Origin of the sequence: Pandoraea sp. ISTKB (assembly GCF_001721285.1) — a bacterium.
In the GTDB taxonomy this organism is placed as follows: domain Bacteria; phylum Pseudomonadota; class Gammaproteobacteria; order Burkholderiales; family Burkholderiaceae; genus Pandoraea; species Pandoraea capi.
The window spans coordinates 1-115,343 of sequence record NZ_MAOS01000025.1 but is presented as its reverse complement, the minus strand read 5'-3'; the positions used below and the strand labels follow the sequence as shown (position 1 = coordinate 115,343).

Annotated in this window: 92 protein-coding genes and 1 tRNA gene (1 of these 93 running past the window's edge); 52 read left to right on the top strand and 41 right to left on the bottom strand. The window is 64.2% G+C overall.

Translation table 11 applies throughout. The annotated features are described in order from the left end of the window. From A9762_RS07630 to A9762_RS07600, 6 genes are all read left to right on the top strand, one after another. Window positions 1–341 carry the 3' portion of a hypothetical protein gene (locus tag A9762_RS07630; protein ID WP_069341432.1) on the top strand. 115 nt of this gene lie to the left of the window's left edge, so only the last 341 of its 456 coding nucleotides appear in the window; the start codon falls outside the window, past its left edge; its stop codon occupies window positions 339–341. Between the two features lie 335 nt (window positions 342–676). After that, window positions 677–1,327 carry a type III secretion system export apparatus subunit SctR gene (gene sctR, locus A9762_RS07620; RefSeq protein ID WP_069341430.1) on the top strand — a complete coding sequence of 217 codons (651 nt, stop codon included), beginning with the start codon at window positions 677–679 and terminating at the stop codon, window positions 1,325–1,327. 19 nt (window positions 1,328–1,346) lie between these two features. After that, window positions 1,347–1,613 (top strand): type III secretion system export apparatus subunit SctS, encoded by a 267-nt coding sequence (sctS, locus tag A9762_RS07615; RefSeq protein ID WP_069341429.1) that lies wholly within the window; start codon window positions 1,347–1,349, stop codon window positions 1,611–1,613. Window positions 1,614–1,618: 5 nt separating this feature from the next. Continuing rightward, complete coding sequence (gene sctT / locus A9762_RS07610; RefSeq protein ID WP_083253722.1) at window positions 1,619–2,437, top strand: type III secretion system export apparatus subunit SctT; 819 nt, start codon at window positions 1,619–1,621, stop codon at window positions 2,435–2,437. Between the two features lie 7 nt (window positions 2,438–2,444). Next, on the top strand, window positions 2,445–3,545 hold the full coding sequence (locus A9762_RS07605) for an EscU/YscU/HrcU family type III secretion system export apparatus switch protein (protein ID WP_069341428.1): 1,101 nt from the start codon (window positions 2,445–2,447) through the stop codon (window positions 3,543–3,545). After that, window positions 3,542–4,957, top strand: coding sequence for a lytic transglycosylase domain-containing protein (locus tag A9762_RS07600; RefSeq protein WP_069341427.1), 1,416 nt, complete (start codon window positions 3,542–3,544; stop codon window positions 4,955–4,957). The genes A9762_RS07605 and A9762_RS07600 overlap by 4 nt, the downstream gene beginning before the upstream one ends. Here A9762_RS07600 and A9762_RS07595 read toward each other — a convergent pair whose 3' ends face one another. Next, window positions 4,958–5,602: a glutathione S-transferase family protein gene (locus A9762_RS07595; protein WP_069341426.1), complete on the bottom strand. Its 645-nt coding sequence runs from the start codon at window positions 5,600–5,602 to the stop codon at window positions 4,958–4,960. Window positions 5,603–5,742: 140 nt separating this feature from the next. Between A9762_RS07595 and purB the strand changes: the two genes are divergently transcribed. Both purB and A9762_RS07585 read left to right on the top strand, forming a co-directional pair. Beyond that, the gene (gene purB, locus A9762_RS07590; RefSeq protein WP_069341425.1) at window positions 5,743–7,116 is read left to right on the top strand and encodes an adenylosuccinate lyase; all 1,374 of its coding nucleotides are present in this window, start codon (window positions 5,743–5,745) and stop codon (window positions 7,114–7,116) included. Between the two features lie 267 nt (window positions 7,117–7,383). Next, complete coding sequence (locus A9762_RS07585; RefSeq protein WP_069341424.1) at window positions 7,384–7,842, top strand: cytochrome c; 459 nt, start codon at window positions 7,384–7,386, stop codon at window positions 7,840–7,842. 84 nt (window positions 7,843–7,926) lie between these two features. Here A9762_RS07585 and A9762_RS07580 read toward each other — a convergent pair whose 3' ends face one another. After that, window positions 7,927–8,622: a cytochrome b/b6 domain-containing protein gene (locus tag A9762_RS07580; RefSeq protein ID WP_069341423.1), complete on the bottom strand. Its 696-nt coding sequence runs from the start codon at window positions 8,620–8,622 to the stop codon at window positions 7,927–7,929. Between the two features lie 184 nt (window positions 8,623–8,806). Between A9762_RS07580 and A9762_RS07575 the strand changes: the two genes are divergently transcribed. Next, complete coding sequence (locus tag A9762_RS07575) at window positions 8,807–11,023, top strand: LTA synthase family protein (protein ID WP_083253721.1); 2,217 nt, start codon at window positions 8,807–8,809, stop codon at window positions 11,021–11,023. 160 nt (window positions 11,024–11,183) lie between these two features. Here the strand turns inward: A9762_RS07575 and secF are convergent, their stop codons facing one another. From secF to queA, 5 genes are all read right to left on the bottom strand, one after another. Next, window positions 11,184–12,161, bottom strand: coding sequence for a protein translocase subunit SecF (gene secF / locus A9762_RS07570; RefSeq protein ID WP_069341421.1), 978 nt, complete (start codon window positions 12,159–12,161; stop codon window positions 11,184–11,186). 24 nt (window positions 12,162–12,185) lie between these two features. Beyond that, window positions 12,186–14,078 carry a protein translocase subunit SecD gene (secD, locus tag A9762_RS07565; protein WP_069341420.1) on the bottom strand — a complete coding sequence of 631 codons (1,893 nt, stop codon included), beginning with the start codon at window positions 14,076–14,078 and terminating at the stop codon, window positions 12,186–12,188. 134 nt (window positions 14,079–14,212) lie between these two features. Further along, window positions 14,213–14,479 carry a preprotein translocase subunit YajC gene (gene yajC / locus A9762_RS07560; RefSeq protein ID WP_240493473.1) on the bottom strand — a complete coding sequence of 89 codons (267 nt, stop codon included), beginning with the start codon at window positions 14,477–14,479 and terminating at the stop codon, window positions 14,213–14,215. A gap of 232 nt (window positions 14,480–14,711) precedes the next feature. Further along, a complete protein-coding gene (gene tgt / locus A9762_RS07555) occupies window positions 14,712–15,842 on the bottom strand; it encodes a tRNA guanosine(34) transglycosylase Tgt (RefSeq protein WP_069341418.1) in 1,131 nt (376 codons plus the stop codon). A gap of 136 nt (window positions 15,843–15,978) precedes the next feature. Next, the gene (queA, locus tag A9762_RS07550; RefSeq protein WP_069341417.1) at window positions 15,979–17,061 is read right to left on the bottom strand and encodes a tRNA preQ1(34) S-adenosylmethionine ribosyltransferase-isomerase QueA; all 1,083 of its coding nucleotides are present in this window, start codon (window positions 17,059–17,061) and stop codon (window positions 15,979–15,981) included. Window positions 17,062–17,211: 150 nt separating this feature from the next. On the opposite strand from queA, the gene recG reads away from it, so the two are divergent. From recG to A9762_RS07535, 3 genes are all read left to right on the top strand, one after another. Next, entirely contained in the window at window positions 17,212–19,485 is a 2,274-nt protein-coding gene (recG, locus tag A9762_RS07545; protein WP_069341416.1) for an ATP-dependent DNA helicase RecG, read from the top strand. A gap of 222 nt (window positions 19,486–19,707) precedes the next feature. Beyond that, on the top strand, window positions 19,708–20,652 hold the full coding sequence (locus tag A9762_RS07540) for a LysR substrate-binding domain-containing protein (protein WP_069341415.1): 945 nt from the start codon (window positions 19,708–19,710) through the stop codon (window positions 20,650–20,652). Window positions 20,653–21,064: 412 nt separating this feature from the next. Continuing rightward, entirely contained in the window at window positions 21,065–22,513 is a 1,449-nt protein-coding gene (locus A9762_RS07535; RefSeq protein WP_069341414.1) for a catalase, read from the top strand. Between the two features lie 149 nt (window positions 22,514–22,662). On the opposite strand, the gene A9762_RS07530 is transcribed toward A9762_RS07535, so the two are convergent. Continuing rightward, window positions 22,663–23,268, bottom strand: coding sequence for a thiamine phosphate synthase (locus A9762_RS07530; protein WP_069341452.1), 606 nt, complete (start codon window positions 23,266–23,268; stop codon window positions 22,663–22,665). A gap of 449 nt (window positions 23,269–23,717) precedes the next feature. On the opposite strand from A9762_RS07530, the gene A9762_RS07525 reads away from it, so the two are divergent. From A9762_RS07525 to A9762_RS07515, 3 genes are all read left to right on the top strand, one after another. After that, window positions 23,718–24,215 carry a Dps family protein gene (locus A9762_RS07525; RefSeq protein ID WP_069341413.1) on the top strand — a complete coding sequence of 166 codons (498 nt, stop codon included), beginning with the start codon at window positions 23,718–23,720 and terminating at the stop codon, window positions 24,213–24,215. Between the two features lie 197 nt (window positions 24,216–24,412). After that, window positions 24,413–25,201 carry a YdcF family protein gene (locus tag A9762_RS07520; protein WP_069341412.1) on the top strand — a complete coding sequence of 263 codons (789 nt, stop codon included), beginning with the start codon at window positions 24,413–24,415 and terminating at the stop codon, window positions 25,199–25,201. A 142-nt stretch (window positions 25,202–25,343) separates the two neighbouring features. Beyond that, on the top strand, window positions 25,344–25,751 hold the full coding sequence (locus A9762_RS07515) for a heme-binding protein (RefSeq protein WP_069341411.1): 408 nt from the start codon (window positions 25,344–25,346) through the stop codon (window positions 25,749–25,751). A gap of 442 nt (window positions 25,752–26,193) precedes the next feature. Here the strand turns inward: A9762_RS07515 and hemP are convergent, their stop codons facing one another. The 13 genes from hemP to A9762_RS07450 form a co-directional block, all read right to left on the bottom strand. Then, window positions 26,194–26,436, bottom strand: coding sequence for a hemin uptake protein HemP (gene hemP, locus A9762_RS07510; RefSeq protein ID WP_371442579.1), 243 nt, complete (start codon window positions 26,434–26,436; stop codon window positions 26,194–26,196). 163 nt (window positions 26,437–26,599) lie between these two features. Continuing rightward, a complete protein-coding gene (locus A9762_RS07505; protein ID WP_069341409.1) occupies window positions 26,600–27,070 on the bottom strand; it encodes an SRPBCC family protein in 471 nt (156 codons plus the stop codon). 140 nt (window positions 27,071–27,210) lie between these two features. After that, window positions 27,211–27,621 carry an OsmC family protein gene (locus A9762_RS07500; protein WP_069341408.1) on the bottom strand — a complete coding sequence of 137 codons (411 nt, stop codon included), beginning with the start codon at window positions 27,619–27,621 and terminating at the stop codon, window positions 27,211–27,213. 184 nt (window positions 27,622–27,805) lie between these two features. Further along, a complete protein-coding gene (locus A9762_RS07495; RefSeq protein ID WP_069341407.1) occupies window positions 27,806–28,702 on the bottom strand; it encodes a pirin family protein in 897 nt (298 codons plus the stop codon). Window positions 28,703–29,018: 316 nt separating this feature from the next. Continuing rightward, on the bottom strand, window positions 29,019–29,441 hold the full coding sequence (locus tag A9762_RS07490; protein WP_069341406.1) for a biopolymer transporter ExbD: 423 nt from the start codon (window positions 29,439–29,441) through the stop codon (window positions 29,019–29,021). Window positions 29,442–29,468: 27 nt separating this feature from the next. Then, entirely contained in the window at window positions 29,469–30,209 is a 741-nt protein-coding gene (locus A9762_RS07485; RefSeq protein WP_069341405.1) for a MotA/TolQ/ExbB proton channel family protein, read from the bottom strand. Window positions 30,210–30,248: 39 nt separating this feature from the next. Next, window positions 30,249–30,968 carry an energy transducer TonB gene (locus A9762_RS07480; protein WP_083253720.1) on the bottom strand — a complete coding sequence of 240 codons (720 nt, stop codon included), beginning with the start codon at window positions 30,966–30,968 and terminating at the stop codon, window positions 30,249–30,251. A gap of 418 nt (window positions 30,969–31,386) precedes the next feature. Continuing rightward, a complete protein-coding gene (locus tag A9762_RS07475) occupies window positions 31,387–31,647 on the bottom strand; it encodes a bacterioferritin-associated ferredoxin (protein WP_069341404.1) in 261 nt (86 codons plus the stop codon). Window positions 31,648–31,846: 199 nt separating this feature from the next. Further along, complete coding sequence (gene murI, locus A9762_RS07470) at window positions 31,847–32,749, bottom strand: glutamate racemase (protein ID WP_083253719.1); 903 nt, start codon at window positions 32,747–32,749, stop codon at window positions 31,847–31,849. A 121-nt stretch (window positions 32,750–32,870) separates the two neighbouring features. After that, the gene (gene bfr, locus A9762_RS07465; protein WP_069341403.1) at window positions 32,871–33,350 is read right to left on the bottom strand and encodes a bacterioferritin; all 480 of its coding nucleotides are present in this window, start codon (window positions 33,348–33,350) and stop codon (window positions 32,871–32,873) included. Window positions 33,351–33,632: 282 nt separating this feature from the next. After that, complete coding sequence (locus tag A9762_RS07460; RefSeq protein ID WP_069341402.1) at window positions 33,633–35,156, bottom strand: fumarate hydratase; 1,524 nt, start codon at window positions 35,154–35,156, stop codon at window positions 33,633–33,635. A gap of 41 nt (window positions 35,157–35,197) precedes the next feature. Further along, window positions 35,198–35,755 (bottom strand): TIGR00645 family protein, encoded by a 558-nt coding sequence (locus A9762_RS07455; RefSeq protein ID WP_083253718.1) that lies wholly within the window; start codon window positions 35,753–35,755, stop codon window positions 35,198–35,200. Window positions 35,756–35,948: 193 nt separating this feature from the next. After that, window positions 35,949–36,851, bottom strand: a complete 903-nt coding sequence (locus A9762_RS07450; RefSeq protein WP_256388774.1) for a DMT family transporter — start codon at window positions 36,849–36,851, stop codon at window positions 35,949–35,951. Between the two features lie 357 nt (window positions 36,852–37,208). On the opposite strand from A9762_RS07450, the gene acs reads away from it, so the two are divergent. The 5 genes from acs (at window position 37,209) to A9762_RS28465 (ending at window position 42,875) form a co-directional block, all read left to right on the top strand. Next, window positions 37,209–39,191 carry an acetate--CoA ligase gene (gene acs, locus A9762_RS07445; protein ID WP_069341399.1) on the top strand — a complete coding sequence of 661 codons (1,983 nt, stop codon included), beginning with the start codon at window positions 37,209–37,211 and terminating at the stop codon, window positions 39,189–39,191. A gap of 30 nt (window positions 39,192–39,221) precedes the next feature. Further along, on the top strand, window positions 39,222–39,899 hold the full coding sequence (locus tag A9762_RS07440) for a DUF4212 domain-containing protein (RefSeq protein ID WP_069341398.1): 678 nt from the start codon (window positions 39,222–39,224) through the stop codon (window positions 39,897–39,899). Further along, complete coding sequence (locus A9762_RS07435) at window positions 39,896–41,914, top strand: sodium:solute symporter family protein (RefSeq protein ID WP_069341397.1); 2,019 nt, start codon at window positions 39,896–39,898, stop codon at window positions 41,912–41,914. The genes A9762_RS07440 and A9762_RS07435 overlap by 4 nt, the downstream gene beginning before the upstream one ends. Before the next feature lie 86 nt (window positions 41,915–42,000). Further along, window positions 42,001–42,091: transfer RNA gene (locus tag A9762_RS07430), tRNA-Ser, on the top strand. Window positions 42,092–42,287: 196 nt separating this feature from the next. Continuing rightward, window positions 42,288–42,875, top strand: coding sequence for a hypothetical protein (locus A9762_RS28465; protein WP_139133130.1), 588 nt, complete (start codon window positions 42,288–42,290; stop codon window positions 42,873–42,875). Between the two features lie 95 nt (window positions 42,876–42,970). Here the strand turns inward: A9762_RS28465 and A9762_RS07420 are convergent, their stop codons facing one another. Next, window positions 42,971–43,558: a TetR/AcrR family transcriptional regulator gene (locus A9762_RS07420; protein WP_069341395.1), complete on the bottom strand. Its 588-nt coding sequence runs from the start codon at window positions 43,556–43,558 to the stop codon at window positions 42,971–42,973. Window positions 43,559–43,629: 71 nt separating this feature from the next. Between A9762_RS07420 and A9762_RS07415 the strand changes: the two genes are divergently transcribed. After that, window positions 43,630–44,823 (top strand): MFS transporter, encoded by a 1,194-nt coding sequence (locus A9762_RS07415; protein WP_083253717.1) that lies wholly within the window; start codon window positions 43,630–43,632, stop codon window positions 44,821–44,823. Between the two features lies 1 nt (window position 44,824). Here A9762_RS07415 and A9762_RS07410 read toward each other — a convergent pair whose 3' ends face one another. From A9762_RS07410 to A9762_RS07385, 6 genes are all read right to left on the bottom strand, one after another. Next, entirely contained in the window at window positions 44,825–45,655 is an 831-nt protein-coding gene (locus A9762_RS07410; protein ID WP_069341393.1) for an aspartate dehydrogenase domain-containing protein, read from the bottom strand. A gap of 36 nt (window positions 45,656–45,691) precedes the next feature. Beyond that, the gene (locus A9762_RS07405) at window positions 45,692–46,963 is read right to left on the bottom strand and encodes an FAD-binding oxidoreductase (RefSeq protein ID WP_069341392.1); all 1,272 of its coding nucleotides are present in this window, start codon (window positions 46,961–46,963) and stop codon (window positions 45,692–45,694) included. A gap of 95 nt (window positions 46,964–47,058) precedes the next feature. Then, window positions 47,059–48,147, bottom strand: a complete 1,089-nt coding sequence (locus A9762_RS07400; RefSeq protein WP_069341391.1) for a porin — start codon at window positions 48,145–48,147, stop codon at window positions 47,059–47,061. A gap of 79 nt (window positions 48,148–48,226) precedes the next feature. Continuing rightward, window positions 48,227–49,003 carry an amino acid ABC transporter ATP-binding protein gene (locus A9762_RS07395; protein WP_069341390.1) on the bottom strand — a complete coding sequence of 259 codons (777 nt, stop codon included), beginning with the start codon at window positions 49,001–49,003 and terminating at the stop codon, window positions 48,227–48,229. After that, a complete protein-coding gene (locus tag A9762_RS07390; RefSeq protein WP_069341389.1) occupies window positions 49,000–49,668 on the bottom strand; it encodes an amino acid ABC transporter permease in 669 nt (222 codons plus the stop codon). The genes A9762_RS07395 and A9762_RS07390 overlap by 4 nt, the downstream gene beginning before the upstream one ends. A 9-nt stretch (window positions 49,669–49,677) precedes the next feature. Further along, the gene (locus A9762_RS07385) at window positions 49,678–50,529 is read right to left on the bottom strand and encodes a transporter substrate-binding domain-containing protein (RefSeq protein ID WP_069341388.1); all 852 of its coding nucleotides are present in this window, start codon (window positions 50,527–50,529) and stop codon (window positions 49,678–49,680) included. Between the two features lie 264 nt (window positions 50,530–50,793). On the opposite strand from A9762_RS07385, the gene A9762_RS07380 reads away from it, so the two are divergent. From A9762_RS07380 to A9762_RS07360, 5 genes are all read left to right on the top strand, one after another. After that, entirely contained in the window at window positions 50,794–51,801 is a 1,008-nt protein-coding gene (locus A9762_RS07380) for an isopenicillin N synthase family oxygenase (protein ID WP_069341387.1), read from the top strand. 152 nt (window positions 51,802–51,953) lie between these two features. Further along, window positions 51,954–55,913 carry a trifunctional transcriptional regulator/proline dehydrogenase/L-glutamate gamma-semialdehyde dehydrogenase gene (gene putA / locus A9762_RS07375; protein ID WP_069341386.1) on the top strand — a complete coding sequence of 1,320 codons (3,960 nt, stop codon included), beginning with the start codon at window positions 51,954–51,956 and terminating at the stop codon, window positions 55,911–55,913. A gap of 126 nt (window positions 55,914–56,039) precedes the next feature. Then, entirely contained in the window at window positions 56,040–57,473 is a 1,434-nt protein-coding gene (locus tag A9762_RS07370; RefSeq protein ID WP_069341385.1) for an MFS transporter, read from the top strand. An 86-nt stretch (window positions 57,474–57,559) separates the two neighbouring features. Next, complete coding sequence (locus tag A9762_RS07365) at window positions 57,560–58,759, top strand: CaiB/BaiF CoA-transferase family protein (protein ID WP_069341384.1); 1,200 nt, start codon at window positions 57,560–57,562, stop codon at window positions 58,757–58,759. An 89-nt stretch (window positions 58,760–58,848) separates the two neighbouring features. Beyond that, complete coding sequence (locus tag A9762_RS07360) at window positions 58,849–59,685, top strand: citryl-CoA lyase (protein ID WP_069341383.1); 837 nt, start codon at window positions 58,849–58,851, stop codon at window positions 59,683–59,685. A gap of 27 nt (window positions 59,686–59,712) precedes the next feature. Here the strand turns inward: A9762_RS07360 and A9762_RS07355 are convergent, their stop codons facing one another. Then, window positions 59,713–60,471: an IclR family transcriptional regulator gene (locus A9762_RS07355; protein ID WP_069341450.1), complete on the bottom strand. Its 759-nt coding sequence runs from the start codon at window positions 60,469–60,471 to the stop codon at window positions 59,713–59,715. A gap of 211 nt (window positions 60,472–60,682) precedes the next feature. Here A9762_RS07355 and A9762_RS07350 point away from each other — a divergent pair, with 211 nt between their 5' ends. Then, window positions 60,683–61,315, top strand: coding sequence for a hypothetical protein (locus A9762_RS07350; RefSeq protein ID WP_069341382.1), 633 nt, complete (start codon window positions 60,683–60,685; stop codon window positions 61,313–61,315). Between the two features lie 118 nt (window positions 61,316–61,433). Continuing rightward, window positions 61,434–62,603 (top strand): AAA family ATPase, encoded by a 1,170-nt coding sequence (locus A9762_RS07345; RefSeq protein WP_069341381.1) that lies wholly within the window; start codon window positions 61,434–61,436, stop codon window positions 62,601–62,603. A gap of 60 nt (window positions 62,604–62,663) precedes the next feature. Here A9762_RS07345 and A9762_RS07340 read toward each other — a convergent pair whose 3' ends face one another. Beyond that, window positions 62,664–64,085 carry an aldehyde dehydrogenase family protein gene (locus A9762_RS07340; RefSeq protein ID WP_069341449.1) on the bottom strand — a complete coding sequence of 474 codons (1,422 nt, stop codon included), beginning with the start codon at window positions 64,083–64,085 and terminating at the stop codon, window positions 62,664–62,666. A 136-nt stretch (window positions 64,086–64,221) separates the two neighbouring features. On the opposite strand from A9762_RS07340, the gene A9762_RS07335 reads away from it, so the two are divergent. Further along, complete coding sequence (locus A9762_RS07335) at window positions 64,222–65,193, top strand: LysR family transcriptional regulator (protein WP_069341380.1); 972 nt, start codon at window positions 64,222–64,224, stop codon at window positions 65,191–65,193. Between the two features lie 38 nt (window positions 65,194–65,231). Here A9762_RS07335 and A9762_RS07330 read toward each other — a convergent pair whose 3' ends face one another. The 8 genes from A9762_RS07330 to A9762_RS07295 form a co-directional block, all read right to left on the bottom strand. Beyond that, window positions 65,232–66,704 carry an NAD-dependent succinate-semialdehyde dehydrogenase gene (locus A9762_RS07330; protein WP_069341379.1) on the bottom strand — a complete coding sequence of 491 codons (1,473 nt, stop codon included), beginning with the start codon at window positions 66,702–66,704 and terminating at the stop codon, window positions 65,232–65,234. A gap of 65 nt (window positions 66,705–66,769) precedes the next feature. Next, window positions 66,770–68,149: an aspartate aminotransferase family protein gene (locus tag A9762_RS07325; RefSeq protein WP_069341378.1), complete on the bottom strand. Its 1,380-nt coding sequence runs from the start codon at window positions 68,147–68,149 to the stop codon at window positions 66,770–66,772. A 179-nt stretch (window positions 68,150–68,328) separates the two neighbouring features. Beyond that, the gene (locus A9762_RS07320) at window positions 68,329–69,714 is read right to left on the bottom strand and encodes an aspartate aminotransferase family protein (RefSeq protein ID WP_069341377.1); all 1,386 of its coding nucleotides are present in this window, start codon (window positions 69,712–69,714) and stop codon (window positions 68,329–68,331) included. Window positions 69,715–69,778: 64 nt separating this feature from the next. Next, a complete protein-coding gene (locus A9762_RS07315; protein ID WP_069341376.1) occupies window positions 69,779–71,254 on the bottom strand; it encodes an NAD-dependent succinate-semialdehyde dehydrogenase in 1,476 nt (491 codons plus the stop codon). A gap of 143 nt (window positions 71,255–71,397) precedes the next feature. Next, a complete protein-coding gene (locus A9762_RS07310; RefSeq protein ID WP_069341375.1) occupies window positions 71,398–71,877 on the bottom strand; it encodes an Lrp/AsnC family transcriptional regulator in 480 nt (159 codons plus the stop codon). 101 nt (window positions 71,878–71,978) lie between these two features. Then, window positions 71,979–73,055 (bottom strand): N(2)-acetyl-L-2,4-diaminobutanoate deacetylase DoeB, encoded by a 1,077-nt coding sequence (gene doeB / locus A9762_RS07305; protein WP_083253716.1) that lies wholly within the window; start codon window positions 73,053–73,055, stop codon window positions 71,979–71,981. Between the two features lie 2 nt (window positions 73,056–73,057). Then, entirely contained in the window at window positions 73,058–74,002 is a 945-nt protein-coding gene (locus A9762_RS07300; protein WP_069341374.1) for a glyoxylate/hydroxypyruvate reductase A, read from the bottom strand. 12 nt (window positions 74,003–74,014) lie between these two features. Next, window positions 74,015–74,614, bottom strand: a complete 600-nt coding sequence (locus A9762_RS07295; protein ID WP_069341373.1) for an amino acid synthesis family protein — start codon at window positions 74,612–74,614, stop codon at window positions 74,015–74,017. 273 nt (window positions 74,615–74,887) lie between these two features. Here A9762_RS07295 and A9762_RS07290 point away from each other — a divergent pair, with 273 nt between their 5' ends. The 11 genes from A9762_RS07290 (at window position 74,888) to A9762_RS07240 (ending at window position 86,669) form a co-directional block, all read left to right on the top strand. Then, window positions 74,888–76,732 carry a helix-turn-helix domain-containing protein gene (locus A9762_RS07290; protein WP_069341372.1) on the top strand — a complete coding sequence of 615 codons (1,845 nt, stop codon included), beginning with the start codon at window positions 74,888–74,890 and terminating at the stop codon, window positions 76,730–76,732. A 119-nt stretch (window positions 76,733–76,851) separates the two neighbouring features. After that, window positions 76,852–77,886 (top strand): flavin reductase, encoded by a 1,035-nt coding sequence (locus A9762_RS07285; RefSeq protein WP_083253728.1) that lies wholly within the window; start codon window positions 76,852–76,854, stop codon window positions 77,884–77,886. 15 nt (window positions 77,887–77,901) lie between these two features. Then, complete coding sequence (locus A9762_RS07280) at window positions 77,902–79,413, top strand: aldehyde dehydrogenase (protein WP_069341371.1); 1,512 nt, start codon at window positions 77,902–77,904, stop codon at window positions 79,411–79,413. Window positions 79,414–79,482: 69 nt separating this feature from the next. Continuing rightward, the gene (locus A9762_RS07275; RefSeq protein WP_069341370.1) at window positions 79,483–80,610 is read left to right on the top strand and encodes an LLM class flavin-dependent oxidoreductase; all 1,128 of its coding nucleotides are present in this window, start codon (window positions 79,483–79,485) and stop codon (window positions 80,608–80,610) included. An 18-nt stretch (window positions 80,611–80,628) separates the two neighbouring features. Continuing rightward, window positions 80,629–81,489, top strand: a complete 861-nt coding sequence (locus A9762_RS07270; protein WP_083253715.1) for an alpha/beta fold hydrolase — start codon at window positions 80,629–80,631, stop codon at window positions 81,487–81,489. Then, window positions 81,486–81,872, top strand: a complete 387-nt coding sequence (locus tag A9762_RS07265; protein WP_069341368.1) for an NIPSNAP family protein — start codon at window positions 81,486–81,488, stop codon at window positions 81,870–81,872. Before A9762_RS07270 ends, A9762_RS07265 begins: the two co-directional genes overlap by 4 nt. Next, the gene (locus tag A9762_RS07260) at window positions 81,865–82,932 is read left to right on the top strand and encodes a glycine betaine/L-proline ABC transporter ATP-binding protein (RefSeq protein WP_069341367.1); all 1,068 of its coding nucleotides are present in this window, start codon (window positions 81,865–81,867) and stop codon (window positions 82,930–82,932) included. The genes A9762_RS07265 and A9762_RS07260 overlap by 8 nt, the downstream gene beginning before the upstream one ends. Beyond that, window positions 82,925–83,881, top strand: coding sequence for a proline/glycine betaine ABC transporter permease (locus A9762_RS07255; protein ID WP_069341366.1), 957 nt, complete (start codon window positions 82,925–82,927; stop codon window positions 83,879–83,881). Before A9762_RS07260 ends, A9762_RS07255 begins: the two co-directional genes overlap by 8 nt. Window positions 83,882–84,084: 203 nt before the next feature. Continuing rightward, window positions 84,085–85,107 carry a glycine betaine/L-proline ABC transporter substrate-binding protein ProX gene (gene proX, locus A9762_RS07250; protein ID WP_069341365.1) on the top strand — a complete coding sequence of 341 codons (1,023 nt, stop codon included), beginning with the start codon at window positions 84,085–84,087 and terminating at the stop codon, window positions 85,105–85,107. A gap of 17 nt (window positions 85,108–85,124) precedes the next feature. Beyond that, the gene (locus tag A9762_RS07245; protein WP_069341446.1) at window positions 85,125–85,499 is read left to right on the top strand and encodes a carboxymuconolactone decarboxylase family protein; all 375 of its coding nucleotides are present in this window, start codon (window positions 85,125–85,127) and stop codon (window positions 85,497–85,499) included. 207 nt (window positions 85,500–85,706) lie between these two features. Next, the gene (locus tag A9762_RS07240; RefSeq protein ID WP_139133129.1) at window positions 85,707–86,669 is read left to right on the top strand and encodes a hypothetical protein; all 963 of its coding nucleotides are present in this window, start codon (window positions 85,707–85,709) and stop codon (window positions 86,667–86,669) included. A gap of 61 nt (window positions 86,670–86,730) precedes the next feature. Here the strand turns inward: A9762_RS07240 and A9762_RS07235 are convergent, their stop codons facing one another. Together A9762_RS07235 and A9762_RS07230 are read right to left on the bottom strand one after the other, a co-directional pair. Continuing rightward, window positions 86,731–87,018, bottom strand: a complete 288-nt coding sequence (locus A9762_RS07235) for a XapX domain-containing protein (protein ID WP_069341363.1) — start codon at window positions 87,016–87,018, stop codon at window positions 86,731–86,733. 26 nt (window positions 87,019–87,044) lie between these two features. Beyond that, the gene (locus A9762_RS07230) at window positions 87,045–88,898 is read right to left on the bottom strand and encodes an amidohydrolase (protein WP_069341362.1); all 1,854 of its coding nucleotides are present in this window, start codon (window positions 88,896–88,898) and stop codon (window positions 87,045–87,047) included. Window positions 88,899–89,202: 304 nt separating this feature from the next. Between A9762_RS07230 and A9762_RS07225 the strand changes: the two genes are divergently transcribed. Further along, complete coding sequence (locus A9762_RS07225) at window positions 89,203–89,883, top strand: response regulator transcription factor (RefSeq protein WP_069341361.1); 681 nt, start codon at window positions 89,203–89,205, stop codon at window positions 89,881–89,883. Window positions 89,884–89,938: 55 nt separating this feature from the next. On the opposite strand, the gene A9762_RS07220 is transcribed toward A9762_RS07225, so the two are convergent. Further along, window positions 89,939–90,370 carry a hypothetical protein gene (locus A9762_RS07220; protein ID WP_083253714.1) on the bottom strand — a complete coding sequence of 144 codons (432 nt, stop codon included), beginning with the start codon at window positions 90,368–90,370 and terminating at the stop codon, window positions 89,939–89,941. Between the two features lie 328 nt (window positions 90,371–90,698). On the opposite strand from A9762_RS07220, the gene A9762_RS07215 reads away from it, so the two are divergent. The 11 genes from A9762_RS07215 (at window position 90,699) to A9762_RS07165 (ending at window position 115,132) form a co-directional block, all read left to right on the top strand. Further along, the gene (locus tag A9762_RS07215) at window positions 90,699–92,408 is read left to right on the top strand and encodes a ShlB/FhaC/HecB family hemolysin secretion/activation protein (protein ID WP_240493471.1); all 1,710 of its coding nucleotides are present in this window, start codon (window positions 90,699–90,701) and stop codon (window positions 92,406–92,408) included. A 142-nt stretch (window positions 92,409–92,550) separates the two neighbouring features. Then, window positions 92,551–94,323 carry a DUF2341 domain-containing protein gene (locus A9762_RS07210; RefSeq protein ID WP_069341360.1) on the top strand — a complete coding sequence of 591 codons (1,773 nt, stop codon included), beginning with the start codon at window positions 92,551–92,553 and terminating at the stop codon, window positions 94,321–94,323. 12 nt (window positions 94,324–94,335) lie between these two features. After that, entirely contained in the window at window positions 94,336–94,746 is a 411-nt protein-coding gene (locus tag A9762_RS07205; RefSeq protein WP_069341359.1) for a biopolymer transporter ExbD, read from the top strand. A 10-nt stretch (window positions 94,747–94,756) separates the two neighbouring features. Further along, on the top strand, window positions 94,757–95,488 hold the full coding sequence (locus A9762_RS07200; protein ID WP_069341358.1) for an energy transducer TonB: 732 nt from the start codon (window positions 94,757–94,759) through the stop codon (window positions 95,486–95,488). Window positions 95,489–95,568: 80 nt separating this feature from the next. Continuing rightward, complete coding sequence (locus A9762_RS07195) at window positions 95,569–97,392, top strand: putative porin (protein ID WP_206093558.1); 1,824 nt, start codon at window positions 95,569–95,571, stop codon at window positions 97,390–97,392. A 9-nt stretch (window positions 97,393–97,401) separates the two neighbouring features. Further along, window positions 97,402–98,196 carry a hypothetical protein gene (locus A9762_RS07190; protein WP_069341357.1) on the top strand — a complete coding sequence of 265 codons (795 nt, stop codon included), beginning with the start codon at window positions 97,402–97,404 and terminating at the stop codon, window positions 98,194–98,196. A 90-nt stretch (window positions 98,197–98,286) separates the two neighbouring features. Beyond that, window positions 98,287–98,910 carry a YbjN domain-containing protein gene (locus tag A9762_RS07185; RefSeq protein WP_083253713.1) on the top strand — a complete coding sequence of 208 codons (624 nt, stop codon included), beginning with the start codon at window positions 98,287–98,289 and terminating at the stop codon, window positions 98,908–98,910. A gap of 319 nt (window positions 98,911–99,229) precedes the next feature. Then, window positions 99,230–99,949 (top strand): STN domain-containing protein, encoded by a 720-nt coding sequence (locus A9762_RS07180; RefSeq protein ID WP_069341356.1) that lies wholly within the window; start codon window positions 99,230–99,232, stop codon window positions 99,947–99,949. Beyond that, on the top strand, window positions 99,950–100,465 hold the full coding sequence (locus tag A9762_RS07175) for an RNA polymerase sigma factor (RefSeq protein WP_069341355.1): 516 nt from the start codon (window positions 99,950–99,952) through the stop codon (window positions 100,463–100,465). It begins immediately after the preceding gene. Between the two features lie 88 nt (window positions 100,466–100,553). Next, the gene (locus tag A9762_RS07170; protein WP_069341354.1) at window positions 100,554–101,624 is read left to right on the top strand and encodes a FecR domain-containing protein; all 1,071 of its coding nucleotides are present in this window, start codon (window positions 100,554–100,556) and stop codon (window positions 101,622–101,624) included. A gap of 266 nt (window positions 101,625–101,890) precedes the next feature. Continuing rightward, window positions 101,891–115,132, top strand: coding sequence for a filamentous haemagglutinin family protein (locus tag A9762_RS07165; RefSeq protein ID WP_170836202.1), 13,242 nt, complete (start codon window positions 101,891–101,893; stop codon window positions 115,130–115,132). The last annotated feature ends 211 nt before the right edge of the window (window positions 115,133–115,343 follow it).

Sequence of the window (115,343 nt, the reverse complement as noted above, 5' to 3'; positions counted from 1 at the left end):
AGCGTCGCGTTGCGGACGCGGTGACCGGCGCACTGTCGAACTTTGTCGAGAAGCTTGACGCCGGGGAACGCTTCGCGCATCGCGTTGGCCAGACGTTACCGGGGCTGGTGCGCGAAGGGGCGCTGGTCATGCGTGTGCCTCCGGTGCAGCACAGCGCCATCGCCAATGCACTGCGAGACGCCGATATCGTGCTGCCTTGCTCCCCGGATGCGACATTGACTGGCCGTCAGGCGCGTATCGAGAGCGAGTGGGTCACCGTCTGTCTCGATCTCGATGCGGATCTCGAAGCGGTCATCGACCGTTTGCGTGTCGGCCCGAGTCTGGAGGTGGCATATGGTTGAGCGTCTGCCGTCGTCCATCGATTCGCGCGCCACTACACCTCGGGAGAATCCGGCGCTCGAACGCATTTTGGCCGACGAGTGGCAAGCGCTCGAAGCCGACGGTCAGTCGTCGAGAACGTCATTCACCGAGGTTCCCGGCCATGTCGCCCTGATCGAAGCCACCATCGCACAGAACGAGGAAGCGGCATTCGCGGAGTCGCAGGAGAACCTTAGCTTTGCGCTGGGCGTGCGCTTTCGCAGGACTGGCGAGCGCGACGTGCGCGATGACAGGCAGCGTGCGCGGGCGCTGTTCGAGCAACAGATGCACCGGTTACCGCGCGTCCATTGGAGTCTGTATGTCCCTGCTCGACCACCCGGTCCAGCTCATCGTATTGCTCACGCTGCTCTCGATCATGCCGTTGCTGGTGGTGTTGGGGACTGCGTTTCTGAAGCTGGCCGTCGTGTTCGCGCTGCTGCGCAACGCGTTGGGCACTCAGCAGATTCCGCCCAATATCGCAATCTACGGCCTGTCCCTCGTGCTCACCTGTTTCATCATGGCGCCGGTCGCGTTCGATATCGAGGCGAACCTTGGCGCGCGTCCGGTGTCGCTATCTTCCAGAAGTTTCGTGGCCGACGTCGACGCCAGCGTACTCAGTCCGTACCGCAAGTTTCTCACCCGTCACACCGATCCCCGGCAACGCGACTTCTTCACGGGCCTCGGCAGCGAAACATGGCCTGAGGCGCATCGTGACCGGCTTGGCGCAGATTCCCTCCTCGTGCTGATGCCGGCGTTTGCGTTGAGTCAACTCGCCGAAGCCTTCAAGATCGGTCTTCTGCTGTATTTGCCGTTCGTCGTGATCGATCTCGTCATCTCGAACATCCTGCTGGCGATGGGGATGATGATGGTCTCGCCCATGACGATCGCCCTGCCGTTCAAACTGCTCATTTTCGTGATGATGAACGGCTGGGAGCAACTCGTGCGGCAGTTGATGCTGTCGTACGCATGACGGCGCGCAGGGCTGGCCGATGAGTGAAGCCATCGTCGTCAATCTCACGAGCGAAATGCTCTGGCTCACGCTGCTGATGTCGCTGCCGACCGTGGTCGTCGCCTCGGCCGTGGGGGTGCTTGTCTCACTCGTACAGGCGCTCACCCAGGTGCAGGATCAGACCGTGCAGTTCCTCATCAAGCTGATCGCCGTGTCGGTCACGCTGGCCGCGACCTACGCATGGATGGGGCACGTGCTGCTTAACTACGCTGGCAATGCGTTCGCGCAGATCAGCCGGATGGGGTGAGGGCCATGCTGATGTCATCCGGCACTTTGCTCGCTCCGCTGTGGACCGATCTGTTCGGCTGGCTGCTGGCGTGGGGCGTGGCGATGCTGCGTCCGCTTGGTATTGCGATGCTGCTGCCGGTGCTCTCCGTCGGCATGCTCGGTGCGGGCCTGTTGCGTAACGCACTCGTGCTCGCGCTGGCGCTGCCTGTCGTCTCGCTCGTGCACGCCACATTGGAAATGCCGACGCAGTGGGGGGCGTGGGCATCGCTCATCTTGCGCGAGCTTTGCATCGGCGGGCTGCTCGGGTTCGTTGCGACATTGCCGTTCTGGGCCGTCGACATGACAGGGTACGTGATCGATACGATGCGTGGCGCCTCGATGGCCAGCGTGCTGAACCCGCTCATGGGGGCGCAATCGTCGATCTTCGGTATCGCCTTCACCCAGATGCTCTGTGTGCTGTTCTTCGTGACGCCGGCGGCACACGCGGTGCTCACGGCGCTCTACGACTCCTACGTTGTCTTGCCGGTCGGCAGTGGGTGGCGTTGGGAGGAAGCGTCGCAGGCGTGGTTGCTGTCGCTGTGGCAGGCGATGCAGGTCATGTGCGTTGCTGTCGCGTTGCCTGCGATGGTCGTGATGGTGCTCGTCGACATGTCGATGGGCTTCGTGAATCGCGCCGCGCAGCAGCTCAACGTGTTCTTCCTCGCCATGCCGGTCAAGAGCGCTATGGCGTTGCTTGTGACGGTGGCGAGTCTGCCGTTTGCCATCGCCGTGCCGCTTGCACACTGGTATCGCCTGCCCGAAATGTTTCGGGCGTGGTCTGCGATGGTGCTACCCGCGTCGTGAGGCACGCATGAGCGAAAAGAACCTGCCCCCGACTCCCAAGAAGATCGACGACGCGCGCAAGAAGGGGCGCGTTGCCAAGAGCGCCGATCTTGCCGTCTGCATGCAACTCGGCGCGGTGCTCGCCTGGCTGATGTTCGAGGGACCGGCCCTTCACGATGCGCTGCAAGCACTCGTCTCGCGCATGCTGCTCGTGCTGCGTGATCCTGTCGATGAAGCCGTGCAGGGCATGCTCGGCCCTTCGCTATTGATTTTCGTCCGCTTCGCCGGTGGCCTCGCGATTCTGCTGATCGTGACCACGTGGCTGGCGATGGTGCTGCAAGTCGGCGCGCTGGTCGCGCCCGAAGCGATCCGTCCCAAGTACGAGCGCATCGATCCTGTGGCCAAGGCGAAGCAGTTGTTTTCGATGCAGTCGCTATTCGAATTCGGCAAGTCGTTGATCAAGGTCACCGTGCTGGGCGTGGTGTTTTTCTATCTGATTCGGCAGTACACGCCATCGCTCGCCGTGCTGCCGCAATGTGGCCCGGCATGCGGGCTGGCACTCACGGTCAGGCTGTTGTTCTGGTTGATGGCGGTGTTGGTGGTGGCGTACGTGGTGTTCGGCGGGCTCGACTTTGCGTATCAGAAGTATCAGCTCCGCAAGCAGCTCATGATGTCTCACGATGAAATCAAGCGGGAGTCGAAGGAAGTCGAGGGCAATCGCGAGATCAAGAACAAGCGGCGCGATATTCATCGGGAGACGATCGAGAGCGGCAGTCTGTCGAGCAACGTCAAACGATCGACGGCGGTCGTGCGAAATCCGACTCGGCTTGCGATCTGCCTGCGCTATGTCCCCGGGGAGACGGCGGTGCCGCTGGTCATCGAGAAGGGGCGCAACGAGCGCGCTCGCACGATCGTGCGTATCGCCGAGCGCGAAGGTGTGCCGGTGGTCGAGCATGTGCCGGTGGCGCGTCGATTGATGGAAGACGTCGAGATCGATGCCCCGATTCCCTCCGACCTGTTCGATGCGGTCGCTGCGATATTGCGTCTGGCACTCGATCTTCCTTACGAGGTGCAGGCCACGTCAGAGACGGACGCCCCTCGGCATCCCGAGCCGGGAGACGTGGCATGAGCGCCCCGTCGATGCTGCCGTTGCACCGCGTGTGGCGGATCGTCGTCCTCGTCTCGGCAGCGCTGATGCTGAGCGGACTCCCGACGAAAGCCGCGGATCGTGGGCTGTTGCCCCATCATCCCCGTTTGGCTGACGCGCAGATCGCTGTGCCGGTCGTTAGCGCTTTGGCCGGTGGGGCGAGGGTGGAACTTCGGGTTGCGCAGGGGGCAGATGCGACCCTCAATGGGGGGGCAGGCGATTCATCACGTGACGGCAAACGCGCGTTGCCCGACGATCCGCGCGAAGCGGCCAGGCGTCTGGTGTCGTCGTTTCGCGAGCCGGAGGTGGCGACGCCAGTCACTATCGCGTCCGCAAGGTCGTTGGCGGACGGGAAGGTGAGTTCGGGGGCGGGCGGCGCCTCGGAGGGGACCACGGACGGGTTGATGGAAGCACCGGGGAGCGTGTCGATATCGAGGTCGGTGGCCGCGCAGTCCACGACATTACCGCCCGCCGAAAGTCAGCCCTCCGCAACGCTCCCCTTCGACAACCTCGTGCGACGCGCAGCGTATGCCAGCTCGGTCGACGCGGCGTTACTGCACGCGATTATCGACACCGAGTCGGGATACGACCCGCAAGCGGTGTCCGAGCGCGGCGCCATCGGGCTGATGCAGGTCCTGCCCCGCACCGGCCAGCGCTTCGGGGTGCGGCGTCTTGAGGATCCCGCCGAGAATGTGAGGGCGGGGGCATCGTACGTGCGCTGGTTACTCTCGCGATTCGACGGCGATGTGAGCCTTGCGCTTGCGGCCTACAACGCGGGAGAGGGGGCTGTGTTGCGATACGGGCGTCAGGTGCCGCCGTTTCCGGAGACACAGAAGTATGTCCGCAAGGTCATGGCGGGCTATTCGCGCCTGCGGGAGGCGGGCGTAGCGGGGGGCGCTGTCGTGGCTGGCGTGGCAGGGACGCCGCATGCGCACGATATGCCCGGTGCCGCCGGAGGTTCTGCCAAGACGGCTCGGGCGCAGGCGCACGCCCCTGCCTCAACGTCGTCCCGATCGCCCCTTGCTACGGTGGTACGTGGCGAGGGGGATTACGGGGTCGCCGGCATGGCGTCGGCGAACGACGGGAATGGTATCGGCGGCATGGCTAACGGCGCCGTCACCAGCGCTGGTAAAAACGCGGACAACCGCACGGAAAGCATCAAAGCCCCCATCACCCCAGACCAGAAGGCCGACCGCGCATGGCGTTTGCTACGGGGTTTGGGGGCGTTGATTACGCGCAGCCCGGCTGCAGACGCCGCGAGGCCTACCGGGCATGCCGCCCGGGACCGCGATCAGCCGGCGGTCGTCATGCCGTCGCGCGTGCGCGAGCGAGCCACTGGCGCCGCGCTGGGGCCAGCCGGGCGGGACGCCCGGGCATCCGCGCTTCCGGGGTAATCAGAGGGCCGGGGCGGTGACTGGTGCAGGCGCTGCGTTGGTCGGAACGGTATCCGCGACCGAAGGGCGGGCGGACATGCGCTCGAAATGGCGGGCGAGGTTGGGGTGCGTGTCGCGCCAGTCGATCTCCGGATAGCGGAAATCGAGGTAACCCAGCGAGCAGACCACGGCTACGTCGGCCAGCGTGAGGCGGTTGCCTGCGCACCACTGACGTTCATCGAGCCCGCGTGCCATGGCGCGCAGGCTTTCCCGGATCTTGCCCAACTGACGGTCGATGAACTTCTGGGAGCGCGATGCCTCGTCGTGGTACATGCATTCGACGCGAATCTGCACGGCGGCGTCCGTCACGCCGTCGGCCAGGGCTTCCCAGCAGCGCACTTCGGCGCGCTCGCGGCCAGACGGGGGGATGAGCTTGCCGACCGGGGAAAGCGTGTCGAGATACTCGCAGATCACCCGGGAGTCGAACACGGCTTCGCCGTCTTCCATCACCAGACACGGCACTTTGCCGATCGGGTTCGACTCCTGAATGCGGGTGTCGTCCGCCCAGACGTTCTCCAGCTCGAGCTTGTAGTCGAGCTTTTTCTCAGCCAGCACGATGCGGACTTTACGAACGTAGGGACTGGCGAGGGCACCGATCAACTTCATGTGAATCCTTGATAAATCGCTTTAGCGCGGGGGAGAGTATAACGTGCGGGATGGCCGGGGCCGGGGAATGGTAAAATACTGGCCTTTCCGAGTTGGCACATCGCCGGCTCCCCCGGTTTTCTTTTTCGGTGCCCAGTGCCATGTCCGACGAATTCTCCCCATTGACCGCGCTCTCCCCGCTCGACGGCCGTTACGCCAGCAAGACCGACGCCCTGCGTCCGTGGCTGTCCGAGGCGGCATTCATGCGCAATCGCGTGAAAGTCGAAATCCATTGGCTGATCGCCCTGTCCAAAGCCGGTTTCGCCGAGATCGCCCCGTTCTCGGGCGCGGCGGAGACGTTCCTGCTGAATCTGGCCGCCAACTTCTCGAACGCCGATGCCCAGCGCATCAAGGACATCGAGAAGGTCACGAACCACGACGTGAAGGCTGTCGAGTACTGGCTCAAGGAGAAGGTGCAGGGCCAGGCCGAACTGGAGAAGGCCAGCGAGTTCATTCACTTCGCCTGCACGTCGGAAGACATCAACAATACGTCGCACGGCATGATGCTCAAGGGCGCGCGCGACGAAGTGATCGTGCCGGCGCTCGAATCGCTCGTTACCAAGCTCAGCGAACTGGCCCGTGAACACGCTTCCCAGCCGATGCTCTCGCGCACGCACGGTCAACCGGCCTCGCCGACCACGCTCGGTAAGGAAATCGCCAACGTGGCGGTGCGTCTGGCACGTGCGCTCGAGCGCATTCGTCGTGTCGAGTTGCTCGCCAAGATGAACGGTGCCGTCGGTAACTACAACGCTCACCTGTCGGCGTACCCGGAATACGACTGGGAAAACTTCTCGAAGACGGTCATCGAGCAGCGCCTGGGCCTGACGTTCAATCCGTACACCATCCAGATCGAGCCGCACGACTACATGGCCGAACTGTTCGACGCCGTGGCCCGTGCCAACACGATCCTGCTGGATCTGAACCGCGACATTTGGGGTTACATCTCGGTCGGCTACTTCAAGCAAAAGACGAAGGCCGGCGAAATCGGTTCGTCGACCATGCCGCACAAGGTCAACCCGATCGACTTCGAAAATTCGGAAGGTAACCTCGGTCTCGCTAACGCCGTGCTGCGTCATCTGGCCGACAAGCTGCCGGTCTCGCGCTGGCAGCGTGACCTGACGGATTCGACCGTGCTGCGTAACATCGGCGTGGCGTTCGGCTACAGCCTGCTCGCGTACGACTCGTGCCTGCGCGGTCTGGGCAAGCTCGAAGTGAACCCGCAGCGTCTGGACGAAGACCTGGACAATACGTGGGAAGTGCTGGCCGAGCCGGTGCAGACCGTGATGCGTCGCTTCGGTGTGCCGAATCCGTACGAGCAACTCAAGGAGCTCACGCGCGGCAAGGGCATCACGCGCGAAGCGCTGCAAGCCTTCATCAAGCAACTGGCCATTCCGGAAGACGCCAAGGCGCGCCTGCTGGAAATGACGCCGGCCAATTACGTGGGTATCGCCGAGTCGCTGGCCAAGCGCGTCTAAGTCGCCCCACGACAGCACCACGCGCTTTATCCGTCGTAACGAAACGGGCCGCTTCTGCGGCCCGTTTTGCATGGTTCGTCCCCCTGCGCTTCGGTGCGTCCCCTCTCGATTTCCCCCGCTTTTCTCCGGTTACGTCTCCGTACGTGGTGCCTATGGACGGCTTCGGGCCTGCTTCTGTCCCGCTTCTGTCCTTATGACAACTGTGTCATACGGGTACGCAAGTTGGTGTGTATCATAGCCCCACAAACCATAAGGAGAACCCCACAAATGAAGTTCACTCTCGCAGTTGCAGCGCTCGCCGCTGCCGCAGCTACCGTTGTGCCGGCCGTCGCGCAAGCCCAGTTCGCCAAAGCCGACGACGCCGTGGAGTATCGTCAGTCGGCCCTTTTCCTGCTGGGTAACCACTTCGGCCGTATCGGCGCTGTCGTGAAGGGCGATGCGCCGTTCAACAAGGACGACGTCGCGAAGAACGCCGAGCTTGTCGCCACGCTCTCGAAGCTGCCGTGGCCGGCCTTTGAAGGCGGTCAGACGAACGGCAAGAGCAAAGCCAAGCCGGAAGTCTTCTCCGACAAGGCGAAGTTCAGGGACGCCGCCAACAAGATGGAAACGGCCGTCGCGCAGCTCAACACCGTGGCCAAGGGCGGCGACCTCGCGTCGATCAAGACCGCTTTCGGCGAAGCTGCGCAAACCTGCAAGAGCTGCCACGACAACTTCCGCGCGAAGTAAGCAGTCTCGCTGTTACGATGAAAAAGCCGGTCGTTTTCGAGCGACCGGCTTTTTCTTTTGCCGCGACGATCTTGCCCCGCAGGGTCAGTAGGACGGCAATGCTGCGACAGCCGGGGCCAGATTCACGATGCGATACACCAGCGCCGAAGCCAGCACGATCAGCACCAGCGCACCCACGCGTACGCGCCAGTCGTCGCGTGCAGGAAGCGCCGGCCCGGTGAGTTTCTTGTCTCCGAGGATCATCGGCTTGATCAGGTCCTTCTTGCGGGCAACGCGGTAGTACACGATCGCCAGCACATGCAGCGCCACGAGTGCGATCAGCACCCATTGATTGCGCAGATGCCAGCCGGTGAGCATATCGCTGGTGTCCTTGTCGATGAACTTGACGAGGGGACCGTCGTTGAAGATGTCGTCATTGGAGAACAGACCCAGTCCGACCTGAATGCCGAAGAAGAGCAGCATGGCGATGACCGACAAGCCGCCGAGCGGCGTGTGGCCCGCAAAACGCCCCTCGGTGCCCGAACCGTCGCGGCCATCGCGCAACGACCGGAAGAACGTACGCGGACCGGTGACGAACGCCGAGAAACGCGCATAACGCGGACCGGCCACACCCCACACGAGACGGAAGATCAGCAGCGCGAGCACCGCGTACCCGCACCAGAAGTGGTAGATCATCGCGTTGCCGCCGGTCTTGGCCGTCACGTAGGCCGCTACCGCCAGTACGACAAACGACCAGTGGAACAGACGAGTGGGCAAGTCCCAGATGCGGATCGGCTTCATTGGCGTGAAATTTCGTAAATAGCGAATTTCGCGAGATTACCGCAAGCCCGTGACGCCTGCACGTTCGGGCGGCAACAGGCCATGTTGGGGAATTTCCCGCGCCGCGTGACGGGCGTTCGCTGTCAGGCTGACGGACATTCTCCATGCACGTCCCGCCTGCGCCTGCGCACGTGGCCGCCCGCTCATGAATTCGCTTCCTGCCGACAGCCCGGTCGCGGCCTCCGCTTCCCAATCCCTCCCTCGTTTGCCTTGTCTGGTGCGCTTGAGCGCAACCGTCATGTCGATGACGTGTGCGGGCAATCTGCTGATTCGCCTGTTCGGTGTAGCGACGCTCGCTCCTGGTGTCGGGGCGCAGACCAACGCTCACGAGTGGATGACATGGCTTTGGTACGGGCTTCGCTACGACCTGTTGCTCGTGAGCTGGGGGATGGCGGTGTGGCTGCTGCCGCTGGCGATCCTGCGCGTGAAGTATGCGTCGACGCCGCTGGCCCGCACCGCTTTCACGGCGGGCGTCATTGCGTGGTTCGTGATCTCGAATGCGTTAGCGCTGGTGGAGCACGACTACCTGCGCCACTTCGGCGAACCGTTCGGCGCGAACTTTTTCAGTGTGCTCGATGGTGATACCGCCACGGCGACAGACGCTACAACGCACCTCCTGCGCATCGCCATGCCGTTGGCGAGTGCTGCATGTCTCGGCGCGGCCCAAGCGTGGGGCACTTTCCGGTATGCATTGGTCCCCGAGCGCGAAGCGACGTGGCGTGATGCCATCGTGCAAGTGCTCGTCGTCTCGATCGTGCTGATGGTGGGATGGGGGCGACCTTCGGCGCGTCTCGTGGATCCGGCTGGGATCAGCGTGGCACGAGACCCGGTGCTGGACGACCTGCTCGTCAATACGCCCGTGCGTCTGATCCTCGTACTCAGGCAGACGTGGGAGCCGTCGCGGGAAGGCTTGTCACCGGCGCAAGCGGGGCAGGCGGCGCAGCGGGCGTTGCGCGCGCACGGATTCGCGGATGCCGCTGCGCTCGTCAAGGCATTGCGAGGCGATGAAAGCGATAAGGTCGATGAGGGCGATGAGAGTGGTAAGCACGATAAACGTGATGGGCACGATGACTCGGTGGATGACTCGGATGCCACTCACCCAGCAGATGCCGAAGCGACCCGTGCGCCTGACGAAGACCCGACGGCAGTGCTGCTGCGCGCGCCGTGGCATCGTACCCCGCCCAGCGAGAGGCTCGCTGCCCATCCCCCGCACGTGGTGTTCGGTCTCATGGCCGGGTGGGGGGGCTATGGGCTTTCGCTCGATGCTGACGGTTTTCCGATCGCCGGCGCGATGCGCAGACATCTGGATGCCGGATGGTGGTTCCGGCACGCCGTGGCGGCTCGCGCCGACACGTTTTCGACGATCGAGCACTTGCTTGTCAACAGTGGTAGTGCGGCGTCGCTGCTGACGGGCGAGAACCGGCCGGTCGCGTTCGAATCGGCGGCGGCACGACCGTTCCAGCAGCACGGCTATCGAACCGTGTTCGTCTATGGCGGCGCTCGCACGTGGCACAACATCGAGCGGGTCATGCGCAGGCAGGGGTTCGACGACGTCGTCACACAAGCTGACATCGTCGCCCGATATCCGCGGGCCGACACTGGGAATGATGGGGTGTACGACGGCTATCTCTGGCGCTACGTCCACGACCTGCTGGAGGAGGCGGACGCCAAGGGACAACCGCTCTTCGTCTTCGCGCTGACGACCAGCAATCGCCAGCCCTTCAACGTGCCGGATGACGCCGCCACCGGCCCGTTCGATCTGACGAAGGGATGGCGGGAGTCACCTGCCGACGCCGCCGAGCGTGACGCGCGTCAGCGCGGTGTACGTGCCTATCGGTACGCGATGGACGCGCTGGGCGATTTCATCGACCGACTCAAGTACTCGCCGATGAGTTCACACACGATTCTGGCGGCGACCGGCGATCATCGCGCGCCGCAATGGCACGATCCGGACAACGCGTTCCTGTCGCCCTTCGAGCAGTACCACGTACCGATCTATCTGCGCGTGCCACCGGCCTATGCGCCGAGTGGGCGTTTGCGACTCGACGATTTCGTCGGTCACCGCGATATCTTTCCGACGCTGTACCGGCTGGCACTTTCGGACGCGTCCTACGTCGGATTCGGCGAACCGCTGTTCGGGGCGGTGCCGCAGACGCGTCGCTATGCCGTGGCGCAACAGCGCTATCTGTTTTCGACGGCGGGGGCGCGGGATCTGCGCAGCGGGGTGACCTACGCGCACGCCGAGGAGGGCGATCCGGCACTGCTTAGGCAGCAAGCGGTCGACGCGAACACGTCGCTGGCTTTGGCTGACTGGTATGGCGAGATGCAGCGGCGCGAGACATCGGTGGCTGGCGGGAAATGATGGCGGGTGACCTGAAGATGCATGACGTCGAAGTGCTTGTTTCTGGCGTCGCCGCCTACGCCTGAGCACGACCCGTAAGACGAAAAAAAACCGCCGGACATGCCGGCGGTTTTTCGGATGACACGCCGAAATTGCGCGTCGCTCCGGTCAGACGAATACGTCAGACACGTGCACCGAAGTTGGGGTCGTTGCGATCGACACCCTCTTCGCCATCCTTGCCGTTGTGCTTGATGAGGTCTTCGCGCTTCACGCCGAACCACATCGCAAGCGCCGCAGCCACGAACACCGACGAGTAGATACCGAACAGAATACCCACGGTCAGTGCCAGTGCGAAGTAGTGCAGCGTCTGGCCGCCGAAGAAGAACATCGACAGCACCATCATTTCCGTACTGGCGTGGGTGATGATGGTGCGCGACATCGTCGTCGTAATCGCGTGATCGATGACTTCCTGCACCGTCGCCTTGCGCATCTTGCGGAAGGTCTCGCGAATCCGGTCGAAGATAACGACCGATTCGTTCACCGAGTAGCCCAGCACCGCGAGCACGCCCGCCAGCACCGCCAGCGAGAACTCCCACTGGAAGTAGGCGAAGAAGCCGAGAATGATCACCACGTCGTGCAAGTTGGCGATCACGCCGGCCACGGCGAACTTCCATTCGAAGCGGAACGACAGATAGATGATGATGCCCACGACCACGAAGGTCAGGGCCAGCAGACCGTCGGTGAAGAGTTCGTGCCCGATCTGCGGGCCGACGAATTCCACGCGACGCAGCGACACGTCGGGGGCGTCGGCCTTGAGCGCGGTCATCACGGCGTCGCTTTGCTGCGCGCTGGTGACCTGCTTGCCGTCCGAACCGTTCTGGATCGGCAGGCGGATCATGACGTCGCGCGAGGTGCCGAAGCTCTGCACCTGCACGTCGCGATACCCCAGCTTGCCGACTTCACCACGAATCTTCTCGAGATCGGCCGCCTGCGTGTAGGCCACTTCCATGACCGTGCCGCCGGTGAACTCGATCGACAGGTGCAGGCCCCGCGTGAGCAGGAAGAACACCGCCGCCACGAAGGTGAGCGCCGAGATCACGTTGAAGATCAGGGCGTGCCGCATGAACGGCACGTCTTTCTTGATGCGGAAAAATTCCATGACTGTTTCCTCTCGCGCCTGCGGTTATTGCTCGCCTGCGTCGGGTGCGTTCGTCGCACCGTCCGGGCGCCAGACCTGACCGATCGCCAGCGACTTGAGCTTGCGACGGCCGCCGTACCACAGGTTGACCAGACCGCGCGAGAAGAACACGGCGGAGAACATCGAGGTCAGGATACCCAGGCAGTGCACCACGGCAAACGCGCGCACCGGGCCCGAACCGAAGGCCAGCAGCGCCAGACCGGCGATGAGCGTGGTCACGTTCGAGTCCAGAATCGTCGCCCATGCATGTTCGAAGCCCAGCGAAATCGCCTTCTGGGCCGATGCGCCCGCCCGCAGTTCTTCGCGGATACGTTCGTTGATCAGCACGTTGGCGTCGATGGCCATACCGAGCGTGAGCGCGATAGCGGCGATACCCGGCAGCGTGAGCGTGGCCTGCATCATCGAGAGTACGGCCACGAGCAGCAGCAGGTTGAACAGCAGTGCGATGACCGAGAACACACCGAACAGCATGTAGTACGCCATCATGAACACGGCGATGGCGATCAGGCCGTACAACACCGAGTCCACACCCTTTTGCACGTTATCGGCACCGAGGCTCGGGCCGATCGTACGTTCTTCGATGATTTCCATCGGTGCGGCGAGCGAACCGGCGCGCAGCAGCAGCGCCAGATCGTTTGCGCCCTGTGCCGAACCCATGCCGGTGATCTGGAAGCTCTGGCCCAGTTCGCTGCGGATGTTCGCCACCGTCAGCACTTCGCCCTTGCCCTTCTCAAACAGCACGATCGCCATCGGCTTGCCGATGTTGTCGCGCGAGACGTCGCGCAGCACGCGCCCGCCTGCGGCGTCGAGCTTGATGTTCACAGACGGTTGCTGGTGGTCGTCGAAACCTGCGGACGCGCTGGTGATGCGGTCGCCGCTGAAGATCACCTGACGCTTGAGCATGACCGGCGCACCGTTGCCATGCAGGAACAGTTCGTCCTGCGGCGGGACCGGCGTTTCCGCTGTGATCAGACGCGGGGCGTCCGGATCGGCCAGACGCGCTTCGAGCGTTGCCGTGCGGCCGATGATGTCCTTGGCCTTGGCGGTGTCCTGCACGCCGGGCAACTGCACCACGATGCGGTCCGGACCTTCCTGCTGAATCACCGGTTCGGCCACGCCGAGTTCGTTCACCCGGTTATGCAGCGTGACGATGTTCTGCTTGACGGCGTTGTCCTGCACCGCACGGCGTGCGGCTTCGGTGAACGCACCCACGACCTTGAACGTGCCGTTCGCGCCGGCTTGCGTCGTGTAGGCGAGGTCGGGCAGGCCGTCGCTCAGCGCGCCGCGTGCGCGCTCGGCGTCCGCTTGCGTGCTGAAGGCGGCTTCGATGCCGTTGTCCGTGCGCGTCACGCCGTTGTGGCGGATGTTCTTGTCACGCAGCAGCGTGCGGGCGTCGGCGGCTGCCGCGTCCAGACGCTTGGTGATCGCACCGGCCATGTCGACTTGCAGCAGGAAGTGCACACCGCCGCGCAGGTCGAGGCCGAGATACATCGGCAGCGCGTGGATCTTCGAGAGCCATTCCGGCGAGGCCGACAACAGGTTGAGCGCCACGACGAAGGTCGGGTCGGTCGCGTCGGTGTTCAGCGTCGACTGGAGCAGGTCCTTGGCGCGCAGCTGCGTGTCGGTGTCCGCGAAGCGAATCCGCACGCTCGGGTTGTTGCCCGTGCTGTCGAACACCGCGCCGTTGTAGGCGATGTTCTGTGCCTTGAGCGCGTCTTCTGCGCGCGAAAGCGTCGAGGGATCGACCTTGACGGTCGCCTTGACGCTGGAAATCTGTACCGCCGGCGTTTCACCGAACAGGTTCGGCAGCGTGTAGAGCACCCCGATGGCAAGAGCCACCAGAATGACGATGTATTTCCAGAGAGGATAGCGATTCATAGCAGCGGGCTAGGGTGATGCCTCGTGGCAAACCGTGCTTCAGACCGTCTTGCAGGGCGACACCGACGTGTGGACCGGTGTCGCCATGCACTGCGGCCGCCGGTAAGGGCGGCCGCAAGCGGTTGTGCGAAGGATCAGAGCGCCTTGATGGTGCCCTTCGGCAGCAACGTGGTGATTGCGCCCTTCTGCACATTGATCTCGACGTTGTCGGCGATTTCAACGGTCACGAAGGTCTCACCGACCTTCGAGATACGACCGGCCAGACCACCCGAGGTCACGACTTCGTCGCCCTTGGTCAGTGCGGCCAGCATGTTGCGGGTCTCTTTCTGACGCTTCATCTGCGGACGGATCATGATGAAGTACAGCACCACGAACATCAGCACGAGCGGCAGGAAGCTCATCAGGCTGCTGGTCGGGCTGGCGGCGCCTGCCGTCTGAGCGTACGCTTCGGAAATCAGCACGTTCGGTTCTCCTTATGTAAGACGTGTAAAAGCCGCGTGTGCCGGTCTTCCGGACACGCGCGGCGTGTGTTTCGGTGCGAGGATGCAGGATCCAAGCCCGGCATTTTACCACTGCCCGACCCCGTTCCCGGGGGATTCGGTGCCCGAGTCGATTGTCCTCGGACCCCGGCCGTCACTGCACGCCACGCGAGCGATCGGCCTTGAACCTGGCGACGAACGCGTCGAACTGGTGCGCTTCGATGGCATCCCGGATTTCCTGCATCAGCGTGAGATAGTAATGCAGGTTATGGATGGTGTTGAGCCGCGCGCCCAGAATCTCCCCGGCTCGCTGCAAGTGGTGCAGATAGGCGCGCGAGAAGTTTCGACAGGTGTAACAGCCGCAAGTTTCGTCCAGCGGGCGCGTATCGCTCTTGTGCGAGGCGTTGCGGATCTTCAGATCGCCGAAGCGCGTGAACAGCCAGCCGTTGCGGGCGTTGCGCGTGGGCATCACGCAGTCGAACATGTCGACGCCGGCGGCCACACCGGCCACGAGATCCTCCGGCGTGCCCACGCCCATCAGGTAATGCGGCTTGTTCGCGGGCAGACGCGGCGCCACGTGCTCCAGCACGCGCATCATGTCTTCCTTCGGCTCGCCGACCGACAGCCCGCCGATGGCGTAACCGTGGAAGTCCAGCTCAGAGAGCCCGGCAAGTGATTCGTCGCGCAAATGTTCGTACATGCCGCCTTGAACGATGCCGAACAGCGCGTTCGGGTTCTCGAGGCGGTTGAATTCGTCGATGGAGCGCTTGGCCCAGCGCAGCGACATGCGCATCGACTGGCCTGCTTCCGATTCCGTGGCCGGACGGCCGTCGATCTCGTAAGGCGTGCATTCGTCGAACTGCATGACGATGTCCGAATTGAGCACGCGCTGGATCTGCATCGAGATTTCCGGCGAGAGGAACAGGCGGTCGCCGTTCACCGGCGACGCGAACTTCACGCCTTCTTCGCTGATTTTGCGCAGATCGCCGAGGCTGAACACCTGAAAACCGCCCGAATCCGTGAGAATCGGACGATCCCAGCCCATGAAACGATGCAGGCCGCCATGCGCGGCAATCGTCTCCAGACCCGGGCGCAGCCACAGGTGGAAGGTATTGCCGAGGATGATCTGGGCGTTGTTCTCGACCAGTTCGACCGGCGACATCGCCTTGACCGAGCCGTAGGTGCCCACGGGCATGAAGATGGGCGTCTCGACCACGCCGTGGTTGAGCGTGACGCGCCCCCGGCGGGCTTGCCCGTCGGTGGTGATGAGTTCGAACTTGAGCATGTGTCGTGCGCCCCGGCACCACCGGCAAAACAAGCCGGCGCCCGCTCGGGACGTAAAAAGGTGGCCCGCGCCCCATGCGCGGCCAAGGCGGTATTGTACTTGGTCACACGGCCGTGGATCCCACGGCCGTACGGATTCAGGCCGCGGCCTTCGGGGCGTCCTGAATTTCGACGCGCGACAGGATCATCGCATCGCCGTAGCTGAAGAAGCGGTAGCGCTGTTCGATGGCGTGACGATACGCCGCGCGGATCGTCTCCATGCCCGAAAACGCGGAGACGAGCATGAGCAGCGTCGACTTCGGCAGATGGAAGTTCGTGATCAGACGATCGACGAGCTGGAAGCGATAGCCCGGCGTGATGAAGATGTCCGTCTCGGCACTGCCGGGGCGCAGCGTGCCCGGCTCGCCGCCGGCGGCACGCGTGGCCTGCGCGCCGGACTCCAGGGCGCGCATCGAGGTCGTGCCCACGGCGATCACCCGTCCGCCGCGCGCGCGCGTGGCGGCGATGGCGTCGACCAGTGACGGCGTGATTTCGTACCACTCCGAGTGCATCTTGTGCTCGCCGATGTTATCCACGCGCACCGGCTGGAACGTGCCTGCGCCGACGTGCAGCGTGAGCGTGGCACGTTGTACGCCGAGCGCGTCGAGTTGGGCAAAGAGGCTGTCGTCGAAGTGCAGTCCGGCCGTCGGGGCGGCCACGGCGCCCGGGTTACGGGCGTAGACGGTCTGGTAGCGGGTCTCGTCGGCGGCGTCGGCATCGTGTTCGATGTACGGCGGCAGCGGCAGACGCCCGTAGGTCTCGAGCAGCGTGTAGCAGTCGTCCGGGAAGTGCAGCGTATAGAACTGATCGACGCGCTCGCCGACGGTCACGTCGAAGGCATCTGCCAGACGCAGCGTGGTGCCGGGCGGCGGGCTCTTGCTGGCGCGGATCTGGGCGAGCGCGGTGCGCGCGTCGATCACGCGCTCGACGAGCACCTCGATCTTGCCGCCGCTCGCCTTGTGGCCGAACAGGCGTGCCTTGATGACGCGGGTGTCGTTGAATACGAGCAGATCGCCGGGGGCGAGCATCGCGGGCAGATCTGCGAAGCGACGATCGTACAGATGGGGCGGCGTGACGCTGCCGTCGACCTCCAGCAGGCGGCTGGCGGTGCGCTCGGTGAGCGCGGTCTGCGCGATCAGTTCGGGCGGCAGGTCGAAATCGAAATCGGAAAGGGTATACATCAGCGTTTACAATGCTAAGGTCTGTCCAGACCCTGAAACCGACATTTTACTTGGTTCGCCCGATAGCCCGCCGGATCGCGATGTGATCCCTCGATGGCCAGACCGGCAAACCAGGCATCAACGCTTCCGACGCCCCCGACTCGCGACTGCATGACCGAACGCAGAATGCCCGCCACCGCGCCTGACGACGCCTCCGCCGACCTCGTGGATCTTGCCGACGCTGCAAGTCCGCCAGCGGACGCCGCCTCGCGTCCCGCAGACAAAAGCGCGAAGCACGGCACCAAACCGTCGGGCACGAAGGCTGAAAAGTCCGAAAAGCCGGGCAAGCCCGCCAAGAAGGAGAAGGACGCCAAGCCCGCCGCGAAAAAAGCCGCCGGCAGTGCTGACAAGCTCGCCAAGCTCGGGCTCAAGCGCGACATCGATCTGATCCTGCATCTGCCGATGCGCTACGAGGACGAGACCACGCTACGCAAGATCGGCGAAGTGCTGCCGAGCGAACTCGCGCAGGTCGAAGGCGTGGTGACGGCGAGTGACGTGGCCTACCGTCCGCGCCGCCAGTGGGTCGTGCGTATCGCCGACGAAGGCCACGAACTGGTCCTGCGGTTTCTGAATTTCTACGGCAGTCAGCAAAAGCAGCTTGCCATCGGCACCCGCGTGCGCGTGCGTGGCGAAGTCCGCGGCGGCTTCTTCGGGCTGGAGATGGTGCACCCCGCCTATCGGGTCGTGCAGGACGCCGCTGCGCCGCTGCCTGAATCCCTGACGCCGGTGTATCCGAGCGCGGCCGGTCTGTCGCAGGCCTATCTGCGAAAGGCGATTCACAACGCGATGGATCGCACGCCGCTGCCCGAGCTTCTGCCGCCGGGTTTGCTGCAAGACGCCATCGGTCCCGATCATCCGCTCCCCGCGCTCGCCGACGCGGTCCGCCTGCTGCATGCGCCACCGCCAAACGTCTCGGAGACGGCGCTCATGGAGCGTTCGCATCCCGCGTGGCTGCGTATCAAATGCGAAGAATTGCTCGCCCAGCAGTTGTCGCTCAAACGGGCGCAGGCGGCGCGTCGTCGTCTGTCCGCCCCGGCCCTCGGCAAGCAGGTGCCGGGAGGCTTGCTAGAACGCTTCGAAGCCGCGCTGCCTTTTCGGCTGACGGGCGCGCAGCAGCGTGTCTGGGCCGAGATTCGCGCCGATCTGACCGAGGCGCATCCGATGCAGCGTCTGCTGCAAGGGGACGTTGGCAGCGGCAAGACGATCATCGCGGCGCTCGCCGCCGCGCAAGCCATCGATGCGGGATTTCAGGCCGCCATCATGGCGCCCACGGAAATCCTCGCGGAGCAGCATCTGCGCAAACTCTCGGCGTGGCTTACACCGCTGGGCGTGGAGGTCGCGTGGCTCGCCGGCAGCATGAAGGCGAAGGAAAAGCGCGAAGCGCTGGCCCGTGTGGCCAGCGGCGAAGCGCAGCTCGTGATCGGCACGCACGCCATCATTCAGGACACGGTGACGTTCGCGCGTCTGGGCATGGCCGTCGTCGACGAACAACATCGCTTCGGCGTGGCGCAACGTCTCGCGCTGCGCAGCAAGATGCAGACGGCGGGCATGGGCCCGAACGCCATGCCGCATCAGTTGATGATGAGCGCGACGCCGATTCCGCGCACGCTGGCCATGACGTACTACGCCGATCTCGACGTCTCCGTCATCGACGAATTGCCGCCGGGCCGCAGCCCTGTCGTGACGAAGCTGATCAGCGACACACGGCGTCCGGAGGTGATCGACCGCGTGCGCGCGGCGGCGCTCGCCGGGCGACAGGTGTACTGGGTGTGCCCGTTGATCGAGGAGAGCGAGGCGCTGCAATTGCAGACCGCCGTCGACACGCATGCGCAACTGGTGGCGGCGCTGCCGGAGTTACGTGTCGGTCTGGTGCATGGACGCCTCTCGCCTGCCGAGAAGGCTGCCGTGATGGAGGATTTCACGCGCGGCGACACGCACTTGCTGGTGGCTACGACCGTCATCGAAGTCGGTGTGGATGTGCCTAACGCGTCGTTGATGGTGATCGAGCACGCCGAGCGGTTCGGCCTCGCGCAGTTGCACCAGTTGCGCGGGCGCGTCGGTCGCGGGTCTGCGGAGTCGGTCTGTCTGCTGATGTACGCGTCGCCGCTGTCGATGGGCGCGAAGGCGCGCTTGCAGACCATGCGCGAGACGACCGACGGTTTCGTCATTGCCCGGCGCGATCTGGAAATTCGTGGCCCCGGGGAGTTCCTCGGGGCGCGTCAGTCGGGGGCGGCCATGCTGCGCTTCGTCGATCTGAACGAAGACGCGTGGCTGATTCCGGGCGCGCAGGAGGCGGCGGAGGTGCTGCTTAAATCGCATCCCGGTGCTGTGGCCGCGCATCTGGAGCGCTGGCTCGGGGCGCGTGAAGACTATCTGAAAGCTTGATGACGGTTTGAAGCACGCATGATCCTCGCGGCGTCGGTATTGACGACATCGACCGCAGCGGCGGGGCGGGAGGGTGACGGCAGGCGGTAGCCGAAGGCGGCGTGTGACGCGATGGGCGTCGCCCGAAATCGGTGAAAACGGGCATTTGCCGTCCGATTGTGCTATAAAAAACAAAATCTATCGATTGCGGTTGTTCGATTAATTTACACAGGTTAGGACGACATGACCCTCACGGAACTCAAGTACATCGTGGCGGTGGCGCGTGAACGCCATTTCGGTCGCGCGGCGGAAGCCTGTTTCGTCAGCCAGCCGACGCTCTCGGTGGCTATCAAGAAGCTCGAAGACGAGCTGAACGTACAGATTTTCGAGCGTGGCGCCGCCGAAGTGAGCGTGACGCCGCTCGGCGAGCAGATCGTGGCCCAGGCGCAGCGTGTGCTCGAACAGACCATCGCCATCAAGGAAATCGCCAAGCAGGGGCGTGACCCGCTCGCCGGGCCCCTACGTCTGGGCGTGATCTACACCATCGGGCCGTATCTGCTGCCGGCGCTCGTCAAGCAGATGATCGAGACCACGCCCCAGATGCCGCTGATGCTGCAAGAGAACTACACGCTCAAGCTCATCGAATTGCTCAAGCAGGGCGAGATCGACGCGGCCATCATGGCGTTGCCGTTCCCCGAGAGCGGGCTGATGGTGCGTCCGCTCTACGACGAGCCGTTCGTCGTGGCGTTGCCGCGCTCGCACCCCTGGGCCGGCCGTCCGCAGATCGACGCGGGCGATCTCAAGCAGGAGACGATGCTGCTGCTCGGCAGCGGGCACTGCTTCCGTGACCACGTGCTCGGTGTGTGTCCCGAGCTGATGCGTTTCTCGCAGAACGCCGACGGCATTCAGAAGACGTTCGAAGGCTCCTCGCTGGAGACGATTCGCCATATGGTCGCGAGCGGCGTGGGTATTACCGTGTTGCCGAAGACGTCGGTGCCCGAAACGCAATCGCCGGACAGTCTGCTGAGCTACGTGCCGTTCTCGGCGCCGGTCCCCGACCGTCGGGTCGTGCTGGCGTGGCGCAAGAGCTTCACGCGTTTGCCGGCCATCGACGCGGTGGCGCAAGCCATTGCCCGATGCGATCTGCCGGGTGTGATTCCGCTCGATCTGCCGGCGACGTCCAACTGATCGATCACTGATCGAAGGATCGTTGGTGGCCGGATCGTCCCGGCCCACATCGCCGACCACATCGCCGAAGTCTCCCGTTTGAGCCATACGCCGCAGCCTTGTGCCGCGGCGTATTGTTTTTGCCTATGACATATATAAAAACGATTAATTCGACCATTTTAATATAAATAATTAATCTAGGAACATGCGCTCGGCACCCGACCCATCAAGGGGCGCAAGCCGCCGACCACCGAGCAGTCCCCCAACAAAAGACGCATTCAAAGGTGCCCGCAATGACCCAACTCAAGGCCTATTTGCACGACATCGAAACCACGCTGGAACACGTACTTGCCGAGTTCGCCCTGATGGGTGCCTGACCTCACAAGTCGCAAGCGATCGCCCGATCAGGAACCAGGAAACAGGAGAGCGTCACATGTCCGATACGAAGAAACTTACGACTGCCGCCGGTGCGCCGGTCACCGACAACCAGAACACCTTGACGGCCGGCCCGCGTGGCCCGGCACTGCTGCAAGACATGTGGCTGATTGAAAAGCTTGCCCACTTCGACCGGGAAGTGATTCCGGAGCGTCGCGTGCACGCGAAGGGCTCGGGGGCATTCGGCAAGCTGACCATTACGCATGACATTACGAAATACTCCCGCGCCCGCGTGTTCGAGGCCGTCGGTAAGGAAACGCCGGTGTTCCTGCGCTTCTCGACGGTGGCCGGTGAGCGCGGTGCGGCCGATGCCGAGCGCGATGTGCGCGGCTTCGCCCTGAAGTTCTACACCGATGAAGGCAACTGGGATCTCGTGGGCAACAACACGCCGGTGTTCTTCATTCGTGATCCGCTCAAGTTCCCGGACTTCATCCACACGCAAAAGCGTGATCCGAAGACCAACATGCGCAGCCCGACCGCTGCATGGGATTTCTGGTCGCGTTCGCCGGAATCGCTGCATCAGGTCACCATCCTCATGAGCGATCGCGGCTTGCCGAAGAACTATCGCCAGCAGCACGGTTTCGGCTCGCATACGTTCAGCTTCATCAACGCGGCGAACGAACGCTTCTGGGTGAAGTTCCACTTCAAGTCGATGCAGGGTGTGGAGAACGTGACGAACGCCGAGGCGGCAGAGATCGTCGCCAATGATCGCGAAAGCCATCAGCGCGATCTGTTCGAATCGATCGAAGCCGGCAACTTCCCGCGCTGGCGCATGCAGGTGCAGGTCATGCCGGAGGCGGATGCCGCGAGCTATCGCTTCAATCCTTTCGACATCACGAAGGTGTGGCCGCATGCGGACTACCCGCTGATCGACGTGGGCGTGCTGGAGTTGAACCGTAACCCGGAGAACTACTTCGCGGATGTCGAGCAGGCCGCGTTCAATCCGGGCAACGTCGTGCCGGGTATCGGCTTCTCGCCGGATCGTCTGTTGCAGGGGCGTCTGTTCTCGTACGGCGATACGCAGCGTTATCGCCTTGGCGTGAATCACAGCGCCATTCCGGTCAACGCGCCGAAGTGCCCGTTCCACAACAGCTTCCATCGCGACGGTGCGATGCGCGTGGACGGCAATCTCGGCAGCACGCCGAACTACGAGCCGAACCGCTACGGTGCATTCGCCGAGCAACCGGAGTATCGCGACCCGCAGCAAGCCGTGGGTGCGGTGGCCGATCGCTTCGACCACCGTGAAGACGCAGACTACTACTCGCAGCCGCGTGCGCTCTTCCGGTTGTTCGACGATGCGCAAAAGGCGCGTTTGTTCGGCAACATCGCAGCGTCGATGAACGGCGTGCCCGATGACGTTGCCGAGCGTCAGATCGGTCACTTCGCGAAGATCGATCCGGCGTATGCGCAAGGCGTGATCGCCGCACGCAAGGCGCTGGCGAAGTAAGGCCTCGCAGACGCAGGCGCTGACGGCATGACTGCCGGACTGACGGCGGAATGTGCTGGCAGGTGCAGGAAAGGCAGGTCAGCGGGGGCGGCGAATGCCGTCCCCGCGCGGGTGCTTGTGTCGCGGGGAGCGAAGAGATGTAGGTACGCTCAGCCCGCCGGCCAGAAAGCGCGGATCGCGGCGATGCCGTAGGCTCCGGCGTTGCGTGCGCTACTCAGCGTCTCGGCACGCATGCCGCCGAGCGCAAACACCGGCAGCGAGGTTTGCGCGGCGAGCATGGTGAATGCCGGCCAGCCGAGCGGTGTGGCATCGGGGTGCGTGGCGGTGGCGAGCACCGGCGAGAGCGTGACGAAGTCGAGTCCGAGGCGCGTCGCTTGCGCGAGTTGCGCGGCGTCGTGACAGGCGGCGCTGACGATTTTCCAGCCACCAGGGCGCGCCTCGCAGGCCATCAGACGTTCGCTGGTCAGATGCCAGCCGTCAGCTTTCGGCACGGTATCGGCGATGGTGCTGTTGGTCGGTGCGAGCCACCGGTCGGCGACATCGTGCGGCGGATTCAGGATGAGCTGCGCTCCCGCTGCGTGTGTCAGGGCCAACGCGCTTTCGGCCAGCGCGCGATAGCCGTCCGCATCGAGCGAGCGATTACGCAACTGAACGAGGCGGGTGCCCCGCGCGAGTGCCTGAGCGAGTTGCGAGGCGAACGCAGCGATCTGGGTGCGCGAGGCGACATCGGGCGTCACCAGAAGCTGGCGGGGCAGCGCGGGCGAACGGGCGTGGCCGTCGTGCGCGTCGGTGTCGTGGGATTTCTCGCTCGCACGCGATGTTCCGGCGCGACCTGGGGGAATCGAAGGCAAGGAAGGCATCGAGGGCAAGGAACGCATCGAAGGGCGGTAAGCGCAAACCTGGCGCGAATCATGTGACGGCGCACACGCGCTGGCAGCGCGGGGCCGGTGTGAGCGGCATGGGCGAAGTGTAACCGGAATGCGTCGACGAACGTCTTGAGGAAAGTACGGAGATCGGCCGCGCGGAACATTGTGGCGTCCACACTATCCCATCCCATGTGCGTGCGACGTGGTTCAGTGTCACACGCAGCCCATACGGCGCCGATAGACTCGCGCGGTGCTCGCCGGGCATCGCACAATCGGCAATTTCATTTCAGCGCGTCTTCGGATTTTTCGACAGACGGCACAGCAAACGGAGTCAAATCATGGCAAAGAAAAACCAGGCAGCCAACGTGGCGAGCGTGAACATTGGCATCAGCGACAAGGATCGCAAGCGTATCGTCGAGGGATTGAGCCATCTGCTGGCGGACACTTACACGCTGTACCTGAAGACGCACAACTTCCACTGGAACGTGACCGGCCCGATGTTCAACACGTTGCATCTGATGTTCGAAGGCCAGTACAACGAACTTGCGCTGGCCGTGGATCAGATCGCTGAGCGTATTCGCGCGCTGGGCTATCCGGCGCCGGGTACTTACAAGGAGTTCGCGAAGCTGTCGTCGATTCCCGAAGCCGAGGGCGTGCCCGCGGCCGAAGAGATGATTCGTCAGCTGGTCGAAGGGCAGGAAGCCGTGACGCGTACCGCGCGCGGTATCTTCCCGATCGTCGATGCCGCCTCGGACGAGCCGACTGCCGACCTGCTCACGCAACGCATGCAACTGCACGAAAAGAACGCGTGGATGCTGCGCAGCCTGTTGGCCTGAGCGCCGCAAACCCCGGCCGACGTATGTCGGCCGCCATCGACGCCCGTGCCTGTGCACGGGCGTTTTGCATTGGCATTTACCTGTCGAAACCTATCCGCGTCTCCGAATTCCCACGACGCATGCCGTGAGTGCTATCGCATGGGAGCGATCTATAGAGAAAGGGTGCGCTCTGCGATCCAGTCCAGTACACTGGCCGGATGCCTTTCGACTGGCTCGCCCGCAATCTCCTCGTCAGCGTGTTTCTGCCACCGGCCAACGTGCTGGTGCTTGCGGGGCTTGCGTTCGTTTTCTGGCGACGCTTTCCACGCATAGGCAAGACCTTGTCGGTGATCGCCGTGCTGGCCTTGTGGGTACAGGCGATGCCGTGGGTTGCACAGAAGCTTTCCCAGCCCCTCGAAGTCGGAACACCCGTCGACCCGAACACGCTCGACGCCGCACGCCAGGCGCCCGGTGCGGCGACGACGTTGCCGCAGGCGGTGGTGATCCTGGGGGGCGGCATGAGTGTCGGCGCATCGGAGTTCGGTCGCGAAAACGGGGTCGATCTCAGCGACGTCACGTTGGCCCGTGTGCGCTACGGGGCCTTCCTGGCGCGTCGCGCACAGTTGCCGATTCTTGTCTCCGGCGGCAGCCCGACCGGTCGCGCAGCCGAGGGGCCCGTCATGGCGCAGGTGGTGTCGGACGAGTTCGGCTTACCGGTGCGATGGGTCGAAGGACAATCATTGAACACGGCGCAAAACGCCATTTTCAGCGCGCGTATGTTGACGAACGTCGGCGTATCGCGCGTCTATCTGGTCACGAGCGCCTGGCATATGCGTCGGGCGCGTGATCAGTTCGAGCGAGCGGGGCTGACGGTGGTACCCGCACCGTGCTGCCATGCGAATGTGCTCGAAGCCGACGCCATGTCCGGCTGGTGGCCGACCATCGACGGCCTGCGCGTCACCCGTGCCGCGCTGCGTGAGTGGATGGCACTGGGCGTAGGACATTGAGCGTATCGCGCTACCGCCTGCAAAACGTCATGAATTCCCGGCATCGTAGGCGGCTTGCGGAAGAAAGTAGGAACGTTAGATTTTTTGGGGACGTGCGTGATCGCACGCCCCCTGAGTTGCCAACCCTAAACGAGAGAGACGTATGAAGACGAAAGCTGTCCTGACCGTTGAAGACGTGCAGAAGATCAACGCGGCCGCTGTGGCAGAAGCCACCTCGAACGGCTGGAACGTGTGCATCACCGTCGTCGACGACGGTGGTCACGCCCTGTCGCTGCATCGCATGGACGGCGCTGCCCCCAGCACGGCCATGATGTCGCTGGGCAAGGCGCAGACCTCGGCTGTCGCCCGTCGCGAGAGCGGTGCGTTCGAAGAGATGATCAACGGTGGTCGTTACGCGTTCCTGAGCGCACCGAACACCGCCATGCTCGAAGGTGGCGTGCCCATCGTCGTGGACGGCAACGTCATCGGCGCCGTAGGCGTGTCGGGCGTGAAGTCGGCGCAGGATGCGCAGATCGCACGTGCCGGTATCGCTGCCGTTACCGGCGCCTGATATCGCGTAAGTCGGCTCGGGCTAACATTGCCGGGGCCGTGCAGGAACAAAAAAGCATCGCCAGTGAAAACCGGCGATGCTTTTTTCATGCGTACTAGGTCGTCGAATGCGTGAAAGCGGCCAGGCGCGGCCCAAAAGAAAAACCCGCTCTTTCGAGCGGGTTAAAGGCTTGTCAGGCCGGCTGGCACAACCTGAGGCTTGGCAGGTTGCGCCACGAGGAGAACATCAATGAAACCCGAGTGGACGGACAAAAAAAGTGGCTTGGCTGGCGCGCAACGCAGGTAGAGAGGGGCTTGCCGTAACTACATGGGATCGCGTTGCGTTCGCTGGCTACTGCCAAACACCTCTTAGGCGAGGTGGTCCCCACAAAACTCGGTGAAGGTGGCGGCAAGGTCGTGGTCTTGCCACCGCCAAAATCCTTTACTGCATCAAACTCGACAACTTATTTCGTCAGGATCAGCTTGCCGTAGCGCGTAGCGCGCAGTTGGTAGGTCTGTCCGTTGTGCAGGATGTTCACGCATTGCGTGCCCTGCAGCAGGTGATCGCTCGTCAGCACACGACCGTTGGTTGGGCTGGCCGGCTTTTCTGCCACCGGGCTGGCCACTTGCGAACGCGACACCGACAAGGTGCGGCGCGGTGCTGTGGCAGGCGTGGTCTGGCGGGCAGTGGTGTGGCTTGCGGTCATCTCGCTCATCCGTGTGGCTGACTGTGAGAAGAATCTTAAATGAGAATCATTCCCATTTATATTTGAATTTGACTATTGTGATTTGTGATTCGGTAGTTTCTGTCTAAATCACGTTGCCGGACGGCGGATAAGGCCGCCCGGCAAATGACGCTCAAACGCTGGATCAGCCCAGCGCGCCTTGCTCCGCGAGTTCACGAATACGACGGACGGTGTCGATGTCCGCTTCGCGATAGGCTGATTTCACAAACTCGCTGTAGCGCGTGTCTGCGGTCGCGGCGTCTTCCGGCAACGTCGTGCTGTACGTGAATCGTACGAAGTAATGCGTCGGATTGGGTTCTTCTATACGCATCGTAAGGGTGCCGCCGGCGTGGGCATCGGTCGCTGCCGTTTCGTAGCGCACCGCCTGCTGGGCGTCGAACACGACACGATCGAGCACGACGGTCTCACCGAAACGCAGTTCGCGGTTCAGGGTGTTCTCGGTGCGCTCGTGCATGACGCACTCGTCGAGCCCCAGCACGAAGGCCTCCGGCTGTTCGGCGCGCAGCACGAGGCCGCGCCATAGTTGATCGCGCGTGAGCGCGAGGGTCAGCGGGTTCAGGAGGTCGTTGACCTCGATCAGGTGTTCGTACTGCAAGACTATTTCCCCTTGATTCCTTGGATAACGCCGAGTCGCGCGACGGCGAGACTTCAACGCGTGAGCGCGATGATTTCCCCCGTGGCGCCATGCCGTGCCGGGGACTGCTGCAAGCGATCCGTCAGCGCGGCGTCGGGTGTTTACTCGACCAGCGAACTCTCGATGGCGACGGTGCCCGACAACACCTTGTGAATTGGGCACGCATTGGCGATTTCCAAGAGGCGCTGACGCTGTTCCTCCGACAAATCGCCGGCCAATTCGATCTTGCGCGTGATTTGCGTCGTACCGGCAGGCGGTTTGCCGTCCGGGTTCATCGCGAGTGTCACTTTCACGTCCTTGAGCGGCCATTCCTTGCGACGTGCGTACATATGCAGCGTGATCGACGTACAGGCGCCAAGACTGGACAGCAGCAGTGCCGACGGCGCCGGGCCGAGATCGCCGCCACCGAGTGATTCGGGTTCGTCGGCGATCCATTCATGCTTGCCGTCCGACAGATGGGTGGTGTATCCGGCAGCGCCCAGGTGGGCGGTGACAATTGCTTCTGCGGCCATGGTGACTCCTGTAGGTCCTGACGGCGGCTCAATGGAGGCGGCCCGGCGAAACCGGCCCACAACGTACTCTGCGTGCTTTGAGTGTCATTGTGACCCAATTTCGCCGGGCCGGCGGGAATGGCGCGAGCCGGGCCATCGCCCACTCGCGTGTCCCCGAAGGCGTTACCTGATCGGTGCCTGCGGATCAGGTCCGGGAGACGGAGGCCGGGATGTGTCCCATGCGTCCTGCCTGAAAGTCGAGGATCGCCTGACGAATCTCGCTCTCCGTGTTCATCACGAACGGGCCGTAACGTGCCACCGGTTCGCCGATCGGCTTGCCGCCGATGAGCAGGAACGACAACGGCGTGTCGCCGTCGTTACGCACGGTGATGCCCTCGCCCTCGTTGCCGAACACGACCATCTGATGTGCCTTGGCGGCGGTAGCTTCGGCCCCGAAATGCCCTTCGCCATCGATCACGTACGCGAACACGTTGAAGTCCGCAGGCACCGGGTGATCCAGCAACGCCTGCGGTTGCAGCGTGAAGTGCTGATACAGGATCGGCGTGTGCGTCTCGATGGCGGCCTGCTTACCCAGCGCCTCACCGGCGATCACGCGTACGGAGACCTTGCCGTCGTCGCTGGTGGCCGTCGGAATATCGTCGGCGGGCAGTTCCTGATAGCGCGGCGTCATCATCTTGTCCGTGCTCGGCAGGTTCACCCACAACTGGAAGCCGTGCATTTCGCCACCGCGTTGCTGAAACGCCTGCGAGGGCATTTCCGAGTGAATCACGCCGGCACCGGCCGTCATCCACTGCACGTCGCCCGGGGTGAGCTTGCCTGCGTGGCCCTGGGAGTCACGATGTTCCATTTCACCGGCGAGCAGATAGGTGACGGTCTCGAAGCCGCGGTGCGGATGGTCGGGGGCGCCCTTGGCGTCGCCGGGGGCCACTTGCATCGGACCCATCTCGTCGAGCAGCAGGAACGGATCGAAGTCCATCATCATGCGCGTCGGAAACGGGCGGTTGACGTAGAAACCGGCGCCTTCCTGCGTTTGCGCTGCCGTGAAGACACGGGCGACCGGACGGGCGTAGGTGGTGCTCATGGGGAAATCTCCTGTGAGGATGCGCGTCGCACAAGGACTTGCGGCGTGTCGGCATCCGTTGTCATGTCCCCACTATATCGGGGGGAACGGCACCGGGAGTAGCCCGCAACACTGGAAGGATTGTTACCGGAATGGAACAGTCGACGAGAAGTCGGGGGAATTGCGGAGGAAAAGCGAAAGGAGGCGCAGAATCGGGATGAGAGGTGGGATGAGAAGCAGGATGAACGCTTGACCAAAGCGATGAGAAACGCGGGACGAAAAAAAGCGCGGTGACCAGCACCGCGCCCGAGCTTCTGCGATTCGTGGATTTACCGGCTTACTTGGCCGGCTCGGTCACGAAGCCGAGTTTGGTGACACCTGCCGTCTGTGCCTCGGAAAGCACCTTGGCGACGCTCTCGTAACGCACGTTCTTGTCGGCGAACAGATGCAGTTCCGGTTGCGGCTGCGCGTCGGCGGCCTGTGCCAGACGCGCCTTGAGCGTGTCGTCATCGATCTGCTGCTTGTCCCAGAAGACACTGCCGTCTGCCTGGATCGACAGATCGACCTTGGCAGGTTTGGTGTCTTCCGGCTGGCTGCTCGCCTGCGGCAGGTCGAGCTTGACCGCGTGATTGAGCACCGGCAGCGTCACGATGAAGATGATCAGCAGCACCAGCATGACGTCGACGAGCGGCGTCATGTTGATTTCGCTCATCATCGCGTCATCGGCACCGTCGTCGCTGCTGTATGAACCCATAGCCATAGCGAACTCCTTCTCTTGCGCGGCGGCTTAGCTGGCGCTGGCCGACGTGGACTTGTTGCGCACCGGCGTGACGTTGTTGGTGAACTGCGTCGAGTGCACACTGGCACCCGTCAGGAAGTAACCGTGCAGGCTGTGTGCGAAGCGGTTGAGCTTCGAGACGATGCCCTTGTTGGCGCGCGTCAGGGCATTGAAGCCGAGCACGGCCGGAATGGCGACGAACAGACCGAAGGCCGTCATGATCAGGGCTTCACCCACCGGGCCGGCCACCTTGTCGATGGTCGTCTGACCCGAGGCGCCGATGGCGAGCAGGGCGTGATAAATGCCCCACACCGTACCGAACAGACCGACGAACGGCGAGGTCGAACCGATCGAGGCGAGCATCGCGAGACCGCTTTGCAGGCGCGAGACCGTATCGTCCACCGAGTTCTTCAGGGCACGCGTGATCCAGTCGCTCACGTCCATCTTGTCGTGCAGATGCGGCTGGCTCTGACGGTGATGTTCGGCGGCGTCCTGACCGGCGAGCGCCAGTGCGAGGAACGGATTGTTCTGACCCGACTCGCCGAGCTTTTGCAGGCCGGCAGAGAAATTCTCCGAGTGCCAGAAGTCCGGCTCGGCCGTGCGCGTGAGGCGGGAGAGGCGGAAGACTTGCGTGCCCTTGATGATAATGACCGTCCAGGACAGCACCGACATCACCAGCAACACGATCGCGATGGCGCGGGTGACGAAATCGCCCTGCGACCAGACGTGGCTCAAACCATACTCTTGCATTTTTCGTTCCTCGGAAGATCCAGTTCGTAGATCGTTACGTTAATCGTTCAGATTGAAGTTAAACGGTTTGGTCGCGGCGGCTTCGACCGCGCGGCCATTCTGCATCGGTGGGGCACAACGCATTGCCAGTGCGGCGGTGCGCGCTGCCTGATCGAGACGGGGGAAACCGCTCGATTTGACGACGTTGGCGCTCGAGACCACCCCACGGGTGTCGATCACGAGACGCAACGTGACGGTGCCTTCTTCGTCCACACGGCGCGACTGCGTCGGGTAGACCACACGCGGTTCGTCGCACTTCACGGCCAGCCCTTCGATCGGGCCGGACGGCGCGGGTGCCGGGGCCGGTGCGGGCGGAGCCGGCGGCGTGGGCGCCGCTTGCTGCACCGGTTCGGTCGTCGTTTGTTGCGGCGGCGCGACCGGTTCGGCCTTCTGCGTGATGGCGTTCTTCGGTTGTTCGCGCGGCTTGGGCGGCGGTGGCGCGACCTTCGGCTTGGGCGGTTCCGGCTGCGGTTTAGGCGGCGCGGGCTGCGGCGGCGTCGGGGCGGGCGTGAGCGGAATGATCGTCGCGGTGAAGGTCGTCGGCTCGATCGTTGCCTTCTCAGGCTCGTTGCGCAGGTGCGACAGACCGACCAGAGCGGCAATGTGAACGACGACGATCGCAGCGGCAATCGCGATGGCGCGCGGCGACGTCAGCGGATCGCGGAATTGCGAGAGCGCAAGGCCAGGTGAGGTCACGGCGGGGGACACGGCGGTCGACATGGTAACGGCTAGGGTACGCTAAATTGCGGCGGTGAACAGTGAGTGAAGCGCGGTGCGCAAAGCCTCTGGGTTCGGGACAGGCCGGACGTACGATCAAAGGAAAACCGCGCCATGGGGCGCGGTCGGCGAACGCAGTGAGTCAGAAACCGTACTCGAACTCACCTTCGAAACAGGAAAAACGACAAACATAACGTCGAAATAAAGCCAATCAGGAGTTCCATCTGACACCTCCAGGGTGACAACGTCGCTGGCTGGCGCATGGCGCCGCAATGTCGCGGAACGCCTGGCTGGCTCCATTACCCCGTGGCCGTCCGGATGACTGCCACGCTGGTGAAATTCCAAATCGTTCAAAACCGGTCATGCAGGACGAGCACACGTCTCGTCGTCGAACTGCAAGCGCTGAAACAGATAAAGCGTATCAAGCCGCCAGCGCGAGTTCCTGACGCACCACCACGACTTCCGTCGTCGTCTCGACGCGCACGGACTGACAGCAGCCACCGCACGAGCGGCCACAGCACGGCGTGGCACCGGTCACCATTTCCTGGACATACGGACCGCACTTGCCGCAGCACAGCGCAACGCCGAGGTCGATCTGAAGATCTTCCATCGAGGTGGCACCGGCGTCGAGACAAGCCTTGATCTGACGGTCGGAAACGGATTTACATACGCAGACGATCATGATGAAAACGTCAAAATGTAACACTAATGAGAATAATTATTATTTAAGTCGACGTCTTTTGCAAGCGGCATCGACCTATCCCATGGCACGCACAGGGATATACGGCAACGGTGTCAGGCGGAAATGATGGGAAGGTTTGAGGCGAATGCCAGGCGGGATGGGGCTTGCGGGCCGGTTGGGGGAGCGGCCCATGCAGGCCCTAGGGTGTGATTGTCGGTGCCGACTGGTTCGACTGAACGGGTTGGGTTGCTTGAGCCGACTTATCGGCGACCTCGCCGGCAGCCAGTGCCGTCGTCGCATCGATCTCGATCGTTTGCACGCGTGGTGCGTCGAGGATCAGGCGGTCCGCCATCGTCTGGAGGGCACCCGCGTTGGCCGTCGTGAACAACTGAAGACTGCCGCCGTCGCCGGATGCGGAGGGCGTAGCCAGATCGTCTACCTCAAGCCGTCGTTGAAGCTGGCGCGCAATGGCTGCACCGGTGTCGACGAGCGTGAGTGCCGTGCCGAAATGCCGCTCGATGGTAGTGATCAGGAACGGGTAGTGGGTACAGCCGAGCACCAGCGTATCCGCGCCTTGCGCGAGCATCGGCGCGATGTACTTGTCCAGCAGGGCGATGACCTCGGGCGAATCGACATCACCGCCTTCGATACGCTCGACCAGCCCATGCCCGGGCTGACACAGAAACCGCTGTCCCTGTGCGGTGTGACGCGCCAGCAGATCCGCGAAGCGGGCACTGCGCAGTGTGGCGGCCGTGGCGAGCACGCCGATCACACCGCTGCGAGAGACGGCCGCCGCCGGCTTGATGCCCGGCTCGACGCCGACCACCGGCCATGAATCGTCGGCGCGCAGGGCGGCCACGCCGTGGGCTGTGGCCGTATTGCAAGCGACGACGAATGCCTTGGCGCCGCGCTCGCGTAGCCATCGGCCGATCGCGAGGCTGCGTTGCTCGATGAACGCGTCGGGGCGTTCGCCATAGGGCGCGTATCGGGAGTCGGCGACATAGATCAGCGACTCGTGCGGAAGCAGCGCACGAACGGCCTGCAAGACCGAGAGGCCACCGAGGCCGGAATCGAAAACGCCAATCGGCGCGTTGGAGGGCATGGCAAATGAAAAAGGGCCGGCAAGTTGCCGGCCCCGAAATTCTAGCGCAAAGCCTGCCGTCCGAAGTCGATGTCCGTGCGGCGGCGCGCTTTTCTTATCTGGGTTTTGCGGGGTGTCGGGCTTATTCTTCGAACGACGCCATGCCCGACTGCTGGTAATTCTGGAGACCGACCTTACCGATGAGTTCGATCTGCGTTTCCAGCCAGTCGATGTGCTCTTCAGTGTCGTGCAGGATCTCGTTGAAGATCTCGCGGGAGACGAAGTCGCTCACGCTTTCGCAGTGGGCCACGCCTTCCTTGCAGGTCTTCTGCGAGAGGTATTCGAGCTTCAGATCGCATTGCAGAATCTCTTCGGTGTTCTCACCGATGAGCAGCTTGTGCAGATCTTGCAGGTTCGGCAGGCCGTCGAGCATGAAGATGCGTTCGATCAGCTTGTCGGCGTGCTTCATCTCGCCGATGGACTCGTCGTACTCATGCTTGCCGAGTTTCGTCAGGCCCCAATGGTTGTACATGCGGGCGTGCAGAAAGTACTGGTTGATCGCCGTCAGCTCGTTGGTGAGCTGTGCGTTGAGGAGTTCGAGGACTTTCTTGTCGCCTTTCATTTCGGATCCCTGTTTTATGCAATTTGCAAGCGGTTGAAGATTAGCCTGAAAAGCTCGGAAAGCCAAGCCCTGCAAGGCTTTTCGTGAACCGAGGTGCGAATGGTAATGCGATCCATTCTCGCTTTGTCGCATGACATTTTTGCGCGAGGCATCGACGATCGTCCAACATTCACCAGACGAAAAAAAGCCCGGACCAAGCCGGGCTTTCCTTCGCGGGCCGAGGGCGTGAAGCCGTCGGCCCATGCACGCGTGAGACGCGTGCGCTACGGATACCGATGAGACTTATTCCGCCGCGACCGGGATCTTGCCGATCTTGGCCTGCCATTCCTTCGGTCCGGTCTGGTGCACCGAGACGCCGGTCGCATCGACGGCCACCGTCACCGGCATGTCCTTGACGTCGAACTCGTAGATGGCTTCCATGCCGAGGTCGTCGAAGGCCAGCACGCGCGCGGCACGAATCGCCTTGGACACGAGGTAGGCGGCGCCGCCGACGGCCATCAGGTACGCAGCCTTGTGCTTCTTGATGGCTTCGATGGCGGCCGGGCCGCGCTCCGACTTGCCGATCATCACGGCCAGCCCCGTCTTGGACAGCATCATGTCGGTGAACTTGTCCATACGCGTGGACGTGGTCGGACCTGCCGGGCCAACGACTTCGTCGCGCACCGGATCGACCGGGCCGACGTAGTAAATCGCACGGCCCTTGAAGTCCACCGGCAGCGGCTCGCCCTTGGCGATCATGTCGGCAATGCGCTTGTGGGCGGCGTCGCGACCCGTGAGCATCTTGCCCGAGAGCAGCAGGGTCTGACCCGGCTTCCAACTGGCGACTTCTTCCGGCGTGAGCGTGTCCAGATCGACGCGCTTGCTCGTCTCCGTGTTCGGCGCCCAGTGCACGTTCGGCCAGGCGTCGAGCGACGGGGCGGCGAGGAACGAGGGGCCAGAGCCGTCCAGCGTGAAGTGGGCGTGACGCGTTGCCGCGCAGTTCGGGATCATGGCGACCGGCTTGGACGCCGCGTGCGTCGGGTAGTCGAGGATCTTCACGTCGAGCACGGTGGCCAGACCGCCGAGGCCTTGCGCGCCGATGCCGAGGGCGTTGACCTTCTCGAACAGCTCGATACGCAGCTCTTCGTTCCAGTTCTGCGGGCCGCGCTTGATCACGTCATGGATGTCGATCGGGTCCATGAGCGATTCCTTCGCGAGGACCATCGCCTTTTCGGCCGTGCCGCCGATACCGATGCCGAGCATGCCGGGCGGGCACCAGCCGGCACCCATCGTCGGTACCGTCTTCACGACCCAGTCGACGATCGAGTCGGACGGGTTGAGCATCACGAACTTCGACTTGTTCTCCGAGCCGCCGCCCTTGGCTGCGACGGTGATGTCCACCTTGTCGCCTTCCACGATTTCGTAGTGGATGACGGCGGGCGTGTTGTCCTTCGTGTTCTTGCGGCCGGCTTCCGGCGGCGCCACGATCGAGGCGCGCAGCACGTTGTCCGGGTGCATGTAAGCCTGACGCACGCCTTCGTTGATCATGTCGGTGAGGCTGCGCTTGGCGTCCCAGCGCACGTTCATGCCGACCTTGACGAACACCGTCACGATCCCGGTGTCCTGGCACAGCGGACGGCGGCCTTCGGCGCACATACGGCTGTTGGTCAGGATCTGGGCGATGGCGTCGCGGGCGGCGGGGCTTTCTTCAGCCTCGTAGGCGCGACCCAGTGCCTGGATGTAATCGTCCGGGTGGTAGTAGCTGATGTATTGCAGGGCACCGGCGACGCTCTGAATGACGTCGTCTTCTTTAATGACGGTAGACATGAAACGGCTCTCGACTTAGTGGGGACTGGTATTTGTAATGACTACTGCTGCGGGGTCGCGTACGCGGGCGCATGGCTGTCGTTCGTCATTTTGTTGACGTAGGCCATGACGACGGCGGAAAGCAGGAAGGCACAGTGAATGATCACTTGCCACATGATCGTGTGCGGCGTTTGCTGGGACGCATCGATGAACGTCTTGAGCAGGTGAATCGACGAGATGCTGATGAGCGCCATCGACAGCTTCACCTTGAGTACGCCGGCGTTCACGTGATCGAGCCACTCCGGTTCGTCCGGATGGCCCTCGACACCGAGGCGGGAGACGAAGGTCTCGTAACCGCCGATGATCACCATGATGAGCAGGTTCGAGATCATCACCACGTCGATCAGGCCGAGCACGACGAGCATGATCTGCGTTTCGTCGAACGTCGCAGCGTGGGTGACCAGATGGAACAGTTCGACGAGGAACTTGTAGACGTAGACGCCTTGCGCGGCGATCAGCCCGAGGTACAGCGGCAGTTGCAGCCAGCGGCTGAAGAAGATGACGCGGGGGAGCGGACGCATGGGACGCGTCGGTGCAGGCGGTCGGCCAGGAGTCGACATGGCTATTTTGACGGGGTAAATACGTTGACCCGCGCCTCGTGACGCGGGCTGTAGTTATCAGTTACGCAAATCGAATACGGAATACGAAACCACGAAGCCGGGCGCCATCGAGGCACCCGGGCACGGATAGCGCGTCGCGATATCCGGCATGGGCGGCATTTTACAACGTCTTGGCGGCGCGACCGCGTTCGATTCAGTCGCGCACCGGCAATAGCGTCTTTCGCGAGCCGGCGGAGCGGCCGGGAAGCGCCGCGAGCACAATGCCCGCAACGGTGAGCGCCAGCGCGCCGCCCTGGGCGACGGACAGCCGTTCCCCCAGAAAAATCACGCCGTAAGCGGTGGCGGCCACCGGCACCATCGCCGTAAAGACCCCGGCGAGCTGCGCGCTGACGTGGCGAATCCCGCGCATCCACAGGAAAAACGAGAAGACGCTCGCCGCGAGGCCGTACCAGACGATGAGCGCCCAGTGCCCGACGCTGAGCGCCGAGTAGTCCACGGCCATCAGTCCGACGACCCCGAAGGGCAGCATCAGCGCCCCGCCGATCAGATGCGTATAGGCACAGATGTCGATCGCGGGCAGTTCGGCGGCGAGCCGTTTCGAGACGATCACATAGATGGCTTCGCAGACGACGGCGCCGAGCACGAGCGCGTTGCCGAGCCATGCGCTGGCAGCGGCGTCCGTGGCGCCGGCCGCGCCATGGCCGTCGCCGCGCGAAACGTTGAGCAGCGCCACGCCGGCAATCGCCAGCGCGATGCTCAGCAGCGTGCGTCGCGACGGGTGTTCGCGCAGCACGGCCCACGACAGAAGTGCGACGCACGCCGGCAGCGTGGCCGTGATGACGCCGGCGGCGGTGGCCGTCGTCATACGCACGCCCGAGAGGATCAGTAACGTGAAGAGAAACGTGCCGAAGAACGTCTGCACGAAGAGGTGGCCCCACTGGCGGCGCGTGACGCGTCGCATGGCCGACGGCCGATAGCGTGGGGCGAGCGCGACGATGGCGATGACGAAGCGCCATAGCGCGAAGGCGGCCACGGGCATGACGGCGACCATCGTTTTGCCGATGCCGACGTTGGTCCCGACGAAGGTCATCGCCAGGGCGAGGGCGAAACTCGGAAAGCGGGCAAAGAGGCCGTCGACCCGGTTGGGATGCGTCGTGGCGGCGCTTGTCGTCGTCACGTTGTCACGGCTCGATGGCGGCGTAGATGTCGAATTCACGGGCGCTCCGGGCGATTCCGGGGTGGCGGGACGGGGGTGATGAGCGTAGGATTGTAGCGAATACGCCACAGTTTGCTGCAATGCGACAACGCGATCTGCGTGAGTCCCGCACGCAAGGAACGGGAGTCGAATGCACCAGTGTAAGGCGTTAGTAAGTCGCTCGTCTTAATGTGACGTTAGCGATTTGTTTTGGCTTGATTGCAATCGTATTTGCATATCCATAAGAGGGGACAACTCATGGCAGCAATTGAATCGGTATTGCAGGAACAGCGCGTTTTCGCGCCGCCGCAGGCGCTGGTCGCCAAAGCGAACATTTCCGGCATGCCAGCCTATGAGGCGCTGTGCGCCGAGGCCGAGAAGGATTACGAGGGATTCTGGGCGCGTCAGGCGCGCGAGAATCTGGCCTGGCACAAGCCGTTCACCAAAGTCCTCGACGAGACCAATGCCCCGTTCTATACGTGGTTCGAAGACGGTCAGATCAACGCTTCCTACAACTGCCTGGACCGCCAGATCGAAGCGGGCCTGGGCGACAAAACCGCCATCCTTTTCGAAGCCGACGACGGCACGGTGACCCCTGTCACCTACCGTGACCTGCTGGCGCGCGTGAACCGCTTTGCGAACGCGCTCAAGGCCAAGGGGGTGAAGAAGGGCGATCGTGTGGTGATCTACATGCCGATGTCGATCGAAGGCGTGGTCGCGATGCAGGCGTGCGCCCGCATCGGCGCGACCCATTCGGTCGTGTTCGGCGGTTTCTCGGCCAAGTCGCTCAACGAGCGCGTGATCGACGCGGGCGCAGTCGCGATCGTCACGGCAGACGAGCAAATGCGTGGCGGCAAGGCGTTGCCGCTGAAAGCCATCGTCGACGAAGCGCTCGCGATGGGCGGTTGTGAGCATGTGAAGTCGGTGATCGTCTACCGTCGCACGGGCGGCAATGTGACGATGCAGGCCGGTCGCGACGAAGTGCTGCAAGACCTTGTCGCCGGTCAGTCGGATCATTGCGAGCCGGAATGGGTGGGCGCCGAGCATCCGCTCTTCATCCTCTACACCTCGGGTTCGACGGGCAAGCCGAAGGGCGTGCAGCACAGCACGGGCGGCTATCTGCTGTGGGCATCGCTCACCATGCAGTGGACCTTCGACATCAAGCCGGACGACGTTTTCTGGTGCACGGCCGACATCGGCTGGATCACGGGCCATACGTACATCGCCTACGGTCCGCTGGCGGTGGGCGCCACGCAAGTGGTGTTCGAAGGTGTGCCGACCTATCCGAACGCCGGGCGTTTCTGGGAGATGATCGGGCGTCACAAGGTGACCGTGTTCTACACCGCGCCGACGGCAATTCGTTCGCTGATCAAGGCTGCGGAGCAGACGCCGGAAGTGCATCCCAAGAAGTACGACCTGTCGTCGCTGCGCATTCTCGGGTCGGTCGGTGAGCCGATCAATCCGGAAGCGTGGATGTGGTACTACGAAAACGTTGGCGGCGGCCGTTGCCCCATCGTCGATACGTGGTGGCAGACGGAGACGGGTGGTCACGTGATCACGCCGTTGCCGGGTGCCACGCCGCTGGTGCCGGGGTCGTGCACGCTGGGTCTGCCGGGCGTGGCGGTGGCCATCGTCGACGAAACGGGCCAGGATGTGCCGAACGGGCAGGGCGGGATGCTGGTGATCAAGCGTCCGTGGCCGTCGATGATCCGTACGATCTGGGGCGATCCGGAGCGTTACAAGACGAGCTACTTCCCGTCGGAACTGGGCGGCAAGATCTATCTGGCGGGTGACGGGTCGATTCGCGATGCGAAGACCGGTTACTTCACCATCATGGGCCGTATCGACGATGTGCTGAACGTCTCGGGACACCGCATGGGCACGATGGAAATCGAGTCGGCGCTGGTGGCGAACCCGATCGTGGCGGAAGCTGCGGTGGTGGGGCGTCCGGACGACACGACGGGCGAGGCCATCGTGGCGTTCGTGGTGCTCAAGCGTTCGCGTCCGACGGGTGACGAGGCCAAGCAGCTCGCGCTCGAACTGCGGAACTGGGTGGGCAAGGAGATCGGTCCGATCGCCAAGCCGAAGGACATCCGTTTCGGGGACAACCTGCCGAAGACGCGTTCGGGCAAGATCATGCGTCGTTTGCTGCGTGTGATCGCCAAGGGCGAAGAGATCACGCAGGACACGTCGACGCTTGAGAACCCGGCCATTCTGGATCAGCTCAAGCAGGCGCAGTAAGCGCGGGTTTGCACACCCAAGCGGCCTGCAATGACGCAACGCTCGCGGCCCGGCGCGCCGGGCTCCGCTGACGACGGCGGGACGTCGCCGGACGGCATGTCCGGTGGCGCAGCGGGCGTTTCGTCGACATCGTTTGTGGTGCGAGGTGGCGACGCCGTCACCTCACCCTTCGCCTCGGGCGATCATCACGACATCGCGTCGACGCCGGCGTCTTCGGGGCAGCGTGGCGTGTCCCCTATGTCTCCTTTATCCCCTGATGCCACAGGCAGTCATGTCGGTGCCCCCAATGGGGCGACGCCGACGGATCTTTCTCCCGATATCGACTGGCATGGTCAGGCCGCGGCGATTGCTGCGCGTCACTGGCGCCGTACCTTGTGGTTGGTGGCCGTGCTGATGGGGATCGGTTTCGTGGTGACGTTCGTGCCGCAGTTCTGGGCGCGCGAATGGGCTGCGATGCGATTTGCCGGATGGCCGTTGCCGTTCTACATGGGCGCGCAGGGTTCCATTCTCGTCGACATCGGGCTGATCGTTGTCTACGCGTTGTTCCAGCGGCTCAACGATGCACGCTATCGCAAGGCGCTGCATGCGTTGCGCGACGCGCGTCGCGACAGCCTCGGCCTCACTGACGACACGCTGGAGAGCGCAATGGCGCCCGCCACTTCACGAAGTGCGTCTTCTCGCGCCGAGTCGGCGCACATCTACCGATGAGTTTCACGCGCAGGTTGCTGCGCTACTACCTGTATTACACGGCGGGTTTTCTCGCGTTCGTGTTGATGATCGGCCTGCTCGAAAAGGTCAATGGCCCGGGCGTGTGGATCGGCTATGCGTTCCTTTTCGTGACGATTGCCGTATACGCGGTGATCGGTCTGATTTCGCGGACATCCGACGCCACCGAGTACTACGTTGCAGGACGGCGTGTGCCGCCGATGTTCAACGGCATGGCGTGCGCGGCGGACTGGATGAGCGCGGCGTCGTTCATGGGTCTTGCGGGCTCGCTTTACGTGTCGGGATACGACGGCCTCGCCTACGTCATGGGATGGACCGGCGGCTACTGTCTGGTGGCGTTCCTGCTCGCGCCGTATCTGCGCAAGATGGGGCGATACACGGTGCCGGACTTTCTCGGCACGCGATACGACAGCAATCTCGTGCGTGCGTTGGGCGTCTTCTCGACGATTCTGTGTTCGTTTGTGTATCTCGTCGCACAGATTCAGGGTGTGGGGTTGATTGCGTCGCGCTTCATCGGCGTCGAATTCACGATCGGGATTTTCTTCGGGCTGGCGGGCATTCTCGTGTGCTCGTTTTTGGGCGGGATGCGGGCGGTGACTTGGACGCAGGTCGCGCAGTACATCATCATGATCACCGCATTTCTGGTGCCCACGGCGATGATCGGCCATCAGACGGGCAACGGCTGGTTCCCGCAATTCACCTACGGTGAGGCGCTGGCGAAGGTCGAGGTGCTGGAGAAGCAGCTAAAGAATTCGGTGCCTGAGCAGGAAGTGCGCGATTACTACCGGGAGCAGGCGGAGCAGATGCAGCGTCGGCTCGACGGGTTGCCGGACACGTTCTATACCGAGCGAGCGGAGCTAGAGCGGCAGTTGCTGGACACGAAGCGTCGCAATGGGCCGTTGCGCGACGTGAAGGTGCTGGAGACGAGGCTGGAGGCGTTCCCGCGCGACGTGGGCGAGGCGCAGAACCAGTGGCTGGAGATGCGCAATCAGTACGTGGAGCGCAGTGAGCCGCCGCGCGCGATGACGGAGCCGTTCCCGGCGCGTGACGATACGACCCGCAGTTCGCAGCGGCTGAATTTCCTGTTGCTGATGGTGTGCCTGATGATCGGGACGGCGAGTTTGCCGCACATCCTGACACGATATGGCACGACGGCGACGGTGCAGGGCGCGCGGAGTTCAGTGGGATGGACGCTGTTCTTCGTCGCGTTGCTGTATGTGAGTGCGCCGGCGTTGGCGGTGATGTTGAAGTACGACGTGCTGCTGCATCTGGTAGGTGCGCGATACGAGAACCTGCCGGGATGGGTGACGCAGTGGCGTCACGCGACGCCGGTGCAGTTGGACATCTCCGACGTTTATCGGGATGGCGTGGTGCAGTGGGGCGAGATCTGGATGCAGCCGGACATGTTGGTGCTGGCGGGGCCGGAGATCGCAGGCTTGCCGTACGTGATCTCAGGACTGGTGGCGGCGGGCGCGTTGGCGGCGGTGTTGTCGACGGCGGACGGATTGTTGTTGACGATTGCGAACGCGTTGTCGCACGACGTCTACTTCCACATGGTGGACAGGAATGCGTCGAGTCAGAAGCGGGTGACGACGTCGAAGATCTTGTTGTTATGCGTGGCGATGTTTGCGTCGTATGTGACGTCGTTGAAGCTGGGGAACATATTGTTTCTGGTAGGGGCGGCGTTTTCGCTGGCGGCATCGTGCCTGTTCCCGGCGCTGGTGCTGGGGGTGTTCTGGAAGCGGACGACGCGACTGGGTGCGACGGCAGGGATGGTGAGCGGCTTGTTGGTGTGCGTGTACTACATCATGACGACGTACCCGTTCTTCACCCGCCTGACGGGCTTCGCGGGTTCCCGCTGGTGGGGCGTAGACCCCATCTCGGCGGGGGCGTTCGGTGTCCCGGTCGGGTTCGCGGTGGCGATTGCCTTCAGCTTGCTGGGTGCCCGTCCGAGCGAGCGTGACCGACATCTGGTGGACCATCTCCGACGCCCATGAGACGGGGCACCGAAAGGATTTTTGCCCGAGTCGCCACGAAATGGGTGAGATGTTGTCGCCGACCTGCTATAATGCGCGACCATTCAGGAGAGATGGATGAGCGGTTTAAGTCGCACGCCTGGAAAGCGTGTATAGGTTAATAGCCTATCGGGGGTTCGAATCCCCCTCTCTCCGCCAAAGACAAAACAAAGGGCTTCCCTATCGGGAAGCCCTTTGTGCGTTTACCTATTGCGTGGAAATCGAGGGGTATCGACTCGTCTGCATCCACCAAAATAATCACGCACGAACTCCAAAACCTCGCGTAGCGCTTCGAAAGTGTTGGTGCACGATAAGTAACAGACTGGTCACTCCCACCTGTCGATGGAGAGTCACCATGCCTATCACGCCGCTTTGTACTACAGCGAATGTAGCGCCTGCCTCAGTCAATGAAGTCGATACGACGACTGAATCGTCGGAAATCGCGGCGAATCTCGAGAGGGGCGCGAACGTATCAACATGCCACGGGCTTCATTGTGACGACACGGTCATCAAACCCAGATCCGTCTACGACGATTCAAACTCAGCACGCGTGCTGTCTCAGGCGGACCGAGATGACCTGGTGTGTTGCTGGACAAATGAGCTCAAGCGCGACGCACAGGAAGACTATGCTTTCACGCTGCCTAAGTTTGCCGAGCGCATGGAGACGGTGCGGGGCAAATACAGCAACGTGTTTCGTGAAGACATCTACGAATTTGTGCTGACGCCGAAGCTTCGCGACATCTCTTCGACGCTTCGTGTTCTCGGACTGAAAACAATCGGCTCATTTATCAACGGGGGCTATCCCTCCGGCCCCGAAATCGTCAACCGAGTGTGGTTTGACATCAGAGACGTGTTTTCCGAAGCGCAAAAACAAGAGGTGACGGATCTGTTGAATGCGTGGAATCCCGGCTTCATCGAAGACGGTACCGATCCATGGCACTGAGTTGAACCGACCAAGGTGCGAGTGATTCGATTCCTTCACCCGGGAGACTCACTCGCTCAGGCTCACGGCAATAAACACGAACATTCACCCGCCAGTCATTCCTCGGCGCCCGCCAGCATGCCGATCTGCGCGGCCAGCGATTCGGCGTAACGCCGGTTAAGCGGCTGCCCCGTCAGGAGCCGGTACCAGAACGCACCGTGAATCATATCGGTCGCAACGTCCAGATTCGTCTCGGCCGGAAGTTCCTCGGCTTCGACGGCCTGCGCCAATAGGTTTTTCACGCGCTCCGCACGAGGGACGACGAATCGATCGTTGAATCGCGTCAGGAACTCGCTGTCCGATTGGGCCGCAGCGATCAGGTTCCGGATGGCAGCGCCGTCCGCCTCCAAATGTCGAAACACACCCGCCAAAAATTTTGTCAGCGTGGGGACAAGCCCTTCGTAAGCGCTCGTGTCGAATTGACCCGCGCTTTCCAGATAGGCATCCAACACGAGTTCCGCTTTGCTCGGCCAACGACGATAGAGCGTCTGTTTGGCGACGTTGGCTTCCGACGCGACCAGATTGACCGATACGCCGTCGAAGCCCTTCTCCTTGACCAACCGCCGCACGACCGCCAATACGGCTGCTGAGGTGTCTTCGTTTCGGGGCCGTCCAGCCCGACGTGGTGAATGCGAGACAGTCATGGTGAGGTGTCTTTTCCAATACCGAAGTCTAATAATACAATAACGAGACTTCGGTATTGAAATTGACTCATATGAATTCGTCGACTGACCGTTCCCCCGGTATCCCGCCTGCGCTGAGTCCGTGGGGAGCGCTTTCTCTGCTTTCCGTCTCCATGCTCACCATCATGGTCGGCTGTGCGATCGTGCCCGGCTTGCCGTCCATCGCCCGGGCGCTCGGCGTCGGCGAGGCGGCCGGCTGGCTCATCACGTTGCCCTCTCTGGGCGTCGTTATTTTCGGGCCACTAGCCGGACGATTCATCGATCGGCATGGAGCGCGTAAGGCGCTCTGTATCGGGTTGATTCTCTACGCCGTTCTCGGCGCCGGCACCGTTCTGCTTCGCGGCGCATGGCTGGTGTTCAGCAGCCGTATCTTGTTGGGCGGCGTGACGGCTCTGGTGATGGCCGGCGGTACTGCGTTGATATCCGACTTCTATCGCGGGACGGCGCGAATCGCGATGATTGCGCGTCAAGGTACGGCGATCGAACTCGGTGGTGTCGTCTTCCTCGCGATCGGCGGTGTGTTAACCAAATTGGGATGGCAAGCCCCCTTCGCGCTCTACGGGATGGCGTTGGTTTTCCTGTTGCTCATCCTCACTACCGTGCCGTCTGTGGAACACGCCAGGGAAGCCGAAGTGCCGTCTGCGGCCGAGCCGACAGGGCCGTCTTTGCGGCCTGTACTGCTCGCGGCATTGTGTTCCATGGTGGTCTTCTTCTCGGCCATCATCGCGCTGCCGTCTCATCTATCCGGCACGGGACCGCATTCGCCGGGCCTGTCGGAAGCGCAAATCGGATATTTTCTGGCGTTCGTCTCTCTGGTGGCCGCCGCTGTGGCTTCCGGCATGCCGAAATTGGTGCGCGCACGCGGTGAGGCGAAAACGATGATGATCGCGTTCGCCAGCTATGAAGTCGCGCATCTGTGCTTCGCGCTGGCGAACGGCTTCTACATGGACATTGCAGGCGCGGTGCTGCTTGGCGTTGGCTTTGGGCTTTCCGTTCCGCTGGTCAATCACATGACGGTCGAGCAGAGCGACGAGCGCTCGCGGGGACGCAATCTCGCCCATTTGTCGATGGCGATCTTTCTCGGGCAATTTCTTGCGTCGCCGCTTGAGGCGATATCCGGCGGGGAGCAGGCGACGTTCCTTGCCGCAGCGCTAATTTCGTTCGGTGCGCTTATTGCGGCATGGAGAGTGTCAGTCCGCGCACAGTCCGCCAACGACCCATTCTGACTCAAGACCCCACATAAAGATGATCGACATACGAGCGCAGCGTCGCCATGATGCTCGGCGCGACGATGCGTGAGGTGCGTGGATTGTCCGACGGGATGTTGCGGCTCTCGAGTGTCAGGTCGGCGTCGTCTGCGCGCACTTCGATGTGTTGGACTGCACCGCGCACGTTAGGATCGACCCAGACTTCGATCTCGGTGGCGTCGAACCCCACGCCGGCCAGACTCAACGTGATGCCCACGTTGAAGTGACGGGGGAACGCAGCCCCCGCTTCCCGGGCATTGCCCTGAAACACCAGAACCGGTGACGCCGGCGGTTGCGTGAAGTCGAAGCCTTTCTCTCGTACGTACGGCTCCTTCGCCAGCGATTCCGGACGGAAGGTCGTGGTCAGCTTGATCGAATGGATGCACCCTTCCTTCATCGCGCGCACCGCATCTAGCCCCGGCAATCCACCACTGGCCACACGAATACGACCGCCATGCGTCTTCGCCAGATCCAGCAGTTCCAGATTGTTGGGCAGGGCGGCAACGCTCACCGCAACGATCGTCTTGCCAGCGAGCAGCGTGGCTTTGGCGATCTCGGGGAAGGCATCCGCCGTCGCGCATTCGCAGACGATGTCGCAGCGCTCGACCAGTTCGTCCAACCCCGTCACCGCAACGCCTTCGCCGCCAAGCGCCGCGAGCGTTTGCGTCGCCCGTGCTTTGTCGCGGGCATACACGCCAGCGAGTTCGGCGTCGGGAATGTCGCGACGGAGCAATCGCTTTGCAATCTCCTGCCCGACACCGCCTAACCCCGCAATACCAATGCGGAGCGGCTTCCTGAGATTCGTCGTCATATGACTGATTTTCCTGTGAAGGGGTGAGGCACGACGCTATGCGAAGCGTGCGATGGAAAACGGTTCGAGGTCGATGGACGTCGTGCGACCTGCGACCAGATCCGCGACGATCCGTCCGCTGGCGGCCCCCGCCGTCAATCCGACATGGCCATGCCCGAAAGCATAGTAGGCGTTCGCCATGCGACTCGCGCGTCCCAGAACCGGCAGCGAGTCAGGCGTGCTCGGCCGGAAGCCGAGCCAGCGCCGCTCCGGTGCGACAGGGCGATGTTGCAGATGCGCGCCGATGCCGGGGTACATGCGTCCGAGTTGTCGAGCGAGCAAATCGCAACGACGCCAGTCCGGCCCTCGCGCCAGCCCGGCAAACTCCACCGTTCCCGCACACCGGACACGCCCGTCCATCGGTGTGACGAACATCTTCGCTTCCGACCACAGCGTTGGCGTGCTCGGTGCAACAGGCGCTTCGGGGACCTCGATGTGGTATCCGCGCTCGGTGTCGAGCAATACCTTGTCACCCAGCCTCTGCGCGAGGGTCTTCGACCAGGCGCCCAGCGCGATGACAACGCATTTGACCGGCATGGCGCCCGACGCCGTCACGACTGATGTCACGGCCGAACCGTCGGTCTCGAGCGTTTTGATCTCCGTGTCGACGAACCGTCCGCCCTGTGACGTGATGTGATGCCGGAGTCCCGCCAGAAACGCGCCAGGATCACCGACATGTCCGGTCTCGGCAATGTATCGTCCGGCAACGAACTGGTCGGACAGATGCGGATCGCGTGCTCTCAGCGCGTGCCGGTCGAGCACCTCGACATGCACCCCGTTGCGCTCGCGAAGCGACATGGCAACGCCGTCGGCGCGAAACCCCTCGGAGGTCGTATAAGCCACCGTGTGTCCAACCGGGCGGATGAGCGGCGACAACCCGGTCTCACGCGCAAGCGCGAGTGTCTCGTCGAGACTGCTGCCGAGCAACGCGCGCAACGCCACTGCCTGTTTTTCGATGGCCTCGCGCCGACCGGACGCCGCAAAGCGCAGCAGCCACGGCAGCATGAACGGCAGGTATCCGGCGCGTAACACCAAAGGGCCTTCACTATCGAACAGCCAGCGAGGCACGCGACGCATGACGTCGGGCGACGAATTCGGCACGATCGACGAACCGTTCAGGCAGCCGGCGTTGCCGTAAGACGCAGCGGCCTGTGCGTCGCCGCGGTCGATCACGAGCACGCGATGACCGTCCCGGAGCAGGTTCACTGCGGTGCAAAGACCGATGATGCCGCCGCCGAGCACGGCGATCGGAAGGGTGTTGTCGGACATTTACCAAGTCTCTCTCAAACGGCCGCGCGAGCGTGCGCGAAGCTACCCCTCGCGCCGCCCGCCGACCGTCGATACGTTGTCAGCCGTCTGAACGATCAGAAGCGATGACGAATACCAATGTGCGTGTTGAGTTGCCGGTTCGTGGACGACGCCGGCAACTGCCCGATCTGGGCAACGTCGCTGCCCGCTGCCGTCCCGTAAATCAGCCACACATAAACGTCGGTGCGCTTGGACAGGATGTAATCGGCAACGAGGTTGTACTGGCGATACTTCGGTCGCTTGCCGGTGCCACCGATACCGGCGTTCGTCAGGTCGACGGCCGCCGACAGGCGAATGTCGGGGCGCAGCATGTAGTCGCCCTGCAGCACGTAGGTATTGAACTGGACGTTGTTGCCCGCAGCGGCCTGTGTCAGCACCGAATGGGTCATGCCGCCGCGCACCGTGAGTTGACCGAACGCGTAGGCTGCGCCGACGGCGGCAATGTTCAGGGCGTTGGCCGACGGCAGATAAGCGCCGTAGGTGGCGATGCTGCTCGCACCGGTGCTGTTGTACCAGACGGCATACGGATTGTGTACCGACGTGTACGCCGCACCGGCGGACAGCGGGCCGTTGCTGTAGTTCACGCCCGCACCCCAGGCGCTGTTCGTGCCCATCTGCCCGGCCACGCCCCCGAACGCGTACATCGTCGAGAACGACAACCCCTTGTAGTTCAGACTCTTGAACTTGACCGAGTTGTTGGTCGCGTAATCGTTGCCGGTATTGTCCAGATCGAACATCGGCGACGAGCCACGCCCGTTGGCGAGAATCGTGCCCAGATTGTCCACGATCGGATCGTACTGACGACCGAAGGTGATCACCCCGTAGGGCGTGCCGACCCCCACATACGCCTGACGCCCGAACTCACGGCCGTTCTGGCCGAGATTACCCGTCATGGCGTCGAAACCGTTTTCCAGCCGGAAGATCGCCTGATAACCGCCGCCGAGATCCTCGTTGCCGAGAAAGCCCCAGCGCGAACCGTCCCATGCGCCGCTGCGGGCACGCGTCGTCGACGCGCCGCCTGCATTGTTGATGTACGAGACCCCCGCGTCGATCTCCCCGTAGATCGAGACCGACCCTTGAGAACTTTGCGCAAACACCGCCCCCGACATCAACGCCAAGGTTGATGCGATCACATGCTTTTTCATTTGCAATCCTAATTAATTTGCGTGCTTAACGTTGATGTTGACCCGGTATTTCGGAAAAACGGGGGTCGGGGTTACGACGCTACGAGGCGAAGCGCTCCAGGAACGACATGATGCGAGGATTGTCACGTCGACCGAAGATCTCTTCCGGTGCGCCCGAGCCGGCGATCTTGCCGGCGTCCATGAAACAGACGCGATCGGAGATTTCGCGGGCGAACGCCATCTCGTGGGTGACGAGAATCATGGTCATGCCGTCTTTCGCCAGTCCGGCCATCACCTGCAACACTTCACCGACGAGTTCCGGGTCGAGTGCCGATGTGGCTTCGTCGAACAGCATGGCTTTGGGCTCCATGGCGAGCGCGCGGGCGATGGCCACCCGCTGACGTTGCCCGCCCGACAGGCGATGGGGGTACTGATCGGCCTTGCCGGCGAGGCCCACGCGAGACAGCAGGCTCATGGCGAGATCCTTGGCCTCCGCACGCTTCATCTTCTTGATGTGGATGGGGCCTTCGGTAACGTTCTCCAGCACGGTCTTGTGCGGATACAGGTTGAAGTGCTGAAACACCATGCCGAGATCGCGTCGCAGCATGGCCGAGGCGCGTTGGCCGACATGTCCGGCGCGACCGATCTTCTGGCCGAAGTCGAACGCGTGCGGCCCGACGTTGAGTGTGCCGGCGTCCGGAATCTCAAGCAGATTCAGGCAGCGCAACAACGTCGACTTGCCCGATCCGCTGGGGCCGATCAGCGAGACGACCTGCCCCTTCTTGACATCCAGATCGATGCCTTCCAGAACGACGTGTTCGCCAAACGTCTTCCCGATGCCCTTGACGGCAATCATTTGCTCGGCAGCCATCTTCATGCTTTTGCACCTCCCACACGACGCTCCACGTACTCGGCAAAGCTGGTAATCGGAAACAGAACGACCAGATACAGCACGGCAATCGCCGTATAGACCTCAAGCGGACGATAGGTGGCCGCCGTGATGACGCTGCCCTGATACACCAGATCCGCCACGGTGATCGTCGAGACGAGCGACGTGTTCTTCAACTGCATGACCGTCTGGTTGATGAACGACGGAATCATCAGGCGCACCGCCTGCGGCAACACGATTCGCCGGAACACCATCGTCGGCAGCATCCCGGTCGCCTTGCCGGCTTCCCATTGCCCGCGATCGACGGCGGCGATACCGCCACGGAAGATCTCGGCATAGAAAGCGCCGGTGTAAAGACTCAGCGTCAGGAAGGACGCCATTTGCGGCGACAACGTCGTGCCGGTCAGCACCGGCAGGGCGTAATACATCCAGATCAGTTGCACCAGCAGCGGCGTGCAGCGAAAGATCTCGATGTAAAGGCGAAACGGCGCGGCCAGTGCCTTGGGCGCAAACGAGCGCGCGCATCCTGCAATCAGTCCGATCGCCAGTCCGGCGGCCACGGTCGTCACGGTATAGAGCAGCGTGAGCCAGAGGCCGCTCACGAAGAGCGAGCGGTACTGCCAGATGATGGAGAAGTCCCAGCTGTAACCCATGACGTCGACTCAGAAATGCACTTCGGGTGGGATGTTGCCCGGATTGATACCGGCATTCGCGAGGGCGGCGAGCAGCCATTCGCGGGTCGTGCCGAGCGTGCGGCTGTAGTCGGCCCACGTGCTGAGGAAGTCGCGCCAGCGCTTGTCCGGCTCGGTGCGAACGCCCATGTTCACCGGCATGGTCAGTTCGGGCTTCGGAATCGACAGGTCGCCCAGTTGCGGATTCTTCTTGAGGGCATTGATCGCCAGCATGGTCAGCACGACCACGTAGTCGGCTCGCCCGCTGGTCAGCGCGAGGAAGGCCAGATCGCGATTCTTGAAACCGAGGATCGACGACTTCGGAAGGTAGCGGCGGGCGATCGTTTCGTGGGTCGTGCCCAGATCCACGGCGATGCGAATGTTCGGCTTGTTGATGTCTTCCCACTTCGCCACTTTCGCTACGCCCTTGCGGCCGATGACGGTGAACGAGTGGACGAAGATCGGTGTGGTGAAGTCGATCGACAAGGCGCGCTGCGGCGTGGGGTTCAGGGCGAAGGCGATATCGACCTTGCCGGATTGCAGATCGAGCACGGAGTTGCCGTACGTCGATTCGACCTCCACGACACTCGCGCCGAAGTTCGAGGCGATGTCCTTCGCCATGTCGATGCAGGCGCCAGACCAGACGTTCGAGACGATGTCCTTGTGGAAGTACGGCTCTTCACCCGCAAACGCGGCAATGCGCAACACCTTGGATTGCTTCACGCGATCGAACGTCGATTGCCCGGCCGTCGCCTGCGCTGCCGCCGGCGTTGCAACCGTAGCAGCGGCTGCGGCCCCGATACCGGCAACCACCGAGTGGCGCAGAATTTCGCGTCTGTTCATCACTTACCCCTGTCTGTTGGTTGGGTTGATCTTCGCTGGCTTAACGAAGGTTGCACTTCGTGATCCATTCGACGATGTGGATTCTTGGACCGACAAAATAAAAGTGCAACTTTTTCTAATAAAGGTTAACCCTGTGTCTCATCGGGTTGCACTTCTTATTTTGTTTGGGCAGCATTTCGGGCATCTGCGACGCTTTCAGCCCGAATTCTCAAGGCGAAAGGTTGCACCTTTCCTTTCCCACCTGGTGTGATACCTGAGGCGATGATGAGCAACGATAACAAGGCCGATGCGTACTATTCGGCAAAAGCAGTCGACGAATCCTATATCCCGGTCATCGACATTTCTGCGCTGGTGAGCGGCGACGAGAGTGCGGTTGCAACGGTTGCAACCCAGATCATGGAGGCGTCCCAGCGCATCGGTTTCTTCTACGTGAAGGGGCATGGCATCGCGCCTGACGTGACGAACCGGGCAACGGCGGCGATGCGTGAGTACTTCTCGCTGCCGTCGCAGACCAAGGCGCATTGCCCGGTGAACAAGAGCCAGCGCGGTTGGATGGCCACCGGCGTGGCACGTCTGGAGGGCTCCAAGACGCACGATCTGAAGGAAATCTTCTTTTGGGGGCCGGAGCAGTGGTCGGCGCGTCTGGAGCAGCAGAAGGAGACCGACTCGCTGATCGCTGACAACGTCTGGCCGGACGCCGACTTTCCCAAGCTGCGCCAGGATCTGCTGCCGTACTACGACGCCACGATGAAGGTCGGTCATCGTCTGCTGGCGGCGATTGCCGTCGGTCTGGGCATGCCGGACGACTTCTTCGCCAAGCGCTACACGAGTCCGATGGCGCGCGGTCAACTTGTCTACTACCCGGTTTCCACGGCGTCGGACGAAGCCGAAGAGCGTTTCGGCTCGGCCCCGCACACCGACTTCGGCGTGCTGACGCTCCTGTTGCAGGATCTCAACGGCGGGCTGCAAGTGCTGACGAAAGACGGCGAGTGGATCGAGGCGGCGCCGATCGAAGGAACGCTCGTGTGCAACATCGGCGATCTGCTCAATCGCTGGACGAACGAGAAGCTGAGTTCCAACCTGCACCGCGTGATCAACCGTTCGGGTAACGAACGACACTCGCTGGTCGTTTTCTTCGATCCGGACCCCGACGCCGTCGTGGATCCGGCCGACCTCGGGTTTCCGGAAGGCCATGACAAGTATCCGGCCGTGACGGCGTCCGAATACATCCACGGCAAGAACAAGAAGAACTTCACGCAATACAAGAACTGAGCGGTATTCCAGCCGGGGCGCGGGCGCATTTTGCCCGCGCCGGCAGCCCTCGGCGGCGTACAATGCCGCGAGGTTGCTCCGTTGGTGCCCGGGACGTCGATGCTCGTGAGTGCTGAGCAACAAATCGATCATGCCCATCACCCTCTGGAATCATGGCTAGCACCACGCTTGGCGTCAAAGTCGACGATCTGCTTCGTTCGCGCATCAAACATGCGGCAACGCGACTCGACCGAACCACTCACTGGCTCATCAAACAAGCGATTCTGGCTTACCTCGAAAACGTGGAGAGCCTTCCCCCGACGGGCGAGCTGTCGTTGCTCGAACGTGCGGAGTCCGCCGATGCCGTCGAGGCGTCCGGGGCGGCGGCCGACGACGCGGTGCCGCATCCCTTTCTCGAATTCGCGCAGAACGTTCAGCCCCAGTCGGTGCTGCGTGCCGCGATTACGTCTGCCTACCGGCGTCCCGAGCCGGAGTGCGTTCCCTTTCTGATCGGACAGGCCAAGCTTCCCGAAGCCATGGGCGCAGACGTCGATGCGCTGGCGGGCCAACTGATTCAGGCGATGCGTATCAAACACCCGGGCAGCGACATCGACGGCTTGCTCAAGGCGTTCGGGTTGTCGAGTCAGGAAGGCGTGGCGCTGATGTGTCTGTCGGAGGCGCTGTTGCGCGTGCCGGACCGCACGACTCGCGACGCCCTGATTCGCGACAAGATCAGCAAGGGCGACTGGTGGTCGCATCTGGGGCAGGGGCGATCGATCTTCGTGAACGCGGCGACCTGGGGCCTGATGATTACCGGCAAGCTCGTCCCCACGAACAGCGAAGTCGGCCTGTCATCGGCGCTCACGCGGTTGATCGGCAAGGGCGGCGATCCGCTGATTCGCAAGGGCGTCGACATGGCCATGCGGCTCATGGGCGAACGGTTCGTGACGGGCGAGAACATTTCCGAAGCGCTCGCCAACAGCGGGAAGTACGAAGCGCTCGGCTTCCGTTACACCTACGACATGCTCGGCGAGTCGGCCATGACCGAAGCCGATGCCCTGCGCCATTACGCCGCGTATGAACAGGCGATTCACGCCATCGGCAAAGCGGCGGGCGGGCGGGGCGTCTATGACGGCCCGGGCATTTCGATCAAGCTCTCGGCGTTGCATTCGCGGTACTGCCGCGCGCAGTTCGAGCGCGTCGAGCGTGAGCTGCTGCCGCGCGTGCGTGCGCTTGCGGTGCTGGCGCGCCACTACGACATCGGCCTGAGCATCGACGCCGAAGAGTCCGACCGTCTCGAAATTTCTCTCGATTTGCTCGAAGCGCTGTGCTTCGATCCGGATTTGCAGGGATGGGACGGCATCGGGTTCGCCTTGCAGGCCTATCAGAAGCGCAGCCCCTTCGTGGTCGACTACCTCGTCGATCTGGCTCGCCGCAGCGGGCGGCGGATCATGGTGCGTCTGGTCAAGGGGGCCTATTGGGACGCGGAAATCAAGCGAGCGCAGGTCGAAGGCCTCGAAGGCTATCCGGTCTTCACGCGCAAGATCTATTCCGACATGTCGTATCTGGCCTGCGCCAAGAAGCTGCTCGCTGCGCCCGATGCCGTCTATCCCCAGTTCGCCACGCACAACGCCTATCTCGTCTCCACGCTTTACCATCTCGCCGGTGAGGCGGCGACCCCCGAACCCTACGAATTCCAGTGCGTTCACGGCGCCGGCGAAGCGCTTTACGAAGACGTGATCGGGGAGGGCAAGTTGAACCGGCCCTGCCGGATCTATGCGCCCGTGGGAACGCACGAGTCGTTGCTGGCGCACCTTGTCCGACGGTTGCTCGAAATGGAGCATGGCTCGCAGGCGTCGCTCGCCGACCGGGTCGCGGGCATCAACGAAGCGGCCGACGACGTCATCGTCAATTCGGTCAATGCAGCGCTGGACATTGCCCCGCTGGGCGCGCCCAACGAAAAGATTCCGCTACCGCGCGATATCTACGGGCCGGAGCGCGTGAATTCGACCGGCATCGATCTTTCCAATGAGCATCGTCTGGCGTCGTTGTCTGCCGCCTTGCTCGCCAGCACTAACGATCGCTGGCGCGCCGCCCCGATGTTGCAGAGCGACGAAGGGGTTGCCGCCGGTCAGGCCGAGCGTGAGGTGCGCAATCCGGCGGATCGTCGGGACGTCGTGGGCAAGGTGGTCGATGCCACCCCCGAGCACGTGTCGATGGCACTGAAGTACGCTCTGGCGACGGCGCCTATCTGGCAGGCGACGCCTGTCGACGCGCGTGCGGCGTGCCTGACGCGCGCGGCGGCGTTGCTCGAAGCACAGACCCCCAACCTGCTGGGACTGATCGTGCGCGAGGCCGGCAAGTCCGTGCCGAATGCCATCGCCGAGGTGTGTGAAGCCGTCGATTACCTGCGCTACTACGCGGCCGAAATCCTGCGCGAGTTTTCCAACGACACGCACCGCCCGCTGGGGCCGGTGGTCTGCATCAGTCCTTGGAATTCTCCGCTCGCCACCTTCCTCGGACAGGTATCGGCGGCGCTGTCAGCCGGCAATACCGTCATTGCCAAACCGGCGGAGCAAACGTCGATCATTGCGGCACAAGCCGTGCGTATTCTTCGGGCAGCGGGTGTGCCGGCCGGTGCAGTACAACTGCTGCCGGGCGATGGCCCGACGATCGGCGCCGCGCTCGTCGCCGAGCCCCGAACGCGCGCCGTCATGTTTACCGGGTCGACGGAAGTCGCCCGGACGATCAACCTCCGCCTGTCGAAGCGGCTCGATGTCGACGGCAAACCGATTCCGCTGATTGCCGAAGCGGGCGGTCAGAACGCGATGATCGTCGACTCGTCGGCCCAGGTGACGCAGGTCGTTGCCGACGTCATGCAATCGGCGTTCGATTCGGCCGGGCAGCGATGCGCCTCGTTGCGTGTGCTGTGTGTGCAGGACGACATCGCCGATCAGGTACTCGACATGCTCAAGGGCGCCATGCGCGAACTCGCCGTGGGCAATCCCGATCGTCTCTCGACCGATGTCGGTCCGGTCATCGATCACGAGTCGAAGCATGTGATCGAGACCCACATCGCGGCACTGCGCGACAAGGGACGCAAGGTCGAGCAGGTGCCATTGCCGACAAGCTGCGCGCAAGGCAGCTATGTGGCACCGGCGCTAATCGAGATCGACAACCTTGCCGAACTCAAGCGCGAAATCTTCGGACCGGTGCTGCATTTCATGCGCTTCGAGCGCAGCGCACTGAACGCGCTGCTCGATCAGATTCACGCGTCGGGTTACGGACTGGCGCTGGGCATTCAGACGAGAATCGACGAGACGATTGCGCACGTCGTCAATCACGCCCGCGTGGGCAACATCTACGTGAACCGCAACATCGTGGGCGCCGTGGCCGGTGTGCAGCCGTTCGGCGGCGAGGGACTGTCCGGCACGGGGCCCAAGGCCGGCGGCCCGCTGTATTTGCAGCGGTTGCTCTCGCGCTATCCGATGGGCTTGCCGAAGTCGCTGGCCGAGACGCTGGTGGTGTACGAAGCGGCGTCGCTCGATACGCCTGCGGCGGCGCTGAGCGCGTTGCGCGAATGGGCTATCGGGCAGAGCGATCCGCGCACGGCGGCGCGTACCGACGAGTATCTGCCTTATGCGCTGGCGGGCGCGACCGCTACGCTGCGCGGACCGACCGGCGAACGTAACGTCTACACACTGAGCCCGCGCGGCAACGTGCTGTGTGTGGCGGCAACCGCTTCCGGCGCGCGGGCGCAGTTCGCCGCTGTGCTGGCGACCGGCAACCATGCCGTCTTCGAGGGGGCTTCCGGCGAGCATCTGGTGGCGAGCTTGCCGGAATCGCTTGCGGCGCATGCCACGTTGCGTGCATCGCCGGCATCGGTGGCATCGGAGGCATCGGAAGCAGACGACATTCAGGCCGTGCTGTTCGAAGGCGACGGCGACGAGCTGTTGTCGTTCGTGTCCGATCTGGCCAAACGAAAAGGGCCGATCATTCCGGTGCAGGGGATTCGTTCCCACGCACTCGAGAGCGGCGCGGAAGACTATGTGCTCGAACGACTGCTCGTCGAGCGCTCGATCAGTGTGAATCTCACCGCGGCAGGCGGCGAAGCGCAGCGAACGACGATCTAAGGTTTTTCTCCGCGTAAACCCCGATATCCGCCCCCCATGCGGAGGCATACCCTTCGACTTCTCTTAAAACAGAACGTCATTCTGTCTGACAGAATGATCAGCAACACAATCCAAAGGAGGATTGAGATGTCGAGTTTGCCTGTCGGCGCGGTGTCAGCGTCGTCTGCCGCCCATGCCGGGCCGTCCGACGCAAGTCGGCAGATCAACGCGCGTATCGACCGACTGCCGGCGACGCGTTCCATCTGGACACTCATCCTGCTCATCGCCATCGGTGGCTGGTTCGAGTTCTACGACCTGTTCTTCACTGCGTACGTCGGCCCCGGCCTCGTCAAGAGCGGTCTCTATTCCACGACGACGGCTTCGTTCTTCGGCGTGTCGGGACTGGGCGCCTTCGTCGCGGCCTCGTTCGCTGGGCTGTTCATCGGCACGTTCTTCCTGACGGGCCTCGCCGATCGCTACGGACGTCGCACGATCTTCACCGTCTCGCTGCTCTGGTATTCCATCGCCACGCTCATCATGGCGTTCCAGACCACGGCGCCGATGATCAACCTGTGGCGTCTGATCGCCGGCATCGGCGTGGGCGTCGAGCTGGTCACCATCGACACTTACGTCAGCGAACTCGCGCCGAAGCACCTGCGCGGCCGCGCTTTCGCCTTCATGCACCTGATCCAGTATCTGGCGGTGCCGGCCGTGGCGCTGCTGTCGTGGTGGCTCGTGCCGCAACAGGTTTTCGGTATGGACGGCTGGCGTACCGTGGTCATCGTCGGCGCGCTCGGTGCGCTGGTCGTCTGGGCGATTCGCCGCCGCGTGCCGGAAAGCCCGCGCTGGCTCGCTCAGCAAGGCCGCACCGCCGAGGCGGAAGCGATCGTCAAGGATCTCGAAGCGCGCGTGCAACGGGAGTCGGGTCGCGCACTGCCGCCGCCGGTGCTCAGCGTCGAACCCGCTGCCACGAAGGCCAGGTTCCGCGAAATCTGGCAGAAGCCGTATCGCCGTCGCGCCATCACGCTGCTGGTGTTCAACCTGTTCCAGGCCATCGGCTTCTACGGTTTTGCCTCGTGGGTGCCGACGCTGCTCGTGTCCAAAGGCATCACGATCACGCACAGCCTGATGTACTCCTTCGTGATCGCCATCTCGAACCCGTTCGGCCCGCTCATCGGCATGGCCATCGCCGATCGTATCGAGCGTAAGACGCTCGTCGTGCTGTCCGCGCTTGGTATTGCGGTGTTCGGTTCGTTGTTTGCGGTGCAGTCGTCGCCCGCCATGCTGATGATTCTCGGCGTTGCGATCACCCTGTGCGGCACGCTGCTGTCCGTGGGGTATCACGCCTATCAGACCGAACTGTTCCCCACGCGCATTCGTGCCCGTGCCGTGGGCTTCGTGTACTCGATGTCGCGTCTGTCGGCGATGTTCTCGGGCTTCATGATCGCCTTTGCGCTGCGCCATTTCGACGTGACCGGCGTGTTCGCACTGATCACGTTCGCGATGGTCATGGTGATGGCATCGATCGGCCTGTTCGGCCCTCGCACCAATCAGCGCACGCTCGACGAAATCTCTCACTGAGGCGCTTGCCCTGACACCGGATCCCGGGTCAGGGCACATCACCGCCTCAATTCATGCAACCGCACACGCAACATCAGGAGCCAACGATGGCATTGCCGCTCGCCGGGGTGAAAGTCCTCGATCTCTCCAACGTTCTCGCCGGACCGTTCTGCGCCTACCAACTGGCGCTCATGGGCGCCGACGTGACCAAGGTCGAAAACCCGGACGGGGGCGATCTCGCGCGTCGGCTGGGCGCCGACAAGGACGCGGCGGCGCGTCAGATGGGCGCTTCGTTCGTGGCCGTCAACGCCGGTAAACGCTCGCTCACGCTGAACCTGAAGGACCCGCGCGGTAAAGCCATCCTGAAGGATCTCGTGGCGTCGAGCGACGTGCTCGTCGAGAACTTCCGCCCCGGTGTCATGACACGTCTCGGTCTCGATTTCGACGCTCTGCGCGAAGTGAATCCGCGTCTGGTCTACTGCGCGATTTCGGGCTTTGGTGCGGATGGCGAACTGTCGTCGCGTCCTGCCTACGATCAGATCATTCAGGGCATTTCCGGCGTGATGAGCGTGACGGGAGATGCGCAAAGCGCGCCACTGCGCGTGGGCTATCCGGTCTCGGATACCGTCGGCGGGCTGACGGCGGCCTTCGCCATCTGCGCGGCATTGCTCGATGCGCGCACGACCGGTCAGGGACGCATGCTCGACGTCTCCATGCTCGAAGCCACGCTCGCGACGATGGGCTGGGTCGTGTCGAACTATCTCAACGCCGGCGTCGCCCCGGTGCCGATGGGCAACGAAAACTTCACCGCAGCCCCGTCCGGCACCTTCCGTACGGGTGACGGATTGCTCAACATCGCCGCGAACGAAACGCGTCAGTTCGTCAGCTTGTGTTCATTGATCGGACGCCCCGACATCGCCGACGATCCCCGCTTCGCGCAACGCGACACGCGCAAGCAGAATCGTCATGCCCTCAAGGCGGAGATCGAAGCCGCGCTCGCGCAGGACAGCGCTGCGAACTGGGAGACGAAGCTCGTGGCGAGCGGCGTGCCTGCCGGGCGCGTGATGTCGGTGCCCGACGTGCTCGCGCATCCGCATCTTGCCTCGCGTGAGTTCGTGCGCGAGCTGAGTGTGCCGGGCGAAGCGCAACCGCAACGCGTCACGCGCGCGGGCTTCCGGCTGTCGGACGGCGACGCCGCGCCGGGTGCCCCCGCGCCGTCGCTCGGTGCCGATACGCAGGTGCTGCTCGCGGGGCTCGGCTACGACGATGCTGCCATCGATGGATTGCGCGCTGATGGCGTGATCTGACCGGCGCAGCTTTCCTCAGTCATGAAGACTGAGTCATGCCGACTCACTCATGACGACTTACTACAGCACGCTCACCACGTGAACCGACCATGAACCCCACTCTCGATGCTGCGGCGCTGTGCGCCGACTACTGGAGCACGTCGATCATCGATATCCATCCGGGATCGATCAACGTGCGCGGCTATCCGATTCAGGACCTGATCGGCAACGTCAGCTTCCCGCAAATGATCTGGCTGATGCTGCGCGGCGACTTGCCGACGGACGCACAGGCGCGTCTGCTCGAAGCAGCGCTCGTCGCCTCGGTCGATCATGGGCCGCACGCGCCATCCATTGCGATCTCGCGTATCGCGACGAGTTGCGGCTTGCCGCTGAACGGCGCGATGGCATCGGCCATCAACGCGCTGGACGACGTGCACGGTGGCGCCGGGCAACAGGCCGTGGAGCTGTACCAGGACATCGCGCAGCGTCTCGCCGCCTCGCCGTCCGGGGTGCCGGACATGACGGCTGCGGTCGCCGAGGGTATTGCGGCGTTCAATGAAGCGCACGGCAAGTATCTACCGGGCTTCGGGCATCGTTTTCATCCGGTGGACCCGCGGGCGACCCGACTGCTGGCGATGGTCGATCAGGCGGTGGAACAAGGCGTGATCGAAGGCCATTACGCCGCCATTGCACGCGGTATCGAAGCGCATCTCAAGGCGCGCAAGCAAAAGCCGGTGCCGATGAACATCGACGGCATCACGGCCGTGATCTACGCCGAGCTGGGATTTGCGCCGGAGCTGGCGCGAGGAGTGTTCTGTCTGTCGCGCGCCGTGGGCATTCTGGCGCACGCGTGGGAGCAGCGCGGACGCGGGGAGCGCAACAAAGGCCCGCTGCCGCGTCAACTGCCTTACCGCTATACCGGCGAGCCGGAGCGCTCGTTTCCCTGAGTCGGAGACGTCAGGGACGCAGTACGCTTAAGACGCCTGAGACGTTTGAAAGGCGCGCCACGCGGCGCGCACGCTTCGCGAGTCGCCACCGAGTCCATCGGTGGCGCGCGCGGCGCACGAAAACAGATCGGGCAGATGACGCTCGATGAACGCGCGGTCGATGCGCGAGCTGGGGCCTGCCAGCGTCATCACACCGCGCAGCGCCTGGCGCACGCCGAACACCGGCATCGACACCCCCGCCGTATCGCGCTCGCGATCGCCCATCGATACGCTGTAACCGTCTGCACGAATACGGTCGTAGGCGTCGCCCTGTTGCCCGCCGAACGCGAGCAACGCGAGGCCACCCGAGCCGTGTTCCAGCGGCAATACGTCGCCCTCCCGAACGTGGAACCGCACCGCATGCGTCGAATCGACGCGATGCAGACACACGCGCACGGCATCGTCACGCACGTAAAACGACACGCTCTCGCCGCTCACGTCCGCCAATTCCCGCATCAGCGGCAGCACGATGTCGCCGAGGTTCAGGCTGCGCTGATACAGCGCGCCGAGCATGAACGTGGCCGGGCCGAGCTGATAGCGGCCGTCGTCGAGCCGCACGAGCATGCGGTGCTGGATCAGCGCACCGGCCAGTCGCAGCAACGTGCTTTTGTACAGTCCGGTGCGGGCAGCCAGCTCGGCGAGCGTGAGGGCATCGTCGTCGGGTTTGAACGCGAACAGGATGGCGCAGGCGCGGTCGATGACGGCAACGCCGGAGCTATCTTTCGGTTCAGGGGTAACGTCGGACATCGGGTAGGCAGGCGCAAGGTTGCGGCAATCGATCAAAACGTCGAGTGTATGCCATGTCGAAGCGCTGGCGCGAAATCCCATACGTTGGCATCAGGCGAATCCCGATCGCCCGCGTCGCGCGCAGAAAGCGAAAACTGGCGGACGACATCGCAAAATGATCTGTCGAATGCGTTCCATTCTGGAATCTCCCTTCACTCGATGGAGATCCATCATGATTCATCTCACCTCGACCACGCCGCTCACGATGGGCGTAGACCATGCGACGACCGTACCGGCGGGCTCAACGGCCGGCGTTCTGCCCGAAATCGCGTCGACCTTCTCGTCTGCACACCAGATGCCTGTCATGAGCACTATCGCGCCAGCTCGACTATCGGTGGGTCTTGGGGGGGCGAGCGGCTACCGCATCTCGATGGAAACGTTGCCAACCGGCGTTCTGCAACTCTCGATCAAATCTCTGGCGTCCCTTCAGACGGCCGCACCGCTCTCGCAGCAGCAAAGCGCTATGGGCGTGGTTGCGGAGGAGCCGGGCAGCGACGGCAGGGTGTCGGGCGGTTCGCATCGCGATCCCAATGCGCTTGAAGCGTCCCCCGCGGCTCTCTCGACGGCATTGCTTTCGGATCGCGGCGAACCCTGTCCCCAGGCGGGCGAGGACGATGGGCAAGTAGAAGAGATGGTGCAACAGACTCGCTCGATAATGTTGCGCCGTAAGCATCCCGATAGATCGACAAGCGACGAAGATTCAGACTCGAGCGGGGGCGACAACTGGAAGACGCCAAAGAACGGTTCGTCGCAGCCGCCGAGGCGGAACCCGTCGGTCGGACCGGACTCTGAGAGCGACGACTAGTCGTTCAGGTCGGCGAGGGGAATCGCTCAGCGGCGTAATGCCTCTGGGCGACCCATGGGTGAGCATCGGCAAATTAGGATAATGTTGCCGATTCCCGACGACCCCCGTCCTGTTCGCCATGCTCACCGCACTCGCCATCGAAAACTACCGCTCCATCCAGTCGCTCGTGATGCCGCTCACGCGCCTGAACGTCATCAGTGGCGCGAACGGCAGCGGCAAGTCGAACCTTTATCGGGCGTTGCGTTTGCTGGCGAGTGCCGCGACCGAGGGCATCGTGGCCCCGCTGGCGCGTGAGGGCGGTCTGACGTCGGTCATGTGGGCCGGACCGGAAGAGATCACTCCCCGGATGCGACGCGGCGAGGTGCCGATACAAGGTGGGCCGCGCCGCAAGCGGCCGCGGCTACGTCTCGGGTTCAGCAGCGAGACCTTCGGTTATGCCGTCTGCATGGGCATCTCCAATACCGAGAACACCGCGTTCTGGTCTGACCCCGAGTACAAGCGGGAGAGCATCTGGGTCGGGGATTTTCTGCGACCCGCCAGCACGCTCGTCGACCGCGACGGCTATCTCGTCAAACGAAAGTCGGGGCGTGAATGGGTGGCCGTGACGACCAGTCTTCCGCGTTACGAAAGTCTGTTCTCGCACATTGCCAACGACGACACGTGTCCCGAAGTCTTCACAGTGCGTGAGCGAATTCGCAACTGGCGGTTTTACGATCACTTCCGCACCGATGCGGATGCGCCCGCGCGATGCCCGCAAATCGGCACGCGAACGCTCGCACTTCATCACGACGGGCGCGATCTGGCCGCCGCATGGCAGACGATTCGTGAAATCGGCGATCGCGAAGCGCTCGACGACGCGGTCTCCGACGCGTTCCCCGGCGCGAGCGTGAGCATCGAGCTGGATGGTCGGAGCGGCTTTCTGCTGCGTTTCCAGCAGCACGGCTTGCTGCGCGAGTTGAGCGCCGCAGAGTTGTCCGACGGCACCCTGCGATATCTGCTCCTGATCGCGGCGCTGATGACTCCGCGTCCTCCCGAGTTGATGGTGCTCAACGAACCCGAAGCCAGTTTGCACCCGGACTTGATGCCTGCGCTCGGTCGACTGATCCGCCGTGCGTCGCAGCGCAGTCAGCTATGGGTCGTATCGCACTCGGCGCGTCTGGCCGCTGCACTGGAGGAGGACCCCGAATGCAATGCCATCAAGCTCGACAAATCGTTTTCGGCAACCACGATTCTCGATCAGCATCGGTTCGACCGCCCGGCGTGGCGCTGGCCGGACAACGGCAAGTGACAGCGCGTCTGGCACTTTACCGGAACGGGTAACTGGCTGGCGCTATCGCAAAGCACCGCCTCACAGCACGCCGAGGACGGCCTTCGGTTCCATGAAGGCTTCGATGCCGTAGGCGCCATACTCGCGTCCGATGCCCGACTGCTTGAAGCCGCCGAACGGCGCCGCTGGCTCGTGGGCAAGGGTGTTGACGAGCACGCGTCCCGCCTCGATTTGCGACGCCACCGCGGCGGCGCGCGTCAGATCCGACGAGCACACATAAGCCTGCAAGCCGTATGGCGTGTCGTTGGCAATGGCGATGGCCTCCTGCTCGTCGCGATAGGCGATGATCGAGAGCACCGGGCCGAAAATTTCCTCGCGGGCAATCGTCATGTCGTTGCGCACGTCAGTGAACAGCGTCGGACGCACGAACCATCCCGTCGCCACGCCGTCCGGGCGTCCCTCACCCCCCGCCAGCAAGCGCGCACCCTCGTCGATCCCGATGCGGATGTAACGCTGCACGCGATCCCACTGCTTGCGACTGACCATCGGCCCGATACTCGTTTGCGGATCGCGCGGATCTCCCGACTGGAAGGCCGCGACCGCCGCCACGATCCCTTCCTCGAATTCACGCAGACGCGATTGCGGCACCAGAATACGCGTGCCCGCGATGCACGCCTGACCGCTGTTCATGAACCCGGCATTCAGGGCGAGCGGAATGGCTTCGTCGAAATTCGCATCGTCGAGCACGATCATGGGCGACTTGCCGCCAAGCTCCAGCGTCACGCGCTTGAAGGTCTCCGACGCCGTGCGCAGAATCGTGCGTCCCACTACCGTCGATCCCGTGAACGACACCTTCGCGATATCCGGATGCGAACTGATCTCCGCACCGACCGTGTCGCCGCGTCCCGTCACGATGTTGAAGACGCCCGGCGGCAACTGTGCCTCGTGCAACGCTTCGGTCACGATGCGCGTCTGGATCGCGCTCATCTCGCTCGGCTTGATGACGGCCGTGCACCCGGCGGCGAGCGCGGCGGCCAGCTTGCCGCAGATGAAGCCCGCATCGCTGTTCCACGGCGTGATGAGACCGGCCACGCCAAGCGGTTGCATGACGACTTCCGCCGTGCCCGCGCGACGCACGAACGCGTAGGTCTCGAGCGTTTTGGCCGCTTGTTCGATGACGTCGCTCGCATGGCGTGCCATCCAGCGTGCGCGCGAGACCGGCGCGCCGTACTCCTCGATGACCGCTTCAAGTAGTTCGTCTTCGCGCGCCAGAACGGCCGCGTGCATGCGCCGCAACATCGCGATGCGCTCGTCCTTGCTTGTGCGGGAGAAGGCGGGGAAGGCACGCTTGGCCGCCGCAATGGCGCGGCGGGCATCGTCGGCATCCGCCAGACGCACGCGGCCGATGACTTGCTCGGTGGCCGGGTTGAAGAGGTCGAAGTATTCGTCGCCATGGGGCGTGACGAACGCGCCGTCGATATAGATTTGCTCGATGATTTGCATGATCTTGTCCGGAATCAAGGGAAGCGAAAGGCATCTGCGGGGATCGCAGGGGGAATGCCGACAACTCACGATAGAGCAGCGACATTGGCCTGACTAGCCGTACAATCGTGGATGCCTTGTTGAAGGATTCAGGACAATGAGAACGTCAGGCCTTGCCGAGCTGGAAGCCGTGATGTCGGTGGCGCGACATCGGAGTTTTCGCGCTGCCGCGAACGATCTGGGCGTGTCGACGTCGGCGCTGAGCCACGCCGTGGCGGCGCTCGAAGCGCGCATCGGCGTGAGGCTCTTCAACCGCACTACGCGCAGCGTCTCGCTCTCGGAGGCGGGCGCGCAGTTCGTGAGCAGCATCGCACCGGCGCTCACGACCATTCAGACGGCGCTCGACGAGGCCGGCACATTTCGCGACACGCCGTCCGGCACGTTGCGCATCAATACCTCGGCCGGCGCGGCGCATCAGGTCATGCCGGTGCTGATCGACTTCTGCGCACGATATCCCGACGTAAAGCTCGATATCGTGACGGAAGGCAAGCTGATCGATATCGTGGTCGACGGCTTCGATGCGGGCATTCGCCTCATGGAGATCGTGCCGCAGGACATGATCGCTGTACCGTTCGGTGACCGCCAGCGCTTTGCCGTCGTGGGCAGTCCGGCTTACTTCGCGCGCCACAAGCCGCCCCGGACACCGGCCGACCTGCGGCATCATCAATGCATCCGCAGCCGGATGCCGAGCGGCGCGATCTACCAATGGGAGTTCGAACGGCACGGCGAAGTCGTGCGCGTCGACGGCACCGGCCCGATGACGCTGGACGAGACGGGACTGATGCTGATGGCGGCGCGTGCAGGCGTGGGCCTCACGTACCTGACCGAATGGACGGTGCAGGCGGATCTGGCGGCAGGCACGCTGGTGCGCGTGCTCGAAGCCTGGACACCGCCGCTCGACGGTCTGGCGCTCTACTACCCGGGACGACGTCATATCCCGGCAGCGTTGCGTGCACTGATCGAGGTGATTCGCGAACATGCCGATGCGCAACGCGTCGCACGGAAACCGCAGCCAAGAGCGCCGACAACAACGCCGACAAAAAAGCGCGCTACCGCCAAACGTGCGTAGCGCGCTGAGTCACCTGCGTCGCCGCAAGCCGACGACAATCAGTCCAGTCCGCCCTGACAGACGTACTTGATCGACAGGTAGTCGTCGAGTCCGTACTTCGATCCTTCGCGGCCGTATCCGGACGCCTTCACCCCGCCGAACGGCGCAGCCTCGCTCGATACCGCGCCTTCGTTCATGCCGATGACTCCGGCTTCGAGGCGTCGCGCCACGCGTTCCGCCCGCCGCATGTTCTGCGTGTAGAAGTAGGCGGCCAGCCCGAACGGCGTGTCGTTGGCACGCGCAATCACTTCGTCTTCGCTTTCGAAGCGGAACAGCGGCACCACCGGCCCGAACGTTTCCTCCTGACTGACGAGCATGCCGTCGGTGACGTCGGCCAGCACGGTCGGCGCGAAGTAGTGCGGCCCGAGCGACGGCAACGTCTTGCCGCCGGTCAGCGCGCGTGCGCCGTTCGACACGGCATCGTCGACGTGGCGTTCGATCTTCTCCACCGCGCGACGATTGATCATGGGGCCGATCTGCGCATTGGCATCGCTTGCCGGGGCGACATGCAGTGCTTCCACGCGCTTGGCCAGCAATGCGGCGAACTGTTCGTAGACACCGGCCTGCACATACACGCGATTCGGGCACACGCAGGTCTGCCCGCCATTGCGGAATTTCGACGCCATCAGGCCTACGACGGCGGCTTCCAGATCGGCGTCGTCGAAGACGATGAACGGCGCATTGCCACCGAGTTCGAGCGAGAGCTTCTTGAGCGTGCCGGCCGATTCGCGCGCCAGATGAATGCCCACGGCCGTCGAGCCGGTGAATGTCACCTTGCGCACGCGCTCGTCGGCAAGCCAGTCGGCGACGGCCTCGATGCCGCGCGTGCGAGACGCGGTAATCATGTTGAGTACCCCCGGCGGCACGCCCGCTTCGACAGCCAGTGCCGCCAGCGCGAGTGCGGTCAGCGGCGTGTCTTCGGCGGGCTTGGCGACGACTGTGCAGCCCACGGCCAGCGCCGGGGCGATCTTGCGCGCGATCATGGCGAGCGGGAAGTTCCACGGCGTGATTGCGGCGACGACCCCGACCGGTTCCTTGACCGCCGTCATGCGTTTGCCCGGCTGTTGCTGCGGGATGATGTCGCCGTAGACCCGTGTGGCTTCGCCTGCGAACCAGTCCACGTACGACGCGCCGTACACGACTTCACCGCGTCCCTCCGACAGCGGCTTGCCCTGTTCGAGCGAGATCAGACGGGCGAGATCGTCGGCGTTCGCCAGAATCAGCGCGTGCCAGCGCTTGAGCACTTCGGCGCGCTCGCGCGGCAGCTTGGCGCGCCAGGCGGGCAGCGCGCGGTAGGCGGCGTCGGTGGCGGCGCGCGCGTCGACGGCAGTGCTGTCGGCAACGTCGACCAGCAGGGCATCACTGGCCGGGTTAAGCACCGGGTAATGACCGGCGTCGCGGGCATCGGTCCATTCGCCGTTGATCAGGTTCTGACGGCGCATCAAATCGGGGCGTGACAGGGAAAGCGACATACGAGCGTGTCTCCGGGGATTCGGGTATTCGAGTATTCGGGGGCGTATCCGTGATTCGGGACGGTTCAGGCGCGCAGTGCGGCGCGCACGTCGGCCGCTTCGAGCACGTCGTCGAGTGTGGCGCGCACGCGCGAGAACAGTTCGGCGAAGTCTTCCGCCGTGAAGCACAACGCGGGCGCAAAGCCGAGGATGTTGTCGCCGAACGCGCGGAAGATCACGCCGTTGCGATACGCCGCCGCGCCGATGCGTTCATGCAGCTTGAGCGACGGATCGAAGCGCTGGCGCGTCGTCTTGTTCGCGACGAGTTCGAGCGCACCGAGCAACCCGCGATGGCGCGAATCGCCCACGAGCGGGTGATCGAGCAGGGCGTCGAGTCCGCCCGCGAAGGTGGCGGCCTGCGCCTGACCGTTCGCCAGCAAGCCGCCTTCGTCATACAGCTTCAGGCAGGCAAGCCCGATGGCCGCGCTCACCGGATGTGCCGAGTACGTCTGACCATGTCCGACGGGCGAGCCTTTCGCGGCGTCGGCAATGGCTTGATAGATGGCGTCCGACATCAGCACGGCGCCCATCGGCGCGTAGCCGGCGGTCAGCCCTTTGGCGAGGGTCATCAGATCGGGCGAGACGTCTTCCGCTTCGCACGCGAACATCGGGCCGGTACGCCCGAAGCCGGTGATGACTTCGTCTGCGACGAACAGGATGTCGAGCCGCTTGCATGCGTCGCGCATGGCGCGCAACCAGCCTTTGGGCGGCACGATCACACCGCCCGAGCCCTGCACCGGCTCGCAGAAGAAGGCCGCGACGTGTTCGGCGCCCAGTTCGCCGACCTTCGCTTCGAGCGCGGCCACTGAGGCGGCGATGATCGCCTGCGGATCGTCCGGCGTCGCACTGCGGTACGGGTAGGGCGACGGGATGTGATGCTGCGTCGGCAGCGGCAGATCGAAGTTGCGGTGGAAGGCAGGCAGTGCCGTCAGCCCGGCGCCGGTCGACGACGATCCGTGATAGCCACGCTCCAGCGCAATGAAGTGCTTCTTGGACGGCTTGCCGATGGCGTTGTAGTAGTGGGTGATGAAGCGCACGGCGGCGTCGACGGCATCCGACCCGCCGAGCGTGAAGTACACGTGCTGCAACGACGGGGGCGCGAGCGCCACGAGCTTTTGCGCCAGTGTGATGGCCGGTGCCGACGCGAAGCCGAAGTAACCCGTGGCGTACGGCAGACGATTCAACTGCTCGGTCGCCGCTTTCACGATGGACGCCTGTCCGTACCCGGTATTCACGCACCACAGTCCGGCGAAGCCGTCGAGCAGGGCGTTGCCGTGGGCGTCGTGCAGCCATGCGCCGTTACCGCTGGTGAGGATCGTCGCCCCCTGCGCTTCGTGTGCGCGGTAGTCGGCTACGGGATGGATCAGAAACTGGCGATCGGCCTCGATCAGCGATTCGTTGGACATGCGCGGCACCTCGGGCGGTAAGGGAATGAGGGGGCGGTCCGCAGCGTCTGTGGTGCGGACCACCGTGTCATCCCATTAAAGACGCGCCGAAATTCGCGGTCATCCTACGAATCGATGGAGACGACGGGCGCAATGTGCTGCTTCCCGTGGGGGATGCGCGCCGTCATGCCGCGACGGCGTTAGCGCAGCACCTGCGTGGCGACGTCGTCCACGGCGGCCCGCGCGATGCTGACCATCTCGTCGACGTCGGCGCGCGTGGCGATCAGCGGCGGCGCGAAGCCGAGAATGTCGCCGTGCGGCATGGCGCGCGCAATCATGCCGCGAGCGAGGGCCGCCGCGGATACGCGCGGGCCGACCTTCATGGCAGCGTCGAACGGCTGACGCGCCGCACCATCGGCCATGAACTCCACCGCCGCCAGCATGCCGACGTTACGCACTTCGCCCACGAGCGGATGCGCGTCGAATGCCGCATGCAGCTTCTCGCCGAAGTACTTGCCGACGTCGGCCGCGTTCTGCGTGAGGTTCTCGCGCTCGAGAATGTCGAGGTTGGCGAGGGCGGCGGCCGCGCAGATCGGGTGCCCGGAATACGTCCAGCCGTGCCCCATCGGGCCGTTTTCACGCGAGCCGCGCTCGATCACGTCCCACACGCGCTCGCCGACGATCACCCCCGAGAGCGGCGCGTAGGCGCTCGTCAGCCCCTTGGCGATGGTGATGAGGTCGGGCGTCATGCCGTAGTGCTGCGACCCCATGGGCGAGCCCAGACGTCCGAAGCCGCAGACGACTTCGTCGGCGATCAGCAGAATGTCGTGACGGCGCAGCACGGCTTGAATCGCGTCCCAGTAGCCGGCCGGCGGCGCGATGATCCCGCCCGTGCCCATGACCGGCTCGCCGATGAAGGCGGCGATCGTGTCCGCGCCTTCGCGCGCGATGAGCTTTTCCAGTTCCTCGACGCAATGGGCGACGAACGCCGACTCGCTCATGCCTGCCGGCGCCTTGCGATACCAGTGCGGACAGACGGTGTGATGCACGCGCTCGACCGGCAGGTCGAAGTGCTGATGGAAGCTCGGCAGGCCCGTCAGGCTACCGGTGACGATGCCGGAGCCGTGATACCCGCGATCGCGCGAGATGATCTTCTTCTTTTGCGGACGGCCGAGCACGTTGTTGTAGTACCAGACGATCTTGATCTGCGTTTCGTTGGCGTCCGAGCCGGACAAGCCGTAGTAGACCTTCTTCATGCCGGTGGGCGACCAGTCGATGATGCGCTTCGACAATTCGATGATGGCGTCGGTCGAATGGCCGACATACGTGTGGTAATAGGCGAGCGACGAGGCCTGCTTGTGAATGGCGTCTGCCACTTCCGTGCGGCCATAGCCGATGTTCACGCAGTAGAGACCGGCGAAGGCGTCGAGATAGCGACGTCCCTCGTGGTCTTCGATGCGCAGGCCTTGCGCGGTGCGGATGATCTTGCCCGGCAGCGTGCCGCTCGCGTGATCGGCGGCGTGCGTGGAGGGATGCATGAAGTGCGCGCGGTCCTGCGCGAACAGTTGCTCGGTCGAGGCGGTCATGGGGCGTCTCCTGGATATCGGTGAGGTGAAGCGAAAAAGGGAAAGCGGCGGGTCGGCAAGCCCATCAGCCGTGGTGAACGGGAATGCCGAGGTTGCCGAGGCAGAAGTACTTGGTTTCGGTGAAGGGTTCGAACCCGTCGGTGCTGCCTTCGCGACCGAGGCCCGAGGCCTTCATGCCGCCGAACGGCACCGGCGCGCCGGTGAACTTCACGCCGTTGATGCTGACCATCGCGAAGTCGAGCCGGCGGATCAGCGTGAAGATTTCGTCGATGCGTCGTCCGCAGACATAGGCGGCCAGGCCGTACTCGGTGTCGTTGGCGCGGGCAACGACTTCATCGAGCGAGTCGAAGGCGCACACGGCTGAGATCGGGCCGAAATTCTCTTCGTCGTAGATGCGCATGCCGGGGGCGGCGTCGGCCACGACGGTCGGACGATAGAACCAGCCGCCCAGCGGATGCGGCTCGCCGCCGACGGTGATCTGCGCGCCCTGACGACGCGCGTCTTCCACGCGGGCGGCTGTCGCATCGAACGCGGCCTGATGCATGAGAGGACCGACGTCGACATCGTCGGAGAACGCCGCGCCGACACGCAACCGGGCAACTGCCTGCGTGTAGCGATCGACGAATGCGCCGTAGCGGGCGCGGGCAACGAAGATCCGGTTCGCTGCGCAGCAATCCTGTCCGGATGTCTGGAACTTCGCGGCGACGGCGATGCGCACGGCCTCGTCGAGATCCACGTCGTCGAGCACGATGAACGGTGCATTGCCGCCGAGTTCCAGCGCGAGCTTCTTCACGCCGCTGGCCGCCGCGGCCTGTGCGACGAGTTGGCCCACGCGCGTCGATCCCGTGAAGCTGACAGCCCGCACGCGCGCGTCGCTCACGAGGGTGCGCATGGCCATGTCCGGCTCGCCCAGCACCACGTTGAATACCCCCGGCGGCAAGCCCGCTTCGTCTGCCAGTTGTGCGAGCGCCAGTGCGCTGAACGGTGTCTCGTGCGCGGGTTTCACGACGACCGGACACCCGGCGGCAAGCGCGGCGGCCGCCTTGCGCGTGATCATTGCAAAGGGGAAGTTCCACGGCGTAATGAGCGCGGCGACGCCGACCGGCTCGCGCACCGTGCCCAGTTGCGCGCCATCGATATGCGAGGTGATGCTGCGCCCGTCGAGCCGACGGGCCTCATGGGCATACCACTCGATGAACGAGGCGCCGTAGCCGATCTCGCCGCGCGCTTCGTGCAGCGGTTTGCCTTGCTCGTGCGAGAGCAGGACGGCGAGGTCTTCGGCGTGCTGCCGGATCAGCGCATGCCAGCGCAGTAGCGCAGCGGCGCGCGTGTTGGCGGGTGTCCAGCGCCATGCGGCGAAAGCACGCTCGGCGGCATTGACGGCGCTGCGGATCTGATCGCGCGTGAGCAGCGGTACGTGCCCCAGCGTCGACTGGTCGGCGGGATCGACGACTGCGATGGACGCGGCATCGTCGCTATGCGTCCAGCGTCCATCGATGTAGCACAGCGATTTGAACAGCACCGGGTGGTCGAGCAACATCGGCAATCTCCTGACATGGCGTTCGTTCGTCATGCAGAGATTGTCGGGGGCATCGCGCCGGTGTTTTTTCTGTTCGGACGGTGCGGACTTCGCTTTTCTTCTGATTTACCGGTGGGCTGCCGGAAGACATTGCAGGGCGACGCTCAGTCCGCGTCGACCCAGGTGGGCATCGTGTCCGCTTGGTCTTTGACGACCTTGGTGACGATGTAGGTGAAGTAGCGCTCGATGCCGTAGTCGGCCATGAGCAGATCGTCGATGAAACGCTGGTAGTGATCGATGTCTCGCGTGAGCACATGCACGATGTAGTCGACCCCGCCGCCGGTGGCGTGGCATTGCACGACTTCCGGGGCGTCGCGCAGCCGCGCCTCGAAGCGGTTCATGTCGTGGGCGGTGTGCCGTGAGAGCGTGATTTCCACGATGATGCGGCTGACCTGCACCACGCCGCTCCAGTCGACGTCGGCGCGATAGCCGCGAATGACGCCCGCCGCCTCCAGACGTTGCACGCGTTCCCACGTGGGGGAGACGGACAAGTGGATGAGTTCGGCCAGACGAGACTTCGTGATGCGGCCCTCACGCGCGAGCACGCGGAGGATTGCGATGTCGAAACGGTCGAGTTTCACCATAGGCGGAGCGCTTCAGAAGGGGGCGCAAAAGAGACGCCAAGGGGCCGCAAATGCGGCCCCGCAACGATGGCGTTTGCGCAATGCGCTGGCTGAGCGTGCGATCAAGCGTCCGATTGAACGTCCGCCAATACACACAGCGTGTCGCCGATGCCGATGCGCCCCGGAAAGTGTCGGCCGATCAGCATACCATCGCGCTTCGCCCGATACTCGACCGGCGGCGTCCCCGTGCGGGTGATGTCGTGGATGCGCGCGACGACGTCGCAGCGCTTCACCGTCGTGCCGAGGTCGTGCAGCATTTCGAGCAGGCCGTCGTGCTCGCTCATCACGTAGCAATCGTCGTCGGGCATTGTGAGTTGCACCGACGCGTGTCCGTCCGACGGCTCCGCACCGTCGCGCCACGCAACGTCCGGCGGCACGATGCCCGCCTGCACCAGCACGCCGTACACACCGCGATGCGCAATGGCGACGTTGTGTGCGCTCGCCGTTCCGCCGCCGCCGAGTTCGGTCGTCACGAACACCTTGCCCTGGGCTTCCGCCGCATTGTCGTAAAGACCGTGCGAATCGGGGTCGCGCATGCGCAGCGCATACGGCGCGCCGAACGCTCGCATGGCGGCGTCGCATCGGGCCTGCTGTTCGGCGTCGTCGAGTTCGTGGATGGCGGCAAACGGTACGAAGTCGAGCGTGCGGCCACCGGAATGGATGTCGAGCACGACGTCCGCCATCGGCAGCAAACAGCGCGAGAAGTAATCGGCGATGCGCTCGGTCACCGTGCCGTCGGGACGTCCGGGGAAGGCGCGGTTGAGGTTGCCGCCGTCGAGGGGCGACGTACGCTTGCCCGCCTGCACGGCCGGGGCGTTCATGAAGGGGACGATGATGACGGTCCCGCTCACATCGCGCGTCTTCAGGGTGTTCGCCAGTCGCGAGAGCACGATGGGGCCTTCGTATTCGTCACCATGATTGCCCCCGGTGAGCAACGCGACGGGGCCATCGCCACGACGAATGACGGTGATCGGCACCATCACCGCGCCCCACGCGCTGACATCGTTCGAGTGCGGGACTTTCAGGAAGCCGTGCTGAATGCCGTCGCGGTAAAAGTCGACTGTCGGGTACACGCGCGGCGGGAGCGCGGGTTCATCGTGGGCACTGGGGAGGGTGAGGGCGGCGTGATCGCGACGCATGTTCAGTAACCCCGCGTCATATCGACGTTGCCCGGAATGCGTCCCGTGGCCCGGAAATCGCGGATGTTGCCCGCGATCACCTGCGCTGCCGTGTCATGGTCGGTCGGTGCCGAGATGTGCGGCAGTACCGTCACATGTGGGTGATCCCACAGCGATGAGTCGATGGGCAGCGGCTCGACATCGAACACGTCGAGTACCGCGTGCGAGAGATGACCCCGGTTGAGGGCATCGAGCAACGCCTGCGTGACCACGACCGGACCACGCGAGAAGTTGATGAGCGCAGCGCCCGGCTTCATGCGGCCGAGGCGCGTGGCGTCGAGCATGCCGCGTGTCTGCGCGGTCAGCGGAATCAGGCTGACGACGATGTCGGCGGTCGCGAGCATCGCGTCCAGCCCGCCGTCGCCGGAGAGCGTCTCGATGCCGTCGAGTGCCTTCGGCGACCGGCTCCACCCACGCACGACGAAGCCCGCGTCACGCAGACGCGCCGCCGCCGCTTGCCCGAGTTCGCCGAGGCCGAGCAGGCCGACGGTCGTCTGCGACGGCTTGCGATACGTCTGCTGCACCCACACGCGCTGCGTCTGCTGACGCGCGTAACGAGGCATGTCGCGTTGCAGGTAATAGGTCCAGGCGAGCACCGCCTCGGCCATGGTGCGCGACATCTCCGGATCGACCAGACGCATGATCGGCGGGCTGTCTGCCGGGAGCGCCGCGACAAGCGACTCGACCCCGGCCCACAGGCTCTGGATCCACAGCAGACCGGGCAGCGCCGCTACGTCCGCGGGATCCGGATTCGCGACGATGGCGATCGGCGCCTGCGCGCGTTGCGCCGCGGACAACGCCGCGAGCGGCGCGACGATGTCGTCGGGTAGCGCGGCACGCAGCGCGTCGAGGTACGGAAGCTGGTAGTCCGCAGGCATCCGGCTCAGGAAGGCAATGACGGACGGCATCGTCACGCTCGATCAGGCCGTAGCGGTGGAGGCGGCGTCGCTCGCCATCTCTTCCATGTCCTGGAAGCGATCGGCGATACGCGGGTGGATGCGCCCGCCGTCCGACGCGCCGATGGCCAGCAGGATCTCGTCCGGCGCGGGGGCGTCGGTCATCTGGAACGTCGCCGTGATGAAGTGCGAGCGCTTGCCCGTCTCCGACTTGTGGATCATCGGCACCGAGACAAGCGTGCCGGGGCCGACGCGCGTGTTGGTGAACGGCAGGAATGCCGTGCCGTTCACGGCCGTGCGGAACAGGTTGCCGAAGCGCAGCGTGTGGATGATCGCCGACGCGTGTTCGATTTCGCCGTTCGTTCCCACGACTGCGGCCTTGCCGTAAGCCTCCACGCGCTCGCCGGGAATGACCTCGACCAGACGTTGCGTCATCAGCGCGCCGAGTTCGGGCGCGAGGCGAAGGATCTCGGGGCGAAGGTTTTCCACGAAGCCCTGACCGGCCCACGGATTGCGGATCACGGCGGCAACGACGACCGTCGTCACCGGTTTGTCCGCCGCCTTGCCGCCTTCGCGATAGGTGGTCTCGACGTACGTTGCGATCTTGCGAAGCTCTTGTTTCACGGGTGTCTCCTGTTGCACTGCAATAGCGATGCCGTCGCCGTTCAGCGATGTCGAAGCAACGGCGCGGCGGTTTGATGGCGTCAAGAACAGGTGCCGCGACACGCGGCGGCACTTAGGGAAAACGTGGCAACGGTCGGGGAAAACGTCGACGGCTTGCCGATGAGACCCATGCTATTGCGACAGATTGGGCAGGTCTTCCGCCGGAACGTCGGAAGATCTTTTTTTTCTTCCGACGCTTTGGTGTAGATTTTTTGGCAGGCAAGGAGACAAGCAATGCCGGAACATCATCAACGGCTCATGGCCCTGCGCCATGTCGCCAGTCAGATCAGCAACGACGAAGACATCGAAGCCCTGTTCCGCGACCTTGTGCGTGGCGCAGTGCAGCATGGCGGCTGGGATCTCGGATCGGTCATGAGCATCGATCTCGCGCACGGCTATGGACTCGTGATCACGCGCTTCGAGACGAGCATGCTGCCGCAGCACGTCGAAGACCGCTGGGAACTTGCCACCAGTCCGTCGCTCATTGCCTTGCAGACCAACGAACCCGTCTATATCCGCGACGCCCTCGAGAGCACGCAATTCCCCGGTTATCGCCGTGAAGCGCATGAGCGCGGCTATCGCACGGTGCTGGTGTTGCCGATGGCGTCGCGCGATACGGAAGGCCGGCCGATGGTGCTGACGGTCGCGTCGCGCAAGGTGCGTGACGTTGGCGAAGACGACCTCACGTTCATGTCGACGGTCGTGCATCTCGGCGCGATTGCCGTCGAGCGCGCGCATCGTCAGCGTGCGCAGGTCATGGCGCACGAGCGGCTGCAACGCACGCTCGAAGCACAGCGCGCGCTGCTGGCCGACGTGCTCGCCGGCGGTTCGCTCGATCAGTTGACGACGTCGCTGGGCGAGTTGATCGGCCGCCCGGTGCTCGTCATCGATTTTCTCGCCAATCAGTGGCACGCCTCGTCGTCGCCCGTGCCTGCGCAGATGGACGCCGCCGCGTGGACCCGATGGCTGTCCGGCGCGCAGGGACGTGAACTCGGCGGCACGGTGCGCGACGCGCTGCAACGCTACCGCCAGACACGTCTGGACGTGCCGCTCCTGCCGCCGGGACGCCAGTCTGGACAAGCCACGGTGAGCGCGGCCATCGAACCGCTCACGGTCGATGACGACCTCGTCGGCGCGCTGCTCACGTTCGGCGCAGACGCGCTGAGCGACCTTCAGCAACTGCTGCTGGAGAGCGCCCGCTTTGCGTTGAGCGTGCAACTGATGCGCAGCGTGGTGCGTTTCCGCTTCGAGACGCGCACGCTGACCGAACTGTTTTTCGAGATCGTCGAGCGCCGCTGGCGCGACGAGGACGACGTGCTTGGCCGGGCCCGGCGTCTGGGCGTCGCGCTCGATGCGCCGCTGCGCATGATGGTCGTCGACTATCCCGATCAACGGGCGAGGGGCGATGCTGCCGACGCAGGGCGCGCCGCAGGTCATCTCTCGCTGGAGAGTCACAGCACCGTCGAGTTGCTGGCGCGGCAGTTGAACGTGCCGATGCATATCGTGACGGTCGGCGGCGGCCTGGTGTGTCTGGTGCCGCAGGACGGCTCGACCGACGACGCAGCCCTTGCCCGTCTGGCCCGGCGCATGAGCGACGCGCTCGCCCGCTCGCTCGGACGCGAGCCGATCGTCGTGATGAGCGACGTGTGCGAAGGGCTGGAGCCGCTGGCACGGGAGTGGGAGCGCTGCTGGCGCATGATCCGCGTGGCGCGCAAGTTCGGTCGCAGCGGGCCGCTCGACATGCCGGGCCTCGGGCCGTTACCGATGCTCATGGGCGCGGCCGATTCGTCCGACGTTCACGGCTTCGTCGACGGCACGATCGGCAAGCTCGTCGAGCATGATCGTCAGTCGGGGTCGCCTTATCTCGAGACGCTGGCGGAATACCTGCGCTCCGGTTGCCGGAGCCAGCCCTGCGCCGACGCGATGGGGCTGCACGTCACCACGCTGCGCTACCGGCTCGCGCGCATTCAGGAGTTGTTCGGTATCGACGTGGAGACGCCTGAGCGTCGCTTCGCGGTGGAGCTTGCCATTCATCTGCATACGCTGACGAATGGCGGCGCGCGGGGCGGGCATCCATGAAAACCCTGCCGCGCAATCGAGAGTAAATGATCTCGCTTCTCCTGCGAATCGACGGAAGCTGACAAAAAAGTCCTCGCATATCGTTGACCTCAACGTAATGACGTTTCGAGGTGAACGACATGCAAGCTGTCGCCCAACAGAGCCCGCAGGACCCGAAGCACTCGCAGCATCCGGCGACCGATCCCGGCGCTCCTGCGCTCTCGAGCATCGACCCGGTAGCCCTGCGCCGCGCGCTCGGCACGTTCGTGACGGGCGTAACCGTCGTCACGACGCTCGACGACGAAGGTCGCCCGCGCGGCATGACCGCCAATTCCTTCACGTCCGTCTCGCTCGATCCGCCGTTGTTGCTCGTGTGCATCGGCAAGAGCGCCGCGAGCTATCCGGCGTTCCAGAGCACGGAGCACTTCGCCGTCAATTTGCTGCATGACGGACAGACCGACGTGTCGAATCTGTTCGCGTCGAAGTCGGCGGACAAATTCACGACCGTAGGGCACGACGTCGTTCACACCGGCGCGCCGGTCCTGACCGACTGCCTGACGTGGTTCGACTGCACCGTGCACAACCGCGTCGACGCGGGCGATCACGTCGTGCTGATCGGTCAGATTCAGGCGTTCGGCACGAGTCCGGCCGCGCCGCTGGGCTTCTGCCGGGGCCGCTACGCCCATGTGAAAGACCCGCTGCCGCCGGGCTGGCTGTCGTCGCACGACATGATCGTCGGCTATCTGATCGATGCGAACGGCAGCCTGCTGCTCGCACAGGACGGCAAGGGCGGTTGGGTGCTGCCCAGCGCGCCGCGTCGTCTGGCGACGGGGCGTCTGCCGCTCGCCGGTGGCGGTGAGCTGGCCCTGGTGCCGCACGACACGTTCCTTTACTCGGTGTTCGACACGGCGGAGAGCGATCCCGGCTATCTGATGTATCGCGCACGTCTGGCCGAGCCGCTGTCGCCGGACGATCTGCCGCCGAACTTCCGCTTCTTCCCGTTCGACCAGTTGCCCTTCGACGACATCGCCTCGCGCGAGATTCGTTCGATGGTGCGCCGCTACGTGCGCGAAACCGCAGGCGGCCACTTCGGCATCTACATGGATTCCCACGACGGCGGCCGTATCGCGATGGTGAGCGACGCGCAGCCGTGGACACAACTCTCGCAAGTCTGATTCTGGAGTCAATCGATGCAAACGACGATGCAAACGCTGGAGGGATCTCGCCAGCAGTTGTTTATTGACGGGCAGTTCACCGCGCCGCACAGCAACGAGTACGTGCCGAGCTACGACCCGACGACTGGCCGTGCATGGTACGAATTCGCGCAGGCCGACGCGACCGATGTCGACCGAGCCGTGCGCTCGGCGCAGGCAGCGCTGGTCAACCCCGCATGGCGACGCATGACGCAGACCGAGCGCGGCAAGCTCGTGCGCAAGCTCGGCGAACTCGTGCTCGCCAACGCCGACGCGCTCGCCGCGATCGAGTGCCGCGACAACGGCAAGCTGCTCAAGGAAATGCGGGCACAGATGCGCGCGATTCCCGACTCGTATGCGTATTTCGCCGGCATGGCCGACAAGCTGCAAGGCGACACCATCCCCGTCAACAAGCTCGATACGCTGAACTTCAACACTCGCGAGCCCATCGGCGTGGTCGGCATGATCATCCCGTGGAATTCGCCGCTGATGATGCTCACCGGCACGCTCGCGCCTTGCCTGGCGATCGGCAACACCATCGTGGTGAAGCCGTCGGAGCACGCCACGGCCTCCACGCTCGCGCTCGCAGAACTGGTGATCGAAGCCGGAATTCCGCCGGGGGTCGTCAACGTGGTGACGGGCGACGGCATCACGACCGGCGACGCGTTGACGCGCCACCCCGGCATCGCCAAATACGTATTCACGGGCAGCACCGTCACGGGTCGCAAGATCGCAGGTAACGCCGCGCAGAACCTCGTGCCGTGTCAGATGGAACTGGGCGGCAAGTCGCCGCACGTGGTGTTCGGCGACGTGGATATCGAGCGCGCCGTGAACGGCGTGGTCTCCGGTGTGTTCGCCGCCGCAGGACAGACGTGCGTGGCAGGTTCGCGCTGCTTCGTGGAGGCGTCGGTGTACGACCGCTTCGTCGAGGCGCTGGTCGAGCGTACGCGCCGTGTGCGCGTCGGGCATCCCACGCATGAAGACACCGACATCGGTCCGCTGGCGCTGGCCTCACAACTGGACAAGGTCGAGGGCTATGTGGCGTCGGGCCTTCAGGAAGGGGCGCGCGTGGCTGCTGGCGGGCAGCGCCCGGCGCGCGACGATCTGGCGGGCGGCTGGTATTACGAGCCGACCGTGATGACGCAGGCGCGCAACGAAATGCGCTTCATGCAGGAGGAGATTTTCGGGCCGGTGGTCGGCGTGATGCCGTTCTCCGACGAAGCCGAACTGATCCAGTTGGCGAACGCGACCGAGTACGGTCTGGCCGCCGGTATCTGGACGCGGGACATCGACCGCGCCATGCGCTTCGCCCGCGACGTGGAAGCCGGCACGGTCTGGATCAACACCTACCGCTCGGCGGCGTACATGTCGGCCAACGGCGGCACCAAACACAGCGGCTACGGCCGACGGGGCGGCTTCGAAGTGATGCGGGAGTTCTCGCGTCTGAAGAACGTCGTGATCGATTACTCGGGGGCGATGCAGGACCCGTTCGTGATTCGCCTGCGCTGATCGGTGCTGATCGATTCGACGTCAACCGCTACCCCCAACTCACACGAATAAATCACTGGAGATCTACCCATGAAATTCTCCGTATCGCTCAGCATGGAGCGCTTCTCGCCGCAGGACACGATGACCGACGCCGTGCGCAACATGCTGCACCTCGCGCGCATCGCCGACGAAGGCGGCTTCGAGACGCTGTGGACCGCCGAGCACCACACCATCGAATGCACCATCTCGCCCAACCCGTTCATCACGCTCACGTGGCTGTCGCAGCACACCGAGCAGATCCGTCTGGGCACCGCGACCATCGTCGCGCCGTACTGGTCGCCGATCCGTCTCGCGGGGGAAGCCGCGATGTGCGACCACCTCACGGGCGGACGTCTCGAATTCGGCATCGCACGCGGTGCATACCAGTACGAGTTCGACCGCATGGCCGGCGGCATTCCCCAGCAGGAAGGCGTGGCGTACATGAAGGAACTGGTGCCCGCAGTGAAGAAGCTGTGGGAGGGCGACTATGCCCATGACGGGCATTACTGGAAATTCCCGCTCGCCACATCGGTGCCCAAGCCGCTGCAACAGCCGCATCCGCCGATCTGGGTGGCAACGCGCGACCCGGGCAGCTTCGACTGGGCTGTCGGTGTGGGCGCGAACATTCTGTCGACGCCGCTCGCGGCCCCTGTGTCCGAAGTGGCAGTGCTGGGCGAGAAGTTCCGCAAGGCCGTGGCGGACCATCCGGAGCGTCCGCGCCCGCGTTTCATGATGCTGCGCCGCACGTGCGTGTACGACCGCCCGCAGGATTGGGAAGTCGCCGTGCGTCATAGCGTGGACTTCGGCCGTACGTTCGAGAACCTGATGCAGAACATCGGCACCGTGACCAACGGTTTCCCGGAAGCGGTGCCCTACGAGGCGGTCGTCGGACGCGCCAACTACGATCCGGCCGCGATTCGCGAGAATCTGATGTTCGGCACGCCCGACGAGATCGTGCGTAAGCTGGAAGTGTACGAAGCGCAGGGCGTCGACCAGTTCTGTCTCGGCCTGTCGTTCAACCTGCCGTTCGAGCTGCAAGTGAAGACGTTGCGTCTGTTCATCGACGAAGTGATGCCGCATTTCGCCGCGCGTGAGGCGCGCCGGGCTCGCGAAGCCCAGTCGGCTGCCGTGGCGCAGACGGCAGAGCGCCCGGCGGCGCTGGCCTCGGCGGGCCGCTGACACATGGGCGCGCACGCTATGACCGAACCGCCCGACGCCCCGCGCGAGCAGACGCTGCAAGTGGGCGATGTCACGCTGGCCTATCGCCTGCTCGGGCACGGCACCCGGCCGCTCGTCTGCATTCACGGCGTGGGGTCGTATCAGGAGGCATGGGATGACGTGGCCGCCTTGCTGGCCGACGACTTTCGCATCCTCACCTTCGATTTGCGCGGTCATGGCCGCTCGTCGCGGGTCAAGGGGCGCTACGAGATCGACGACTTCGTCGCCGACGCCCTGGCGCTCGCGGATCACGTGGGCTTCACCACGTTCGATCTGGCGGGATTTTCGCTGGGCGGGCTGATTGCGCAGCGCCTCGCGCTGTCGCATCCGGCACGGCTGCGGCGCCTCGCGTTGCTCGCGACGGTGTCGGGGCGCACCAAAGAGGAGCGCGAGCGCGTGCTGGCGCGGCTGGCCGCGTTGCAGGGCGGCGAGCGTGGAGCGCATTACGACGCCTCGCTCTCACGTTGGCTGACGGAGGACTTTCAGGCGAAGCATCCGGAGCGCATCACCTACCTGCGCGAGCGCAACGCCCAGAACGACCCGGATTGTTATGCGTCGGCCTACCGCGTGCTGGCGGAGACCGACTTCGGCGGCTTCATCGATCAGATTCGCATGCCGACGCTGATTGTCACCGGCGAAGACGATCAGGGGTCGAACCCGCGCATGGCGCGCTTTATGCATGAGTGCATCGTTGGCTCGCGGCTGGAGATCCTGCCGGGCATGCGGCATTCGATTCTGGTCGAAGCGGCGACGCAGGTCGCTGGACTGCTGCGCGAGTTCATGGCCGGGGAGCCTGGCGAATCACCCCGCGAGCAGGGCGGCAAAGGGGGCGCAGCATGATCGTCGAGGAGCGCATCTACCGCATTCGCAACGGTTGCATGAGCCAGTATCTGAATCTCGTGCGGACCGAGGGACTCGCGATCCAGCAGCCGATTCTCGGGCATCTCGTGGGGTATTTCACGACGGAGATCGGCGTGCTCAGTCAGGTGACGCACCTGTGGGCGTATCCGAGTCTGGACGAGCGCACCCGTCGTCGTGCGCAACTCGCGCAGGACAAGCGTTGGCAGGCGTTTATTCCGCGTCTGTCCGAATTGATCGAAACGGCCGAGAACCGCATTCTGGTTCCGACCGATTTTTCCCCGCTCGCGGCGTTCACCGCACCGGCGACGCAGGGGAAGGCTTCACTGGATTCCCGCGATTTCAAGGAGATTCGCCGTGACTGACCGACTGAGAATCGAAAACCTGTACAAGGTGTTCGCGGACAAGCCGGCGCGAGCGCTGGCCATGTTGCGCGACGGCAAGCGCAAGTCCGACGTGCTTGAGACGCTGGGCCAGGTGGTGGGCCTCGACGACGTCTCCCTGACGGTGCCGTCGGGCGCCATCTACATGATCATGGGGCTCTCCGGCTCCGGGAAATCGACGCTCGCGCGTTGCATCAACCGGCTGAACGAACCGTCGGACGGCCGCATTCTGCTCGACGGCGACGACATCTGCGCGCTCGACGAGCGGCGTCTTCGCGACGTGCGCCGCAACCGCATCTCGATGGTGTTCCAGCACTTCGCGTTGCTGCCGAACCGCCGCGTGATCGAAAACGTGGAGTTTGGGCTGAAGCTGCGCGGCATGCCGGCGGCGGAGCGTCGGCGGCGTGCCGAAGAGGTGCTGAGCGTGGTCGGGCTCGCGCGCTGGGCGTATCACATGCCCCACGAACTGAGCGGCGGCATGCGTCAGCGCGTGGGACTGGCGCGCGCGCTGGCCACGGAGGCCGACGTTCTCATCATGGACGAAGCCTTCAGCGCACTCGATCCGCTGATCCGCACGGAAATGCAGGACGAGCTGCTGCGTCTGCAACACACGCTCAACAAGACCATTCTGTTCATCACGCACGACTTCCAGGAAGCGCTGAAGCTCGGCACGCGTATCGCGATCATGGCGGATGGGCGCCTCGTGCGCGAAGGCACGCCGCAGCAGATCGTGCTCGAACCCGGCAGCGACTACGTGGCGGCGTTCACCCGCGACGTCGACCGTGCCCGTCTGTTCGACGCCCGCTCGGTGATGGCGCCGGTGCCCGCAGTGCTTGCGCAATGTGATCACCGTCTGCCGTGCGTGCCCGCGAACATGCGACTGGTGGACGTGGCGGCGCGCTTCACCGCGGAGGAAACCATGGGCGTGACGGACGACGACGGCAAGCTGATCGGCGTGCTGGACGTGGGGCAGTTGCTGGCGCGTATCGGAACTACCGGCACGGCGGGTGCTATGGCCGGCGTAGGAGAACATCATGCTTAATGCAGACCAACTTGCAGTATTCCCCTTCGATCAGTGGATTCAGGAGGGCGTGCAGTGGATGGCGCTGCATATGCGTCCGCTGTTCCTCGTCATCAAATGGCCGGTCGAGCGTTTGCTGACGTTTAACGACAGCGTTTTTCACGCCGCGCCGTTCCCGGTGATGGTCGTGATCGCGTTTCTGTTGTGCTGGCGTCTGGCGAGTCTGAGCGTAGCGGTCTTCAGCGCCGTGGTGTTCGTGGCGATTGCGATGCTCGGGGTGTGGAGCGAAGCGATGACGACGCTCTCGCTGATCATGACCGCCATTCTCTTCTGTGCGCTCATCGGCATACCGATCGGCATCTGGAGTGCGCGTAGCGAGCGGGTGTGGCTCGTGGTGCGTCCGGTGCTCGACATCATGCAGACGACGCCGACGTTCGTGTATCTGGTGCCGGTGGTCATGCTCTTCGGCGTGGGCAACGTGCCGGGCGAAGTGGCGGTGGTGACGGCCGCGATGCCGCCGCTCATCCGCTTCACGCATCTGGGCATTCGCATGGTCGAGCACGAGATTGTCGAAGCCGGTCTCGCGTTCGGTGCGGACCGTCGTCAGTTGCTGTGGGAAGTGCAATTGCCGCTGGCCGTGCCGACCATCCTCGGTGGCCTGAATCAGACGGTGCTCACGGCGATGGTGATGTCGGTCGTGGTGGCGATGATCGGCGCCGAAGGTCTCGGGCTCGTGGTGTTGCAGGGGCTGGGTCGTCTCGATGTGGGACGCGCGGCCGTCGGCGGCATCGCCATCGTGTTGCTCGCGATGATGCTCGACCGGTTCACGCAGAAGCTCGCCCGCACCAAGCCGCGCGATCAGCAGACGTTCCGTGCCGTCATTTCCCGGTTGTTTCGTGGGGAGCGTCAGGTAGGGGGCGACGTCGGCAGCAATGTGCCGCCGACGGCACGTGCGGCGGATGCGCCCTGATGTCGATGCGGCGATGGGGCACCGTCGCCGCCTGATATCGATGTGCCGCAGATTTTCGCAGTACCGCGTTTCGTAACACCGCAGCACCGGTCACGACGGCGACGTCGCAGACCGGCACCCGTGCCCGCAGGCCAAACTCAGGTATCCCCGGCGGGCCGATAACTCGACGATCGGAAAGATCGAACAAGTCTTGGAGAGCAGCAATGAAAGGATTGGCAAAGGCGGTTGCCTCGTTCACGCTTTCGCTGGTGGCGGCAGGCGCGTTGCATGCGCAGACGCTTCCGGGCACGGGAAAGACGATTCACTATGCGCAGAGCGACAGCTTCGGCGGTAACTACGTCGTCGCCCAGATCGTGTCGAAGGCATTCAAGGGGCTGGGCTACGACGTCAAGCTCAGCACGATGAACACCACGCTGTTCTTCCAGGCCGTAGCGCAAGGCGATATCGACATCGCCACCGATGTGAACTTCCCGCAGCGCGAACCGGGTTTTCGCGCCGTCGCGTCGCAGGCGATGATCGTCGGCTCGGGGCTGATCTCGGGCGATGGCATCAACGGCTATCTGATCGACAAAAAAACGGCGCAGCAGTATCACATCACCAGCCTCGAACAGATGAAGGACCCGAAGATCGCGGGTCTCTTCGGCAAGGACGGCAAGGCCGAACTAATCAGCTGTGATCCGGGCTGGAGCTGCGGCGACGTGGTGGACTATCAGATCGACAAGTTCGGTCTGAAGCAGACGGTCAAGGCGGTGCGCGGCAAGTATGAAGCGCTCATGGTCGAAGCGGTGACGAAGGTCAAGCAGGGCAAGCCGGCGTTCTTCTACGCGTGGAGCCCGTCGTGGGTGACCAACGCGCTGGTGCCCGGTGTGGACGTGGTGTGGCTGCCGACGCCCGCCGATGCGCTGCCGCCGAACGTCCCGAACAAGGGCTCGGCGCTCGTGAACAACGTCGAGGGGTGTGCGGGCGGCGCCAATCCTTGCCGTATGGCGATGGCGTCGTGGAACTGGGGTTCGGTGGCGAACAAGCAGTTCATTGCGGCAAATCCGGCGATCAAGGCGTTGATCGAACAGATCCGCTTCCCCGGCAAGACGTGGTCGCAGTGGGAAGCGACCATCAGCAAGGAAGGCGGCTCGCCCGCGCTGATCACGAAGCTGTCGGACGAATGGATCGCCGCCAACAAGGCGCAGATGGATCAATGGGTGGCGACGGCGGCCAAGGCGAAGTGACTGACGGAGAGCGCGCAATGAATCCGGAATTGTTCGAGAAAGGGCTGAAGACACGCCGTGAGGTATTGGGCAGCGAATACGTGGACAAGTCGATTGCGTCGGCCGATGCGTTCAACCGGCCGATGCAGGAGCTTGTGACCGAGTATTGCTGGGGCGAGATCTGGAATCGGCCGGGGCTGGACCGTCGCACGCGAAGCCTGCTCAATCTGGGCATGCTCACCGTGATGAATCGCCCCCACGAGTTGAAGCTGCACGTGCGGGGCGCGCTGACCAACGGCGTGACGAAGGAGGAGATCGCCGAGGTGTTCCTGCAAGCGGCGATCTATGCCGGGGTGCCTGCGGCGATCGACAGCTTCCGGGGGGCGAGAGAGGTGTTCGACGCGCAGCCCTGAGCGCAGTACACCTAGCGATGGCGGCGGCGTGAGCCGTCCGTCATCTCACAGTGCATGTCTAAGCGAGCGTTTGCACACGTATTCCGGTGGGCGAACGCTCGCTTTCGTTTACGCACATCACAAGAACTGAAGGAGAGCGACGGTATCGCAAAGTGATGTGCCTCATCGGTGCCAAAGTGAGTTCTCCCCTACTGATGGAGAACGCTCATGATTTCCACGAATGCCAATGCATCGACCGCACGGATAGCGCCAATGCCGTCGCCAGCCGACGATCGATCCGACGATCGACCGACACCGGAGATGGCGCAGGATCTCCATAGTGCTGCGCAGATGCTCGGGGCGCCGGAGGCCGGAATAGCCACGGGTTTCTCCGCTCAGACGACGTCGCAACCGTATTCGCAAGTCAAGCCTGCCAACGTTTTCGACAAAGCCGTGCCGCAATGGCAGAGTGCGATTGCCGACGGTGCCGAATCAGGCCGGCTGTTCTACGAAACCTTCATTGACGCGCGGATGATACCGATTCGGCCACAGATCAGAGATGTGGTGCTGGACCAATTCGCGCAAAGAATCGTTGATCTCCCCGACCACGACAAACTGGCCGCTTTCTGGTCGATTCTGATGCAGGACGGTGGCGTCGGTGTGATGCGAAAAGCCTGGACCAAGATCGGTATTTCACAGTTTCCCGAGACGGACAGGGACAGCGTAACGGCTTTGTTGCGCGAGCACGATATCGCGCATTCGGCCGGGGCCAGTGTGGCAACGATTGCGAGCCAGGGGATGCCGGGAGCGCGCAGTCTGTCCGTGACACCAGTGCTTACCGACGGCGACCTTGTGGAGACGTTCGTCAAGGCATGGGGTGAGGCCATCGATTCGCAAGGGGAACCGGATGGGTGGGGCAGGTTCCTGACGGAGGGGGGCGCCGTATTCTTCGGCGGTGAAGATCTTCAGACGCTGCTGGCGACTCTCGCTAAAAATATTCACCGCTTGCCTGAAGATCAGCGCCTTACGGGGATGAAGTACATTCTCGAAGACAAAAGCGGGTTGGGAGTGGCAGCAATCAAGTCGGTCGTGAGCGATAGGGGACTGGACACGGTCGAAGTCTTTGCGGTCGCGGATCGCGCGGCAGCTCTGGATCTTTACTACAAACACGGCATTATTCAGCTTCGCTAGGGCGCGTGGCGGGGCTTGCAGACGTGATGCGAGCCCCGCTCGTTTTTTAGCGTCCTGGCCGTCAGCCTTGCGGCGTATCCGACCGCTTCAACGGATCGTCCGTCTCCGCCTTCGCCACCGGCCCCGGCAGGCCGGTGATCTTGGGTATGCACTCGCGATGGAACCACACGAGATTGACCGGCTCGCCCGCCAGCAGACGCTTCACTGGCGGCACGACCTGCTCGCCGATCAGCATGCCGAGCAGACCGATCAGGGCGACGGCCGGGGGGGCGGGCGAGCGCACGCCGAGACCGCCGTAAATGATGCCGACGAGCACGCCGACGGCCAGCGATACGAGATAGAGTTTCATCGCAAGTCTCCGGATCTCAAGCGTAATCAGAACGCCCAGCACGAGCAGCCGAGTGCGCCCCAGAAGCCGCTCTCGTCGGCGGCGGGCACGTTCGATGCCCAGGCTTTCGCATGTCCATGGCCATGAACGCCGCACGCCGTCGCGCAGGCGCAATTCACGCTGACGTTGAGCACCTGCGCGCCGCGCGGGTGGTATCCCACGCTGTGACGTGCGGGCGACCAGTCGGGCATCGCCGGCGGCAACGCCGGCGCATGACTGCCGAAATCGCCGTCGCCGTACACGACTTTGCCGCCAAGCAGGGTGAGCACCGACGTGATGTCCTGAATCTCGTCTTCCGGCACGCTGAAGTAATCCGCCGAGAGGACCGCCAGATCCGCGAGCTGGCCGACCTTGATCTGTCCCTTCTTGCCGACTTCGGACGAGAACCACGTATTCGCTTCCGTCCACAGACGCAGCGCTTCGTCACGATCAAGCAGGCTGCCCGGCGCCGCCATGCGCAGTCCGCCGACCGTCTTGCCCGTGACCAGCCAGTACAGCGAGACCCACGGGTTGTACGAGGCGACGCGCGTGGCGTCCGTGCCTGCGCCGACCTTCACGCCGCGCTCCAGCATACGTCGCACCGGCGGCGTGGCCTCGGCCGCCTTCGCGCCATAGCGCTCCACGAAATACTCGCCCTGATACGCCATACGATGCTGCACGGCAATGCCGCCGCCCAGCGCTGCGATACGGTCGATGTTGCGGTCGCTGATCGTTTCCGCGTGATCGAAGAACCAGTGCAGGCCGTCGAACGGCACGTCCTTCGCGACCTTTTCGTAGACGTCGAGCGCGCGGGAAATGGTTTCGTCGTAAGTCGCGTGCAGACGCCACGGCCAGCGATTCTCCGCCAGCAGTCGCACGACCGGTTCCAGATCGTTTTCCATCGACGGCGGCATTTCGGGCCGCTCGACGCGGAAATCTTCGAAGTCCGCCGCCGAGTAGACGAGCATTTCGCCTGCGCCGTTATGACGATAGAGATCGTCGCCCTGACCGGGGCTGACTTGCCCGACCCACTGGCTGAAATCCGCGAGTTCGGCTTTCGGCTTTTGCGTGAAGAGGTTGTAGGCGAGACGCACCGTCAGTTGCCCCTCGCGATGCAATTCCTCGATGATGCTGTAGTCCTCGGGGTAGTTCTGGAAGCCGCCGCCCGCGTCGATGACCCCGGTCACGCCGAGCCGGTTCACTTCGCGCATGAAATGACGCGTCGAGTTCTTCTGGTATTCCGGCGGCAGCTTCGGCCCCTTGGCAAGCGTGGCATAGAGAATGGTCGCGTTCGGCTTGGCGAGCAGCAGGCCGGTCGGATTGCCGGCGGCATCGCGCACGATCTCGCCGCCCGGCGGGTTCGGCGTGTCCTTGGTGTAGCCGACGGTGCGCAACGCGGCGCCGTTGAGGATCGCGCGGTCGTAGAGGTGCAGGATGAACACCGGCGTATCGGGGGCGATGGCGTTCAGCTCGTCGATGGTCGGCAGACGCTTCTCGGCGAACTGATGCTCGGTGAAGCCCCCGACGACGCGGACCCACTGCGGGGCCGGTGTGCGGTCGACCTGTGCCTTAAGCATGCGCATCGCGTCCGCCAGTGAGCGTACGCCGTCCCAGCGCAGCTCCATGTTGTAGTTCAGGCCGCCGCGAATGATATGCATGTGGCTGTCGATCAGCCCCGGAATGGCGCGACGACCTTTCAGGTCGATGACCTGCGTGTCCTTGCCGGCCAGACGCATCACGTCCTCGCGGGTGCCGACGGCGGTGAACGAGCCGCCAGTGAGCGCGACGGCGTCGGCCTGCGGGTTGGCGCGGTCGAGTGTGGTGAACTTGCCGTTGATCAGAATCAGGTCGGGATGTGTCATGGGTGGCTCCGGAGGGTGGCGGGCACGGTAGGCATGGTGGGCACAGCGGTCGCTTTGGTCGCTTCGGGGGCCTCGATGAGGCGGTTTCGGCATGGCCGACGACAAACGAAGAGCGTATGTCGTTCGACGCACGCTCACTATCGTCTTTTCGTATTAGCGGCGGAAACCCTTGCCGGGCATGGCTCGCGCGACGCATGACCCGGGTCCTGTGCTGAATTTGCAGGCACGGTCGTGCTTTTTCGGGGATTGAACGTCACATGACTGACGTATACTCTGGCTCACCGACTCCCTATATCGCACAGGCATGAACGCGCTTGCGGACAGCGACATTGCTACCGTCTACGTCGTCGACCACGACCCGACAGAGAACCAAACGCTCTGCACGTCGCTGATCGACGCCGGATTGCGCGCCCGAGGCTTCCCATGTGCGGCGTCGTTCCTTGCGGGCGAGCGCAGCGCGGGGCCGGGTTGCCTCGTGGTGGACGCCGACATCGACACGCCCGGCGGCGGTCTGGCGCTGCAAGACACGCTCGCGGCCGTGCGCGACCCGATTCCCGTTGTGCTCATTACCGATCGCGCCGACGTGAGCGCCGGTGTGCGGGGGATGAAGGCGGGCGCTATCGATTTCCTCACCAAGCCATTCCCCAACGTTGTGTTGCTCGACGCCGTCGGTACGGCGCTTGCGAAAGACCGTCAGCGGCTGGGGCGCGAGCGCGCCAGCACCGACATGATCGAACGGGCGCAGCGGCTGTCCCAGCGCGAGCGGGAAGTCATGGCGCTGGTCGCGGCGGGGCGCATGAACAAGCACATCGCCGACGAGCTCGGCATCAGCGAAGTCACCGTGAAGATCCATCGCGGCAACGCGATGCGCAAGATGGAAGCGCGATCGTTCGCGGACCTCGTCATCATGGCCCACAAACTCGGCATGACCTCGCCGGCGCTCTATCACGGCGCAATCGGCCGGCATCGGCGCGACAGCCTGTAGCCCTTCGTCGATACCTCGATCAAAACGCCATCGATCTTTCGATGGCGTTTTTCATTCAACGTCCCGGGCGAACGACCGGCGCTGCGGGCGGCGCTGCGTCGGGACGCTGAGGCGTCGCCGAATTGCCGAAGGTGTTTCCCATTCGCTGAGACGTCCCGCTCCAGTTGAACTGACCGCCGATCTGATTGCCCGGCTTGTTTGCGATGTCCTCCGATTCGAGGCCCGGTTTGCGGCCCGCGCCCGGCGCCGAGGCTGGCTGCAACTGGTTCGTCAGACAGTCGTAGGACGGCGAGCGCTGGCCGTTCACCTCGACATCCACGCAGCCCGCACGCGACGACGCCGACGTCGCACTGTCCACGCGAGGCGCATTGTCGGCTGCCATGGCGAGCGAGGACGCCATCGCCAGCAGCGCAGCGGCGACCGTCGTCGCGAGCGTCTGGCGCCGCATCTCATTCCCCGGCAGTTCCCCGATACGGTGCTTCGTCATCGCACGTCTCCCCGTCAAAAACAATAGTTATCCATCAGGACTCCGACCAAAAAAGCCGTCAAGACGACCGTCGGGCGCCGGCCAAGCATACGTCAGTCCGCGCGTTTCTCGAGAAAGATGAATTTCTCGTGACAAACGTCAGTCGCTCGCGATCCCGAACGTCTAGGTATCCGTATTCGAGAGAAATGTCGACACGGATTGCGTGCGGCCGGGCGATACCAGACGCGCAGCGCGGTCGCTGCGAGCGCGCTAGTCGTCGGTAAGCCAGGCCACCGGGGGCACTGCATCGGGCAGGGCCGCGTCGACCTAACAAGTCAGAGTCTTCTATATGCGTTTGATGAAAACGAACCGGCCGTGGCGGCGCTGGGCGGCGGTGTGCGCGCTCACGTTGGGGGGAACTGTTCATGGCGTTGCGATTGCTCAGCAAACCGAAGCGAATCCGTCGGAGCCGGCGCACGACAATGCGGCCGACGTGAAGCCGCAGGCCGATGTGAAGGCCGATCCGAAGGCGGCCGCTGCCGGGAAAGAAACGTCTGCCGAGGCGCAGAAGCAAGTCAATATCAACGAGTACATCGTGCGCGGCAACACCGTGCTCGATGTCCGCACCATCGAGAAGGCCGTCACGCCGTATCTGGGGCCGAACCGCACGCTGGCCGACATCGAAGCCGCACGCGATGCACTGCTCGCCGCCTATCAGGCCAAGGGTTACCAGTCGGTCTACGTCGATTTGCCCGAACAGCAGGTCACCGGCGGCATCGTCTATCTGAAGGTCAGCGAGACCAAGCTCGGACGTCTGCGCGTGGTCGGCTCGGAGTACCACTCGCCGCGCGAAGTGCGCGAACGTGTGCCGTCGCTCGCCGAAGGCAAGGTGCCGGACTTCAACGCGGCGCAGGCCGAACTCACGGCCCTGAACCGCACCGGCGACCAGCAGGTCGTGCCGCTCGTCAAGCAGGGCGCAGTCCCCGGCACGATGGATGTCGATCTCAAGGTCGAAGACACCAACCCCTGGCGCGCCAGCTTCAGCCTGAACAACGATCGCAGCGCCGACACGAAGCCGCTGCGCATGCTCGCGTCGCTCGGTTACGACAACCTTTGGCAACTCGGCCATCGCGTGTCGATGAGCTTCTTTGGCGCGCCGCAGGACTTCAAGCAGAGCAAGGTCTGGTCGGGGTCGTATGTCGCGCCCATCGGCACCTCGCCGTGGTCGCTCGAACTCAATGGCTATCAGTCGGACAGCAACGTTGCCACGACTGGTGGCACGACGGTGCTCGGCAAGGGCCATGCCATTGGCCTCAAGACAACGTTCACCGTCCCCGACACGGGCAGTTGGTATCACGCCTTCAGCCTCGGGGTGGACTTCAAGGACAACACCGAGACCACGCGATTCGGCACCGCCGGCGACGTGGTGCCGCTCAAGTACGCGCCGATCACCCTCGGCTACAGCGGCTTCTATCAGAACGAGACCCTGCAAGCCGGTCTGAACACGTCGATCACCACCGGTATGTCGAGCTTCCTCGGTTACGGCAGCGGCCCCGCGCAGTTCGACGCGAAGCGCTACAAGGCGTCGCCGAGCTTCACGGTGCTGCGTGCCGATGCGAACGGCACCTACACGATTGACGGTGGTTGGCAGTTGGCCGCCCGTGTGGCCACGCAGATGACCGACTCGCCGCTCGTCTCGAACGAGCAGATCGCGGGCGGCGGCATGAATTCGGTACGCGGCTATCTCTCGGCGGAAGCCACGGGCGATTACGGCGTGGTCGGCTCGATCGAGTGGCGCACGCCGCCAATTCCGCTGCTCGCGCCGATCGTGTCGAACTGGCGCGCGTATGCGTTCTTCGACGGTGCGCGTCTGGGCCTGCGCGATGCGTTGCCCGAGCAAACGTCGACGTTCTCGCTCGCGTCGCTCGGTGTCGGCACGTCGCTGCGTCTGACGTCGCACGTGACGGGCCGCTTCGACGCCGCCTATCCGCTGACGAACGGCCCGCGCACGGAACGCTACAAGCCGCGCCTGAATTTCAGCGTGACGGCAACGTACTGAGGCAACGCCGACCGAGCGCCAGAACGCCACAGACACGACAGACACGACACATACGCCCCAACACTTCACCAAACAACATTCACGACCTGATGCCTGTGCGCTTATCCGACGCGTCAGGCCGCATAAACGGAGAACTACAGCCATGCGACGCATTCTTCCATTCCTGCTTGCGCTGATCGGCACGCTGATGCCGGTGCTCGCGCACGCCTGGTGGCAACCGGATTGGGCGTACCGCAAGCCGATCACCATCGACGCCGGCCCGCAAGGCGGCAACATTACGGGCGACGCCGGCCGCGTGCCGATGCTGCTGCGCCTTCACACCGGTAACTTCAGCTTCGAAGGCGTGAACGAAACCGGTGCCGATCTGCGCTTCGTCGCGGCCGACGACAAGACGGTGCTCAACCACCAGATCGAGCAATTCGATCCGGTGCTGGGCATTGCGCTCGTGTGGGTCGATGTGCCCGCCGTGACGGCTGCCAACAAGCAGCAGATCTGGATGTACTACGGCAACCGCAAGGCGCCCGCTGCCGGCAACGGTCAGCGCGTGTTCGATCCGGATTACACGGCCGTGTACCACTTTGGTGAGTCGAACGTGCCCGCGCGTGACACCACGGCCTACGGCAACAACAGCCAGAACCCGGTCGTCACGCTCGACGGCGCCATCATCGGCAAGGGCATTCAGGCGGGGGCATCGCCGCTGGTGCTGCCGGCGTCGCCGTCGCTCACGATCGCTGCCGGTAGCAGCTTTACGTTCTCGGCATGGGTGCGTCCGGAGAAGCTCGGTGCGAACGAGGCGATCTACACGCGCCGCGAAGGCGGCAACGATCTGTTGATCGGTGTCGATCAGGGCGTGCCGTTCGTGCAGGTCGGTGCGCAACGCAGCCAGCCGGGCCAGCCGATTCAGGCCGGTCAGTGGTCGCATCTCGCTGTCACGAGCGATGGTAAGACGCTCACGCTGTACGTCGCGGGTCACGCGACGGGCACGGTTGCCGCTGCACTGCCCGCGCTGAACTCGCCGACGATCATCGGCGGCGATGCCGAGGGTGTGGCCGGGGGTCTGGCGCGCTTCTCGGGCGCGGTGGACGAAGTGCGTCTGTCGAAGGTTGCACGCCCCGCTGCGTTGATTCAGGCGGATGCCGTCGCGCAAGGCGCCGAATCGCGTCTGATCGCCTTCGGTCCTGACGAGCAACAAGCCGGCAAGAGCCACTTTGCCTTCATCCTCTCGGCCATGCCGGTCGACGCCTGGGTGGTCGTGATCGTGCTCGGCCTGATGGCGTTGGTGTCGTGGGTCATCATGATCACGAAGAGCCGCAGCTACAGCGCGAAGACGCGTGCCAATACGGTCTTCATGGAGCATTTTCGCGAAGCGTCGGGCGCGCCGCTCGATCAGATCGCGCGCACCAACCGCGTGCCTGACGATGTGCGCCAGCAATCGCCGCTGTGGCGTCTGTACGAAGTCGCGCTCGACGAATTGCATCGCCGCCACGAGCTTGGCTATGACACGAGCGCTGTCTCCGACGCGACCATCAGCGCCATTCGCGCGTCGATGGACGGCACGGTGATTCGCGAGATCGAGTCGATGAGCAAGCGCATGAACTGGCTCTCCACCTCGATCGAAGGCGCACCGTATGTCGGTCTGTTCGGCACCGTGATCGGGATCATGCTGGTGTTCGTCGTGGCGGCCATGGCCGGTGCGGTGGACATCAACTCGGTGGCCCCGGGTATGGCCGCAGCGCTGCTGTGTACGGCGGCCGGTCTGGGCGTCGCGATTCCCGCGCTGTTCGGCTACAACTGGCTCGTCTCGCGCTCGGATGCGCTCGCTGCCGACATGGCCGTATTCGTCGACGAATTCACGACGCGCCTCGCGGAAGAGCAGGGCGAAGGCCGTCGTCAGCCTGTGCTGCAACGCGCCTGACGGGGACGAACCATGGCAAACGCAACGCGATTCGCCGCGAAGAAGCGCGCGAGCGGCGTCAACATCACGCCTTTCGTCGATGTGCTGCTGGTGGTGCTGGTGATCTTCATTCTCACGAGCAACGCCAGCATCCCCGGCATCAAGGTCGATCTGCCGAAGGCGAGTTCCTCGGTGGCGCTGGAGAAGCCGAAGACCAAGGCCATCACTGTCGACAACTCGGGGCAGGTGTTTCTCGATGCCTATCCTGTGACGCTCAACGAGCTTGAGGATCGCTTGCGCACGGAAAAGGCGGTCACGCCCGACTTCCCGGTGATCGTGCGCGGCGACGCGCAGGTGCAGTACGCCAAGGTCGTGGAAGTGCTCGACCTGTTGCGGCGCATCGATCTCAATCAGGTCGGCCTCGTGACCGGCAAACCGCAGTAAGGAGCGCAGCGTGAAACCTCGCGATTTCGCGTCTCGCCCGCCGGCTCAGTCGACACCGTCCAGTCCGGCGCTTGCCGTACTGGCGGCGCTGCGGCGTCGTGGCGGACTGATCGTCGGCGGCCTCGTCGTGCTCGGCCTGATCGCGCTCTTCTGGCATTTGCTCACGGACCGCGCCAGCACGCGTCGCGAGGTCAACAGCCCGCCGATGCTGATGCTGCCGCCGCCACCCCCTCCGCCGCCGCCACAGGAAAAGCCGCCTGAGCCGACGCCGGAGAAGGTCAAGCCCGAGGTCGTCGAGCCGAAGCCCGCCGACCCGGTCGAGCCGCCCAAAGACGACACGCCTCCCAGTCCGACCAAGGATCTGGGCGACGCCGTGACGATCAACGGCGACGCGCAGGCCGGCACCGACGCCTTCGGCATCGGCGCGGGCAGCGGCGGTGGCATGACCGGTGGCGGCGGTGGGCTGGGTAGCCGCTCGTACAGCGCGTGGCTGGCGGGGTCGTTGCAGCAGGCGTTCGGTCGCGATCAGCGCACCCGCACGCTGGCATTCGACGACGTTCGTATCGATCTCTGGCTCGACGCCGACGGCCGTGCCACGCGCGTGCAACTCGTACGCGGCACGGGTAACGCAACCATCGATCAGGCGGTGCTCGCCATGCTGCACGACTTCCGTGCGGAGGAGAAGCCGCCCGCGTCGCTGCGCTATCCGATGTCGATGAGCATTCGGGGGCGCCGCCCATGACACGCCACACCTCGCACGCTGCCGGCATGCCCGGATCGGCGCAAGCAGACCTTCCTTTTTACGCACACGTCACACACAAAATGAAAGCACTGGAACGTATGACTGACGGCGGCGCACGCCGGGCGGTCCCTCGCCGGGCGGCTGGCACGGCAGGGGCCGTCGCCCTGGCGCTCGCGCTGCTGGGCGCCACCGGCCTGGCGCACGCGCAGGCACAGGCGGCGTCGCAGGACACCGCGATGGTCAAGCTCATTCACGGCCTGATCAAGAGCGGTGCCATCGACAAGGCCACGGGCGAAGCGCTGCTCGCGCAGGCGCAGACCGAAGCCTACGCCGCCACGCAGGCCGCACAGATGGCGGCGCAGAAGCAGGCATGGTCGGCCCCGGCCGCCGGTGCCGCTGGTGCCGCCGTCGGGGCGGGCGCTGCGGCGGGTGCCGAGCCGGGCGACGTGCGCATTCCGTACATCTCGCAAACCACGCGCGATCAGATTCGCGATGAGGTGAAGAGCGAAGTGATGGCACAGGCCAAGTCCGAAGGCTGGGCTGCGCCAAACGAGACGCCGGAGTGGACCAAGCGCATCCACTTCGAAGGCGACTTCCGTCTGCGTAACGAGTCGCGCTTCTACTCCAGCAGCAACACGAACACGCAGATCGACTGGGCGACGATCAACAAGGGCAATGGCTTCGACGTCAACTCGAACACCAATCTGTCGCTGCCGCCGTTGCTCAACACCACGCAGAACCGCACTAACCAGTTCCGTGCGCGGGCGCGCTTCGGCCTGTTCGCCGACGTGTCCGAGCAGGTGAAGGCCGGTGTGCGTCTGGCGAGCAGCAACGACGACAGCCCGGTGTCGACGAACACCACGCTGGGCGGTGGTCTGAACAAGAAGAGTGTCTGGCTCGATCAGATGTGGCTGTCGTATCAGCCGGTGGACTGGGTGAAGTTCACGGGCGGTCGCTTCGCCCCGCCTTTCGCCACGAGCGACATGCTGTTCTCCAGCGATCTGAACCTCGACGGCATTGCCGCGCAGTTCAGCAAGGCCCTGCCGCAGAACCCGAACGTCGAGCTGTTCGGCTCGCTCGGCTTCATCCCGCTGGAATACTCGAACGACAACGCGCCGTCCAACAGCCAGAGCAAGATGTCGAGCCAGACCAAGTGGCTGCTCGGCACGCAGTTCGGCGCGAACTGGAAGCTCGATTCGAAGAACAGCTTCCGCGGCACGGTCGGCTACTTCGACTTCCGCAACATCACCGGTCAGCTCTCGTCGCCGTGCTCGCTGTACTCGGGGCAGACGAGCTGCGACACGGACTGGTCGCGCCCGGCGTTCATGCAGAAGGGCAACACGCTCATGCTGCTGCGTAACATCGCGCTCAATCCGCTCGATCCGGCGAACACGGCACAGCCGCAATACGTGGGCTATGCCTCGAAGTTCCAGTTGCTCGACTTGTCGGCGCGCTGGGATACGGTGCTGGCCGGTCGCTTCCCGCTGCGTTTCGACGTCAACTACATCCGCAACCTGGCTTACAACGAAGGCGAGATGTGGGCGCGCTCGAACGGCGGCATCGTGAACAACTTCGGTGCGGGCGACGCCACGCGCGCGAACTTCAAGAGCGGCCCGAACGCTTATATGTTCCAGGCAACGTTCGGCAAGCCGGTCATGGCCGCCCGGGGCGACTGGAACGTGTTGTTCGGCTACAAGCGTATCGAGCCGGATGCCGTGCCCGATGCTTACAACGACTCGACTTTCCACGGTGGCGGCACGAACGCGAAGGGCTACTACCTCGGCGGCTCGTATGCGTTCGACAAGAACGCATGGATCACGGGCCGCTGGCTGTCGACGAAGGAAGTCTACGGCGCGCCGCTGTCGATCGACACGCTGCAAATCGAAGTCAACGCGCGATTCTAAGGAGGTGTCATGAGCCAACAGCCCTTACGCGCGGCGTCGCGTCTGGTCACCGGTGTCAAGGTCTCGGCGGCCGCCGTGCTGCTCGCCGCGTGCTCGGCCGCCGTGGCGCAGACGCCCCAGGGTACGCCGTCGATGGAAGCGCGTCTGCGCACGCAATTGCGTGCCACGACCGAACAGCTTCAGCAGGCGCAAAACGAGCTTGCCGCACTCAAGGCCGGTGGCGCGACGCCCGCCGGTGCGGCTGGCAAGGCATCGAAGGATTCGCCGGAAGCGCTGCGCAAAGCGCTGGACGACGCGCAGCAGCAACTGGCGGCAGAGCGTCAGGCGCGTGAGCGTCTCTCGCAGGATGCCCGCGCCTCCGCCTCCGAAGTGAAGACGGTGGCCGACAAGGCGAACGCCCAGATTGCGCAGTATCGCAACGCCTATGACGAACTGCTCAAGCTCGCGCGTCAGGCCGACGCGCAGCGCAAGCAACTCGCGCAGGAGACGGAAGTGCAGCGTGCGGCGCTCAAGCTCGCCAGCGAGAAGAACGATCGTCTGTACGCCGTCGGTCAGGAAATCCTGACGGCGTACGAGACGATGGACGTGGCGACGGTCGTCGCGGCGCGTCAGCCGTTCGCCACGCAAGCCCGTGTGAAGTACGAGCAGATCGCGCAGCAGTACGGCGACACGCTCTACGAGGGCAAGTTCGACGAGCAGCAGGCCATCGCAGCGGCATCGGCAAAACCGGGGGATGCACCGGCCGCGTCGGCAGCTCCGGCGGAAGCATCGGCGGAAGCATCGGCACCGACCGCAACGAAGTAACGAAGTAAGGACATGCGGCGAGGCGCGACGCAGTCACGCACCGCCGCAGATTTCGCAAAACGCAAGTCAGGACGTTGAGGACCACTGGCAATGAACGAAGAAAACACGATGCAACAAGGCAACCACGACGCCGAACCCGGTGCACCGCTCACGTCGGGCCAGCCGAACGAGTCGTCGGCCGCCGAGGTCATCACTTTCATGACGTCCGCGCAGGTGGCCGACGCCATTCGCGCTGCCGGTTGTGCCGTCTCCGTGCAGCAGGACGATCTCGTCACGCGACTGCACAGCGCCAGTCACGGCATCGGCTATCAGGTGCATTGGGGCAATCAGGCCGGTGTCGATCAGTATCTGGATCTCACGCTGAGCTGCCCGCTGCGCATTCAGGGCGGCGAGCTGCCCGACGGTCTGATCAACGAGTGGCACCGCTCGCGTCGCTTCGCCCGCGTCGCCGCGCACGGCGAGTTTCTCGTACTCGAAATGGACGTTTTCGTGGCGGGTGGCGTCACGCCCGAATTCCTCCGCTTCTCGATGCGTCTCTGGGTCGAGATGATGGGACAGTTCTTCCTGCATCTGCGCAACTTCACGCAGCAGGTCGCCGGGCAACCGGCCGGCGCTGCAACGCTGAACGACGACGCGGGCACCCCGGGCGCACCGAACGACGTGCTCGCCCGCACCGAGTCGACAGACACGCAGGGACCGATGACGCTCAACTGAAGCGTCTCCGCGCGGCGCATCACGGGGTTACCCATACCCCACAGCGCGATTCCTCTCGAGCCTGGGAACCTCCCCGCGCGGCAGCATCACCTCCAGTAGAAGACTGGTTGGCCCGTAGTGCGCTTGCTACCCCGTGAGCGCACTACGGGCGCTTTTTTATTTGTAGTCCTGTGCATTGTCAAAGCATCGTCACAATCGGACACGAGAATTATCAGGAAATCTTACAAATGATTAGTGGGCTAACGGGGGAACGGCGGTTGCCATGCGACCGTCGGCCATGCAAAAGGCCCATCGCCCGACATGACCGCTATTGCTCGTAATGACCGTTACTGCCTGTTCACGCCCGATCACATGGCGTGCGACGGCGAGCGTGCTGGCGGGGTGGCTGTTGGCGGGCATGTCGTGCGGCCCGATCGCCTTTGCCCGGACGGCCCTGCCACCGGCGCAGTCGTTTGAGATCCCGGAGTTGCCATTGAAGGACGCGCTCGCCCGCTTCGACGCGCTCACGCGCATGTCCGTCTTCTACCCGTCGTCGCTGGTCGAAGGCCGCCGCTCGCACGCGGTGTCGGGCGTTCACGCCCCGCATGAGGCGCTCGATACGTTGCTCGAAGGCACGGGCGTGATGGCTGAGGCGACGGCCGAGAACGCGTTCGTGCTGGCGCCGTCAGGCGCCGTGGCCGCGAACGACGACGCGTATGCCGGCGCGGCGCCGCGTGCGCCGGACTATCACGGACAACTGCAAAACGCGGTGTGGCGCGCGCTCTGTGCCGCCCCCTCGCTGTCGCCCGGCGCATATCGTCTGGCGATGACCGTTCAGGTCGGCGCGAATGCGAGGGTGGCGCGTGTGCGCTTGCTGGATACCACGGGCGACGCGCATCGCGATGCAGCCATCGTGCGACGTCTGCAAGGGCTCGATGTTGGACGGGCGCCTGCCGATACCGTGCGACCGTTCGTGCTGCTTCTCCTGCCTTCCCGTGCCAACGATTGCGCGCAAGGCGCATGTGCACCGTCGCCGTGTCAGGCGACGACGGAGCGCTAGATGGTCGACACGCCCCGCGCCTTCCTGCGCGATCTGCTCGCGCAGCGTTACGAGGATCTCAAACGCAAGCTGACCTGGCGTCTGGGCTCGGCCGAACTGGCCAGCGATGCGTTGCATGACACCTGGGTCCATCTCGACGACCGGGCCGACCGGCAGAGCGACGTGAAGAGTCCCGGCGCGTATCTGATGCGCATCGCGATGAACATGGCGTTCGATCGTGTGCAGCGCGAGCGCCGGTATATGAGCGACGACGAGATCGATGCCCTCATGACGGAGTTCGTCGATCCCGCGCCGGGGCCGGCGCAAACCATCGAAGCGCGCGACGAGATCGCGCTGCTGGAACGACTGCTGGCGGATCTGCCGCCACGCCGTCGCGCGATCTTCATTGCCGTGCGCGTGCACGAGATGTCGAACGAAGACGTGGCGCGCCGCTTCGGGGTGTCGCCGCGTCTGGTCGGACTGGAACTCAAGCGGGCGCACGAATACTGCATGGCGCATATGCCGAGGTCCGAATGAGCGCGGCATTGCATACGGGATTGCCGATGGCGGGCGCGAAAACCGTCTCATGGAGTGAGACCTTCCGTCTCGTGCGAGAGGTGACGCCATGATGTCGCGATTCCGTTCTTCGTTGCCGCCGAAGCGGCGTCTCGATGCGACCGAGCGTCAGGCGATGACGTGGGTGCGACGCATGGCTGCGGGAAAGATGACGCATGCCGAGGGGGACGCCATGCGCGAGTGGGCGCGTCGTGATCCGGCGCATGCACAGGCGCTGGCGAACGCCCATCGTCAATGGCAGCAACTGACGCAGGCCGCTCGGCAGACGGCGGCGGCAGAAGCCACGGCGGCAACCGCGGCGACCACCGCGGCGTGTCCAGCCCCAAAGCGCAAATCCTCCACCGCTACGGAAGCCGGGAACACACGCAAGGCCGGGCAGGGTTTCGATCCGCGCCGACGCTGGCTGCTGGCGGGTACCGCGAGCGCCTTTGCGACGGCAGCGGGTGTAGCCGTCATCGGCGCACCGTTGGGCTGGTTGCCAGGCGCCGTCGCCATGCGTGCGGACTTCAACACGGGCACCGGCGAGCAGCGCACCGTTGCGGTGGCGAGTGATGTCTACGTCGAAATGAACACGCGCACGAGCGTGGCGCTGCGCAGTGGAAGGGTGTCCGGCATGCCAGGTATCGATCTGCTCGCGGGAGAGGCGGCCGTCGACACGACGCTGGCCGCGACGCCCTTCGAGATCGTCGCCGGGGCCGGTCGCACGGTCGCTCATCGGGCGCGCGTGGACGTGCGCAATGTGGCCGACAAGGTGTGCGTTACCTGTATCGATGGCGCGGCGGAAGTCGTGCACACGGCGGGGCGCGTGCAGATGCGCCCGCATCAGCAACTCGTCTACGACGCACATGGGCTGCAATCGCTCGTGAATGTTGCGGCGGGAGAGATGCCCGCGTGGCGCGAGGGCTATCTGCGCTTCTCCGACGTGCCGCTTGGCGACGTGATCGACGAGATCAACCGCTATCGTCCGGGCAAGGTCGTGCTTCTGAAGGAGGCGCTTGCCACACGTCCGGTGACGGGGCGTTTCTCTATCCGTTCGCTCGATGTTGCGCTCGGCCAGATCGAGCATTCGCTGGGCCTGACCGCTCGCACCTTGCCGGGCGGCATCGTCCTGCTGGCTTGATCCGCTTTTCGTCGACGAGCGGGTGACGCCATCCGTGCGTTGTCGGCCAACGCATGTCGTGACGGTTCGGTCGTGTCACGAAAGATTCAAATAAATCCTTGCCGATTGCGTCGCGTGGAAGGGTCTTAGTCCCGAGAGCGTCAAGTGTTCCCTATGCAGTCCTATGCATGAACGCTTGGACGAAAACTGCCAGAGGCTGTTCGCTGGCGTTGTCGCGAGGCAACGTCCCACAGCCGTACGAGACGACAGACGGGATTGAAATCATCATGCGAAAGCGCGTAGCTCCTTCTTCGCCCATCACCTCCGCTATGCCCGCCACGCGTGCCCGTGCGCTGCGGCGCCTGCGCGTACTGCCGGTGCTGCCTGTGCTACGGGTTCGACCGCTCGCACAAGCGGTCGCGGTGTTCGCCGCCAGCAGCGCCATGATCGGGGCGGCTCACGCACAGCAGGCGTTCAGCAACGCATGGTTCGCCGCACGCGGCGCAGCACAGACGACGGCGGCGCAAACGGGGCGTCTTCCGAACGGCATGCCCGTGTCGTCGCTGCAAAACCCGGGCGAACAGCAGCAGCGCGCCAATCAGGCGTTGCAGAACTCCATCGCGAATCTCGCGACGGCGGCGCAGGGCATTGCCGCGATGCAGGCGGCACAGACGGCGGCGCGTCAGGCGGCAGCGGCTTCACCCGAGACGATTCCCGACGGGTTGACCGAGGGCGGCCTCAAGGTCGACACCAACAGCCTCACCGCTGGCTGGATCAACGCGAAGAAGGACATTGCGCAGTCGCGCGATGCGGCGGGCAACACCAACGTCAAAATCGAGCAGACGGGCGAGAAGGCCATTCTGAACTGGGAGACGTTCAACGTCGGGCGTCGCACGACGGTCGAGTTTGCGCAGCAGCCGGGTTGGGCGGTGCTCAATCGCGTGAACGATCCGAGCGCGCGTCCGAGCCAGATTCAGGGGCAGATCAAGGCCGACGGCACGGTCGTCATCGTCAACCGCAACGGCATTCAGTTCTCGGGCACGGCGCAGGTCGATACGCGCAACCTCGTGGCGGCCGCCGTCGGCATGACGAACGACCAGTTCAATCGCGGGCTTTACGGCACGGCGGTATCCGGCGCGACGGTGCCCACGTTTGCGAACGACCTCAGCGTGAGCGGTTCCACGATCGCCCATGGCGCGGCAACGGCGGATGTCGTGGTCGATGCCGGGGCGCGCATCAACACGCGAAAACCGCAATCGGTGACCGAAGGCGGTGGTTACGTGTTGCTGCTCGGTCGCGAGGCGCACAACCGTGGGACGATCGTCACGCCGTCGGGACAGACCGTGATCGCCGGGGGCGATGCGTTCGTCATTCGTCGCGGCATGGGCACCGACGGCAATCCGAATTCCAGCACGCGCGGCAACGAGGTCGAGCCGCGTTTCGTCGCCGGTTCTGCCGCTGGGCGCGTGAGCAACAGCGGCCTGATCGCGTCGCAACTGGGCGACATCACGCTTGCCGGGCGTAACGTCGAGCAGCGCGGTGTCCTGGTGTCGAGCACGTCGGTCAACACGCGCGGCACGATTCATCTGACGGCCAGCGGCGATGCCAACGCACAGGTGAAGCTCGCACAAGGTGCGGTGACTGCGATCTTGCAGGAGGTAGCCGGCGATACGGCACTCGACGTGCAACGCGCGGCGCTGCTTGCCGAAACGGCGAAGGTCGCGGAGGCCGGGTTGTACAACCGTCGCGACCAGTCGCTCGTGCAGGTCGTGTCCTCCGCAGACGTGCTGTTCGACAGCGACTCGCTCACGCTCGCCACCGGCGGGCAGATCAACGTCGCGGCAACGCGTCGCATGGTGGCGATGGAGCGCGCGAAGCTCGACGTATCGGGGGCCGTGGGCGTGCAGGTCGCGATGTCGGCGAACAATCTCGAAATCAGTGTGCAGGGCAACGAACAGCGCGACGCGCCGACCAACCGCGATTCGGCGTTGCTCAACAACCAGACGCTCTTCATCGATCGTCGCTATCTGGTGCGGGTGCCTGCCGGTACGCAGGGCTACTCCACGGATCGCTGGTACACCCCCGGAGGGCTGCTCGAAGTGAGCGGCTATCTCAACACGGCGCAGCACGGCATCGGCGAATGGGCCGCGCAAGGTGGCACGGTGCAACTGGGCGGCGCGGAAGTGGTGACGCGTGCGGGGTCGCTCATCAATCTGGCCGGCGGCACGCTCGACGTGCAGACCGGCATGATTCGTCAGAGCTGGCTGCGCGGGGCGGACGGGCAACTCTATCGCGCGGACAATGCGCCGGGCGATCTGCGTTATCTCGGTGTGTATCGCGGTTTTGAAGTGACGCACGCGCGCTGGGGCAAGAACACGACCGAGGCATACGCCACGCCGTTCGTCGCGCCGGGGGCACGACTGGAGAACGGCTATACCGTGGGCCGCGACGCGGGACGCCTGATCATCGCCAGCCAATCGGCCATCCTCGAAGGCGATATCGACACGTCGGTGTATCAGGGGCCGCGTCAGGCGCAGGCCCCCGACAAGACGCGCTACGACGGCTATCTCCAGTCGCAACTGGCGGCCGCACGCGGCGCGCAGTTGATCGTCGGCAACATGACGCCGTTCTACGACGAAACGACGCTGACGCTGCGCGACAGCCCCTCGGCCGTGGTGCGCAGCATCGATGTCGGCGACATTCAGGCGCTCGCGGCGAGTATTGCCCTCGACGCGCCCGTCGACGCCGCCCGTACGGGCAAGATCTCACTCGATGCGGGATGGCTCAACCGTCAGCACTTCGGTGGCGTGAAGCTGCTGGCGAGCGAACAGTTGACCGTCAGCCGCGACCTTCGCGTAGCCGATGGCGGCGATGTCGCCCTGCACGCCACGCGGGTGAATCTCGACGCCAACGTCACGGCGCGCAGCGGCAACATCGTCGCGGGCAACATCGTGACGCAGATGGTCACGGGCGTGGCGGGCGGCGTGTGGATGGACAAGACCATTGCCGATGGGGCGACGGTCGGTAAGCCTTACGTGAAGGTCGCCGATGGCGTCACGCTCGATACGCGTGGCGTGTGGAGCCGTGTCGACGACGGCGAATCGGGCACGCGCGGTGTGCCGTATGTCGACGGCGGCAACGTCGTGTTGTCGAGTTCCGGCGACGTCCGGTTGTTGCCGAGCAGCGTCGTCGACGTATCGTCGGGCGCGGCGTTGATGTCGAACGGCTCGGTGCGCGGCGGCAAAGGCGGCAATGTATCGCTGCTTGCCAGCCAGTACGATCTCGACGGCACGCGTTCCGGCGAGTTGCACGTCGACGGCGAGTTGCGCGCCTACGGCGTGAGCGGCGGCGGCACGCTCAAGCTCGACACGGGCAACGGTATCGTCATCGGTGGGCCGGGGCTGACGACGACCGAAGCAGTGCGGGTCGCGTCGCCCACGGTGCTCGGCACGCAACTGTTCTCGACCGGCTTCTCGCGTTATGAAGTCAATGGTCAGCTCGGCGTTTCCGTTGCCGATAACGCGCAGCTTGCCGTCGTCATGCCGGTGCTGAACGCGGACACCCTGGCCGCGCGAGACGCGCAAAGCGGCAGCGATCCGTCGCGCGTTCTCAGCCGGTATCTGCCGCCGGTGTGGCAGAGCGATGCCGTCAAGGGGACTATCAGCCAGCGTGGCGGTGCGGACCTCGTCATCACTGCGGGAACGTCGTACAAGCGCGCTCAGGTGCGCGTGGGCGAGGGGGCGGTGGTTGCCGTCGATCCGGGGCGCAGCATCACCATCACCGGTAATGACCAGATCACGGTGCTCGGCGGACTCCGGGCATCGTCGGGTGTCGTGAGTCTGTTGTCCGGTACGTTCGGTACCGGCAGCAAAGCGGATCTGCCGGACGGCGCGTTCAATGCACGCTCGATCTGGCTCGGCGGCGATGCGTTCATCGACGTGGCGGCACAGCCCTTCACGGCCCAGAGCGCGTCGGGTGCGCTCACGGGCAAGGTCGCGGCGGGTGGCACGATTCAGATCGGTGCGAAGTACGTGGCGGGTGCGACGCAGGTCGACGCGGCGGACGCGTTCGTGATCGTGCGTCCCGGTGCAAGGCTCGATGCCTCCGGTACGGCAGCAGACATCGATGTCCCGGGGCAGGGCCGCACGCGGGTGGCGAGCAACGGCGGCGTCATCTCGCTGGCGTCCGCACGGGGACTCTACCTCGACGGCGACATGAAGGCCGCTGCGGGCGGTGCGGGTGCCGCCGGCGGCACGCTGAACGTGGTGCTCGAAGCGCTCAACTATGGCCCGGTCGACCGGGCGACGCTCGTCGGCACCAACGTGGAAGATGCCGTGCGGGTCGCGCACGAGATGGTCATCGCGCAGCAGCAGGGCGTCAGCGCATTGGCAGACTCGCTGCGTGCCGGCGCGACGGGCGGCGGCCTGACGATGGGCAACGCGAGAATCGGCGTCGATCGTATCGTGGCGGGCGGCTTCGACAATCTGTCGCTGCTCGCCAACGGCATGATCGACTTCGACGGCAACGTCGATCTGTCGATGGGGCAGAGCCTGCGCCTGACGGCGAGTTCGTTCGGTCAGGCGGCGAACGCGCGTGGCAGCGTCGTCAAGCTCTCGGCGCCGTATGTGCAACTCGCCGGCGCATCGCGCGCGCAGGGCGAGGGCTTCCTCATGCCGAACCCGGTGAAGGGGTCGAAGAACGCCGTGGGCAGTGGTGCCTTGGGGGCGCCGTTACCCGACGATGACGCGACGTTCGACGTGAATGCTTCGCTCATCGATCTCGCCGGGCCTATGCAGTTCGGGACCGCCGGGAGTATCGTGACGAGCACCGGCGGGCAGACCGAATACCGTCGTGCGGCATTTGGCGACGTGACGTTGCGCAGCACCGGCGACCTGCGGCTGCTCGACAAGACCGAAGTGTATGTGCCGGGCAACCTCACGCTGGCATCGGCGCAGCTCTATCCGGTGTCGGACGCCACGGCGAAGATCGTCGTGGGACAGCGGACCTACGTCAATCAGTGGAACGCGAACGAAACGCGGCTGGACCCGGCGCGCACCCTGACCATCGAACGCGTGGGCGACACGTTGCCGTCGCAGCCGTATTCGGTGTTCGGCAACCTCACGCTCAACGCGCCGACCATCCGGCAAGGCGGGGTGGTGCGCGCCCCGATGGGCACCATCACGTTCGGGGAGATGAGCAACCTTCAGGTCAACAGTTATCTGCACCTGCTGCCAGGCAGCGTGACGTCCGTGAGTGCGGCGGGCCTGACGATGCCATACGGTGGCTCGCTCGACGGCCTGAGCTATCTCTACGACGGCATCGATGCGAAGTTCGCGCTCGCCGGAACGGGACCGTCCATCTCCGCTTACACGCATTCGCTGGGGGTGGACGAAGGCGCTGTCATCGACTTGTCGGGGGGCGGTGAGATTCGCGGCGCGGCTTTCTTGACCGGCCGAGGCGGCTCGGTCGACGCGCGGTTGTCCCCGCTCATGCAGGTCGTGCAGTCAGGCAACAAGGCGAGCTTCCGTCTGCCGTCACTGTCGACCAACCCCGTCTACGCGATCCTGCCGGGGACGCAGCAAGCTTATGCGCCGGTCGTCAAGGACACTGGCGCGGGCGCACCGATGATCGGACAGCAGATCACCATCGGCGATGGCGTACCGGGGCTGCCGGCCGGAACTTACACGCTGTTGCCGTCGTCGTTTGCCTTGCTGCCCGGCGCGTACCGCGTCGAATTGCAGAATGGCGCGACCTCGCAAGCCGGTATGGCGCCGCTCGCCATGCGTAATGGCTCGCTGACGCTGCCTGCGCAACTGAGCGTGAACCATACGGGCATTCGCAACGTCACGCCGACGCAAGCCGTCCTCACCTCGGGCGACGTGTTGCGTTCGTACTCGCAGTACAACGAGATGAGTTACGCCGACTTCGCCCGAGCCGGGGCGGCACGCGACGGTGTGCCGCGCTCGCTGATCGAGGCCGATGCCAAGCGTCTCGATCTCTACTTCCTGGGTGACAACTACATCGGCAAGGTCGACGGCCTCCCGTCGTTGCGTTTCGACGGGCGTGCGAACGTTGCGTCGGGCAACGAGGGTTACGGTGCGAGCCTGCTGGTGAGTTCGCCGTTCAGCGGGAAGTTCGAGATTCTCGGCGCAGGCGGCACGCCGACGACGGGCGACCCGCTGCTCGTATCGCTGTATGCCGATGAACTCAACAAGATCGGCGTGGCCCGCATGGGGATCGGTGGGTTGCCGGAAGTCAGCACGGACGGACAAGGCGCGCTCGCGGCGACGACAGCGTATCTCGACCGGGCCGGTCGCGGCGCCGTCTACTCGGTGACGCTGCGCGACGGCGCGATCTTGCGCGCGGGCGAAGTTTTTATCGTCACGAAGCAGAGCACGTCCGGCATCACCATCGAGCAGGGCAGCGGGATCAACACCCTCGGTTACGGCATGCAGATGTGGGATGCCACCACGGGCTATACCTATTCGCCGGGCAAGGCGGGTGTGCTCGCGGTATCCAACGGACGGATCGCGCTGCTCGCGCCGACGCCCGGCGATTCGTGGAACGGGGCGGGCTTCATCGATCTGGGCGTTTGCGCGGCGGGCGCGACGTGCACGGGCGACGCGCTGCTGCTGTCGGAAGGCTCGATTGCGGTGGCGACGGACAAGCGGTTCACGATCACGGATGCCGTGCGTTACGGCACGCGTCAGTTGTCGCTGTCGGTGGGGCGTGTGAACGTCGGCGAGCAGGCCTCGCTCGCGGCGCTCGCGGCCAGCGGGCGTCTTGCCGAAGGACTGACGCTCAACCAGTCGGTGCTCTCGCGTCTGCTGCGTGGCGATACGGTGTACGGTGCGCCCGCGCTCGAGAGTCTGTCGCTCATTGCTCGCGACTCGATCAACTTCTACGATTCGGTCGCGCTCTCGACTATCGATGCAGCAACCGGCACGTCCAGCATCGACACGCTCGTGCTCGGGACACCGGCGATCTACGGCTTCGGGGCGAGCGATGCCGTCGCGCGCATCCGCACGAACCGGCTGGTGTGGAGTGGCGCGAAGTCACCCGCGGGCGCGATCGTGGCGGGCGGCGCGGGCACCGGCAATGGTCGTCTGATCATCGACGCGAAAGAGATCGAGTTGGGCTACGGGCCGGGCACGCAGCGTGACGTCAATCACGCAATGAATCGTCTGGCGGTCGGCTTCTCTACGGTCGAGCTGAACGCAAGCGAACGCGTGACGGCCAATCAGCAGGGCAGCCTGTCCGTCTATCGCTCGCAGGGCGCGTGGAACGACGCGAAGCAGGATTACGACTACAGCGGCGGCGATATCGTGGTCGATACGCCGATGCTCACGGGCGAAGCCGGCTCGGTGAGCCGCTTCAATGCGGGCGGGAACATCTCGGTTGCCAATGCCAGCGGGCGCGCGAAGCCGGCGCTCGATAACGGTCTGCTCGTCTCGGCGCTGGGCGCGGAAGTCGCGCTCACGGCGGGCGGCACGGCTCAGGTGAATACGAACGTCGTGCTGCCGAGCGGACGGCTGAGCGTGTCCGCGCTGGGCGACGTTTCGCTGGGCGATGGGGCGCAACTGGATCTGGCCGGACGCAAGCTCGATTTCTTCGATGTCAGCAAGTACAGCTGGGGCGGCGACGTCATCGTCTCCAGCGCGAACGGCAACGTGTATCAGGCGGCGGGCTCGCGCATCGACCTGTCGGCGCAGTTCAACCGCGCGGGCAAGCTCACGGTCGCGGCCGTCGGGCCGGCGGGCGGCGTCGTGTCGCTCGCGGGCAAGGTGCTCGGCAGCGCGAGCGGCGAGTATGACGCGGGCGGCACGAACGTCCCCTTCACGGCAGGCGGACTCGACGTGCGGGCGCAGCGTATCGACGATTTCGTCGGGCTCAATACGCGCTTGAACGATGGCGGCGTGTTCGGCAGCCGTAACTTCCAGACGAAGCAGGGCGATCTTGTCGTGGGCGACGAGATCCGGGCACGTGAGATATCGCTGTCGGTGGACGGCGGGCGTCTGGAGGTGGTCGGCAAGGTCGACGCGAGCGGCAAGCAGGCGGGCACGATTCGCCTGTCGGCCCGCGACGGGGTGACCATCGGCGGCAATGCCCAACTCGACGCGCACAGCACGACGCTGCGACTCGACAGCTATGGCCAGCCGATCGAGGCGTCGAACCGCGCGGTCATCGAGATCAACGGGAATCAGGGGCGTGTGGTGCTCGCCGACGGCGCGCGTTTCGACGTGCGTGCCGGTACGGATCGCGTGCCGTTGAACGTTGGGACGGTGGAGATCAGCGCCGCGCGTCTGGGCGGGGCGACGGGCAACGACATCGCCATCGACGCAGGCGGTCGTGTCGTGATCGACGGCGCGCGCTCGATCACCGTCAATGGCATGTATCGCGATCCGAATGCGACGCCGGGCACGGATACGTCGGTCGACGGACGCGGGTATCAGGTCATCAATCAGGACTATCTCGACAGGCTCCACGATCAGAGCACGACGTTCATGACGAACGCGCTCGCCAACGGCGCCTTGCTCACGCGTCTGGCCGGTCTGCGTCAATACACGGATGCGTTCCATCTGCGCCCGGGTGTCGAGATCGTCAGCGCCACGCCCGATGGCGATCTGCATATCGATGGCGATATCGACATGTCGCGTTATCGCTACGTCAGCCTGAACCCGCACACGCAGATGACTGGCGTGTACGGCAGCGGCGAAGCGGGTGCGCTCACGATTCGCGCGGGCGGTAGCCTCAATGTGTACGGCAGCGTGACGGATGGCTTCGATACCAGTAAGCTGACGTCGAGCCCCGACACGAAGGGCTGGGTGCTCACCAGCGGCAAGGCGGCGTGGGGCGGCGACGCCGTGGTGCCGGCCGGCGGGCTGGTCACGCTGGTGGTCGGTACGTCGTTCCCGGCGGAGCGCAAGCTGAACTACGACGTGCAGGTGAACGGCGCATCGTTGCCGGCCGGGGTGCGGCTGCCGACGCGCGTCACGATCACGGAAAACGTCACGTTCCCGGCGGGGACGGTGCTCGGTGGCGCGGTGCGCGATGCGTCGGGCAATGTCGTCCACGCGGCGGGAACGGTGTTGTCGTCGCCGCTCACGGTGACCGGGGCCATGCAGCTTGACCCGGGCGTGATCCTGCCGACGCAGGCGTTTGTCGGACCGATGACATGGCCTGCGGGTGCCGTGATGCCGGTCAGTCTCGTGCTGGCGGGTGACGTAGCGCTAAAGAAGGGCGCGATCATCCCGGCCGAGACGGACGTCAGGCTCCCGAGCGGGGCGAAGTTCATCAACCTGCGGCCGGCCGATGCCGACGGCAATCAGGGGCAGAACTTCGCCATCGCACCGATGCTTCAGCCTGGCTCGGCGTCGTGGTCGATGCGCCTGGTCGCCGGGGCCGACACGTCGGCGGCCGACCCGCGTGCACTGCGTCCGTTCGCGAAGGACGGCCATCTGGTGCTCGCCGATACGCACTACGGCATGTCCATCGGGCAGTATCAGGTGCCGGGCACCGGCACGCCCAGCGTGTACCGTTGGGGCCCGGCGGGTGCCGACTACTTCGGTGCGACGCCGGGAGAGATCATCACCGAGGAGGAACTCAGGGCTTACGACCTCACGCCGGAGATGATCGATTTCTGGAATTCCATCGGCGATGTCGTGCAGACGGTCGTGGCGGGCACGCCGCCGGTCATGGCGACGGGGGCGATTCCGGCGCGCGAGCCGCTCTTCAGCGTTGTGCGCACCGGCACGGGCGATCTGGACATGCTCGCCGGCGGCAACTTCACGATGAATTCGCTGTACGGCGTCTACACGGCGGGCACGCAGGCAAAGGATGTGACCGGGGCTTACAACCTCGCACGTTCCAAAGTGAAGGGCGGCGCCGTGCTGGGGACGGGCGGCGGCGACTTCGAGAAGTACGTCGACGGGCAGGCACAGAGCCTGTATTCGGCGTGGTACCCCGAGCATGGGGGCAATCTGCTCGTGCGTGCGCAAGGCGATATTCGCGGTGATGCCACGGGATCGCGCGGGAATTTTGCTCGTGACAGCAGCTTCGGGACGGCGCGTCAGCTCATCGAATCGTCCAACGTGGGTAACTGGCTGTGGCGTCAGGGCTCCGGCTCCGCGATCGCGCAAGGCGGCGTGCCGACGTCGTGGTGGATCAACTTCGGCACTTACACGCCGGGGCGCGACAGCGGCGGCTCGTATCTCGATAACGCGCCGTTCTTGCAGGGCTTCACGGGACTGGGCACGCTCGGCGGCGGCAATCTGATCGTCGAGGCGGGCGGCAACGCCGGGTTGCTGGAGTCGCGCATGGGGGCGGGCTATCTCGATCCGCGCTACTACGTCGCCCGTAGCGAAGGGCTCAACGTCGCCGTGGCGAGTACCGGACGCGTGTCTGCCGACGGCTCGCAGATCGTACTCACCGGCGGCGGCGATCTTGACGTTCGCATTGGCGGCGGATTGAATCCGGTGCGCGAAGTGCGTGCTGTGACGCAGGCCAACTCCGAGGTGACCGATCTGTCGATCTGGCGCAACGACAACCTCGGGCTGTACGGCTCGTTCACTAATCTGCGAGGGGCGACGCGTGTCGAAGCCGGCGCATTGGGGGGATTCGATGCCGTCTACGGCGGCACGGACATCCGCGAATCCCGGGCACGCGATGCGTTCACGGCAGGGCGCGGGATCGGCACGGGCGGCCCGACGCTGGTGCTCGGCGACTCGACCGCGCGCATCGACACGCGGGGCGATCTGGTCATCGGCGGGTATGGCGACGCCACGCGCATGCAGCAACGTACGAACGGCACGCCCTTCTCGGTGAACGGTGTGAACTACGGCGGCGAAGGGTTCAGCTGGTTCACGCTGTGGACGCCGTCGACGGCCATCGACCTGTTCAGTGCCGGCGGCAATCTGGTGCCGATCACGGCGATTGCAGACGCCAATCGTCTCACCGCCAACTATGGGGCGACGGACGGTCGCTTCGTGTTGCCGGCAACACTGCGGGCCGTCGCGGCGAATGGCAGCATCTACAACGGTTATGCGGCGACTTACCTTCTGGATGAATCTCAGCAGCCGACCATCGGTACGACGCCGGCATTGCTTGCGCCGGAACCCGTCAGTTCGCTGTTCAAGGTCGCGGGTGACGGCGGGGCGCTCGAACTGATCGCGGGCCAGTCGTTGTACGGCGGCGGGTACCCGATCAGCCGGTCCGCAGCGGACCCGACGGCCTTGCCGACGGCGCAGCATCCGGCGTTTGCCGGGGGCATCGCGTCGACGGTGTTCGTCAGACGCGCTTATCTGACCAATGTGCGGCAAGACGCGCTGGCGCCTTCCATCCTGTTCGGTTATGGCGTCGATAGCGCGACGATCTTCCCGCTGTTCAGTCTGACGCCGGCCACGGTCTCCGGCTACGACTTCTCCGGCATGGCACCGGCGCGTTTCTATGCCGTGACGGGCGATATCGTCGGGTTGCACACCGGGGGCATCGACTATCGGGGCACGGTGTTGCCGCAGCCTGGTACGGAGGCCACCTGGTATGAAGGCAACGGGGCGGTCGCCATTCGTGCGGGACGCGATATCGTCAACTCGGGCACGCCGCTCGGCACCTTCCTCAGCACTAACGCTGATCTGGCAGGATGGAAGACAACGCCCGACTTCCTCGATCCGAACAATCCGGGGCGGCCGGATCGGACTCCGGGCAGTGCCACGACGCGCGGCAATCTGATCGTGCACAACTCGGCGGACGACGTCTCGATCGTCTCGGCCGGACGCGATATCCGCTACAGCACGTTCTACGTCGCCGGGCCGGGGTTGCTGGAGGTGACCGCCGGGCGTGATGTCTTCATGGGCGACAAGGCAGAGCTGCGCAGCCTCGGCGCGCTCGCCAATGTGACGGCGGGTGACCGAAGCAATGGTGCGGGGATTGCGGTGGCGGTGGGCGTCGGCTCGAAGGGACTTGATGGGGTGGACTTCAAGGCGTTCGCGGCGCGCTATCTCGACAAGGGCAATCTGGCGGATGCGGGGCGTCCGCTCGCTGATCAGCCGGGCAAGGCGGTGGTCGTGTACGGCGGTGCGCTGACGCTGTCCGGATGGCTCGCGCAGGAGTTCGGTTACTCAGGCGATGTGAGCGGTGCCGAAGCATTCCTTGCGAGCAGGCAAGCGGATCTGGATCGGGCGAGCGCGGCGGCGGGGAACGCGGGTGGCGTCGCGAAGCGGGATCTTCGCAACGAGTATGCGCAGCAGAGTCAGCTGTATCTGGTGAACTGGCTGACCACGCGCTTTGGCGATGCGACGAAGCGCAACGCCACCGGCGTCCACTTCGATGCGGGAGCGATGGACGCGCGTCAGTTCTTCGATGCACTGCCGGCCGAGCAGCAGCGTGCTTATTTGCGTGACGTCTACTTCGCAGAGTTGCGGGCTTCCGGACGTGAGTACAACGATGCGACGGGCCCGCGTGCCGGCAGCTATCTGCGTGGACGTGAGGCCATCGCGACGTTGTTCCCGTCCGTCGACGACAACGGTGCCGCGCGTAAGTACGACGGCAGCCTGACGATGTACAGCAGCGCGCAGTACTTCCTGGATAACGCGTATCGCATATCTACGACGAGGCCGCAGGCGGGCGTGAAGTATCTGACGCAGGCGCAGTGGATCGCGCGGGGCAGCCCGTCGGTCGGCGTGCCGCATTACGAAGTGCAGGATGCCGGCATCCACACCGACTTCGGCGGCGGCGTCAGTATCGTTGCGCCGGGGGGACGAACCCTCGTCGGGGTCGACGGCGGTTTCGTCCCGGATGAGGGCTCGGGGATTCTGACGCAGGGCAGGGGGAACGTCGACCTGTACTCGTTCGACAGCATCCTGCTCGGACAGAGCCGTATCTTCACGACGTTCGGCGGTAACGTGTTGGCGTGGTCGGCGCAGGGCGATATCAACGCGGGTCGCGGGTCGAAGTCGACGGTGGTCTATACGCCGCCGCGTCGTGTGTATGACGGGATGGGCATCGTCTCGCTCTCGCCGACCACGCCGAACACCGGGGCCGGTATCGCGACGCTCAATCCGATTCCGGAGATTCCGCCGGGCGACATCGACCTGATTGCACCGCTCGGTACGGTGGATGCAGGGGAAGCGGGGATTCGCGTCTCGGGGAACGTCAACGTGGCGGCGCTGCGCGTGGTGAACGCCGAGAACATCCAGGTGCAGGGCAAGTCGGTGGGCGTTCCGACGGTGGCTGCCGTCAACGTGGGCGCGCTGACGAATGCGAGTGCGACGGCGGCGCAGGCGGCGTCTGCGGCGCAAGAGGCGGTGGCGCGCGATAGGGCGTCGGCGCGTCAGAACCAGTCGTCGATCTTCAGTGTTCGGATGCTGGATGCAGGTGCACAGACGGATAGCACCGGCAAGCCGCGCGCCGACAATGGCCCGATGTTCCGCTACGACCCGACGTCCCCTGTGCAGGTCGTGGGCCAGATGAATCTCTCCGAGTCACAGCTGCAGGCGCTGACGCCGACGGAGCGCAAGAACCTGATGCGGTGACGTGACCGCAGTTATATAGAGGAAGTCAGGCAGGCCGTCGCAAGACGGCCTGCCTTTTTGCGCCTTTGCCTGTTCCTATATAGAGGGAAGACCTGCGGCGCTACGCCATCGAATCCGAGGAAAATACGCGGTCTTCAAAATAGTTTCACAAAGTGCTTGCGCGTCTTCGAGAAGGTCATTAATATCTCGTCTCTCGCAACGACAGCGACGC

What these genes read in the sequence shown, in the direction of transcription:
- sctR (WP_069341430.1), top strand. Translation starts at nt 677, where the DNA reads ATGTCCCTGCTCGACCACCCGGTCCAGCTCATCGTATTGCTCACGCTG.
- sctS (WP_069341429.1), top strand. Translation starts at nt 1,347, where the DNA reads ATGAGTGAAGCCATCGTCGTCAATCTCACGAGCGAAATGCTCTGGCTC.
- sctT (WP_083253722.1), top strand. Translation starts at nt 1,619, where the DNA reads ATGCTGATGTCATCCGGCACTTTGCTCGCTCCGCTGTGGACCGATCTG.
- A9762_RS07605 (WP_069341428.1), top strand. Translation starts at nt 2,445, where the DNA reads ATGAGCGAAAAGAACCTGCCCCCGACTCCCAAGAAGATCGACGACGCG.
- A9762_RS07600 (WP_069341427.1), top strand. Translation starts at nt 3,542, where the DNA reads ATGAGCGCCCCGTCGATGCTGCCGTTGCACCGCGTGTGGCGGATCGTC.
- A9762_RS07595 (WP_069341426.1), bottom strand. Translation starts at nt 5,602, where the DNA reads ATGAAGTTGATCGGTGCCCTCGCCAGTCCCTACGTTCGTAAAGTCCGC.
- purB (WP_069341425.1), top strand. Translation starts at nt 5,743, where the DNA reads ATGTCCGACGAATTCTCCCCATTGACCGCGCTCTCCCCGCTCGACGGC.
- A9762_RS07585 (WP_069341424.1), top strand. Translation starts at nt 7,384, where the DNA reads ATGAAGTTCACTCTCGCAGTTGCAGCGCTCGCCGCTGCCGCAGCTACC.
- A9762_RS07580 (WP_069341423.1), bottom strand. Translation starts at nt 8,622, where the DNA reads ATGAAGCCGATCCGCATCTGGGACTTGCCCACTCGTCTGTTCCACTGG.
- A9762_RS07575 (WP_083253721.1), top strand. Translation starts at nt 8,807, where the DNA reads ATGAATTCGCTTCCTGCCGACAGCCCGGTCGCGGCCTCCGCTTCCCAA.
- secF (WP_069341421.1), bottom strand. Translation starts at nt 12,161, where the DNA reads ATGGAATTTTTCCGCATCAAGAAAGACGTGCCGTTCATGCGGCACGCC.
- secD (WP_069341420.1), bottom strand. Translation starts at nt 14,078, where the DNA reads ATGAATCGCTATCCTCTCTGGAAATACATCGTCATTCTGGTGGCTCTT.
- yajC (WP_240493473.1), bottom strand. Translation starts at nt 14,479, where the DNA reads ATGAGCTTCCTGCCGCTCGTGCTGATGTTCGTGGTGCTGTACTTCATC.
- tgt (WP_069341418.1), bottom strand. Translation starts at nt 15,842, where the DNA reads ATGCTCAAGTTCGAACTCATCACCACCGACGGGCAAGCCCGCCGGGGG.
- queA (WP_069341417.1), bottom strand. Translation starts at nt 17,061, where the DNA reads ATGTATACCCTTTCCGATTTCGATTTCGACCTGCCGCCCGAACTGATC.
- recG (WP_069341416.1), top strand. Translation starts at nt 17,212, where the DNA reads ATGACCGAACGCAGAATGCCCGCCACCGCGCCTGACGACGCCTCCGCC.
- A9762_RS07540 (WP_069341415.1), top strand. Translation starts at nt 19,708, where the DNA reads ATGACCCTCACGGAACTCAAGTACATCGTGGCGGTGGCGCGTGAACGC.
- A9762_RS07535 (WP_069341414.1), top strand. Translation starts at nt 21,065, where the DNA reads ATGTCCGATACGAAGAAACTTACGACTGCCGCCGGTGCGCCGGTCACC.
- A9762_RS07525 (WP_069341413.1), top strand. Translation starts at nt 23,718, where the DNA reads ATGGCAAAGAAAAACCAGGCAGCCAACGTGGCGAGCGTGAACATTGGC.
- A9762_RS07520 (WP_069341412.1), top strand. Translation starts at nt 24,413, where the DNA reads ATGCCTTTCGACTGGCTCGCCCGCAATCTCCTCGTCAGCGTGTTTCTG.
- A9762_RS07515 (WP_069341411.1), top strand. Translation starts at nt 25,344, where the DNA reads ATGAAGACGAAAGCTGTCCTGACCGTTGAAGACGTGCAGAAGATCAAC.
- hemP (WP_371442579.1), bottom strand. Translation starts at nt 26,436, where the DNA reads ATGACCGCAAGCCACACCACTGCCCGCCAGACCACGCCTGCCACAGCA.
- A9762_RS07500 (WP_069341408.1), bottom strand. Translation starts at nt 27,621, where the DNA reads ATGGCCGCAGAAGCAATTGTCACCGCCCACCTGGGCGCTGCCGGATAC.
- A9762_RS07495 (WP_069341407.1), bottom strand. Translation starts at nt 28,702, where the DNA reads ATGAGCACCACCTACGCCCGTCCGGTCGCCCGTGTCTTCACGGCAGCG.
- A9762_RS07490 (WP_069341406.1), bottom strand. Translation starts at nt 29,441, where the DNA reads ATGGCTATGGGTTCATACAGCAGCGACGACGGTGCCGATGACGCGATG.
- A9762_RS07485 (WP_069341405.1), bottom strand. Translation starts at nt 30,209, where the DNA reads ATGCAAGAGTATGGTTTGAGCCACGTCTGGTCGCAGGGCGATTTCGTC.
- A9762_RS07480 (WP_083253720.1), bottom strand. Translation starts at nt 30,968, where the DNA reads ATGTCGACCGCCGTGTCCCCCGCCGTGACCTCACCTGGCCTTGCGCTC.
- A9762_RS07475 (WP_069341404.1), bottom strand. Translation starts at nt 31,647, where the DNA reads ATGATCGTCTGCGTATGTAAATCCGTTTCCGACCGTCAGATCAAGGCT.
- murI (WP_083253719.1), bottom strand. Translation starts at nt 32,749, where the DNA reads ATGCCCTCCAACGCGCCGATTGGCGTTTTCGATTCCGGCCTCGGTGGC.
- bfr (WP_069341403.1), bottom strand. Translation starts at nt 33,350, where the DNA reads ATGAAAGGCGACAAGAAAGTCCTCGAACTCCTCAACGCACAGCTCACC.
- A9762_RS07460 (WP_069341402.1), bottom strand. Translation starts at nt 35,156, where the DNA reads ATGTCTACCGTCATTAAAGAAGACGACGTCATTCAGAGCGTCGCCGGT.
- A9762_RS07455 (WP_083253718.1), bottom strand. Translation starts at nt 35,755, where the DNA reads ATGTCGACTCCTGGCCGACCGCCTGCACCGACGCGTCCCATGCGTCCG.
- acs (WP_069341399.1), top strand. Translation starts at nt 37,209, where the DNA reads ATGGCAGCAATTGAATCGGTATTGCAGGAACAGCGCGTTTTCGCGCCG.
- A9762_RS07440 (WP_069341398.1), top strand. Translation starts at nt 39,222, where the DNA reads ATGACGCAACGCTCGCGGCCCGGCGCGCCGGGCTCCGCTGACGACGGC.
- A9762_RS07435 (WP_069341397.1), top strand. Translation starts at nt 39,896, where the DNA reads ATGAGTTTCACGCGCAGGTTGCTGCGCTACTACCTGTATTACACGGCG.
- A9762_RS28465 (WP_139133130.1), top strand. Translation starts at nt 42,288, where the DNA reads ATGCCTATCACGCCGCTTTGTACTACAGCGAATGTAGCGCCTGCCTCA.
- A9762_RS07420 (WP_069341395.1), bottom strand. Translation starts at nt 43,558, where the DNA reads ATGACTGTCTCGCATTCACCACGTCGGGCTGGACGGCCCCGAAACGAA.
- A9762_RS07415 (WP_083253717.1), top strand. Translation starts at nt 43,630, where the DNA reads ATGAATTCGTCGACTGACCGTTCCCCCGGTATCCCGCCTGCGCTGAGT.
- A9762_RS07410 (WP_069341393.1), bottom strand. Translation starts at nt 45,655, where the DNA reads ATGACGACGAATCTCAGGAAGCCGCTCCGCATTGGTATTGCGGGGTTA.
- A9762_RS07405 (WP_069341392.1), bottom strand. Translation starts at nt 46,963, where the DNA reads ATGTCCGACAACACCCTTCCGATCGCCGTGCTCGGCGGCGGCATCATC.
- A9762_RS07400 (WP_069341391.1), bottom strand. Translation starts at nt 48,147, where the DNA reads ATGAAAAAGCATGTGATCGCATCAACCTTGGCGTTGATGTCGGGGGCG.
- A9762_RS07395 (WP_069341390.1), bottom strand. Translation starts at nt 49,003, where the DNA reads ATGAAGATGGCTGCCGAGCAAATGATTGCCGTCAAGGGCATCGGGAAG.
- A9762_RS07390 (WP_069341389.1), bottom strand. Translation starts at nt 49,668, where the DNA reads ATGGGTTACAGCTGGGACTTCTCCATCATCTGGCAGTACCGCTCGCTC.
- A9762_RS07385 (WP_069341388.1), bottom strand. Translation starts at nt 50,529, where the DNA reads ATGAACAGACGCGAAATTCTGCGCCACTCGGTGGTTGCCGGTATCGGG.
- A9762_RS07380 (WP_069341387.1), top strand. Translation starts at nt 50,794, where the DNA reads ATGAGCAACGATAACAAGGCCGATGCGTACTATTCGGCAAAAGCAGTC.
- putA (WP_069341386.1), top strand. Translation starts at nt 51,954, where the DNA reads ATGGCTAGCACCACGCTTGGCGTCAAAGTCGACGATCTGCTTCGTTCG.
- A9762_RS07370 (WP_069341385.1), top strand. Translation starts at nt 56,040, where the DNA reads ATGTCGAGTTTGCCTGTCGGCGCGGTGTCAGCGTCGTCTGCCGCCCAT.
- A9762_RS07365 (WP_069341384.1), top strand. Translation starts at nt 57,560, where the DNA reads ATGGCATTGCCGCTCGCCGGGGTGAAAGTCCTCGATCTCTCCAACGTT.
- A9762_RS07360 (WP_069341383.1), top strand. Translation starts at nt 58,849, where the DNA reads ATGAACCCCACTCTCGATGCTGCGGCGCTGTGCGCCGACTACTGGAGC.
- A9762_RS07355 (WP_069341450.1), bottom strand. Translation starts at nt 60,471, where the DNA reads ATGTCCGACGTTACCCCTGAACCGAAAGATAGCTCCGGCGTTGCCGTC.
- A9762_RS07350 (WP_069341382.1), top strand. Translation starts at nt 60,683, where the DNA reads ATGATTCATCTCACCTCGACCACGCCGCTCACGATGGGCGTAGACCAT.
- A9762_RS07345 (WP_069341381.1), top strand. Translation starts at nt 61,434, where the DNA reads ATGCTCACCGCACTCGCCATCGAAAACTACCGCTCCATCCAGTCGCTC.
- A9762_RS07340 (WP_069341449.1), bottom strand. Translation starts at nt 64,085, where the DNA reads ATGCAAATCATCGAGCAAATCTATATCGACGGCGCGTTCGTCACGCCC.
- A9762_RS07335 (WP_069341380.1), top strand. Translation starts at nt 64,222, where the DNA reads ATGAGAACGTCAGGCCTTGCCGAGCTGGAAGCCGTGATGTCGGTGGCG.
- A9762_RS07330 (WP_069341379.1), bottom strand. Translation starts at nt 66,704, where the DNA reads ATGTCGCTTTCCCTGTCACGCCCCGATTTGATGCGCCGTCAGAACCTG.
- A9762_RS07325 (WP_069341378.1), bottom strand. Translation starts at nt 68,149, where the DNA reads ATGTCCAACGAATCGCTGATCGAGGCCGATCGCCAGTTTCTGATCCAT.
- A9762_RS07320 (WP_069341377.1), bottom strand. Translation starts at nt 69,714, where the DNA reads ATGACCGCCTCGACCGAGCAACTGTTCGCGCAGGACCGCGCGCACTTC.
- A9762_RS07315 (WP_069341376.1), bottom strand. Translation starts at nt 71,254, where the DNA reads ATGTTGCTCGACCACCCGGTGCTGTTCAAATCGCTGTGCTACATCGAT.
- A9762_RS07310 (WP_069341375.1), bottom strand. Translation starts at nt 71,877, where the DNA reads ATGGTGAAACTCGACCGTTTCGACATCGCAATCCTCCGCGTGCTCGCG.
- doeB (WP_083253716.1), bottom strand. Translation starts at nt 73,055, where the DNA reads ATGCGTCGCGATCACGCCGCCCTCACCCTCCCCAGTGCCCACGATGAA.
- A9762_RS07300 (WP_069341374.1), bottom strand. Translation starts at nt 74,002, where the DNA reads ATGCCGTCCGTCATTGCCTTCCTGAGCCGGATGCCTGCGGACTACCAG.
- A9762_RS07290 (WP_069341372.1), top strand. Translation starts at nt 74,888, where the DNA reads ATGCCGGAACATCATCAACGGCTCATGGCCCTGCGCCATGTCGCCAGT.
- A9762_RS07285 (WP_083253728.1), top strand. Translation starts at nt 76,852, where the DNA reads ATGCAAGCTGTCGCCCAACAGAGCCCGCAGGACCCGAAGCACTCGCAG.
- A9762_RS07280 (WP_069341371.1), top strand. Translation starts at nt 77,902, where the DNA reads ATGCAAACGACGATGCAAACGCTGGAGGGATCTCGCCAGCAGTTGTTT.
- A9762_RS07275 (WP_069341370.1), top strand. Translation starts at nt 79,483, where the DNA reads ATGAAATTCTCCGTATCGCTCAGCATGGAGCGCTTCTCGCCGCAGGAC.
- A9762_RS07270 (WP_083253715.1), top strand. Translation starts at nt 80,629, where the DNA reads ATGACCGAACCGCCCGACGCCCCGCGCGAGCAGACGCTGCAAGTGGGC.
- A9762_RS07265 (WP_069341368.1), top strand. Translation starts at nt 81,486, where the DNA reads ATGATCGTCGAGGAGCGCATCTACCGCATTCGCAACGGTTGCATGAGC.
- A9762_RS07255 (WP_069341366.1), top strand. Translation starts at nt 82,925, where the DNA reads ATGCTTAATGCAGACCAACTTGCAGTATTCCCCTTCGATCAGTGGATT.
- proX (WP_069341365.1), top strand. Translation starts at nt 84,085, where the DNA reads ATGAAAGGATTGGCAAAGGCGGTTGCCTCGTTCACGCTTTCGCTGGTG.
- A9762_RS07245 (WP_069341446.1), top strand. Translation starts at nt 85,125, where the DNA reads ATGAATCCGGAATTGTTCGAGAAAGGGCTGAAGACACGCCGTGAGGTA.
- A9762_RS07240 (WP_139133129.1), top strand. Translation starts at nt 85,707, where the DNA reads ATGATTTCCACGAATGCCAATGCATCGACCGCACGGATAGCGCCAATG.
- A9762_RS07235 (WP_069341363.1), bottom strand. Translation starts at nt 87,018, where the DNA reads ATGAAACTCTATCTCGTATCGCTGGCCGTCGGCGTGCTCGTCGGCATC.
- A9762_RS07230 (WP_069341362.1), bottom strand. Translation starts at nt 88,898, where the DNA reads ATGACACATCCCGACCTGATTCTGATCAACGGCAAGTTCACCACACTC.
- A9762_RS07225 (WP_069341361.1), top strand. Translation starts at nt 89,203, where the DNA reads ATGAACGCGCTTGCGGACAGCGACATTGCTACCGTCTACGTCGTCGAC.
- A9762_RS07220 (WP_083253714.1), bottom strand. Translation starts at nt 90,370, where the DNA reads ATGACGAAGCACCGTATCGGGGAACTGCCGGGGAATGAGATGCGGCGC.
- A9762_RS07215 (WP_240493471.1), top strand. Translation starts at nt 90,699, where the DNA reads ATGCGTTTGATGAAAACGAACCGGCCGTGGCGGCGCTGGGCGGCGGTG.
- A9762_RS07210 (WP_069341360.1), top strand. Translation starts at nt 92,551, where the DNA reads ATGCGACGCATTCTTCCATTCCTGCTTGCGCTGATCGGCACGCTGATG.
- A9762_RS07205 (WP_069341359.1), top strand. Translation starts at nt 94,336, where the DNA reads ATGGCAAACGCAACGCGATTCGCCGCGAAGAAGCGCGCGAGCGGCGTC.
- A9762_RS07195 (WP_206093558.1), top strand. Translation starts at nt 95,569, where the DNA reads ATGAAAGCACTGGAACGTATGACTGACGGCGGCGCACGCCGGGCGGTC.
- A9762_RS07190 (WP_069341357.1), top strand. Translation starts at nt 97,402, where the DNA reads ATGAGCCAACAGCCCTTACGCGCGGCGTCGCGTCTGGTCACCGGTGTC.
- A9762_RS07185 (WP_083253713.1), top strand. Translation starts at nt 98,287, where the DNA reads ATGAACGAAGAAAACACGATGCAACAAGGCAACCACGACGCCGAACCC.
- A9762_RS07180 (WP_069341356.1), top strand. Translation starts at nt 99,230, where the DNA reads ATGACCGTTACTGCCTGTTCACGCCCGATCACATGGCGTGCGACGGCG.
- A9762_RS07175 (WP_069341355.1), top strand. Translation starts at nt 99,950, where the DNA reads ATGGTCGACACGCCCCGCGCCTTCCTGCGCGATCTGCTCGCGCAGCGT.
- A9762_RS07170 (WP_069341354.1), top strand. Translation starts at nt 100,554, where the DNA reads ATGATGTCGCGATTCCGTTCTTCGTTGCCGCCGAAGCGGCGTCTCGAT.
- A9762_RS07165 (WP_170836202.1), top strand. Translation starts at nt 101,891, where the DNA reads ATGCGAAAGCGCGTAGCTCCTTCTTCGCCCATCACCTCCGCTATGCCC.